The organism is Pseudomonas sp. YH-1 (assembly GCF_051990045.1).
Lineage (GTDB): Bacteria > Pseudomonadota > Gammaproteobacteria > Pseudomonadales > Pseudomonadaceae > Pseudomonas > Pseudomonas nicosulfuronedens.
Window position 1 is genome coordinate 225,523 of record NZ_CP178184.1, and the last position, 112,873, is coordinate 338,395.

The window sequence follows — 112,873 nt, forward strand, 5'->3', positions numbered from 1 at the left end:
GGCGAGCAGTTGCAGGAGTTGGGCGGGGCATTGCACACCGCCGTTAGAGCGTTCCGGGTCTGAAACAAGGCACTCGCAGGATGGGTGGAGCGCAGCGATACCCATGCTGTGTCGCAGGATCGATGGGTATCGCTGCGCTCCACACCATCCTACATCCGGGTTTCCCCGTGATTGCGGACGCGGGCTGTTAACGCTCGCCGAGCTTGTGCCGCGCCGCGTACAGGCAAACCATCTCCATCGCCAGGGTCGCGCCGGCCAGGGCGGTGATCTCGGCGCTGTCGTAGGGCGGCGCGACTTCCACCACGTCCATCCCCACCAGGTTGATACCGCGCAGCGCGCGGAGGATTTCCAGCGCCTGGTGCGAACTCAGCCCGCCGCAGACCGGTGTGCCGGTACCCGGTGCGAAGGCCGGGTCGAGGCAGTCGATGTCGAAGGTCAGGTACACCGGGTTGTCGCCGACCCGCGCGCGGATGCGTTCGGCGATGGCCTGCGGTGTGTTGCGGTGCACCTCGCGGGCATCGAGTACCTGGAAACCCATGACGTCGTCGTTGGTGGTGCGCAGTCCGACCTGCACCGAGCGCGCCGGGTCGACCAGCCCCTCGCGGGCGGCGTGGTAGAACATGGTGCCATGGTCGATGCGCTGGCAGTCCTCGTCCGGCCACGTATCGCTGTGGGCGTCGAAGTGGATCAGCGACAGCGGCCCGTGTTGCTTCGCGTGGGCCTTGAGCAGCGGGTAGCTGATGAAGTGATCACCGCCCAGGGTCAGCAGCGCGCAGCCGGCATCGAGGATGCGCGCGGCGTGGGCCTCGATGACCTCCGGGGTTTCCTGCGGTACGCCGTGGTCGAAGGAGCAGTCGCCGTAGTCGATCACGGCCAGGTGGTCGAAGGGATCGAACTCCCAGGGGAAGTGCCGGGCCCAGGCCATCTGCACCGAGGCGGCGCGGATCGCACGCGGTCCGAAGCGGCTGCCGGGGCGATTGGTGGTGGCCGTGTCGAAGGGCACGCCGCTGACCACCAGGTCGACGCCGCGCAGGTCGCGGCTGTAGCGGCGACGCATGAAGCTGGTGACGCCGGCGTAGGTGGATTCGGCAGCGGTGCCGTAAAGGCTGTCGCGGGTTATGGCCTGGTCGTTGTCGTTTGCGAGATCCATGGCGTCCTCTTTTTAGTTATCAGGTGATCACGGTGTTCGGAGCGCTCTACAACGTAGGGCGCATAACCTGGAACAGGTTATCCGCCAGCCCCGTTTCAGCTCGGCGGATAACGCTGGCGCGTTATGCGCCCTACGAGAGGTTCCAGGTCAGCTACGGGTACGGAACGCCGACCAGAGCCGGGTACGGTCGCGCTGTTGCTTGAGGGTCAGCAGCTGCTCGCCGAACAGCTTCTGGCGCATGGCCGCCGGCGGGTAGATATCCGGATCGCTGGCGACATCGGCGTTGAGCAGCGGCGTCGCCTTGAGGTTGGCGTTGGCGAAGTACAGGGTGTTGGTCAGCTCGGCGATGGAATCCGGGCGCAGCATGAAGTCGATGAAAGCACGAGCTTCCTGCGGGTGCGGAGCGTCCACCGGGATGGCCATGGTGTCGAACCAGATCAGCGTGCCTTCTCTGGGAATCCGGTAGATCACCTCGAACGGCTTGTTCGCCTGCTTGGCCTGCGCTGCGCCCATCAGCGCGTCGCCGGTGTAGGTCAGGGCAACGCACAGCGAACCATTGGCCAGGTCATTGATGTGCTTGCCGCTGGCGATGTAGCGCACGTCGGGTTGCAGCTTGCCCAGCAGTTCACGGACCTGGGCGAGGTCGGACGGCTCGGTGCTGTAGGGCGACTTGCCGAGGTAGTTGAGCGCGACGCTGATGACTTCCTGGGGCGAGTCGATCAGCGAGATGCCACAGTCGGCCAGGCGACTGGCGTATTCGGGTTTGAACAGCAGGTCGAGGCTGTCCAGCGGCGCATCGGGGATGCGCTTGAGCACTTCGTCCTTGTTGATCGCCAGACCCACGGTGCCCCACGTATAAGGCACACCGAAGCGATTGCCCGGATCGATGGCGGCGAGTTTGGCCAGCAGTTCCGGATCGAGGTTGGGGAAGTTCTTCAGTTGCGCATCGTCCACCGGCTGCACGGCCTTGGCCTGAATCGCGCGGGCCAGCCCGCTGCTGGCGGGGAAGACGACGTCATAGCCGCTGCGGCCGGTCATCAGCTTGCTGTCGAGCACCTCGGCACTGTCGAAGGTGTCGTACTTGACCCGGATGCCGGTTTCCTTCTGGAACCGCTGCAGCGCGTCCGCGCCGACGTAGTCCGCCCAGTTGTAGAGGTTGAGCACCCGCTCCTGCGCCTGCAGGGGCACGGCCAGCGCCACGGCCAGTGCCGCGAGGGTCGCCCGGAAGAACACACGCATGATCATCGCCTCAGGGTTGTTGTGGTTATGCGACGAGCATGGGGCGGGCTTTACTTTGTAAAAATACAAAGTTAATTACTTTGGCATTTCACCCTGACAATGTTTGGAGCCCACCATGCTCAGCCAGTTGCGCGACCTCGACCTGCAGTTGCTGCGCCTCTTCGTCACGGTGGTGGAGTGCGGAGGCTTCAGCGCGGCACAGGGCGAGCTGGGCTTGAGCCAGCCAAGCATCAGCATCCAGATGGCCAAGCTGGAGACGCGCCTGGGCTACCGCCTGTGCGAGCGCGGCAAGGGCGGCTTCCGCCTGACGCCCAAGGGCGAGCACCTGCTGCAGGCAACGCGGCGACTGTTCCTCTCCATCGAGGACTTCCGCGATGAGGCCCGTGGCGTAGCCGACAAGCTGCTCGGCGAAGTACGAATCGGCCTTTCGGAAAGCCTGGAAGAGAGTGTTCTGGAGCAGCTGTCCGATGCCATCCGGCGCTTTCGCCAGCGCAACGAGGCAGTCACCCTGGACCTGCTCACCGCCACACCCGCCGAACTGGAGCGCCTGCTGTTGCAGGATCGCCTGCACCTGGCGGTGGGTTATTTCGCCGGCACCCAGGCGGCGCTGCAGCACACCACCCTCTTCATCGAGCCGCAGGGGCTGTACTGCGGGGCTGGCCATCCGGCATTCAAGGAAAAGAAACCAACCCGCGATTCCCTGGCCGACGCCGACCAGGTGTTGCATCCCTACCGCTTCATCGCCGCCGACGAGCCGTTGCAGACCAGCCGTAGCAGCGCACGCTGCGAACAGGTGGACGGTAGCCTGGCGTTCATCCTCTCCGGCGCGCACATCGGCTACTTGCCCCGACATGTCGCCCAGCCCTGGATCGAACGTGGCCAGCTACGCGAATTGCTGGCGGGCGAGTTGGGCTTCGACGTCGCCTTCAGCCTGACCCGCCACCGCGGCCGCCACCCCGGCGACGCCGAACAGGCCTTCGTCGGCGACCTGCTGGCAGCCTTCGGCCAGCACGCGGCCGATTGACGCAGCGGCGCCATGGGAACCGAGACTCGTAGGCGCAGTCCCACAGCCTCTATCACTTCTTGTGACAGCTGATCCGGCAACGCCTCGGGCCGCGCCGGAAGCTTTCCGCTATCATGCCCGCCACCCTGTAGTCCGCGAGATGTCCATGCGCCGCCTGCTCACCCTGCTCCTCCTTCTGGTCGCCCTGCCCGCTGCCGCCGGCCTGTTCGACAAAACCGCCGACAAGGGCGGCTTCGCTGTCGGGCAACCGGCCAAGGGCGACTTCCTGCCGGTGGCCGAGGCCTTCCGCGTCAGCGTCGAGGACAGTGACAGCCAGCAGGTGAAGCTGCGTTTCATCAACGCCGACGGCTACTACCTCTACCAGCATCGCTTCAGCTTCAAGGTCGAGCCCGCCGACAGCGGCGTGAGCGTCGGCGAAGTGAAGCTGCCGCCAGGCAAACAGCACCACGACGACTACTTCGGCGACACGGTGGTCTACTACGCCATCACCGACATCGACGTGCCGCTGATCAATCCGCAGCACAAGCCCTTCACCCTTGTCGTCAGCTACCAGGGCTGCGCCGACAAGGGGCTGTGCTATGCACCGGAAACCACCCGCCTGCAGATCGCCGACGGCCAGGCTGCCAGTGTGGTGACAGGCCCCGCCCCCTCCTCTGCCGCCAACTCCGCCGCTGCTTCGAGCAACCCGCTGGCCAGCCTGCTGGGCGACCACGAGCCGGGCAAGATCAAGAAGCTCGGCCGCGCCCTGGTGATCTTCTTCCTGCTGGGTCTGGCGCTGACCTTCACCCCCTGTGTGCTGCCGATGCTGCCGATCCTCTCCGGCGTGGTCCTGCGCGGCCGTCCGGGCGGCATGCGCGGCCTGGCACTGTCGTTGGCCTACGTACTGCCGATGGCCGCCTGCTACGCGGTGCTCGGCACGCTGATGGGCCTGTTCGGTGCCAAGCTCAACCTTCAGGCGATGCTGCAGTCGCCCTGGGTGCTGATCCCCTTCGCGGCCTTCTTCGTGGTCTTCGCCATCGCCATGTTCGGCGTGTTCGAGATGCGCTTGCCGGGCTTCCTGCGCGAGCGCCTGGACAACATGGCGAACAACACCCGTGGCGGCTCCATCGCCGGCGCGGCGACCCTGGGCGTGCTCTCCAGCCTGCTGGTATCGCCCTGCGTCACCGCCCCGTTGGCCGGCCTGCTGCTGTATATCAGCAGCACCGGCGACGCAGTGGGCGGCGGCCTGCTGCTGTTCTCCCTGGGCCTGGGCATGGGCACGCCGCTGGTGATCTTCGCCGTCGGCGGCGGAGCGCTGTTGCCCAAGAGCGGCGCCTGGATGAACGGCGTGCGCAACGTCTTCGGCGTGATGCTGCTGGCGGTAGCGATCTGGATGCTTGAGCGGCTGGTCTCCGGTCCGGTGGCGCTGACCCTCTGGGGCACCCTGGCCGGCGGCATCGCCCTGGCCATCGGCACCCTCGAGCTGGGGCCGAAGAAACCGCTGCAACGCGGCGGCCAACTGATCGGCCTGATGCTGCTGGTCTACGCCGTGGCCGCCTGGACCGGCGCCCTGCAAGGCGAATCCGACCCGCTGCACCCGCTGGGCCGCAGCGGTCAACGCATCCATGCCGGCCCGCCCAGCTCCACGCCTGGCGACTGGCAGAACATCACCACCCCGGCGCAGCTCAACGCCGCGCTGGCCAGCGCCCAGGCCGCCGGTCGCCCGGTGCTGCTGGACTGGTACGCCGACTGGTGTATCAGCTGCAAGATCATCGAGCGCCAGGTGTTGCCGGCGCCGGAAGTCCAGTCGCAACTGCCCGGCTTCGTCCTGCTGCGCTTCGACATGACCGCCAGCACCGAGGAACAGCGCGCCCTGCTCGACCGCTACAACCTGTTCGGCCCGCCGGCGCTGCTGTTCTTCTCGCCCAAAGGCGACGAATGGTCGGACCTGCGCATCATCGGCGAGACCGACGCCGCCACCCTCGCCGACCGCCTGAAACAGGCTGGAACGCGCTCCTGATCACCGTTTGATTGCAATGGTTTTGCCGTAATCGGCTGGCAACATGCTGACATCTACGGCAAAACCCGCATGACTGGACAGTCACGCCGGCTTTCCGGCATAGTCCCGCCCATTCTTTTCCCGCCAATAAGAAGGACTACAGCATCCAGATGGCGACCTTACTGGTACTGCACGGGCCCAATCTCAACCTGCTGGGCACTCGCGAGCCCGACAAGTACGGCTCCGTCACCCTCGAGCAGATCAACCAGGACCTGGAGCGCCGCGCCCGTGAGGCCGGCCACCACCTGATGCACCTGCAGAGCAACGCCGAGTACGAACTGATCGACCGGATCCACGCCGCGCGCAACGAAGGCGTGGACTTCATCGTCATCAATCCGGCCGCTTTCACGCATACAAGTGTCGCTCTACGTGACGCATTGCTCGCAGTGAGCATCCCATTCATCGAAGTGCACCTCTCCAACGTGCACAAACGTGAACCTTTCCGGCATCACTCCTACTTTTCCGACGTGGCGGTAGGGGTGATCTACGGTCTGGGAGCCACAGGCTACCGCCTGGCCCTGGAATCCGCCCTCGAACAACTTGAACGCCCGTGACCTCACCTGGGAGAGCGAACACTGATGGACATCCGTAAAGTCAAGAAACTGATCGAACTGCTCGAAGAATCCGGTATCGACGAACTGGAGATCAAAGAGGGCGAAGAGTCCGTACGCATCAGCCGTCACAGCAAGACCGCCGCCCAGCCGATCTACGCTGCCGCCCCGGCCTACGCCCCGGCCCCGGCCGCCGCTCCGGTCGCTGCCGCTGCCGCTGCTGCCCCGGCAGCCGAAGCAGCCCCGGCTGCCCAGAACCTCGCTGGCGCCGTGCGCTCGCCGATGGTCGGCACCTTCTACCGCGCGGCCTCGCCGACCTCCGCCAACTTCGTCGAAGTCGGCCAGAGCGTGAAGAAAGGCGACATCCTCTGCATCGTCGAAGCCATGAAGATGATGAACCACATCGAGGCCGAGACCAGCGGTGTGATCGGCCAGATCCTCGTGGAGAACGGCCAGCCGGTCGAGTTCGACCAGCCCCTGTTCACCATCGTTTAAACCGCGGGGAACCTGCGATGTTGGAAAAAGTACTGATCGCCAACCGCGGCGAAATCGCGCTGCGCATCCTGCGCGCGTGCAAGGAGCTGGGCATCAAGACGGTGGCCGTGCACTCGACCGCCGACCGCGAGCTGATGCACCTGTCGCTGGCCGACGAAGCGGTCTGCATCGGTCCGGCCCCGGCTGCGCAGTCCTACCTGCACATCCCGGCAATCATCGCTGCGGCCGAGGTCACCGGCGCCGTGGGCATCCACCCCGGCTACGGCTTCCTCGCCGAGAACGCCGACTTCGCCGAGCAGGTCGAGCGCTCGGGCTTCACCTTCATCGGCCCCAGCGCCGACGTCATCCGCCTGATGGGTGACAAGGTGTCCGCCAAGGACGCCATGAAGAAAGCCGGCGTACCGACCGTACCGGGCTCCGACGGCCCGTTGCCCGAGGACGAAGAAACCGCGCTGGCCATCGCCCGCGAGGTAGGCTACCCGGTGATCATCAAGGCCGCCGGCGGCGGTGGTGGTCGCGGCATGCGCGTGGTGCACCACGAGGAAGACCTGATCAAGTCCGCCAAGCTGACCCGCACCGAAGCGGGCGCGGCCTTCGGCAACTCGATGGTCTACCTGGAGAAGTTCCTGACCAACCCGCGTCACGTGGAAGTCCAGGTGCTCTCCGACGGACAGGGCAACGCCATCCACCTGGGCGACCGCGACTGCTCCCTGCAGCGTCGTCACCAGAAGGTACTGGAAGAAGCCCCAGCCCCGGGCATCGACGAGAAGGCCCGCGCCGAAGTGCTGGCCCGCTGCGTCCAGGCCTGCGTGGAAATCGGCTACCGTGGCGCCGGCACTTTCGAGTTCCTCTACGAGAACGGCCGCTTCTACTTCATCGAGATGAACACCCGCGTCCAGGTGGAGCATCCGGTGTCGGAGATGGTCACCGGTATCGACATCGTCAAGGAGATGCTCAGCATCGCCTCGGGCAACAAGCTGTCGTTCAAGCAGGAGGACGTGGTCATCCGTGGCCATGCGCTGGAATGCCGGATCAACGCCGAAGACCCGAAGACCTTCATGCCCAGCCCCGGCAAGGTGAAGCACTTCCACGCACCGGGCGGCAACGGCGTGCGCGTGGACTCGCACCTGTACAGCGGCTACGCCGTACCGCCGAACTACGACTCGCTGGTGGGCAAGATCATCACCTACGGCAAGGACCGCGATGAAGCCATGGCGCGCATGCGTAACGCGCTGGACGAACTGATCGTCGATGGCATCAAGACCAACACCGAGCTGCACAAGGAGCTGGTCCGCGACAAGGAGTTCTGCAAGGGTGGCGTGAACATCCACTACCTGGAGAAGAAGCTGGGCATGGACAAGCACTGAGTCCGACGCCACTTCGCTCCATCACAAGGGCTGCCTCCGGGCGGCCCTTGTGCTTTGCGAAGCCCGCACGCTGGCATGGCAGGGTGCCGTGCAGTAAGCTTGCCGCCTTTATCTGCGGGCCGCCCAGGCGGTCCGTTGTCTTTTCCAGTGCCATCCCAGCACGATCGAGGTACCGCCCATGCCCTGGCTTCAAGTCCGACTCGCCATCACCCCGGATCAGGCGGAAACCTATGAAGATGCGTTGCTGGAAGTCGGCGCTGTCTCCGTGACCTTCATGGACGCCGAAGACCAGCCGATCTTCGAGCCGGACCTGGGCACCACCCCGCTGTGGAGCCACACCCACCTGCTCGCGCTGTTCGAGGCCGACACCGACGAGACGGCGCTCATCGCCCACCTGTCCCTGCTCACCGGCGGCGCACTGCCGGAGCACCAGATCGAGCGCATCGAGGACCAGGACTGGGAACGCAGCTGGATGGACAACTTCAAGCCGATGCGCTTCGGCCGCCGCCTGTGGATCGTCCCCAGCTGGCACAACGCCCCGGAGCCGGACGCGGTAAACCTGCTGCTCGACCCGGGCCTGGCCTTCGGCACCGGCACCCACCCGACCACCGCGCTGTGCCTGGAATGGCTCGACGGCCAGGAGCTGGCCGGCCAGCAGGTACTGGATTTCGGCTGCGGCTCGGGCATCCTTGCCATCGCCGCGCTGCTGCTGGGCGCCGAACAGGCGGTCGGTACCGACATCGACCCGCAGGCGCTGGAAGCCTCCCGCGACAACGCCTCGCGCAACGGCATCGACCCGGCGAAATTCCCCGTCTACCTGCCCGCTGATCTGCCGAAGCAACCCGCGGACGTCCTGGTGGCGAACATTCTGGCCGGCCCGCTGGTCACATTGGCAGAACAGCTCACCGGACTGGTGAAATCCGGTGGCCTGCTGGCCCTCTCGGGCATCCTCGCCGAGCAGGCCGAGGAAGTGCGCGCCGCCTATGCAGACGCCTTCGACCTCGACCCGACCGCCGAGCGCGATGGCTGGATCCGCATCAGCGGCCGCCGCCGCTGAGTGCCCGCCGTACGGGGCTTGAGTTAGACTAACCGCCAGATTTTTCCGCCGGACCGCCGCATGAGCGACAGCTTCATCACACAGTGCCCCCATTGCCAGACCCGTTTCCGCGTCAACTCGGCGCAACTGGGCGCGGCCAGCGGTGCTGTGCGCTGCGGAACCTGCCTGAAAGTCTTCAGCGCGCCACAGAACATGGTCGGCGAGCCGACACAGGTTCCGGCGCAGACTGTTACGGCGACACCGTCCGTCGACACCCTTGAATCGATCCCTGCTCCGAAGCCGGCCGCACCATCGGTGCCGCCGAAAGCCCCGGAGCCCATCGCGGCAGCGCCGGCTCCCGCGCCGGCCTTCAGCTCCTTCGCTCCTGAGAAGCCCGCCGCACCCAGCGCCCCCGGCACCGCCACCCTCGGCTGGCCGCTGGCTCCCCATGCCGCGCGGCATTCCAGCGATGTAGCGGAAAAGCCCGCCGTCGCCGAGCCGAAGGCGGAAGCGAAACCGGCACCGGTGGTCGAAACCACTCCTGCGATCGCCGCGGCCACGGTGATCGCCCCGGCGGCAACCGTGACCAGCGAGCCGGCCAGGCCCGCGCCTGCCCCGGCAAACGGGAAAAAAGACGAGACGCTGTGGATCCACGATGATCTCGACCTGGACAGCCTCAACCTCGACGAGGAGCTGGCCAAGCTCGACGAGTTCGAACTGTCCCAGGAATTCCTCAGCATCGAACGCGCGCCGCGCCCCAGCGAAGCCCTGCAGACCCGCCAGGAAGAGAAGCGCGACCCGCACGACGAGCGCTGGGCCGAAGCCTTGATCGAAGAGGAACAGAAAGGCACCAGCCGCGTGTCCCGCCAGGAACCCAGCCTCGGCCAGTTGCCCGCCGACGAGCCGGAAGAGCCGCCCGCCAGCGCACGTCTGGTGGCCGACAAGGAATCCGAGCCGGAGCAACCCGAGGAAGAGCCGGAGCACGAGCCCCGCATCGATCCGCCCCCCCTTCGGGCAGAGAGCGACGACGAGAGACTTCCCGCCTTCAGCGCTCGCCGCGATGACGACGAGCCTGACGCCGAGGACGAAGAGCCGCCGCTGGCCGACCAGCGCGGCGACAACCGCCGTGCCGAACCCGGCCTGCACGATGCTGGCCTGCATGACCTGAGCGACGAACCCCTGCAACTCGACTGGCAGAAGCCCAAGAGCCGCTGGGGCCGTCGCCTGTTCTGGCTGCTGCTGGTACTGCTGGCCCTGGCCGGTCTCGCCGGGCAGTACATCGCCTATCACTTCGACGAACTGGCCCGCCAGGACCAGTATCGCCCCTGGTTCGCCCAGGCCTGCCCGGAGCTGGGCTGCACCCTGCCCTCCAAGGTCGACGTGGAGCAGATCCGCAGCAGCAACCTGGTGGTGCGCAGCCACCCGGACTTCAGCGGTGCGCTGGTGGTGGACGCGATCATCTACAACCGCGCCAACTTCTCCCAGCCCTTCCCGCTGCTGGAAATGCGCTTCGCCGACCTGAACGGCCAGCTGATCGCCAGCCGCCGCTTCAAACCCAGCGAATACCTCTCGGGCGAGCTGGCCGGACAAAGCGAGATGCCGCCGCAGACGCCGATCCATATCTCCCTGGACATCCTCGATCCGGGCCCGAAAGCGGTGAACTACAGCCTGAGCTTCCACTCGCCGGAATGAGCCGGCGGGTAGCTCAAAGCGCCTGAGCGCGCCAGTTCCGCTCGTCTTCCTACCTTGGGTGCTAAACCCGAAGCTGTTCAGAATTTATCCAAAATCGCCTTTATCCGGTCATCGAGAGCGGGTATCATGCCCTCCCTTTTTTGCTAGCACCGGTGGCAGGCCCCGAAACGCATCCGCGAGTTGTACAGCGCGCGGCGCCTCGGTGTTCCCGCCCCATTGACCATGGAAAACCAGTCGGTGGTACGCATCGGCTCCTACACACTGCCCAACAGACTGATCCTGGCCCCGATGGCCGGCGTCACCGATCGTCCGTTCCGCCAGCTGTGCCGCCGTCTCGGCGCCGGCATGGTGGTCTCCGAGATGGTCACCAGTGACGTCCGCCTGTGGAACAGCCGCAAGTCGCGCCTGCGTCTGCAGCACGACCATGAGGATCAACCGCGCTCGGTGCAGATCGCCGGCGGCGACCCGCAGATGCTCGCGGAAGCCGCACGGTGCAACGTGGAGCTCGGCGCCCAGATCATCGACATCAACATGGGCTGTCCGGCGAAAAAGGTTTGCAACAAGGCCGCGGGTTCCGCGCTGATGAAGGATGAACGGCTGGTGGCCGACATCCTCGAGGCGGTGGTTGCGGCTGTAGAGGTTCCCGTCACCCTGAAGATTCGTACCGGTTGGGACCGGTCGAACAAGAACGGTGTGACGGTGGCGCGGATCGCCGAGCAGTCGGGCATCCAGGCGCTGGCGGTACACGGCAGGACCCGTGCCGACCTCTACACCGGTGAAGCGGAGTACGAAACCATCGCGGCGATCAAGCAGGCGGTTTCGATTCCGGTCTTCGCCAATGGTGATATCGATTCACCGCGCAAGGCACGGCAGGTGTTCGAGCAGACGGGCGTGGATGCCCTGCTGATCGGCCGCGCCGCACAGGGGAACCCCTGGATCTTCCGCGAGATCGATCATTACCTGAGCACCGGCGAGCTGTTGCCGGCGCCGAGTCTGCACGAGGTACAGAGCATCCTGCTCGAGCACCTCGCTGCATTGCATGCGTTTTATGGGGAGGAAATGGGTGTGCGAATTGCCCGCAAGCATGTGGGCTGGTACCTCGCAACCCTACCGGGAGCGGCGGAGTTCCGTTCCCAGTTCAATCGTTTGCAGGACACGGATGCACAGAGCGCCAGCGTCAGGCAGTTCTTCGCCGAGCGCCACAATAACGGAGAAGGGGTGGCCGCATGACAACGATGACCGAGACATTAGTGAGTGGAATGACACCCGTGAGCGACAACGCCAACCTTAAACAGCACCTGACCACTCCGACGCAGGAGGGCCAGACCCTCCGCGACAGCGTGGAAAAGGCGCTGCACAACTATTTCGCCCATCTCGAAGGGCAGCCGGTCACGGACGTGTACAACATGGTGCTTTGCGAAGTCGAAGCGCCGCTGCTGGAAACCGTCATGAACCACGTGAAGGGTAACCAGACCAAAGCCTCCGAACTGCTGGGGCTGAACCGCGGGACCCTGCGCAAGAAACTCAAGCAGTACGATCTTCTCTGACAGGTGGCAGGCGCGGGCCCGCGACCACAAGGTCAGCCGGGCCCACGCCTGACACGCGAAAAGCCCGAAGCCTTTGTGGAAGCCGTTATGACCGACCAAACCACCCGCCTGCCCGTCCGCCGTGCGCTGATCAGCGTTTCCGACAAGACCGGCGTCGTCGATTTCGCCCGTGAGCTGGCTGCCCTCGGCGTGGAGATCCTCTCCACCGGCGGCACCTACAAGCTGCTCAAGGACAACGCCATCGCCGCCGTGGAAGTGGCCGACTACACCGGCTTCCCGGAAATGATGGACGGCCGCGTGAAGACCCTGCACCCGAAGATCCACGGTGGCATCCTCGGCCGTCGCGACCTCGACGGCGCGGTGATGGAGCAGCACGGCATCAAGCCGATCGACCTGGTGGCGGTCAACCTGTACCCGTTCGAAGCGACCGTGGCCAAGGCCGACTGCGACCTGCCGACCGCCATCGAGAACATCGACATCGGCGGCCCGACCATGGTTCGTTCCGCCGCGAAGAACCACAAGGACGTCGCCATCGTGGTCAACGCCGCTGACTACGCCGGTATCGTGGCTGGCCTGAAAGCCGGCGGCCTGACCTACGCCCAGCGCTTCGACCTGGCCCTGAAGGCCTTCGAGCACACCTCGGCCTACGACGGCATGATCGCCAACTACCTGGGCACCATCGACCAGGCGCGCGACACCCTGTCCACCGAAGATCGCGGCGCCTTCCCGCGCACCTTCAACAGCCAGTTCATCAAGGCGCAGGAAATGCGCTACGGCGAGAACCCGCACCAGAGCGCGGCCTTCTACGTCGAGGCGAAGAAGGGCGAAGCCAGCGTCTCCACCGCCATCCAGCTGCAGGGCAAGGAACTGTCGTTCAACAACGTGGCCGACACCGACGCTGCGCTGGAGTGCGTGAAGAGCTTCGTCAAGCCGGCCTGCGTCATCGTCAAGCACGCCAACCCGTGCGGCGTGGCCGTGGTTCCGGAAAATGAAGGCGGCATCCGCAAGGCCTACGACCTGGCCTACGCCACCGACACCGAGTCAGCCTTCGGCGGCATCATCGCCTTCAACCGCGAGCTGGATGGCGACACCGCCCAGGCCATCGTCGAGCGCCAGTTCGTCGAAGTCATCATCGCGCCGAAAATCTCCGAAGCCGCCCGTGCCGTGGTCGCTGCCAAGGCCAACGTGCGCCTGCTGGAGTGCGGCGAGTGGCCGGCCGAGCGTGCGCCGGGCTGGGACTTCAAGCGCGTCAACGGCGGCCTGCTGGTACAGAGCCGCGACATCGGCATGATCACCGCCGATGACCTGAAGATCGTCACCCAGCGCGCCCCGAGCGAGCAGGAAATCCACGACCTGATCTTCGCCTGGAAAGTCGCCAAGTTCGTCAAGTCCAACGCCATCGTCTACGCCAAGGCGCGCCAGACCGTCGGCGTCGGCGCCGGCCAGATGAGCCGCGTGAACTCCGCCCGCATCGCCGCCATCAAGGCCGAGCATGCTGGTCTGGAAGTGAAGGGTGCGGTCATGGCTTCCGACGCCTTCTTCCCGTTCCGCGATGGCATCGACAATGCGGCCAAGGCCGGTATCACCGCCGTGATCCAGCCGGGTGGATCGATGCGCGATAACGAAGTGATCGCCGCTGCCGACGAAGCCGGCATTGCCATGGTGTTCACCGGTATGCGCCACTTCCGCCACTAAGGTGGATCGGACGCGCTGAAGCAGGCACCTGCTGCGTTGCCCGAACGTTCCCCAATGCTCATTGCCAGAAGGCAACTCCGCTTGGTGAACGCTCGGGCGCCTTGCATCTACCCGCTTCATCGCGCCCCTTGAGATCGATTGATTAAAAGCGCGATTCGGTCGTGAAGCTTTCGTAGGTTGGGTGGAGCGAAGCGATACCCAACGATCCGGCACTGCCGGAACTGTTCAGGAGAACTCCAATGAACGTACTCATCATCGGCAGCGGCGGTCGCGAGCACGCGCTGGCCTGGAAGGTCGCGCAGGATTCGCGCGTACAGAAGGTCTTCGTCGCGCCGGGCAACGCCGGTACCGCCACCGAAGCCAAGTGCGAGAACGTCGCCATCGACGTACTGGCCCTGGAAGAGCTGGCCGATTTCGCCGCGAAGAACGTGCAGCTGACCATCGTCGGCCCCGAGGCTCCGCTGGTCAAAGGCGTGGTCGACCTGTTCCGCAGCCGTGGCCTGGACATCTTCGGCCCCACCGCCGGCGCAGCCCAGCTGGAAGGCTCCAAGGCCTTCACCAAGGACTTCCTCGCGCGCCACCAGATCCCCACCGCCGACTACCAGAACTTCACCGAAGTCGAGCCGGCGCTGGCCTACCTGAAGGAGAAAGGCGCGCCCATCGTGATCAAGGCCGACGGCCTGGCCGCGGGCAAGGGTGTGATCGTCGCCATGACCCTGGCCGAAGCCGAGGAAGCCGTGCGCGACATGCTCGCCGGCAACGCCTTCGGTGACGCGGGTTCGCGCGTGGTGATCGAAGAATTCCTCGACGGCGAGGAAGCCAGCTTCATCGTCATGGTCGACGGCCAGAACGTGCTGCCCATGGCCACCAGCCAGGACCACAAGCGCGTCGGCGACGGCGACAGCGGCCCGAACACCGGCGGCATGGGCGCGTACTCCCCCGCTCCGGTCGTCACCCCGGACGTGCACCAGCGCGTGATGGACGAGGTGATCTACCCGACCGTGCGCGGCATGGCCGAGGAAGGCAACGTCTATACCGGTTTCCTCTACGCCGGCCTGATGATCGACAAGAGCGGCAAGCCCAAGGTCATCGAGTTCAACTGCCGCTTCGGCGATCCGGAAACCCAGCCGATCATGGTCCGCCTGGAATCGTCGCTGGTCCTGCTGGTCGAGGCCGCCCTGGCCAAGGCGCTGGACAAGGTCGAAGCCACCTGGGACCCGCGCCCCACCGTGGGCGTGGTGATCGCCGCAGGCGGCTACCCGGGCGACTACGCCAAGGGTGACGTCATCGAAGGCCTGGACGATGCCGCTCAACTCGACGGCAAGGTCTTCCACGCCGGCACCGCGCTCAAGGACGGCCAGATCGTCACCGCCGGCGGCCGCGTACTGTGCGCCACCGCCATCGGCCCGACCGTCTCCTCGGCCCAGGAACAGGCTTACCGGCTGGCCGAGAAGGTTCGCTGGAACGGCAGTTTCTACCGCAAGGACATCGGCTATCGCGCCATCGCCCGCGAGCGCGGCGAGGGCTGATCCGACGGGCGGAGGCGTTCCTCGTCGGACGCCTTCCTCCCGGCGGTCCCGGCGTGCACGGGTGGATTACGGCCTTCAGCACACTTGGCTATAATCCGCCCACTCACTACCGAAGGGACTTCGCCGTGCGTCGGCTCTGGACTGCCACAGGACTCCTCGTCAGCTTGCTGCTGGCCGCTCTGGTCTGTATTCCGACCTACGCGGCAAGCCAGGATCCCGGCTGGTCCCAGCTCCACGACAGTGACGCCCGCCTGCAACTGCAGGACGTGATCTCCCCGCGCTACCGCACCCTCTTCAGCCCCCTCGACATCAACGATCTGCACGCCCCCGCCGGCCCCGGCGCGACCTGGCTGCACTTCCGCCTTCCCGCCAACGACGAGCCCCAGCAACTGCGCCTGTTCGCGCCGAGCCTGGACAGCTTCGAGATGTTCATCCTCGACGGGCAGAAAGTCCTCGAGCAGAAGAGCGCCGGCAACCTCTCCCCGGTGCAGCGCCCGCTGCTCAACAGCGACCTGGTGATTCCCCTGCGCACTGCAGCCGAGCCGCTGGACCTCTACCTGCGCCTCGCCTCGACGATGCCGCTGCGGCCGAACATCAGCATCGAGGCCGCCGGCCAGCCGAGCAACGACCAGCGCCCGCTGCATTTCGGCGTGCTGATCGGCTGCCTGGCCATGCTGCTGATCTACAACCTCGTGCGCTTCGCCTACACCCGCGTCGCCAGTGGCCTGTGGCTGGCCGGCGTACACGCCAGCCTGCTGCTGGCCTGCCTCAACCTGTTCGGCCTGCTCAGCCCCTGGTATGGCAACAGCCAGTCGCTGCAACCGATGGCCGCCCTGGCCTGCCTGGTGGTGACGCTGTTCTGCGCACTGGGCTACACCGCCAGCTTCTTTCGTGACCTCAACCCGCGCCTGCCCCTCAAGCGCCTGCTGCTGGGCGGTACTGCCGCGCTGGTCGTGCTGGGCGTCGCGCTCAACCTGATGCTCGGCCTGTCCATCAGCAGCCTGGTCTACGGGCTGATCACCCTGGTGACCCTGGGCATGCTGGGCGTGGCGGTCTACTACTGGATACACGCCTACCGACCGGCCCGCCTGTTCGCCATCGGCATGGGCCTCTTCGCGGTGGTCTGGTGCCTGTGCCTGCCATCGCTGCTGGGCTATGTGGCGACTCGTACGGAATGGCTGGGCAGCGGCCTGCTCGGTCTCTCGGCGGTGGTCGGCTTCCTGCTCAGCCTGGCGCTCGCCGAACGCCAGCGGAAGATCCAGAACGACCACTTCGCCGCCAGCCGCCAACGCGCGGCCAATGTCGCCGAGCTGAAGGCCAAGGGTGACTTCCTGGCCAAGATCAGCCACGAGATCCGCACCCCCATGAACGGTGTGCTGGGCATGACCGAGTTGCTGCTCGGCACCCCGCTATCGGCCAAGCAGCGCGACTATGTGCAGACCATCCATAGCGCAGGCAATGAGCTGCTGTCGCTGATCAACGAGATTCTCGACATCTCCAAGCTGGAGTCCGGGCAGATCGAGTTGGACGAGGTGCAGTTCGACCTCGGCGCGCTGATCGAGGACTGCCTGGCGATCTTCCGCGCCAAGGCCGAGCAGCAGAAGGTCGAGCTGATCAGCTTCACCCAACCGCAGGTGCCGCGCATCGTCAGCGGCGACCCGACGCGCCTGCGCCAGGCCGTGCTGAGCCTGCTGGACAACGCTTTCAAGCAGACCGACGAAGGCGAGATCCTCCTCGTCGTCGCCCTCGACGGCCCGGCCGAACGTCCGCGCTTGCGCATCGCCGTGCAGGACAGCGGCCGACCGCTGGATAGCGCTGACCGCCAGGCCCTGCTCACCGCCGAAGTGCACAGCCGCGACTTCCTCTCCGCCACCCGCATGAGCAGTCGCCTGGGCCTGATCATCGCGCGCCAGCTGATCCGCCTGATGAACGGCGATTTTGGAATAGAGGGCGGCAATGAGAGCGGCCACGGCGCCGAAGGTGCCGGCAACCTGCTGTGGCTCAGCCTGCCGCTCGACCCGCAGCAGATCGACCAGGCCGGCGCCGACCTCGACGGCCCGTTGCAGGGCGCACGCCTGCTGGTGGTGGACGACAACCAGACCTGCCGCAAGGTGGTGGTGCAACAGTGCAGCGCCTGGGGCATGAACGTCAGCGCGGTGTCTTCGGGCAAGGAAGCACTGGCCCAGCTGCGCACCAAGGCGCATCTGCGCGAGTACTTCGATGTGGTCCTGCTGGATCAGGATATGCCCGGCATGACCGGCATGCAGCTGGCGACCAAGATCCAGGAAGACCCGAACCTCAACCACGACATCCTGCTGATCATGCTCACCGGCATCAGCAATGCGCCAAGCAAGATCATCGCGCGCAACGCCGGTATCAAGCGCATCCTCGCCAAGCCGGTGGCGGGCTATACGCTCAAGGCGACCCTGGCCGAGGAGTTGTCGCAGCGCGGACCGAGCGGCGTGAGCAACTACCTCGCACCGGCGAGCGAGCCGGCGTCGAACGTACCGCCCAGCGACTTCCGCATCCTGGTCGCCGAGGACAACAGCATCTCCACCAAGGTCATCCGCGGCATGCTGAGCAAGCTCAACCTGCAGCCCGATACCGCCAGCAACGGCGAGGAAGCCCTGGCCGCGATGAAGGCTACCCAGTACGACCTGGTGCTGATGGACTGCGAGATGCCGGTGCTCGACGGCTTCTCCGCCACCGAACGCCTGCGCGCCTGGGAAGCCAGCGAACACCGCCCGCACACCCCGGTGGTGGCGCTCACCGCGCACATCCTCAGCGAGCACAAGGAGCGCGCACGGCTGGTCGGCATGGACGGCCACATGGCCAAGCCGGTGGAGTTGTCGCAACTGCGCGAGCTGGTGGCGTACTGGGTAGGCGAGCGTGATCGCCGCCTGCGCCAGCAGCAGAGCGACGCACTGCCTTCCTGATACCGCCCTTCCGCACGTCATATCCCTCGGCGCAGGAGCGGACTTTGTCCGCGACTGGCCTCCGACGCGATGCGAAATCGATCGCGGACAAGGTCCACTCCTACCCACGAATCAAGCACCGCGTGCTTGAGTTGCCCCGCCGCAATGCCGCTCCTCGTCCCACCCGCTATGCTTTGCCCAGCCGCGCCCACTCAATCCGGACGAGTCGTTCCCATGCAAGTGATGTTCAGCGTGTACCTGAAGATGCTGGTGCTCTACAGCCCATTCTTCGTGCTGTCCTGCTTCATCAGCCTCAACCGCGGCTTCGCTCCCCGCGACCGCAAGCACATGGCCTGGCGCGTGGCCCTGGCGGCGCTGATCGCCAGCGTGCTGCTGTACCTGTTCGGGCGCTACATCTTCACCCTGTTCGGCATCACCGCTGACGCCTTCCGTATCGGCGCGGGCAGCGTACTGTTCATCTCCGCGCTGGGCATGGCCCAGGGCCGCTCGGCGGTGCAGGCGGACAACGTGCAACAGGACGTCACCATCGTCCCGCTGACCATCCCCATCACCGTTGGCCCCGGCACCATCGGTGCGCTGCTGGTGATGGGCGTGAACCAGGACTGGGAACACAAGCTCCTCGCACTGGCCGCGATCTTCCTGGCCTGCCTGACGGTGGGCATCACGCTTTACCTCTCCGACAAGATCGAGAAGATTCTCGGCGAACAGGGCCTGATGATCGTCAGCCGGCTGATGGGCCTGTTCGTCTGCGCCCTCGCAGCGCAGATCATCATGACCGGCGTACGCGGCTACTTCCTCCCGCAGTGACGCTCCCCTTTGGGGAGCACCACGCACCAAGGGGTGTTCGGCGCACCAAAGCTGCGCACTGAAAAACCTCACCATTTCGACAGAAAATCTCGTCCGCCCCATCTGCGCCGAGGCTTTTGCCTGTTTGGCACGGATGCTGCGATGGCAGCTTCGATCCCGCTCAAGGATCGCCCCATTTCCGGGGAAGCTGCCGCGCCGGCAGCTCCCCGCCCCTGGATAGCCAAGGAGGCTGCCGCGATGAAACGTCGTCCGCTGTTGAAAAGTACGCTGGCCGTGAGTGCCCTGCTGCTCACCGGCCTCTTCCCGTTCAGCACCCAGGCTGCCGAGACCATCAAGGTCGGCATCCTGCATTCGCTGTCCGGCACCATGGCGATCTCCGAGACCTCGCTCAAGGACATGGCGCTGATGACCATCGACGAGATCAACGCCAAGGGCGGCGTGAACGGCAAGAAGCTCGAGGCGGTGGTGGTCGATCCGGCCTCCAACTGGCCGCTGTTTGCCGAGAAGGCACGCCAGCTGCTGACCCAGGACAAGGTGGCGGTGGTCTTCGGCTGCTGGACCAGCGTGTCGCGCAAGTCCGTGCTGCCAGTGTTCGAGGAACTCAACGGCCTGCTGTTCTACCCGGTGCAATACGAGGGTGAGGAAATGTCGCCCAATGTCTTCTACACCGGTGCCGCACCGAACCAGCAGGCGATCCCGGCAGTGGAGTACCTGATGAGCGAGGACGGCGGCGCCGCCAAGCGCTTCTTCCTGCTGGGCACCGACTACGTCTACCCGCGCACCACGAACAAGATCCTGCGCGCCTTCCTGCACAGCAAGGGCGTGGCCGACAAGGATATCCAGGAGGTCTACACGCCGTTCGGCCACAGCGACTATCAAACCATCGTCGCCGACATCAAGAAGTTCTCCGCTGGCGGCAAGACCGCGGTGATCTCCACCGTCAACGGCGACTCCAACGTGCCCTTCTACAAGGAACTGGCCAACCAGGGCCTGGAAGCCACCGACGTGCCAGTGGTGGCCTTCTCTGTGGGCGAGGAAGAGCTGCGCGGTATCGACACCAAGCCGCTGGTGGGCAACCTCGCCGCATGGAACTACTTCGAGTCGGTAAAGAACCCTGAAAACACCCAGTTCGTCGCCGACTGGAAGGCCTACGCCAAAGCCAAGAATCTGCCCAACTACAGCACCGCGGTGACCAACGACCCGATGGAAGCCACGTACGTCGGCATCCACATGTGGGCACAGGCCGCGCAGAAGGCCGGCAGCACCGACGTCGACAAGGTTCGCGAGGCCATGGGCGGCCAGACCTTCAAGGCGCCGTCAGGCTTCACCCTGACCATGGACAAGACCAACCACCACCTGCACAAGCCGGTGATGATCGGCGAGATCGAGGACAACGGTCAGTTCAACGTGGTCTGGAAGACCCCCGAACCGATCCGCGCCCAGCCGTGGAGCCCGTTCATTCCGGGCAACGACAAGAAGCCGGATTACGCGGTGCGTAGCAACTGATCCGGAGCGGGCCTAGAGTCCCTCTCCCCCGCCCTCTCCCTGAAGGGAGAGGGCGCTGTCCCTGCCGGCTGAGACCTCGGTTTCACCCTGCACCGTACGGTCCCCTTTCCCTTCGGAGTGGGGCGCGCAGCCAGGGTCAAGAAGAGGGTGCAGCAGCCCACACCCGCCTCTCAGGGAACACACGCATGCCCACTGCCTTTCTCCACCGCCTGCTCCACGTCTGCGCGCTCATGCTGGCCACACTCAATGCGCTGCCCGCCTTCGCCGGCCCCGCGCAGGACTTCGCCAGCGTCGACAACGACGCCCGCGCCAAACTGCTCGAACAATGGGCCGCCGCGCCCGACGCCGACCGCCTTCCTCTCCTGGATGCCATCCAGTCCGGCCGCCTCGCCATCGATGCGCAGGGCCGCGCCTTCCTCCTCGGTGACGCTGGCCAGTACCACCCCGCCGACGGAGGCGCCGCACCGGTCGGCGAGCCCGACAAGCTGCGTCTGAACAATCGCCTGCGCGGCCTGGTGAACACCGCGATGGCCAGTCACCAGCTAGTCGCCGACAGCGCCGAAGTACGCCTGGAAGCCGCGCGCCAGTTGCAGAAGAGTGCCCGTCCTGCGCAGCGCACGTTGCTCGAATACCGTCTCAACGAAGAATCCGACGACGGCGTCAAAGCCGCCCTGCAACTGGCCCTGGCCAACCTGCAGTTGGCCGACCCGGCTCCGGCGGTGCGCCTCTCCGCCGTGCGCCTGCTGGGCGAATCCGGTGACCCGCAGGCACGCACCCGCCTGGAAAATCTCCTCGACCCCGCTGCCGAACCCGATGATTCGGTGCGTACCGCTGCCGCCACCAGCCTCGGCCAGGTGAAGCGCCGGCTGCTGATGGGGGACCTGTTCGGCCAGGCCTTCAGCGGCCTGTCGCTGGGCTCGATCCTGCTGCTCGCCGCCCTGGGCCTGGCGATCACTTACGGACTGCTCGGGGTGATCAACATGGCCCACGGCGAGATGCTGATGCTCGGCGCCTACTCCACCTACGTGGTGCAGTTGCTCTGCCAGCGCTACGCGCCGGGCGTGCTGGAGCTGTATCCGCTGCTGGCCCTGCCAGTGGCCTTCCTGGTCACCGCGTGCATCGGCATGGCGCTGGAGCGCACGGTGATCCGCCACCTCTATGGCCGCCCGCTGGAAACCCTGCTCGCCACCTGGGGTATCAGCCTGGTGCTGATCCAGCTGGTGCGCGTACTGTTCGGCGCGCAGAACGTCGAGGTCGCCAACCCGGCCTGGCTGTCCGGGGGTGTCCAGGTACTGCCCAACCTCGTACTGCCGTGGAACCGCATCATCATCATCGGCTTTGCGCTGTTCGTGCTGGCGCTCACCTGGCTGCTGCTCAACCGCACGCGGCTGGGCCTGAACGTCCGCGCGGTGACCCAGAACCGCAACATGGCCGCCTGCTGCGGGGTGCCCACCGGCCGCGTGGACATGCTCGCCTTCGGCCTGGGCTCGGGCATTGCCGGCCTGGGCGGCGTGGCGCTGTCGCAGGTCGGCAACGTCGGCCCCGACCTGGGCCAGAGCTACATCATCGACTCGTTCCTGGTGGTGGTGCTCGGCGGTGTCGGCCAGCTCGCCGGCAGCGTGTTCGCCGCCTTCGGCCTGGGCGTGGCGAACAAGATCCTCGAACCGCAGATCGGCGCGGTGCTGGGCAAGATCCTGATACTCGCGCTGATCATCCTGTTCATCCAGAAACGTCCGCAGGGGCTCTTCGCTCTGAAAGGGAGGGTCATCGATTGAACCAGCCACTCACCGTGACGGCCGTGCAGAAGGCCGGCCCGAAACTCACCGCCGGCCTGGTTGGGGTCACACTCGTCGCGCTGCTGGTCCTGCCGCTGCTGCACCTGTTGCCCGAGAGCAGCGCACTGTACCTGTCCGCCTACGGGCTGACGCTGACTGGCAAGATCCTCTGCTACGCCATCGTCGCGCTGGCGCTGGACCTCGTCTGGGGCTATGCCGGCCTGCTGTCGCTGGGCCACGGGCTGTTCTTCGCCCTGGGCGGCTACGCCATGGGCATGTACCTGATGCGCGAAGCGGCGGGCGACCAGTTGCCAGCGTTCATGACGTTCCTCTCCTGGACCGAGCTGCCGTGGTATTGGGCCGGAACCCAGCACTTCCTCTGGGCGCTGTGCCTCGTCGTGCTGGCGCCCGGCCTGCTGGCCCTGGTGTTCGGTTTCTTCGCCTTCCGCTCGCGGATCAAGGGCGTGTACTTCTCGATCATGACCCAGGCGCTGACCTTCGCCGGCATGCTGCTGTTCTTCCGCAACGAGACCGGCTTTGGCGGCAACAACGGCTTCACCAACTTCCGCAGCATCCTCGGATTCTCGATCACCGCACCGGGCACACGGGTGGCGCTGTTCCTCGCCATCGTCGTGCTGCTGGCGGCGAGCCTGGCCATCGGCTTCGCCCTGGCGCGCAGCAAGTTCGGCCGGGTACTCACTGCCCTGCGCGACGCCGAGAACCGCCTGATGTTCTGCGGCTATGACCCGCGCGGCTACAAGCTCTTCGTCTGGACCCTGAGCGCGGTGCTCTGCGGTCTTGCCGGCGCGCTGTTCGTGCCGCTGGTGGGGATCATCAACCCCAGCGAGATGTCGCCGACCAACTCCATCGAGGCCGCCGTCTGGGTCGCCCTCGGCGGGCGCGGCACGCTGATCGGTCCGCTGCTGGGCGCAGGCGTGGTGAATGGTGCGAAGAGCTGGTTCACCGTGGCCTTCCCCGAGTACTGGCTGTTCTTCCTCGGCGCGCTGTTCATCGTCGTCACCCTGTACCTGCCGCGCGGCATCCTCGGCCTGATCAAGCGGGAGAAAGAGCAATGAGAGCGGTCCCCCACCTGATGCTGGAACCGGCCTATGACCCGTCGGGCGCCAGTCGTGACGCCATCGGCATCGGTTCCAGCGCCAGCGGCCAGCTGGACGTGCGCCACGGCACCATCCTCACCCTGGAAGACATCAACGTCAGCTTCGATGGCTTCAAAGCGCTGCGTAACCTTACGCTCTACATAGGCGTGGGCGAGCTGCGTTGCATCATCGGCCCCAACGGCGCGGGCAAGACCACGCTGATGGACGTGATCACCGGCAAGACCCGTCCGGACAACGGCAAGGCCTTCTTCGGCGAAACCCTCGACCTCACCCGCATGAGCGAGGTGGAGATCGCCCAGGCCGGCATCGGCCGCAAGTTCCAGAAGCCCACGGTGTTCGAGGCGCTCTCGGTGTTCGAGAACCTGGAGCTGGCACAGAGGACCGACAAGTCGGTGTGGGCAAGCCTCAAGGCCAGGCTCTCCGGCGAGCAGAAGGACCGCATCGAGGACGTGCTCACCACCATCCGCCTGCGCGAGTCGCGCCATCGCCCCGCCGGATTGCTGTCCCACGGGCAGAAGCAGTTCCTGGAGATCGGCATGCTGCTGGTACAGGAGCCGCAACTCCTGCTGCTGGACGAGCCGGTGGCGGGCATGACCGACGCCGAGACCGAGTTCACCGCCGAGCTGTTCAAGTCCCTCGCCGGCCAGCATTCGCTAATGGTGGTGGAGCACGACATGGGCTTTGTCGGCAGCATCGCCGACCACGTCAGCGTGTTGCACCAGGGGCATGTACTGGCCGAGGGCTCACTGGAGGAAGTGCAGGCGAACGAGCAGGTGATCGAAGTTTACCTGGGGCGCTGACTCTCACCACAGCATGGGTATCGCTGCGCTCCACCCATCCTACGAACGCAGTCCGCCGGGAGGCACGTCGGAGGTTGGCGTGGAGCGCAGCGATACCCAACAGCTCTCGATGCACACCAGATGTTCGGGAATCATCAAGGACAAAAGACATGCTGCAAGTCGACAAACTGCACCAGTACTACGGCGGCAGCCACATCCTGCGTGGCCTGTCGTTCGACGCGAAGATCGGCGAGGTCACCTGCCTGCTCGGACGCAACGGCGTGGGCAAGACCACCCTGCTGCGCTGCCTGATGGGCCTGGTGCCGGCCAAGGAAGGCAAGGTCAGCTGGGAGGGCAAACCGATTACCGGTTTCAAGCCGCATCAGCGCGTGCACGCCGGCATCGCCTACGTACCCCAGGGGCGGGAAATCTTCGCCCGCCTGACGGTGGAGGAAAACCTGCTGATGGGGCTGTCGCGGTTCAGCTCTGGCGAAGCCAAGGCCGTCCCCGAGTTCATCTACGAGCTGTTCCCGGTGCTCAGGGAGATGAAGCAGCGCCGCGGCGGCGACCTCTCCGGCGGCCAGCAGCAACAACTCGCCATCGGCCGCGCGCTGGCCAGCAAGCCGCGCCTGCTGATCCTCGACGAGCCCACCGAAGGCATCCAGCCCTCGGTGATCAAGGAGATCGGCGCGGTGATCCGCAAGCTGGCCGAACGCGGCGACATGGCCATCCTGCTGGTGGAGCAGTTCTACGATTTCGCCGCCGAACTGGCCGACCAGTACCTGGTGATGTCCCGCGGCGAGATCGTCCAGCAGGGCCGTGGTGCAGACATGGAAAGCGACGGTGTGCGCGGGCTGGTGGCCATCTGAGACGACCTGTCACTGGCGCACGACGGCATCGGGTGGCAAGCTGCCAGGCCCCGTATTCGTTTTTCCTGGAGCCTGACATGCCGATCACCCTGCGCCCCGCCGTCAACGACGACGCCGGATTCGCCGCGGTCTGCGTGGCGGCGGCCTACGCCCAGTGGATTCCCAAGCTGGGCCGCAAGCCGGGGCCGATGCTCGACGACTACCACGCCGTGATCGCCGAGGACCGCGTGCTGATCGCCGAGCAGGACGGCGCGCCGGTCGGCCTGCTGGTGATGCGCGAGACCGACGAGGGCTTCCTGCTCGACAACATCGCCGTGCTGCCCGAGTGCGCCGGGCAAGGCATCGGCCGCGAGCTGCTGATCCACGCCGAGGCAACGGCCACGCAGCTGGGCTACCCGTCGCTGTACCTCTACACCAACGAGCGCATGACCGAGAACATCGAGCTATACGCGAAGAACGGCTACCAGGAATACGCGCGCAAGCTCGAGAACGGCTTCCGCCGGGTGTACATGCGCAAGCAGCTGGGCTGAGCGCCCGCTCTTACGAAATCAGGAGCCCCTCACCCTGACCCTCTCCCGCACGCGGGAGAGGGGACCGTTCGGAGCAGGAGCAAGCCACAGCGTTAGCCGGCACGATCTACCCCCTCTCCCCTCAGGAGCGGGGCGCGCAGCCAGGGCTGGGGTGAGGGCTGCACCGGCACAATGCTCCAGGAACTCCCTCACCGCCAACGCACCATTCAAGTGCATTGGTGCGACCAACGCACCGCAAGCGCGCCCATACCTGACCGATCGGACAATCCCTCAGCCGGCCGCCCAGCCAGCGCCAAACCTGACCTCGGAGACGAGGGACAGTCACCACGCACTATCCTGGCGCAGCCGGCACGGCAATTGCTCTGTCGTGTGCATTCTTCGTTTCGAAGCTGCCCATGAACGCACCGGCCACCCTTTTCCACCCTGCCTGGCATGCCGAGCTCGAGTTGGCTTATGCCCGCGTCGACGAGTGCACACGCCCGGTCACGCGCAGGCACCTTGGCCCGCTACGGGTGCAGAAGCACCTGTACGCGGAGGGGCCGCAGGTCTGCCAGCACATCATCGTGCACCCGCCCGGCGGCATCGCCGGTGGCGATACCCTGAACCTCGACATCCGCGCCGGCAGCGGCAGCTGGGCGCAACTCACCAGCCCTGGCGCGGCCAAGTGGTACCGCGCCGGTTGCCCGGCGAAACAGCAACTGGACATCTGCGTCGGCCCCGGCGCCACGCTGGAATGGCTGCCGCAGGAGACCATCGTCTACTCCGGCGCGCAGGCCGAACTGACGACCCGTATCGAGCTCGAAACCGACGCCCGGCTGTTCTACTGGGACGTGGTCGCCCTCGGTCGTCCGGCCAGCGGCGAGCGCTTCGACGAAGGCCACTTCGCCACCGCCCTGGACATCCGCCGCGACGGCCAGCGCCTGTGGCATGAACGTCAGCGCGTAACGGGGAGCGATCGCCTGCTCGACTCGCCCATCGGTCTCGCTGGCCACCCGGTAATGGCCACGCTGATCGCCAGCGGACAGATCGACGCGGAGCTGATCGAAGCCTGCCGCGCCATCCCCTGTCAGGGGCGTGGCAACCTCACCCAACTGCCCGGCCTGGTGGTCACCCGCTGCCTCGCCCACGAGGCGCTGCATGCCCGCGCCTGGCTCATCGAACTCTGGCGCCGGCTGCGGCCCGCGCTGCTCGGCCGTGAGGCCGTTCCTCCGCGAATCTGGAGCACCTGAGATGGACCTGACGCCCCGCGAAAAAGACAAGCTGCTGATCTTCACCGCCGGCCTGGTCGCCGAGCGTCGCCTCGCCCGGGGGGTGAAGCTCAACTACCCGGAGGCCGTGGCGCTGATTTCCGCCGCGCTGCTCGAAGGTGCCCGGGATGGCCAGACGGTCGCCGACCTGATGCACTACGGCACCACGCTGCTGACCCGTGAACAGGTGATGGAAGGCGTACCGGAAATGATCCCGGAGATCCAGGTGGAAGCCACCTTCCCGGACGGCACCAAGCTGGTCACCGTGCACCAGCCCATCGCCTGATCGCGCCCCCGAACCAAGGTGCGGCGACAATGGCGAATGAAGCGTTCCGCTTCATTCGCCCTACGTACAGAGGAACCAACATGCTCATCCGCGACGCCAGCCAAGCCGACCTCGGCAGTCTGCGCGACATCTACAACGACGCCGTGCTCAACACCACCGCCATCTGGAACGAGGTCGCCATCGACCTGGAGAACCGCCGCGCCTGGCTGGAACTGCGCGCACAGCAGGGGTTCCCGGTGCTGGTGGCCGAGGACGGCGGCGAGGTGGTGGGCTACGCCAGCTACGGCCCGTGGCGGGCCTTCGATGGCTTCCGCGAAACCGTGGAGCACTCGGTCTACGTGCGCGCCGACCAGCGCGGCAAAGGCCTTGGCCCGATCCTGATGCAGGCACTGATCGAGCGCGCCCGTGCCCAGGGTTTGCACGTGATGGTCGCGGCCATCGAGAGCGGCAACGCCGCGTCGATCCGCCTGCACGAACGCCTGGGCTTCATCACCAGCGGGCAGATGCCGCAGGTCGGCCAGAAATTTGGCCGCTGGCTGGACCTGACCTTCATGCAACTCAACCTCGACTCACGGAGCTCCCCATGATCCCAGGCGAATACGACATCCAGTCCGGCGAGATCGAACTCAACGCCGGCCGCCGCACGCTCGGCCTGACCGTGGCCAACAGCGGCGACCGGCCGATCCAGGTCGGCTCGCACTACCACTTCTTCGAGACCAACGACGCGCTGCTGTTCGACCGCGACGCGGCACGCGGCATGCGCTTGAACATTCCCGCCGGTACCGCGGTGCGCTTCGAGCCGGGGCAGAGCCGCGAGGTGGAGCTGGTGGAGCTGGCGGGTGACAGGAAGGTTTATGGATTTGCGGGACGGGTGATGGGTGCGCTCTGAGAGCCCCTCTCCCCCGCCCTCTCCCTGAAGGGAGAGGGAGAAAGCAGGCCGCCACGGCGGGACCACACTGTGCTCCGATCAGCCCCCTCTCCCTTCAGGGAGAGGGTTGGGGAGAGGGCAAACCAGCGCAGGTAATGACCAAGGAGCCCCGATGAAAATCAGCAGACAAGCCTACGCCGACATGTTCGGCCCCACCGTCGGCGACCGCGTGCGTCTGGCCGACACCGACCTGTGGATCGAGGTGGAGCAGGACTTCACCGTCTACGGCGAGGAAGTGAAGTTCGGCGGCGGCAAGGTTATCCGCGACGGCATGGGCCAGGGCCAGCTGTGCGCCGCGCAGGTGGTCGACACGGTGATCACCAACGCGCTGATCCTCGACCACTGGGGCATCGTGAAAGCCGACGTGGGCCTCAAGCACGGCCGCATCTCCGCCATCGGCAAGGCCGGCAACCCGGACATCCAGCCCGGCGTCACCATCGCCCTGGGCGCCAGCACCGAAGTGATCGCTGGCGAAGGCATGATCCTCACCGCCGGCGGCATCGACACGCACATCCACTTCATCTGTCCGCAGCAGATCGAAGAGGCGCTGATGAGCGGAGTGACGACCATGATCGGTGGCGGCACCGGGCCGGCCACCGGCACCAATGCCACCACCTGCACTTCCGGCCCGTGGCACATGGCGCGCATGCTCCAGGCCGCCGACGCCTTCCCGATGAACATCGGCTTCACCGGCAAGGGCAACGCCAGCCTGCCGCTACCGCTGGAGGAGCAGGTTCGAGCTGGCGCCATCGGCCTGAAGCTGCACGAGGACTGGGGCACCACCCCGGCGGCGATCGACAATTGCCTCTCCGTGGCCGACCGCCTCGACGTGCAGGTGGCGATCCACACCGACACCCTCAACGAATCCGGCTTCGTCGAAACCACCCTGGCCGCGTTCAAGGGCCGCACCATCCACACCTACCATACCGAGGGCGCCGGAGGCGGCCACGCGCCGGACATCATCAAGGCCTGCGGCTTCGCCAACGTGCTGCCCAGCTCGACCAATCCGACCCGGCCGTTCACCCGCAACACCATCGACGAGCACCTGGACATGCTCATGGTCTGCCACCACCTGGACCCGAGCATCGCCGAGGACGTGGCCTTCGCCGAATCGCGCATTCGCCGCGAGACCATCGCCGCCGAGGACATCCTCCACGACCTCGGAGCCTTCAGCATGATCAGCTCCGACAGCCAGGCCATGGGCCGCGTCGGCGAAGTGATCACGCGCACCTGGCAGACTGCCGACAAGATGAAGAAGCAGCGCGGTGCACTGGACGGCGACGGCGCACGCAACGACAACTTCCGCGCCAAGCGCTACATCGCCAAGTACACCATCAACCCGGCGATCACCCATGGCGTAGCCCATGAAGTGGGCAGCATCGAAGTAGGCAAGCTGGCCGACCTGGTGCTCTGGCGCCCAGCTTTCTTCGGCGTGAAGCCGAGCCTGATCCTCAAGGGTGGCGCCATCGCCGCGAGCCTGATGGGCGACGCCAACGCGTCGATCCCGACGCCGCAGCCGGTGCACTACCGACCGATGTTCGCCAGCTACGCCGGCAGTCGCCACGCCACCTGCCTGACCTTCATCAGCCAGGCCGCGTTCGACCTCGGCGTGCACCACGAACTGGGCCTGCGCAAGGCCATCGGCGTGGTGAAGGGCTGCCGCAGCGTGCAGAAGACCGACCTGATCCACAACGCGTACCTGCCGCACATCGAAGTCGATGCGCAGAACTATCAGGTCCGCGCCGACGGGCAACTGTTGTGGTGCGAGCCTGCGGACGTCCTGCCGATGGCGCAGCGGTATTTTCTGTTCTGAAGTCGGTCAAGTCAGACAACGGCAGCTGGCTGGCTTCCACAAAGGCAGGATGATGGCTACCCTGCGCTCCCCCTGGGAAAGAGTCCCGGGGGTTGCATCTCAGGAGAGTCATGTGAAGTTTTCCCGTATCGCCGCCACCCTGCTGGCCACCGCAATCCTCGCCGGCTGCACCGGCACCCCGATGAAGACCCAGACCTACAGCCCCGAGCAGTACACCGTGATCGGCCATGGCGAAGGCAAGGCCACCGGGATCATGCTGCTGGGTTTCATCCCGATCCAGCAGAACGATCGCTTCGTCCGTGCGCAGAATGCCGCAGTGAAATCCAAGGGCGGCGACGCGCTGATCAACACCCAGGTGCAGGAAAAGTGGTTCTGGGCCTGGGTCCTGAACGGCTACACCACCACCGTGTCCGGTGACGTGGTCAAGCTGAACAAGTAAGGCTCTGCCTGCTGCTCCGGACCGGTGCGCAATGCCCGGTCCGGCTTCCGCCCTTGTCATATATCAAGCTTTTCCCGGTCCCCCGCCCTGCTGCCTGCCGATTGAGATTCGTCTTATTCGGCCAACTGAACCGCGCCTGAACAATGAGCCCACTGATCCAGCGCGCCCCTCTGCCGCTGGTTGGGTGAGGCTCCGCCGTCCGGAGTTCTGCCCTCCCCTTGCCTGATGCGATCAGGCGCCATCTCCCGGTGCAGGAAGGACCCGCTCTTGGAAGCCAGGCTTCCACGCTTCAGCCAGTGAACGGCTCCTTGCGCCGGAATACGCATTCGCTCACCTAAGTGAGCGGGCGCAAGGAGGATTGCAATGCGCTTCAAGAAAACCCTGCTGGCCATGCACGTCGCCCTGGCCGCCGGCATGCTTGCCCACAGCGGCGGTGCCGCCGCCGGCTCCTGCTCGGTAGACGGCTCGACGCTGAACTGCACGACCACCATCTACTGGGCCCCCGGCGATACTTCGGCCTACGAGAAGATCGTGATCGACACCACTGGCGAGAGTCAGTCCTTCACGCCAACCGGTTTCGGCATCTACGGCAACAGCTCGAAGTACACCCTCAAGGACGTGTCGATCACCACGGAGTCCAGCAAGTCTGACGCCATTCAGGCCAACAACGGTGGGAGCAAGATATCCATCGACAAGCTGCACATCGTCACCAAGGGCAGCTCCGCGGATGGCATCAACGTGACCGAGAATGCGCTCAACTCCGAGGTTCGCGTAGGCGATGGCGCCATCATCACCGCCGAAGGCTCGGGCATGGGCGTACGCGCCAACACCTCGAAGAACGGTGGCAAGAACCTCATCGAACTGGGCACCGGCGCGCAGATCACCACCAACGGAAGCGGCGCGAATTCCCTGGATGGCACGGGGTACGCCGTCTACGCTGGCAACCGCTCGCTGTCCGCCACCACTTACTGGGGTGATGCCGAAGTCATCCTCGGCGACGGCAGCACCATCGTCAGCAAGGGCAGCGCCGCCCACGCGGTCTTCGCCAACCGCGGTGGCGTGATCCGGCTGGGCGACACCAGCATCACCACCGAGAAATCCAACGCATACGGCATCTACGCGCAAACGGCGGCGGACAAGAATGGCGACCGCGGCGGCCAGGTCTACCTGGGAGGCGACACCAGCGTCACCGTCACCGATGGCAACCGCGCGCTCTACGCATCCGGCGCCGATTCGCTGATCCGCTCCGAGGCAGCTTCGGTGTACCGCCTGGACAGCAGCGCCGCCAGCGATGTGCAGAACCGCAAGGGCGTTGCCCTGTATGCCGACAAGACCGGCGTCATAGATTTGAAAATGGCCGCCGGATCCTACTTCAACGGTACCACCAGCACCGCCACCGACGGCGTGATCGACCTCGCCATGGACGGTGCCGCCAGCCAGTGGTTCATGACCGGCAATTCCAACCTCACCAACCTCTCGCTCACCGACGGAGCGCAGCTGATCTACGATCGTCATGACGAGCACGGTGCCTACACCTACAAGACACTGACGGTGGATGGCGACTTCACCGGCGGCGGCCACCTGGTGATGAACACCTACCTGGGCAATGACACCTCCGAGACCGACAAGCTCGCCATCACCGGCAGTACCTCGGGCGACACCCGCGTCACCGTCAACAATACCGACGGCCCGGGCGCCGAAACCCTGGAAGGCATCCAGATGATCACCGTCGGCGGCACCTCGGCCGGCGAGTTCAAGTCCGACCGGGTGACCGAGGGCGGCTACGAGTACGTGCTGCGCCGCGGCGGCAGCTTCGTCGGTTCCACCGGCTCGAACAGCGACTGGTACCTGACCTCCTACAAGCCGACCGAACCGGAGCCGGAAGATCCCGATCCGGTGGACCCAGGTCCTGAAGATCCCGGCCCCGTCGATCCGGGTCCGGAAGATCCCGGTCCTGTCGACCCAGGTCCCGAAGAGCCCGGTCCCGTCGACCCAGGCCCCGAAGATCCCGGCCCCGTCGATCCAGGTCCCGAAGAGCCCGGTCCGGTAGATCCAGGCCCCGAGGAGCCGGGCCCGGTCGATCCGGGCCCGACCGACCCGGCACCGGAGAAGCCCACGCCCAGCGACAAGGACCGCGTGCGCCAGCCCGAAGGTGGCAGCTACACCGCCAACATCGCAGCGGCCAACACCATGTTCCTGCATCGCCTGCATGACCGCACCGGCAACCTGACCTACGTCGACCCGGATACCGGCAAGGAAGTCACCTCCATGCTCTGGATGCGCAACGTCGATGGCTCGACCCGCTGGGAAGACAGCACCGGCCAGCTCAAGACCGAGTCCAACCGCTACGTGCTGCAACTGGGCAGCGACCTGTACCGCAAGGAAACCGATAACGGTGACTGGGTCTTCGGCGTGATGGCCGGCTACGCCAACGGCAACTCCACCACCAAGTCGCGCATCACCGGCTATCGCTCGCGCGGCGAGATCGATGGCTACAGCCTGGGCGTCTACGGCACCTGGTATGAGAACCGGGAAGACGAGAACGGCGCGTACGTCGACAGCTGGATTCTCTACAACGAATTCGACGCCGACGTGAAAGGTGACCAACTGGCCAAGGAGAGCTACGACCTCAAGGGCATCACCGCTTCCGTCGAAGCCGGCAAGACCTTCGAAGTCGCCAAGACCGAAAGTGCCACCTACTACGTGCAGCCCCAGGCACAGATCGTCTACATGGGCGTGAAGGCCGACAACCACCGCGAAGCCAATGGCACCAAGGTCACCGGCAAAGGTGACGGCAACGTCATGACCCGCCTGGGTGCCCGCGCCGCCGTGCGCAGCAACGAGGCCGGTGGTTTCGCCAACACCTACGGCGTGGAGCCCTACGTGGAGACCAACTGGATCCACAACTCCAAGGACTTCGGCGCGAAGATGGGCAGCACGAAGTTCGAGATGGACGGAGCCAGCGACATCTTCGAAGTGAAGCTCGGCGCCACCAGCAAGGTAAACAGCCGGGTCAACGTCTGGGGTGAAGTGGGCCACCAGTTCGGCGACAACGGTTACCGCGACCAGGCGGTGACCGTAGGCTTCAAGGTCAACTTCTGATCCTGCCGTGAAACTGGGCCGCCGCACACCTTGTGCGGCGGCCTTTTTGCACCCGCGCTCCCATCTCGCGCCTGCTGTTGGAAGCCCCGCAAGCTGACAGGTCGATCAACTTTCTCGCCGTCGGCCCGGTCGTCCAGCTCGAACTGCTATGCTCTGCTGCTCGAAGAAAAAGGTGGACCCGCGATGACGGCGATGACTTCGCAACCGAACGAACGCCCGGGCATCTCGCCCGCGCTGGCCGCGCTGCGTGCCGCCACCCATGAGCTGCATGCCGACCTCGACAGCCGCTCGCCGCTCACTGCCGCACTGACCCACGCCGACTACCTCGACCACGCCGCCCGCGTACTGGGCTGGATGCGCCCGCTGGAGCAAGCCCTCTGGCCGCTCTGGCCTGACGCCGAGGATGCATGTCTGCGACGCGGCAAAAGCCAATGGCTGCAAGCCGACCTGCTGGCGGGCTCGCAGGCCGCCGCCGATTGGCCGGACTGCCCCGTCGCGCCGGTTGCCAACAGCCTCGCCGAAGCCTTCGGTATTGCCTACGTTGCCGAAGGCGCGACCCTGGGCGGACGGGTGCTCTACAAGCGACTCAAGGCCTCTCTCGAGCCACTGCCACTGCTCTGGCTGCAAGGCTACGGCGAACACACCGGCGAGCGCTGGGTAGCCTTCCAGCGCCTGCTGGCCGAGCATGTTTCCACCCCCGAAGACATCGCCCACGCCCAGAAGGCCGCCGTGCGCGCCTTCACTTCGTTCCGCGACTGGGTGCTCGACGCCGCGCCGCAGCGGGCGGTCCCGGCATGAGCGAGCAGACGGTCACCCTTGCCAACTGCGAGGACGAACCCATCCATGTACCCGGTGCGATCCAGCCCCACGGCGCACTGATTGCCGTCGACGACCAGGGCCGCGTGCTCGGTGTCAGCGACAACCTTGGCCCCCTGTTGGGCATCGCTCCAGTGCTGGGCGAGCTGCTGGCGGAAACCGACGTCGGCCCCGGCGTACTGGCGATGCTCGAAGAGGGGCTGAGCGAGGAAGGGCCCTGGGTCAACAGCGTGGAAGCGCGGATCAACCGGCGCTTCTTCGACGTGATCGGCCACAGCCATGACGGCGTGCGCTACCTGGAATTCGAGCGGCGCGCCGCCGGCACTGCGTCCTTCACCACCTTCGCCCTCAACGCCCAACGCCTGGTCAGCCAGTTGCAACTGCGCAACGACGTGGAGAGCCTGTTGGTCAGCGTCACCGAGGAGGTGCGGCGGATGACCGGCTACGACCGCGTCATGGCCTACCGCTTCAACGAGGACGACTCGGGTGAGGTGGTCGCCGAATCCCGCCGCGAGGACCTGGAAAGCTATCTCGGCCAGCGCTACCCGGCCTCGGACATTCCCGCCCAGGCGCGGCGCCTGTACCTGCAGAACCCGGTGCGGCTGATCGGCGACGCAGCCTATCAGCCGGTGGCCGTGCGCCCGACACTGAACCCGACCAGCCGCAAACCCTTCGACCTGAGCTTCAGCACCTTGCGCAGCGTCTCGCCGATCCATTGCGAGTACCTCGCCAACATGGGCGTACGCGCGTCGATGAGTATCTCCATCGTCGTCGGCGGGCGGCTGTGGGGACTGTTCTCCTGCCACCACATGAGCCCGAAGGTGGTGCCCTATCCGATCCGCATGTCCTTCCAGGTGTTCTCCCAGGTGTGCAGCGCCATGGTCGAGCGCCTGGAGCAGAGCCGCATCAGCGAGCTGCTGCGCCAGGCCTCCGAACGCCAGCAGGCGCTGCTGCGCCGCACCCGCGACTCCGACGACCTGCTCAGTGCGCTGTCGCGCCCCGGCGCCAGCATCGCCGATCTGCTGCCGTGCGACGGCGCAGTGGTGATGCTCGGCGGGCGCACCAGCAGTATCGGAGGCGACTTCGAGGACCTGGCGGTGGCCATGGTCGCCCAGTTGCAACAGGACGAAGAGCTCGACCTGTTCCACAGCGACCATCGCCTGGAACTACCCGACGGCGCGTACGATCCGCGCTACTGCGGTGTCATGGCGATTCGTTTCCATCGCCAGGAGTCGGGCTGGATCGTCTGGTTGCGCCTGGAGCAGGTGCACCGTATCCGCTGGGGCGGCAAGCCGGAGAAGATCATCAGCACCGGCCCCTCCGGCCCGCGCCTGACCCCGCGTGGTTCGTTCGAAGCCTGGGAAGAAGTGGTACGCGGACGCTCCATGCCCTGGACCGGCATTGACCTGAGCATCGCCGAGAAGCTGCGCACCGAACTGGTGGAGTTGTGCCTGAACCGCGCGGGTGAAATCGATCGTATGCGCCAGCGCCTGATCGCCGTGCTCGGCCACGACCTGCGCAACCCGCTGCAGTCGATCTCCATGGCCGCTGCCATGCTTTCCTCCAGCGATGTGCGAAACGCCGAACTGCGCCAGCACATCACCTACTCCAGCAGCCGCATGGAGCGGCTGATCAGCCAGATCCTGGAGATGAGCCGCCTGCAGAGCGGCGCGGGCATGACGGTGAAACCGGTGGCCGCCGATCTATCGCGTCTGGTGCGCGATATCGTCCAGGAAACCGACGTGGCCTATCCGGGCCTGTCCATCGAGACCGCCATCGAGGAAGGTGTGCAGGCGCAGGTCGACCCCGACCGCTACCTGCAGGTAATCGCCAACCTGCTGAGCAACGCCCGCCACCATGGTCGTCCTGGCCGCCCGGTGCTGGTGGAGCTGCGCCGCCAGGGCGAGCTGGCGAGACTGAGCATCCTCAACGAAGCCGAAGCGCTGGATGAGGCACGCCTCGCCAACCTCTTCGAACCCTTCAAGCAGGAGGCCGGTGGCCATGGCCGCAACAAGAGCGGGCTGGGCATCGGCCTGTACATTTCCCAGGCCATCGTCAGCGCCCACGATGGCCGTATCGAGGTAGAGCAGGCCGACGGCATCATCACCTTCAGCGTGCTGGTGCCGCTCAAGCCATCGTCCTGACGCCGAAGCTACGCGCTCGGACGAAAACGGCGCCTCAGGGGCGCCGTTTTCATACCGGATGGGAGGCACGTCAGCGCAGCTGGCTGTCCTTGCTGCCACGACGGTTGTAGCCGGCGTAGCTGGCCTGCTCCTTGTCGTGCTCGGCCTGGCAGTTCACGCACAGTCGCACGCCGGGGATGGCTTTGCGCCGCGCCTCGGGGATCGGTGCATCGCACTCCTCGCAATGGGTCAGGCTCTCGCCCTTGGGCATCTGGTTGCGCGCCCGTGCGATAGCGTCCTCGATGGTGCTGTCGATCTGTTCCTGAACCGCTCCGTCGTTTGCCCAGCCGCTGGCCATGGCGACCTCCCGTGGAATCTTCGCTGTTCGGAAGATATGCAGGGCACTGCAAGGGATTGCAAGGGTAATGGCGCAGGAAGCGACGAGCGCGTCGCCGGGAAACCAGATACGTCTGATGTTCCGCAAGGGCGCGCCTGCCGAGAATCGGGAGACCTCTGTCAGCCGGAACCCTGCCATGCGCTACGCCTCTGCCCTGATCGCCAGCCTCCTGCTCGCAGGTCTCCTGCCGCGCGCTGCCAATGCCGACACCGTGGATGCCAGCCTGCGCGACATGGAGCGCTACCTGCTGCTGTACAGCGCCACCGGTGACGAACGTTTCCTCGCACGATTGGACGGCCTTGGGCCGAGCTTCGAACAGCAGCTGTCGCAGCAGAAGAATGCGAACAATCTGCAGGACCTCTGGAAGCTCTATCGGCAGACGCTGGAGCAGGTGCGCGCGGCCTACTCGCAGAAGGGCGTGGACCTGCAAAACGCCGTGGAGCAGACGCAGGAAGTCGCTGGACTGTTCGACACCTTCATCCTGGCACGTGAGCCGGCACCACAGGGGCTGGAAGACGAGTTGCGCGAGCTGGCGCTGCTGGAGGCGCGGCGGGCCAACGGTCGTTTGCTGGGGAAGGAAAGCGAGGGGGATGCGACACGCATCAGGGACTTGCAGGAACTGATCGGCGAACGCCTGGCGGCACTACCTGCCGGTGCCAGCCGGGACTCCCTGCTCTCGCGCTGGAGCTACCTGCGCAAGGCGGAGAAACCCGAAGGCACTCTGCTCTATCCCTTCAACGCCCAGGTCGAGTACCTGCTGGCGCATCTGCCGCGCAGCTGAGCGGCGCAGGAAAGAACAAAACAGGACAGAACAGGCGGTCCTACTCTTTGACTTCCATGTATTCGCGCGCCCAGATCTGGTACTCCTCGGGCAGCGTGTACTTCTTCGCCAGTTCCGAAGCGGTCAGGTCTGAGGCATGCACGCCGCGCTGCTCACGCAGGCAGTCGTAGGTGGCCTTGATCGCAGCGAAGTAGGCGGCGTGACCGTCGACCACGATGCGCACGCCCAGCTCGGCCAGGCGCGCGTCGTCGCGCAGCTCGGGGTTGCCGTAGGACACCAGCATCAGCGGCACGGACAGGTGCCGGGAGATGGACTCCAGGTGGTCGAAGTCGCGGATGCCGACCATGCAAATGCCGTCGGCGCCGGCGGCCTGGTAGGCCAGGGTGCGGCGGATCACATCGTCCACTTCCAGCACTTCGGCGTTGGTGCGGGCGATGATCGCCATTTCCGAGTCGATGCGCGCTTCCAGCGCCGCGCGGATCTTGCCGACGCCTTCCTCGACCGGAATCAGGTCGGTGGACTTGCGGCCGAACTGCGCCGGCAGCAGGGTGTCCTCGATGGTCAGCGCAGCGACGCCGGCGCGCTCCAGCTCGACGATGGTGCGCATGGTGTTCAGCGCGTTGCCGTAGCCGTGGTCGGCGTCAGCGATCACCGGCAGACGCGCGACGCGACCGATGCGGGTGGCCTGCTCGGTGAATTCGCTCAGGGTGATCAGCGCAAAGTCAGGTGCCGCCAGAACTTGTAGTGAAGCTACAGAACCGCCCAGGATGCCCACCTCGAACCCCAGATCCGCGGCGATGCGCGCCGACATGGGATCGAACACCGAAGCGGTGTGATAGCAGGCTGAAGAATTCAGTAAGGCGCGGAAATCCTTGCGCAATTCGTGGAAGGAGGCTCTGTGCATGGTGGGATCCAACTGCTAATACGGGGTGGGAGAACGGAAATCAGATAGTGGAAAACTCTTGTAGGAAAACTACAGGAACACAATGTAGCAAAACTACAAGCTACTCCCCAAGCCCCCTTTGCCACCATCGTCTTCCGACGGATACCCTGAATTTCGGCGAACACTCGCGTACACTGCGCGGCCGTTTTTTCTCCGGACACCTCCGCATCATGTTCCCGACCACTGCGGCCCGCGCCCTGGGCATCGACTTCGGCACCTCCAACTCCACCGTCGGCTGGTGGCGCCCGGGCACCGAACCGCTGATCGCCCTGGAAGACGACAAGATCACCCTGCCCTCGGTGATCTTCTTCAACGTCGAGGAACGCCGTCCGGTGTACGGCCGCCTGGCCCTGCACGAATACCTGGAAGGCTACGAAGGCCGCCTGATGCGTTCGCTGAAAAGCCTGCTGGGCTCCTCGCTGTTGAAAAGCGAGACCACCGTGCTGGGCAGCGCCATGCCGTTCAAGGACCTGCTGGGGCTGTTCATCGGCGAACTGAAGAAGCGCGCCGAAGCGGTCGCCGGACGCGAGTTCGAGTCCGTGGTGCTGGGCCGCCCGGTGTTCTTCGTCGACGACGATCCCAAGGCCGACCAGGAAGCCCAGGACACCCTGGTGGCCGTGGCGCAGAAGCTCGGCTTCAAGGACGTCTCCTTCCAGTACGAACCGCTCGCCGCGGCCTTCGACTACGAGCGCAGCATCCAGCGTGAAGAACTGGTGCTGATCGTCGACATCGGCGGCGGTACCTCGGACTTCTCGCTGGTGCGCCTGTCGCCCGAGCGCCGCGAAGTGGCCGACCGCCAAGGCGACATCCTCGCCACCGGCGGCGTGCACATCGGCGGTACGGACTTCGACAAGCAACTGAGTATCCAGGGCGTGATGCCGCTGTTCGGCTACGGCAGCAAGATGAAGAGCGATGCCTTCATGCCGACCAGCTACCACCTCAACCTCGCCACCTGGCACACCATCAACGCGGTGTACGCGCAGAAGTCTCAGCTGGCGCTGCAGAACATGCGCTACGACATCGTCGACGCCACCGGCATCGACCGCCTGTTCAAGCTCATCGAGCAGCGCGCCGGCCACTGGCTGGCGATGCAGGTGGAAGCCAGCAAGATCGAGCTGTCCGACACCGAGCGCCGCGACATCGACCTGGCGCGCATCGAAGCCGGTCTGCTCGCCGAGCTGAGCCGCGAGCTGTTCGAAGGCGCCATCGGCCCCCTGCTGGAGCGCGTGCGCGGCAGCATCACCGAGCTGCTGAGTTCGGCCGACGTGGACCCGGCGCGGGTCGACACGGTGTTCTTCACCGGCGGTTCCTCCGGCGTGCCTGCGTTGCGCCAGAGCGTGGCGGCGATGCTACCCAACGCCCGCCACATCGACGGCGACCGCTTCGGCGGGATCGGTAACGGCCTGGCCATCGAGGCGATGAAGCGCTACGGCTGAGCAGCCGCTCACTGACGCAACGGCCGCCATGCGCTAGTGTGGCGGTAATACCCCTCGCGTCCGGAGTCCGCCATGCGCACCGTCCAACTGACCAGCCTGCTGCTCCTGTCCGCCGCACTCTCCGCCTGCGGCCTGGGCGAGACTGCCGCCACCGCGGCCACCACCGCCAACCTGCAGGCCCAGCAGGCACAACAGGCCCAACAGCAGATGCAGCAGCTCAAGCAGCAGGTCGATGCGGCCAATGTGCAGAACCAGCAGCGGCTGGACGACGCAATCAAAGCCAGCGAGTAAAAGCGGCAGCGATCACAGCACGCAGATTTCTTGAACGTCCGCGCGCTCAGGTGGCTCAAACTTGAGCGAGTGAGTTGCTCAACCAAGGAGAACACCATGTACAAGCGATCACTGCTGGCGCTGTTCGTACTGGCCTCGGTGGCGGGCTGCGCTTCCACCAAGGTGCAGAACCCGGTCAACTACATCACCTTCCGCGACCAGCCGCTGGTGCGCAACGTCGAGAAGGGGATGAGCCAGGAAGAAGTCCTGAAGGTCGGCGGCACGCCGTCCTCCACGCAGAAACGCCTGATGAAGCCGGGCAGCTGCAACAGCTACATTCTCAGCAAGGACGGGCAGCAACAGCCTTTCTACGTGAGTTTCGACGGCAGTGGCCGGGTGGATGGGTCGGGCTTCATGACCTGTTCCGAACTCGACCGCCACGAGCGTGATGCCCAGCCGTGACGGTGCTCCCGGTGTGACCACAAGGCCCTCGCCCATCGGCGGGGGCCTTTTCATTCGGCAACCTTTCCTGGCAGAGCGCCACGGTCACGGACACCGGGGATGTTCCCACCACTCGGTGGCCGTCTATCATCCGAGCAGCGACCTCAGGAGCCGACCATGAAATACCGCATCATCGAATTGCCCGCCTTCGAAGTGGTGGGCATGGACTACCGTGGCAGCACGCAGGACGACAGTATCGGCCAGCTGTGGCAACGCTTCCTGCCACGCGAGCAGGAAGTCGCGGCCAGCGCGACGGACAAGACCGCCTATGGCGTCTGCACTCAACTGCCGGGCGGCGAGTTCCACTACATCGCCGGCCTGCCGGTGGCGCCCGGCGCCGCCATTCCCGAGGGCATGGTGAGCTTCCAGGTACCAGCGCAGAAGTACGCGGTGTTCACCCACATCGGCCCGGTCACCGCCATCGCCGACAGCTTCCAGGCCATCTATTCCAGCCTGCTGTCGCGCCACGGCCTGGAGCCGAAGAAAGGCGTGGACCTTGAGCGTTACACCGAGCGTTTCCTTGGCCCGGAAGACCCGGCTTCGGAAACCGACCTCTACGTACCGATCTATTAGCGAACACCGACCCGGCCTTTCGTAGGAGCGAGCTTGCTCGCTCCTACAGGGCCACCCACCTTTTACTTGCGCTTGGCGGGCGCCGGCGCCTTCGACGGCTGCTTCATCTGCTGCAACAGCGCAGCACACTGGTTGTCGTCCTGCTTGCTCGGCGCGATCAACGCCAGCAGCGCCGCCGCCGGAGCCACCGCCACGCCAAGGGCGACCATCCCCGCACCGCGAGCAGCCAGCGGCAGCACATGCACACCCGCCTTCGGGTTCTTGAAGGTGCCTTGCACGTAGAGCGGCGAGCGCAGGGAGAAGATACGCACACCCTTGCTCTGCGGAGTGATGTCCAGGTCCAGCTGCTCGGTGGCGAAGTTGGCCGTGCCGTCCACCGTGATGATCGCGTTCTCGGTATCGAAGGCGAACACCCTTGGCTTGGCCAGACCGTTGGTGATGCCCACGTCGGCAGCCGCGCAGTTGATCTTCACCTCGTCGTCACCGAACAGTTTATTCACCACGTAGTTGCCCACGTTGAGTCCAGCGATTTCCATCAGGCTGCGGCTGATGCGCCCGTCGTTGATCAGAAGCTTCATCTCGCCGTTGGCGCCCGCCAGGATGGCCGCCACCGAATTGCCGGTGCCGCTGATGGCCGCGTCGCCATTCAGCTCACCAAAGCTGGACTGCATCGGCGCAAAGCTGGGGAACAGTTCCTTGAGCTTGAAGCTGCGCGCCTGCAACTGGACCTTGCTCTGCAGCGGCGTCTTGCCGCCATCCAGACGGATGTGCGAGTCCAGCGTGCCGCCGGCCACGCCGAAGCGCAGCGGCTCCAGGGTCAGCAGGCCGTCGTTGAGCACCAGGTGGGTATAGAGGTCGCTGATCGGCAGCTTGTCGCTGTGCACGATGCGCTTGCCGGTGAATTCCACGTCGGCGTCCATGGCGCGCCAGCGGTCGGTGCGGAACTCCTCCACCGGCAACACCTTGTCCGCCGGCTGGCGGGTGCTCTGGCCGCGCGCCTGCTTCTCCTTGTTGGAGTCGGCGCCGATCAGCGGACCGAGGTCGGCCATGCGCAGCTGGTCCGAGCGCAGCTTGCCCGACAGCTTGGGCCGCGGCTGGCGATTGACGAACACCAGGTCGCCATGCAGATCGCTGTCACCGACCTTGCCGTTGAAATTCTCGTAGTGGAATTGCGCGCCGGCGGAATCGTGCAACTCGGCTTTCAGGCGGCCGTCGGTCTCGTAGGCCGGCGTATCGGGCAGGGTCACGCCGGTCAGCGGAAACAGGTTGGCCATGCTGGTGCCGGCCAGTTTCAGGCGCAGGTCCAGCGCACCGAGGTTCAGCGGGTCGACCAGGGTGCCGACGATGTTCGCACGAGTGCTGCCGGCGGAAACCTCGGCCTGCACCGGGAAGGGCTTGGCGGCATCCTGCAGGGCGAGCATGCCGCCAACCTTGCCCGAGCCATTGAGCGGCAGCCCTTTGTACTGGCCCTTGAGCTTCCAGCCGAACACGTAGTCCTGGGTCTCGGCCTTGTCGCCGCCGGCCAGTGCCTTGCCCGCCAGCTCGCCGAACGGCACCGGTTTGCCGAGTGGGTCCACCAGCAGCTCCAGGCGGGTCTTCAGGCGCTGGTCGTCGAGGGTGACGCTGCCCTTGTCGAAGCCGATCTCGCCGATATCCAGCTTCCAGGGCGACGGCTCGGCCGGGGCGCCGGGGTCCTCTTCCTGCTTCGGCAGCTCGAAGGTCCAGCTCGCACGACCATCGGCCAGGCGCAGCAGGTCGGCGCTGGGGCGGGTGAGGACGATCTGCGGGATGTTCACGGTTTGCCACAGCAGCGGCAACGGTGCGAGGCGGAACTCGACTTTTTCCAGGCTCGCAAAGTTGGGCGAGCGCGTCTTGCCGGCCGCCCAGTCGGGGTTGCCCAGGGTGATGTCGGCGGCGCTGAAGTGCGGCCACGGTACATAGGCGCGCCAGCCGCCCTCGGCCGGTTCCGTGCGCCAGAACACCTGCAGGTCGCCATTGATGGCGAAGGGGCGCCCCAGCTCGGCCGACACCTTCTCGTTGATGGTCGGCTTCACCCGGTTCCAGTCGAAGGTGGCAATGAACACCACCAGTGCGGCGATCACCGCGATGAACCCCGTGAAGCTCCAGAGGCAGATTCGTTTCCCGCGCGTCATACCTGAACTCCCTGCTGGCCGCGTCGGTGGAAGCAGCGACGTCCCCACGCCGCTGCCGGTCATCATCGGCCGCCTGAGCATGCCGGGCCGGCATTCTCCCTTGGCCTGTCGTCTTGGACCAGCATAGCGAGCCAATGGCTCCCACAATCTGCTCGGCGATTCGGCTCAGCGGCCCTGTCGGGCAAAAAAAACAAACTTTCCCGGCAGCCCGCGACTCACACCCTTGTGACCCGAACCGTGCCGCGCACCACCGCAGCGCCGGCCCGCCACAAGGCCCACCGTCAAGGAGACAACCGATGAACCAGGCACACCTGACCGACGTCCAGACCCTGCGCCAGAGGGCGCGCCAGAACATCGAAGACGGCGCAGTGACCGAGGGCTACCATGCCGACCGCAAGACCGTACTGCGCCTGCTTAACGAGTCGCTGGCGACCGAACTGGTCTGCTACCTGCGCTACAAGCGCCACTACTTCATGGCTACCGGGCTGAAGGCCAGCGTGGCCGCCGCCGAGTTCCTCGAGCACGCCACCCAGGAGTTGCAGCATGCCGACCTGCTGGCCGAGCGCATCATGCAACTGGGCGGCGAGCCGGACTTCAATCCCAACGGGCTGACCGAGCGCTCACACGCGGAGTACGTAGCTGGCGCCAACCTGCGCGAGATGATCACCGAGAACCTGGTGGCCGAACGCATCGCGGTCGACAGCTACCGCGAGATCGTCGTCTACCTGGGCGACGACGACCCGACCACGCGCCGCCTGTTCGAGGAGATCCTCGCCCAGGAGGAAGAGCACGCCGACGACATGGCAGATCTGCTCCAGGACCTCAGGTAACCCCTCCGCATCGTCCTCATCGATGCCCGGCTTCGGCCGGGCATCATGCCAGCGCTTCCTCCCTCCTGCCGAAAACCCGCATTCCAGAGCCTTCCAGCTCAATCTGCTCGATAATTACATCTATTATTTAGATACTACCAATCACGCCAATATCGCCCATCGAAGACGTTGATAGAAGTCAATTTTTAAAATTAACTTACTGATTTTAAACATACTATCTAACAATCATCGGCATCGATAGCGACTATCTACCGGCTTCGTTTTTCAATCGATAATCCAGAACAGATACTGAGTCCGTGTCCAACGAACTCCCCACTCTTTCTGGAGCCGCATCATGAAACGCACCCTCGTACTTGGCTTTGCCCTCTCCGTACTTGCTGCCAATGCCGCTTTCGCCGGCTCCCAGCAGGAATCCCCTGTGATCAATGCCAGCCAGACCCAGGTTCTGGTTCAGGAAGGCGCCGAACGCAGCCTGGGTCAGCAGCAGAAACTGCTGGACGCGGCCAAGGCCCGTATCGCCGAAAACGGCTCCAGCCAGTCGGTCGATCGCCTGATCCAGAAAATGAACGTGGCCGAGAATGGTTCCAGCCAGACCGTCGACCGCCTGCACAAGCAACTGGGCGTCGCTGAAAACGGCTCGAGCAAAACCGTCGACCGTCTGCACGACGAGATGAGCGTCGCTGAAAACGGTTCAAGCCAGTCGGTTGACCGCCTGCACCGGGAAATGAACGTCGCCGAAAACGGCTCCAGCCAGACCGTCGACCGCCTGCACAAGGAACTGGGCGTCGCTGAAAACGGCTCGAGCAAAACCATCGACCGTCTGCACGACGAGATGAGCGTTGCCGAAAACGGTTCGAGCAAGTCGGTTGACCGTCTGCACCAGGCAATGAACGTCGCCGAAAATGGCTCCAGCCAGACCGTCGATCGCCTGCACAAGCAACTGGGTGTCGCTGAAAACGGTTCGAGCAAAACCATCGACCGTCTGCATGAAGAGATGAGCGTTGCCGAAAACGGCTCCGAGCACACCATCGACCAACTGCACAGCAACATGGTGGCCGAATCGGGTGGCGACACCGTCTTCGATGCTCACTTGAAGGCATGAAGCTCCAGGCAGTACACCGCAAGGTGAGAGAAAAGCCCGGCCCCGCCGGGCTTTCTTATCGCTGGAAACCCGTGAAGTCCCGCCATCGATAACAGGCCAGCCGTGTTTTGTAACAGCTTCTTGCCTGAAACCTCCTGAAACACGCCTCTGAACACCGCTCTAGAGCGGTTTTCGTCGTTCCATCATTGACGGCGATAGTTGAAATTAGCCGGCTAAATAATCGACAACACTGATGCTCTGTATCACGCAGCATCGTTTTTAAATCGATTTATCCGAAGGGAAAATAACCCTGTAGCCAAAACATATCGCCCCCCCTTCGGAGCCGCACAACATGAAAACCAAGATCGCCCTCAGCCTTGCACTGACTTCCCTGATGACCGCCAGCGCCGTCTTCGCCGCCCCGGCCATCCTCAACAACGGCCCGCGCAGCACCCATCAACTGCAGCAGCAGAGCGCCGAACCTCGCGTATCCGCCAATGGCTCCGAACGCACCATCGATCGCCTGCACAAGCAAATGGGTGAAGCTCGCGTAGCCGATAGCGGCTCCGAACGCACCATCGACCGCCTGCACAAGCAAATGGATGACGCCCGCGTCGCCGACAACGGTTCCGAGCGCACCATCGACCGCCTGCACAAGCAAATGGACGATGCCCGCGTTGCCGACAACGGTTCCGAGCGCACCATCGACCGCCTGCACAAGCAGATGGATGACGTCCGCGTTGCCGAGAACGGCTCCGAGCACACCATCGACAAGCTGCACAGCAACATGGTTGCCGAGTCTGGTGGTGACACCGTGTTCGATGCCCACCTGAAGCGTGTTTCCTGATCGGCGTGAAATACGCCGAACAGGCGAAAGAAAAGCCCGGCATCTGCCGGGCTTTCTCATTTCTGCGCTAGCGCAAGGGGATCAGCTCTTCGTCTCGCCAGCGTCCGGCTCGCCATCGGAGCGGCCAATGCTCGCCGGCGCTTCCACCACCAGCTCTTCCGGCACTTCCTCGACACGCGGGTCCAGCGCCGCCGCCATCGGGCTGACGGTGTCGGGCATGGCCACGTGGTGCAACGGCGCCTCGTCGACGCGGTGCACACCGGTGACGCGCTTGGGCTGCACCCATAAGATCAGGATCAGCGCATAGGCCGACACCAGCATGTAGAACATGCCCGGGCCGAAGTGACGCATCATCGCGCCGGCAAGCAGCGGGCCGATACAGGCGCCAACGCCGTAGGTCGTCAGCAGCATCGCCGACAGCGCCACCCGGCGCGATTGCTCGACATGGTCGTTGCCCAGGGCCACGGCCAGCGGATAGAGGGTGAACAGCAGCATGCCGGTGACGAAACCGTTCGCCAGCAGCAGCGTGTAGGGCAGCTCGACCAGCCCCCACATCGGCACCGCCGCCAGGCACAGCAGCAACGCGTTGGCGCGAATCAACCAACTGCGGTTGACCCGGTCGGACAACCAACCCAGCGGCCATTGCGCGCAGAAGCCGGCGACGATGCACATGCCGACGAAGAGGCTCGACTGCGCGGTGTCCAGGCCGTTGCGCGCCGCGTACACCGGCGCCAGGCCGTAAAAGGCACCGACCATCAGGCCGGCGACGAAGATGGTGCCCAGCGACTGCGGCACACGCTTCCAGAAGAATCCGATCTCCAACGGCGCCGCCACCAGCTTGGCCGGGTGGACGCGGCGAGTCAGCGCCAGCGGGATCAGGCAGGACGAGAAGCAGATGGCGACCAGCAGCAGCGGCTTGTAATCCAGCACCGGGCTCAGCGCCAGCAGGCCCTGGCCGACCACCAGGCCGGCGTCCACCGCCACCATGTAGCCGGCGAATACCTTGCCGCGCTGGTGCCCTTCCGCCTGCTCGTTGAGCCAGCTCTCGATCACCATGTACTGGTTCATCATCACTGCGCCCATCACGAAGCGCAGGAAGATCCACACCTCCAGCTGCGAGACCAGCGCGTGGATCAGCACGATCACCGTGGCCATGCCGGCGCAGGCCACGTAGGAACGGATGTGGCCGAAGCCGGCGATCAGCTTGTGGCCGAACTTGCCGCCACAGACCAGGCCGAAGTAATAAGCCGCCATCAGGCCGCCGACCCACAGGTCACTGACGCCTTCCTGGGTCAGGCGCAGGCCCATGTAGGTGGTGAACAGGCCGGAGCCGGCGAGCATCAGCAGTGTGGCGGTATAGAGCGCAGGAAAGGTGACGAGCGGGCTGAACATGGCGAGTCCGGCAGGCAGATGAGAAAGGTGGGGTGTAACGGCAAGGTTAGCCGTCCGCACATCGGACAGCGGTCGCGCGGCAAAGATCACATGGTTTGCGGCAGGTGCGCATTATGGCCGTCGGCCAGCGCGCCGGCTATCGGACCGACGCCGGTTCGGTTGCCGGAAACCATCCCCGCTGGCACGCGTCCAACCCAGTACGTATCCGGAGAATCACCATGCTGCTCCAGGATCTGAAACCCTTCCTGCTCTACTGCACCCTGATCAACTACGCCATCCTGCTGGTCTGGTTCGCCGCCTTCGTCCTCGCCCACGACTTTGTCTATCGCTTGCATTCGCGCTGGTTCGCGCTGCCGGTGGAGAGGTTCGATGCGCTGCATTACGGCGGCATGGCCGTCTACAAGATCGGTGTGCTGCTGCTCAATCTGGCGCCACTACTGGCGCTGTGCATGCTTTCCTGAATCGATGTGCCGCGGGTAGCGACATCATGACCGCCGATCGGAAAGCAACTTGTTGAAATTTATTGGAAATACTCAGGTCGTAGGGTGCACGCAGTTTTCAGGAGATCACCCACGTGCACCACGCAACCCGCAGCCTGCGAAAGACTCTCGACGCCGTCGCCACCAACAACGAGGCCACGGCCTTGGAAGTCATGCGGGCAGTCGAACAGGTCCAGGATGACCTGCTCCGACAGAAGCTGCTCAAGTCCATTCACCACCTCAACCAGGACGCCGCCGACCTGCGCGCCCTGCGTGAGGACATCGCCTCGCCGATGACCCGCCGCGCCTGATCCGCCTCAGGCGCTGGCCGGCACCGTTGGTCGACGGTGCACCCAGATGCGCTTGAGCACCGTGGCGAATTGCGCCGACAGACGGCCGCTGTTGTAGGTCTGGCCGTAGCGCGCAGCAATCGCCTGCACGTCCCTCGACAGCTGCGCATAACGGCGCGCCGGCAGGTCCGGATAGAGGTGGTGCTCGATCTGGTGACTGAGGTTGCCGGTGAGGATATGGAACAGCGGGCCACCTTCCAGGTTGCTCGACCCACGCAGCTGGCGCAGGTACCAGTGGCCGCGTGTCTCGCCCTGCAGCACCTCGGGCGGGAATACCGCCGCCTTCTCGGTGAAGTGGCCGCAGAAGATCACGGTGAAGGTCCACAGGTTGCGCATCAGGTTGGCGATGACGTTGCCCAGCAGCACCGCGCCGAACGCGCCGGTGAACAGGCCAAGCAGCGGGAATACCAGGTAATCCTTCACCCACTGGCGACCCACCTTGGCGTTGAACTGGCGCAGCAGCGGGCGCAACTCCTCCTTGCTCATCCGCCCCTTCACGTACTTGTCCAGGCGCAGGTGCTGCACCGCCACGGCGTACTGGAACAGCAGCGCCTGAAGGGTCACCCAGATCGGTTGCCAGCGGTAGAACGGCTTCCACTTCTGCTCGGGGAACAGCCGCACCACGCCGTAGCCCACGTCATCGTCCATGCCCAGCACGTTGGTGTAGGTGTGGTGCACGTGGTTGTGCGTGTGCCGCCAGAAGTCAGAGGGACCGACGATGTCCCACTCGTAGCTGCGTCCGGAGAATTCCGGGTCGTTCATCCAGTCGTACTGGCCATGCATGACGTTATGGCCCAGTTCCATGTTCTCCAGGATCTTGCCCAGCCCGAGCAGGAAGGTGCCCAGCAGCCAGGTCGGGGGGAACCAGCCAGCCATCAGCAGCACGCGGCCGCTCCAGCAGCAGAAGCGCACCGCCGCGCGGATGCGGCGGATGTAGCGGGCGTCGTTCTCGCCCAGGTCATGCAGGGTGCGCTGGCGCAGGGCGTCCAGTTCTGCACCGAAGGCTGCCAGCTCGGCAGCGCTGAGGTCGCGGTCTTCACGCATGGCGATGGCTTCCCGATTATTCAGAGATCGACAGTCAGGTCGCCCTGGGGCGCGCTGACACAAATGCGGATGGGCTGGCCGGGCTCGTTGAATAGCTCTCCGCTGCGCAGGTCGCGCACGCAGCCGCTGACCAGCGTGCAGGTGCAACTGGTGCAGACGCCCTGGCGGCAGCCATGCACCGGCCGCAAGCCATGGGACTCGGCTTGCTCCAGCAGGCTGCGGCGGCTGTCACCAGCCACCTGCCGAGCGCTGCGGGCGAAGCGCAGATTCACCGTTCTTGCCGGTTCGTGGTCGTCCCAGGCCGGCGGGCTGAAGCTTTCCACCTGCAGACTTCGGCTACTCGCACCCAGCACCTGACGCACGGTTTCGACGAAACCGCCGGGGCCGCAAGCGAGCACGTGACGGCCCTCCAGGTCGGCCACGTGAGCGCGCTGGAAACGTCCGGACAACTCGCCGTCCTGCGCGGTATCGCCGCTCAGCGCCCAGCGCAGTTCGAGATTGGGGTATTGCCGCGCCAGCGCTTCCAGCCCGACGACGAAGGCCTTCTGGCCACGCTCGCGGACGTAATGCAGCAGCGTCACCGGGCCGCTGTAACCGCGCGCCAGCGCCTCGCGCAGCAGGCCGAGCAAGGGCGTCAGGCCACTGCCGGCGGCCAGCAGCAGCACGCCCTGGCCATCCGCCGGCCAGCTCAGGTCGCCGTCCGGCTGGCCCAGTTCCAGCACTTCACCGACACACAGTTGCTGCAGCAGGAAGGAAGAAATCCGCCCGCCCGGCTGCAGCTTCACCGCGAACTCCAGGCAGCCGTCCTCGGCGATACGGGTCAGGCTGTAGCTGCGGCTGTGGCGCACACCATCGCGCTCGACGAACAGTTGCAGGTGCTGGCCAGGCCGCGCACCGCGCCAGTGCGCATTGGGCCGCAGGCGCAGTTCGAGCATGTCGTCGGCCACCCACTGCCGCGCCTCGACCCTCGCGAACACCCGGCGCAGCGACCAACCGGGGTTGCAGGCGCGCAGCACAGCATCGACATCCGACTCGCGCAGCCACTGGCCGCGCACCAGAGCGCGAAGCGGAGACAGTAGCGGCGAGATGAAGCGCAGGCCGGCGAAGGGAAGCAGGGACATGATGGAACACCAAAACAGTAAACACGTGTTCACTTAAAATCTCACGAGGAGACGTTTTCAGTCAACACTCGTTCACTATTTGCCGCAGGAACTTCCCCTGCACCGACCGGCATTTGTTAGAGTGCCTGCGCCCTCGCCCTGGATAGCACTGCCGTATGGCCACTCCCCGCGCCGAACAGAAACAACAGACCCGCCTGGCCCTGATGGACGCCGCGCGCAGCCTGATGGACAGCGGCCGCGGCTTCGGCAGCCTGAGCCTGCGGGAAGTGGCGAAGACTGCTGGGATCGTGCCGGCAGGCTTCTACCGGCACTTCACCGACATGGACCAGCTCGGCCTCGCCCTGGTGGCCGATGTCGACGAAACCTTCCGCGAGACCCTGCGCGTGGTGCGCCGCAACGAGTTCGAGCTGGGCGGCGTGATCGAGGCCTCCGTACGCATCTTCCTCGACGCCGTCACCGCCAACCGCACCCAGTTTCTCTTCCTCGCCCGCGAGCAGTACGGCGGCTCACACCCGATCCGCCAGGCCGTGGGCGCCCTGCGCCAGCGCATCACCGACGATCTCGCTGCGGACCTGGCGCTGCTCAACAAGCTGCCGCACCTCACCGCCCAGGACATCGACGTGATCGCCGACCTGGTGGTGAAGACGGTGTTCGCCACCCTGCCCGAGCTGATCGACCCGCTGGCGGACAGCCTGCCGACGCACCTCTCGCCCCAGGCCAAGATCACCCAGCAGCTGCGCTTCATCATGATCGGCGCCAAGCACTGGACCGGGATCGGTTCGCGGCCCTGACTCCCATAGATGGGTATCGCTTCGCTCCACACCATCCTACGAAAGCGCCACCGGCCATCTCGCCCCTCGATGGTGCGCACCGTTTTCGTGCGCACCAATGTTGCGCGCACGCACCATTCCTGATCGTTCGGACAACGCCGCCAGGCCGCGCCAGCGCTAGCTGAGGCCGACGCTGGCAAGCCCCTTGCTGTAGCACCGCCATTGCTACTGCCGGACACTGCCATGCTGGTCATCCATCAACGCATCGAACCCCGCGAACACTGGGACGCCGAGCTGCGCCTGAACTACGAGGCACGCAGCAAGAGCCGTCTGCGCTGCTTCAGCGCCAGCGGTGAAGACGTCGGCCTGTTCCTCGAACGTGGCCAGTCGCCGCTGGCCGATGGCGAGTACCTGCTGGCCAACGATGGCCGCGTGGTGCGTGTCTGTGCGGCGCCGGAAAAACTGCTTCACGTCACCTGCGCCAACGCCCGTGAGCTGAACCGCGCGGCCTACCACCTGGGCAATCGCCACGTCGCCCTGCAAGTCGGCGAAGGCTGGCTGCGCCTGCTCGACGACTACGTGCTCAAGGCCATGCTCGACCAACTCGGCGCCAGGGTGGAGGCCATCGAAGCGCCCTTCCAGCCTGAGCACGGCGCCTACGGCGGCGGCCATCACCACTCGCATCACGGCGAGGAAGAATTCAACTACGCACCGAAACTGCATCAATTCGGGGTTCGTTTGTGATGTTTCGGCGCGGGGCTTTTCCCCTCACCCCAGCCCTGGCTGCGCGCCCCGCTCCAAGGGAGAGGGGGCAGATTGGCGTGCATTGGCAGGCCGTCGCTCATGGCTGAGCCGTCCAGCCTCTGGGCGCTGCTGCGCCTGGCCAGCCCGCAGTTGCCTATCGGCGGCTACAGCTACTCGCAAGGGCTGGAAAGCGCCATCGACCAGGGCCAGGTGAAGGATGCCGACGGCGCCCGCACCTGGCTCGTCGACCAGCTGCATCTCAACCTCGCGCGCTTCGAAGCCCCCCTGCTGGCCGAATTGCTGCGCGCCGCACAGAGCGCCGACTGGGACGCCCTGCGCGATGCCGCCGAGCGCCATCGCGCCAGCCGCGAAACCCGCGAGCTGGGCCTGGAGAACCGGCAGATGGGCTTCTCCCTCGGCCAGTTGCTCGAAGCCCTGCCCGAGCTGGACGAGCCCGCACGCCAGTGGCTCGCCGAGCAGGTCGAACCCTCCTTCGCCGCCGCCTGGGCACTGGCCGCGCGCGCCTGGGGGCTTTCCCCGGAGCAGGCCCTCGGCGCCTGGCTGTGGAGCTGGCTGGAGAATCAGTTGGCAGTGCTGATGAAGACCCTGCCGCTGGGCCAGCTGGCCGCGCAGAAGCTCACCTCGCAACTGCTCCCCGACCTCGACGCTGCTTGCCGGGCCGCGCTCGAGAACGATCCCCACGGCGGCGCGCCCTTCGGTCTCGCGCTGGCCTGCATGACCCACGAAACCCAATACAGCCGTCTGTTCCGCTCCTAGGAGAACTGCCATGAACTCTCAACCTCTTCGCGTCGGCATCGGCGGCCCGGTGGGCTCCGGCAAGACCGCCCTGACCCTGGCGCTGTGCCGCGCCCTGCGCCAGCGCTACAACATCGCCGTGGTCACCAACGACATCTACACCCAGGAGGACGCGCAGTTCCTGGTGCGCAATGAGGCGCTGGAGCCGGAGCGGATCATCGGCGTGGAAACCGGCGGCTGCCCGCACACGGCGATCCGCGAGGATGCCTCGATCAACCTGGAAGCCGTGGACCAGCTCAACCGCCGCTTCCCCGGCCTGGACCTGATCCTGGTGGAATCCGGCGGCGACAACCTCTCGGCCACCTTCAGCCCCGAGCTGTCGGACCTGACGCTCTACGTGATCGACGTTTCCGCCGGCGACAAGATCCCGCGCAAGGGTGGACCGGGCATCTGCAAGTCCGACCTGCTGGTAATCAACAAGATCGACCTCGCCCCGCTGGTGGGCGCCTCGCTGGAAGTGATGGACCAGGATGCCTCGCGCATGCGCGGCGACAAGCCCTTCGTGTTCAGCAACCAGAAGACCGGCCAGGGCCTGGCCGAAATCATCACCTTCATCGAACGCCAGGGTCTGCTGAGCGCAGCCTGAACAGCCCCACAGACCAAGGAATGACCATGACCCTGCGTAAAGCCCTCTACAGCCTGGCGCTGTTCCTCACCCCGGCGGTGGCCTTCGCTCATCCGGGCCACGGCGACCACGGCCTGATCGCCGGCATCGCCCATCCCATCACCGGCCTCGACCATCTCCTGGCGATGCTTGCCGTCGGCCTCTGGGCTGCCCAACAGCAAGGCGCAGCACGCCTGGCGCTGCCCTGCACCTTCGTCGGCGTCATGCTGGTCGGTGGGTTACTTGGCTTCGAAGGGATGCAGATTCCGCTCATGGAGACCGGCATCGCCGCTTCGGTACTGGCGCTGGGTCTGTGCGTGGCGCTGGCGGTGCGTCCGCCGCTGGCAGTGGCGATGGGTATCACGGCGCTGTTCGCCCTCGCCCACGGCGTGGCCCACGGGCTGGAGCTGCCGGACCTGAGCAGCCCGTGGCTGTATGCCACCGGCTTCGTCGGCGCGACTGCCGCGCTGCATACGGCGGGTTACGGTCTGGTTCGCGTGCTGCCGCAGGCCGCGGCGCCGCTGGTGCGTTTCGCCGGCCTGGCCTCGGCAGGCGCCGGTGCCTGGCTGCTCGCCGGCTGATGCTTTACCTGTAGGAGCGAGCTTGCTCGCGAACAGCCTCGCAGCGGGGCTGGTTCGCGAGCAAGCTCGCTCCTACAAGATCAAGAGCCCCTCACCCTAGCCCTCTCCCGGAGGGAGAGGGGACGGTCTGGAGCAGATTGAAACCACGCCATCAGCCGGCACGATCGGCCCTCTCTCCCGGAGGGAGCGGGAACGCTCTGAGCAGGTTGAAACCACGCCATCAGCTGGCACGAACGGCCCCCTCCCCCTCTGGGAGAGGGCTGGGGTGAGGGGGAAACCTCCGCACGGAATCAGCCCTTGCGATGCACCGAGAACCCCGCCCACGCCTGGCTCACCGGCATGATTTCCAGGGTATTGATGTTGATGTGCGGCGGCTGGTTCATGATCCAGTGGATGGTCTCGGCGATGTCGGTGGACTGGATCGGCTCGGCGCCGGCGTAGGTCTTGTCGTACTTCGCCTGATCACCGCCGAAGCGCACCAGGGAGAACTCGCTCTCGCACATGCCCGGCTCCAGGTTGGTGACGCGCACGCCGGTGCCCTGCAGGTCGCAGCGCAGGTTCAGCGAGAACTGCTCGACGAAGGCCTTGGTGGCGCCGTACACATGGCCGCCCGGATAGGGCCAGTGGCCCGCGACCGAGCCCAGGTTGAGGATGCTCGCGCCGGGGCCGTGAGCAATCAGGCGCGGCAGCAACAGGCGGGTGGCGTACATCAGGCCCTTGATGTTGGTGTCCACCATGGTGTCCCAGTCATCCAGCTCGCACTCCTGCGCCGGGTCGGTGCCCAGGGCGAGGCCGGCGTTGTTGATCAGGCCACGCAGCTTGGCGAACTTCTCCGGCAGACCGTCCACGGCGGCGGTCATCGCCGCACGATCGCGCACGTCGAGTACCAGAGGCAGCACGTCGGTCTCGGTGGAAAGCTCCTGGGCCAGCGCGTTGAGGCGCTCCTCGCGACGGCCAGTGATCACCAGCGACCAGCCATCACGGGCGAAACGCCGGGCACAGGCCTCGCCGAAGCCGGAGGTGGCGCCGGTAATGAACAGAGTGGGAGTGGTCATCGCAGAAGTCCTCTTGCTGGGCGCCGCCGTCACCGGTACCTGCCGGGCAATCGTGCCGCGCGCGTTCTTGTCGGTCGACCGAGCATAACAGCCTGAACCCGCCGCGTTGCGTTACAGCCAAGCTGGATAAAACCCGAACAGACGCCTGAAAGCCCCATGGCTACGGGCCTGCCGCGAGTTGCACCCACCTTGTCCACAGGCTGCTCCACGGATTCTGTGGGCAAGCGGGATCAGGGTTCCCGCTGGACGATTTTCAAGCGCCTCGCTGCAGGCCGCGCCACCGCTGCGCTGGAGAAGTTCTTCCCAAGCTTATCCACAAGTCTTTCAACGGCTGGCGGGGACAACTATCGGAACTGCGGAACTTTTCCGCGAAGCCGTAACTGTCCATCCATACAGGGGTTGCAGGGCAATCGAACAGAAATCGAGCGGCGCTGGCGGGGCCTGTCGCCACGCGGTCTCGCAAGGTTCGCCCAGATGTTATCCACAGCGCCGCCCACAGAATCTCGGGACAACTTCACTGCACGAGCAAGCGCGCCGCGATCAGGTCTTCCAGCGCATAACCCACGGACTTGAACAGGGTGATCTCGCTATCGTCCCTGCGGGCGCCACGACCTTGCAGCAGGTCGCTCAGCTGGTGGTGGATGGCGCTCTCGTCGATCACACCCTCGCCCAGGGGAATCAGCAGATCGCCCGCCTCTTCCAGCGCTCCTTCGCGGGTGTCGACGACGATGCGCGCACGGTGCACGGCTTCGCTGTCCGTCTCGCGCATGCTGGGAAGAAAGGCACCGACCAGATCGAGGTGGCAGCCCGAGCGCAGCCAGGCGCCGTGAACGATAGGCTCGCGGGAAGTGGTGACACAGCTGATGCAGTCCGCTGCCGCCACAGCACCACGCAGATCAACGCAGGCGTGAGCGGGATAGCCTTCGTCCTGCAGTTGCTTCACCAGCGCATTCACCTTGTCCTCGTGGCGCCCCCAGATAGCGATGTCCTCGTACTCGCGCACCGAGCAGTGGGCGCGGACCATGTGCGGTGCCAGGGTGCCGCTGCCGACGATCAGCAGCCGCCGTGCGTCGCGACGCACCAGGTAATCGGCGGCCAGCGCAGAGGTGCAGGCAGTGCGCCGCGCAGTCATTTCCGAAGCTTCAAGCATCGCCAGCGGGTGGCCGGTTTCGCCATCGAACAGGCAGAACAGCGCGGCCACCGCCGGCAGGTTCTTCGCGCTGTTATCGGGGAACACGGTCACCAGCTTCACACCGATGTCCTGCCCCGGCCGCCACACCGGCATGGTCAGCAGCGAAGCGTTGTCAGGCAGTTCGTGGCAGCCGCGCACCGGGGCTCCGCATTCGCTGGCAAGGCCGATGCGCAGGGCTTCGATCAACTGGGGATAACCCAGGCGCTGGGCAACGTCGGCGTTGGTGAGGAATTTAAGGTCATGCATGGGGACCTCGTACGCAGATTGAGAGCCCCTCTCCCCCGCCCTCTCCCTGAAGGGAGAGGGTTAGGGAGAGGGTGGGAGGCGACCGGCGGCTCCCGTGTCGATCAGAAGCGAACCCGGCCCCATTCTCAGCGGAGCATCAGTGCCCGCCCAGATACGCGTTGCGAACCTCCTGGTTACCCAGCAGTTCCGCTCCGGTTCCGCTCAGGCGTATCTCGCCGTTGACCATCACGTAGCCACGGTCGGACAGCTTCAGCGCATGGTTGGCGTTCTGCTCCACGAGGAACAGCGTCATCCCGCTCTGCGCCAGCTCACGCAGGGTCTGGAAGATCTGCTTGACCACGATGGGCGCCAGACCCAGCGAGGGCTCGTCGAGCAGCAGCAGCTTGGGCCGGCTCATCAGCGCGCGGGCGATGGCGAGCATCTGCTGCTCACCGCCGGACATGGTCATGGCGCGCTGGTTGCGCCGCTCCTTCAGGCGCGGGAAGAGGTCGAACATGCGCTGCATGTCTTCCTGGGCGTGGTCCATGCCGATGGGGATGGTGCCCATCAGCAGGTTCTCCTCCACCGTCATGTCGGGGAATACCCGACGCCCTTCCGGCGACTGCGCGATACCGTTGGAGGCCACGTAGTGCGCCGACTTGTGGCGGATGTCCTGGCCCTTGTAGAGAATCGCGCCGCCAGCCGCGCGCGGCTGGCCGAAGATCGACATCAGCAGCGTCGACTTGCCCGCGCCGTTGGCGCCGATCAGCGCCACGGTCTCCCCTTCGTTGACGGTCAGCGAGACTTTCTTCAGCGCCTGGATCGGCCCGTAGAACACATCGACTTCACGGAATTCCAACATCGGCGCCGTCATGCCAACTCCTCTTCGTCTGCGCCGAGATAGGCGGCGATCACTTTCTCGTTGTGGCGGATCTCGTCCGGTGCGCCACGGGCGATGACCACGCCGTGGTCGAGCACGATGATGTGGTCGGAGATGTTCATCACCATGCCCATGTCGTGCTCGATCAGCAGCACGGTGATGCCGTGGTGGTCGCGCAGGTAGCGGACGATGCGCGCCAGCGCCTGGGTTTCCGCGGGGTTGAGGCCGGCAGCCGGTTCGTCGAGGCAAATCAACTCCGGTCGGGTGCACATGGCGCGGGCGATCTCCAGGCGGCGCTGCTGCCCGTAGGACATCTCGCCGGCCAGGCGGTTGGCGCAATCCACCAGGTCCACCACTTCCAGCCAGTAGAAGGCGTGGTCCAGCGCTTCGCTTTCCGCTCGACGGTAGCCGGGAGTGTTGAGCACGCCGGCGATGAGGTTGCGGTTGACGAACATGTGCTGGGCCACCAGCAGGTTCTCCACCACCGACATCTCGCGGAACAGCCGGATGTTCTGGAAGGTACGCGCCAGGCCGGCGCGGTTCACCAGGTGGGTACCGCCGAACATCTTGTAGTAGAGGCGGTTGCCGAATTGCGCCGGGTTGACGAAGTCGCCGCCCTGGAACGGCTGGCCGAGCACCTTGATGACGTCGGTGGTGCCACCCTGGGTGTTGAGCAGGATGTTGCCGCCGGTGGCCTTGTAGAAACCGGTGAGGCAGTTGAACACGGTGGTCTTGCCGGCGCCGTTGGGGCCGATCAGCGCGGTGATGGAGCCGCGCTCCACGTCGAGGTTGACGTCGTTGAGCGCCTTGATGCCGCCGAAATGCATCATCAGGTGCTCGACGCTGAGGATCTTGTCACCGCTCATGGTGCCACCCCCTTGCGTACGGCGAAGCCCGAGCGGCTGATGCGGATCAGCCCGCGCGGGCGCCAGATCATCATCAGCACCATGAGGATGCCGAACAGCAGCACGCGGTAGTCGGCGAAGCTGCGCAGCAGTTCCGGCGCGACGGTGAGGACGAAGGCGGCGATCACCACACCCACCGTCGAGCCCATGCCGCCCAGCACCACGATGGCGAGGATCAGCGCCGACTCGAAGAAGGTGAAGGACGACGGGTTGACGAAACCCTGGTAGCTGGCGAAGAACACCCCGGCCAGCCCTGCCGTAGAAGCGCCGAGCATGAACGCCGAGAGCTTCACCAGCACGTGGTTCAGGCCCATGGCGCGGCAGGCGATCTCGTCTTCGCGCAGCGCTTCCCAGGCGCGGCCGACCGGCATGCGGGTCAGCCGGTGCTTGATGTAGAGCACCAGCAGCACGACGAGGAAGAGCACCACGTAGATGAACAGGAACTTGAAGTTCTGGTTGTAATCGATGCCGAGGAACTCGTGGATCGGCGTGCCGCCGTCCTTCGCCCGGCGACCGAACTCCAGGCCGAAGAAGGTCGGCGCCGGTACCGGCATGCCGTTCGGGCCGCCGGTGAAGGACAGCCAGTTGTTGAGGATCAGGCGGATGATCTCGCCGAAGCCCAGGGTCACGATGGCCAGGTAGTCACCGTGCATCCGTAGCACCGGGAAGCCCAGCAGCGCCCCTGCCAGCGCGGCGACGATGGCCGCCAGCGGCAGCACCGTCCAGAAGCCCAGCCCCAGGTACTGGTAGCCCAGCGCGAGACCGTAGGCGCCGATGGCGTAGAAGGCCACGTAGCCGAGGTCGAGCAGGCCGGCAAGACCGACCACGATGTTCAGGCCCAGGCCCAGCAGCACGTAGATCAGCCCGAGGATGATCACGGTGAGCAGGTACTTGCTGGCGAAGAACGGGAAGATCACTGCGGCAAGGATCACCAGCGGGACAATCCAGCGCAGGCGCGTCTTGTAGCCCGGCGGCAGGACGCTGATGCCCGAGTCGGAGGTCTCGAAGCGGTCCATCACGCGGGAGCCGGCGGGGGTCTGCAGGAACAGGCTGAGCAGCAGCCGGCCGAGCATCACCGCGCCGATCATCCAGGCGAGGCGGACCGGTTCGAGCTTGAAGCTGTAGCCATCGAGCACGATGCCGACGATGGGACCGAACACGATCAGGGCGATCAGCCCGGCGAGCACGGTGTCGACGAGGCTCTTCTTGATATCGATGCGCGCGGCGTTCGGCGCGGCTGAAGTCTGGGTCGCGGACGTCATGCTTACACCTTCGATACCTGGGGACGACCCAGGAGCCCTTGCGGTCGGAAGATCAGGATGGTCACCAGCAGGCCGAAGGCGAACACGTCCTTGAAGTCGGTGTTCACCATGCCCGAGAACTGCGCCTCGGCCACGCCCAGGATCAGCCCGCCGAGCATGGCGCCGGGCAGCGAGCCGATGCCGCCGAGCACGGCGGCGGTGAACGCCTTGATGCCGATGATGAAGCCCGCGTAGAAGTCGAAGGTGCCGTAGTTCATGGTGATCAGCACGCCGGCCAGCGCGGCCATGGCGGCGCCGATGATGAACACGTAGGAGATCACCCGGTCGGTGTTGATCCCCAGGATCGAGGCCATCTTGCGGTCCTGCTGGGTGGCGCGGCACATGCGCCCGAGCTTGGTGTACTGGATCACGTAGGTCAGCACCGCCATGCCGACGAAGGCGGCGATGAGGATGAACACCTTGGTGTAGGTCAGCTGCACGAAGCCTTCGCCGATGTGGAACTTGAAGGCACCGTCGAGCAGGGTCGGCACGCCTTGCTGGCGCGGCCCCTGGGCCAGCTGCACGTAGTTCTGCAGGATCAGCGACATGCCGATGGCGGAGATCAGCGGAGCCAGGCGCGTGGAGTTGCGCAGCGGCTTGTAGGCGATGCGCTCGATCACCCAGCCATAAACGCCGGTGACGAAGATGGTGAAGACCAGCGTGCCAAGGATCAGCAGCGGGAACGACTGCAGGCCGAAGAAGGCGAGCAGCGCCAGGCCGACGGCGGAGAGGTAGGCGGAGATCATGTACACCTCGCCGTGGGCGAAGTTGATCATGCCGATGATGCCGTAGACCATCGTGTAGCCGATGGCGATCAGGCCGTAGACCGACCCCAGGGTCAGCCCGTTGATCATTTGCTGGAGGAAGATACCGTCCACGATTGAGTACTCGCGCAAGCTGGGCAGGAAAGGCGGACGGCTCGCGCAATCACCGGCTCGTGACCAGCTGCGCGCGTTTCGTCAACCTGCGGGGAAGCCGGCGCCGCGGGTAGCGGCGCCGGCCGGTCAGGCGGTGATTACTTCTTCATTGCGTCGAGCTGGTGGTACTTGCCCTTGTCGTCCCACTCGTAGACCACGTAGTCGGAGACTTTCAGGTCGCCCTTCTTGTCCCATTCCTTCTTGCCCATCACGGTCTGCACCGGGTTGGCCTTCAGCCAGGCGCTGGCCTTGGCCGGGTCGGTCTTGCCCGCGCCATTGAAGGCAGCGGCCAGGGCCTGCACCGAAGAGTAGGCGTAGAGGGTGTAACCCTCGGGCTCGAAGCCGTTGGCGCGGAATTTTTCCACCACGGCCTTGCCGTCCGGGATCAGGCGCGGGTCGGCGCCGAAGGTCATCAGCACGCCCTTGACGTATTGCGGGCCGCCAGCAGTGGTGACCAGTTCGTCGGTAACGATGCCGTCATCGGACATGAACTTGGCGGTCAGGCCCTGTTCGCGCATCTGACGGACCAGCGGGCCGGCTTCCGGGTGCAGGCCGCCGAAGTAGACGACCTCTGCGCCCGAGGCGCGGATCTTGGTGACCAGGGCGTTGAAGTCCTTCTCGCCACGGGTCAGACCTTCGTACAGCACTTCCTTCACGCCGCGCTTGTTCAACTGCGCACGGGTGGCATCCGCCAGGCCCTGGCCGTAGGTGTCCTTGTCGTGGATCACCGCGACTTTCTTGGCCTTCAGCACGTCGACGATGTAATCGCCGGCGACCACGCCCTGCTGGTCGTCACGGCCGCACATGCGGAACATGCCGGAGAGGCCGCGCTCGGTGACCTGCGGGTTGGTGGAGCCGGGGGTGATGGCGATGACGCCGGCCTCGTCGTAGACCTCCGAGGCGGGGATGGTGGAGGAGGAGCAGAAGTGGCCGACCACGGCGACCGCCTTGTCCTGGTCGACCAGGCGGTTGGCCACGGCCACGGCCTGTTTCGGTTCGCAGGCGTCGTCCGCCTTCACCAGTTTGATCTTCTCGCCATTGATACCACCGGCGGCGTTGATGTCTTCCGCGGCCTGGCTAGCCCCACGCCAGTACTGTTCCCCGAACGAGGCGTTGGCCCCGGTATGCGGTCCTGCGACCCCGATAACGACATCGGCCTGTACTACGGAAGACATGCCCAGTGCGGTGGTGACCGCCAGAGCCAGAAAGCCTTTTCTGAAAATCTTCTGCGACATGGAGTTTTGCTCCTGAGGGTTTTTGTAATGGCGCGTTGTAGGTCTTGTTGGCGATTTCTCGTTTAAGCGATTCAGCGAGTTATCGACAGCAAGCGGCGTGCCATTCGTTTTTGTTATTAACCAAGTCCTACAGCGAAAACAGCCCGAGCTGGCAGACATCAAGTGCTAGACACGTGCAACCCACTGAAAGCAAAAGGTGCAACCAAGCAGGCAAAAGGGTGCAACCAGTCTTCCCGTGAGCTGGCTTTTTCCAGCCACCACAGGCGCAACCCCAACCGTAACCATCGCTGTCACCGAACTGCACATCCGCGGTGCAGACCCGTCGGGGTAACGCACCATAAGAGGCTAGACGAAAGTGCAGCGAGCGTGGGTGGGTCAAACCGGGGCGGTGCCCGCCCCGCTCTGCACGATCTCAGATCACCACCCGCAGGCATTGCCCGGCGTGGTAGAGGGAGAAGCCGGCTTCGTACAGACAGCTGCGCAGGCCCACGGCGGAGATTTCCTCCATGGGCCTGAGCGGCATCGGCAAGGCGCTGGCGTCACCGTCCAGCAGGAAGTCGGCAAAGGCCTTGCCCACCACCGTGCCGGTGGTGACGCCACGACCGTTGTAGCCGCTCATGGCGACCAGCCCCGGCGCCGGCTCGAACAGGCGCATGAGGTGGTCGGGGGTGAAGTCGATGCAACCGGTCCAGGTGAACTCCCAGTCCACCTTGCCCAGCTTCGGGAAGTAGTGCTGCTGGATGCGGTCCGCCCAGCTCTTGAGGAACCACGCCGGCTTGCCGGTGCCCTTGCCCAGGCTGCCGAGCAGCAGGCGGCCATCGGCATCGCGGCGGATGCTGCTGAGCACCTGGCGGGTATCCCAGGAGCCCTGCCCGCCCGGCAGGATGCGCGCGGCCTCGGCGCCCTCCAGCGGGCGGGAGGCGACCTGGTAGTAGTAGCCAGGGAAGAAGGTGCGGCGCAATTGCGTCCACTCGCCCTCGGTGTAGGCGCTGGAGGCGATCACCACCTTGTCGGCGGTCACTACGCCACCGGCGGTTATCACGTTCCATGCGCTGCCCATGCGCACCAGGCCGACCACCGGGGAATGGTGGTACAGCTCGCCGCCCAGGCCGACCACTGCGCGGGCGAGGCCGCTGACGTAAGCCATGGGGTTGAGCGTGCCAGCACGACGGTCCAGCAGCGCGCCCGCAATCTTGTCGGTGCCACAGGCCTGCTCGCAGTCGGTGCCGGTGAGCAACTCCACCGGGGCACCACGGCGGCTCCACTGCTCGCAGCGGCTGCGCAGGTCGGCCAGACCACGGGCGTTGTGCGCCATGTGCAGCGTGCCTTCGCGGCGCGCCTGGCAGTCGATGCCGTAGTGGTCGATCAAGGAGAACACCAGCGAGGGAGCGTTGCCGAGCATGCGGTTGACCCGCTGGCCGACCTCCGCGCCCATGCCCGCTTCGATCTCGTCCGGGGGAATCCACAGGCCGGCATTGACCAGCCCGACATTACGCCCTGAGCCGCCGTGCCCGGTGGTGTGGGCCTCCAGCACGCAGACTGTCTGGTCCCGTTCCAGCAGGTGCAGCGCGGCGGACAGGCCCGTGAAGCCCGCGCCGATGACGCACACATCGACCTTGCGATCCCCACGTAGCTCCGGAGCTTCCGGGCGGTCGGGCGTCAGGTATTCCCACAGACACTCTTGGCGAAGCGACATCCAGCGATCCTTCTACGCGAACCTTTGTGAATGACTCTGTCTTGCAGGCCCACTTCGTGGGCCGGGCGTTTTTGTGTAGGACCGAGGGGGACGCCTAGTCCTTGCTCGCGAACCGCATGACGCCACAGTTCACCTGGGCCCTGTTCGCGAGCAAGCTCGCTCCTACGAAGAGCAGATCGGTGCCATCAATCGAAGACTATGCCCTGGGCCAGCGGCAGTTCCCGCGAGTAGTTCACGGTGTTGGTCTGCCGGCGCATGTAGCCCTTCCAGGCGTCGGAGCCGGACTCGCGGCCGCCGCCGGTTTCCTTCTCGCCACCGAAGGCGCCACCAATCTCCGCACCGCTGGGGCCGATGTTGACGTTGGCGATGCCGCAGTCGCTGCCCACCGCCGAGATGAAAGCCTCGGCCTCGCGCAGGTCGGTGGTGAAGATGCACGACGACAGGCCCTGCGGCACGCCATTGTTCAGCGCCACCGCGTCGTTGAAGTCCTTGTAGGGCACCACGTAGAGGATCGGTGCGAAGGTCTCGCTGCGCACCACATCGCTCTGCTCGGGCATCTCGACAATGGCCGGCGACACGTAATAGGCCTCGGGGAACTGCTCGGCCAGTTGGCGCTCGCCGCCGAACACCACGCCGCCCTCGCCACGCGCCTGCTCCAGCGCTCCCTGCATGGCCAGGAAGCTGCGCTCGTCAATCAGCGGACCGACCAGGTTGCCTTCCAGCGGATGACCGATGCGCACCTTGGAATAAGCCGTCTTCAGGCGACTGACGAACTCGTCCTTCACCGACTCGTGGGCGATCAACCGGCGCAAAGTAGTGCAGCGCTGGCCAGCGGTGCCGACGGCGCTGAACAGCACGGCGCGCACGGCCATGTCGAGGTCGGCACTGGGCGCCAGGACCATCGCATTGTTGCCACCCAGTTCGAGGATGCTGCGACCGAAACGGGCCGCCACGCGAGGGCCGACTTCGCGGCCCATGCGGGTGCTGCCGGTAGCGCTGACCAGGGCGACGCGCACGTCGTCCACCAGCGCTTCGCCAGCACTGCGATCGCCGATCACCACCTGGCTCAGGTACTCCGGCGCATCGCCGAATTTCTTCAGTGCACGCTCGAACAGTGCCTGGCAGGCCAGTGCGGTGAGCGGGGTCTTCTCCGACGGCTTCCACACCACCGAGTTGCCGCAGACCAGCGCCAGCGCGGTGTTCCACGACCAGACGGCAACCGGGAAGTTGAAGGCGCTGATGACGCCGACCACACCCAGCGGGTGCCAGGTCTCGCGCATGTGGTGGCCGGGGCGCTCGGAAGCGATGGTCAGGCCATAGAGCTGGCGCGACAGGCCGACCGCGAAGTCGCAGATGTCGATCATCTCCTGCACTTCGCCCTGGCCTTCCTGGGTGATCTTGCCGGCCTCCCAGGACACCAGCTCGCCCAGCGCCGCCTTGCTCGCCCGCAGCTCTTCGCCGAATAGCCGCACCAGTTCGCCACGGCGCGGCGCCGGCACCTTGCGCCAGGCGTCGAAGGCGTGGGTGGCGCGGCCGATCTTCTGCTCCACCTCGGCGGCGCTTTCCAGGCGGACGGCGCCCAGGCGGCTGCCGTCGATGGGAGAGTGGATGACCTGATCGCCACCGGTGACCAGGCGTGCGTCGACGCCAAGGGATTCGAGCAGTGCGGAAATCATGCGGACTCCAGTTCGTTTCAGATGACCTTATGGAATGCCGGAAGTAATAACTGGCTTGCCTGGGCACAACAAACGACGTTTCCTATGCACATCATTCCGTAAATTCATGAACTGCCCGCCATGCTGAGCAAACGCCACCTGCCGTCCATGACCGCCCTGCAATGCTTCGAAGCGGTGGCGCGGCACCTGAGTTTCACCCGTGCTTCCGAAGAGCTGAACCTGACCCAGAGTGCGGTCAGCAAGCAGGTGGCGCAGCTGGAGGAGATGCTCCAGCACCTGCTGTTCCGCCGCGTACGCCGGCGCCTGCAACTGACTCCGGCGGGCGACCTGTACCTGGTGGAGGTGCGCAAGATCCTCACGCAGGTGGAGATGTCCACCCACTATCTGCTGTCCTATGGTGGCGAGACCGAAGTGCTGCGCGTGGCGACGCCGCCGACCTTCGGCGCGCGCTGGCTGATCCCGCGGCTGAACGGCTGGCGCCATCGCCACCCGAACATCCACCTGGACCTGCGCCAGGAACTGGAACCGGGCGACCTGCTGCAGTCGCGCTGCGATATCGCCTTCTTCTTCGGCGCCGCCACCTTGCCCGGCGCGGAGTGTGTGGCGCTATTCGGCGAAGAAATGGTGCCGGTCTGTTCACCGGCGATCCTGCCGGCGCAACCGCTGACCAAGCCGACGCAACTGGCCGACCTGGTCCTGCTGCAGAACGCCACGCGCCAGGAAGCCTGGCACGAATGGTTCCTGAGCCTCGGCCAGCACAGCGAGCACAGCTACCACGGGCCGCGCTTCGATACCTTCTACATGTGCATTCGCGCCGCCCAGGCCGGCTGCGGCGTGGCGCTGCTGCCACGCTTTCTGGTGGAAGAGGAACTGAGCGAGGGCAAGCTGGTGATCGCCTGGGAGCACGGGCTGGAAAGCCGCAGCGGCTATTACCTGGCGTACCCCGAGCATGCGGCGGCGGTGCCCAAGGTCAGGGCGTTCGTGGAATGGATTGGGGAGCGGATGGAGGGGTAGTTTCTGTGCGACGGCGAGCCCCCTCTCCCTAACCCTCTCCCTGAAGGGAGAGGGGACTGTCCGTGCATTCGGACCGTTCAAAGCTCGCCGGCTGACTTTCCGCTATCCACGCAAGCCGAACGGCTCCCTCTCCCTTCAGGGAGAGGGCTGGGGAGAGGGGAATCCCAACTCCGCACTACCCCGAAAACACCTAAACCAGCAAACTCCTATCAAACACAAACGCCCCATCCCCCTGTGGCGTAAAGCGCAGGACATGCTGCGGCCGCCCCATCGGCGGCTGGTGCCGTTCACCCGTGTCTTCCACCCAGCCCGCCGTCTTCATCCGCTCCAGCCTTCCCCGCAGGCTGGAGTGCTGGATTTCCTCGCCGATGGACCACTCGAAGGCCTTCAGCGCCTCCGCCACGGTGAAGCGTTCCGGCAGCAGATGCAGCGGCAACGCGCTGTACACCGACTTGCCCGCCAACCGCTCGCAGGCCTGCTGCACCAGCTGGGTGTGGTCGAAGGGCAAGGCAAAGCGCTCGCCGCGCACGGCATCCAGCGGCACGAAATCCAGATCGTCGGCGGCCAGCTCGGTGTCAGGCGCCACCAGCACGAGGTAGAACACGCTCAGTGACCAACCACGCGGGTCGCGCACGGCGTTGCCCACCGTGGCCACCTGCTCCATGTAGGCCGGCTGCACCCGCGCCTTCTCGCGCAATGCGCGCAGGGCGGCATCGTCCAGGCCATGGTCGGCGCAGCGGCCATTGATCAGCACACCAGGCAGCGCCCACTGGCCTTCGAATGGCGCCTGGGCGCGACGGATCAGCAGCAGCTCCAACCCGCGCTCGGGGTTCAGGCGCAGCGCCACGATGTCCACGGTGGCCAGCACTTCAGCGCTATTCATCGACGCTCCTCGAATGCTCCTTCATTGGAAGAAGTCCCGTGACTTATTTCACCATGTACAGAAAGCATCTTCCACCTCCAATCATTTTTAGCCTTTCTGCTTGACGACTTATTTCATGTCGTGAATTATGTAGCCACGACAGACCACCAACGGTCAAGCGGAGGCTTCCATGAACCTGATCGCCAGCTTCGATGTAGACGCCCAGAAAGGCTTCACCCCGCTCTGCCCCGATGAACTGCCGGTGCCCGGCGGTGACGCCATCGGCGGCGCCCTCAACCTCATGGCCGAACGCGCCAGCCTGCGCCTGGGCAGCAAGGACGCCCACAGCCCGCAAGCGCCCTGGGTGGTGAGCGAACCGGCACAGATGCTGCAGCCGCTCAGCCTGCCCAATGCCGACCTCACCTGGGTCAGTCACTGCGTGCCCGGTACGCCGGGCTTCGAGCTGCTGGACGAATTGCCTGAACCGATGGACTACGACTTCTTCATCTGGAAGGGCGTCGAACCGAACCTGCACCCCTACGGTGCGTGCTACCACGACCTGGCGGAACGGCGCAGCACCGGGGTGATCGAATATCTGCGGCAGAACGCGGTCAGCCACGTACTGGTGGGCGGCCTGGCGCTGGACTACTGCGTGAAGACCACCGCGCTGCAACTGCGCCGCGCCGGCTTCCAGGTGCTGCTGTACCTGCCGGCCTGCCGCGCCATCGCAGAGGAAACCGCGAAGGTGGCCTGCAACGAAATGCGCAGCGCCGGGGTCATCCTCTGCACGGACGAGAACGAGCTGGACGAGGCCCTCATGGGCATCAGGGAGAATTGATCATGGCCGAGAGCGTGTTTGCCGAGCGCATCGTGCAGAACCTGCTGGACACCGACTTCTACAAGCTGACGATGATGCAGGCGGTGCTGCACAACTACCCCAATGCGGAAGTGGAGTGGGAATTCCGCTGCCGCAATGCCGAGGACCTGCGCCCGTACCTGGCGGAAATCCGCTACCAGATCGAGCGTCTGGCCGAGCTGGAGGCCACGCCGGATCAATTGGCCTTCCTCGAGCGCATCCCGTTCATCAAGCCGGACTTCATCCGTTTCCTCAGTCTGTTCCGCTTCAACCTGCGCTACGTGCACACCAGCATCGAGGACGACCAGCTGGCCATTCGACTGCGCGGACCGTGGCTGCACGTGATCCTCTTCGAGGTGCCGCTGCTGGCCATCGTCAGCGAGGTGCGCAACCGCTATCGCTACCGCGAAGTGGTGCTGGAGCAGGTCGGCGAGCAGCTCTACCGCAAGCTCGACTGGCTTGCCGGCAACGCCAGCGAAGAGGAGCTGAAGGAGTTCCAGGTGGCCGACTTCGGCACCCGTCGGCGCTTCTCCTACCGCACCCAGGAAGAGGTCGTGCACATCCTCAAGCGCGATTTCCCCGGCCGCTTCGTCGGCACCAGCAACGTCCACCTGGCCCGCGAATTCGACGTGAAGCCCATCGGCACCATGGCCCATGAATGGCTGATGGCGCACCAGCAACTCGGCCCGCGGCTGATCGACAGCCAGATCGCCGCGCTGGACTGCTGGGTGCGCGAGTACCGCGGCCAACTGGGCATCGCCTTGACCGACTGCATTACCATGGACGCCTTCCTCAGCGACTTCGACCTGTACTTCGCCAAACTCTTCGATGGCCTGCGCCACGACTCGGGCGACCCGCTGGCCTGGGCCGAGAAGGCCATTGCCCACTACCGCCGCCTGGGAATCGACCCGATGACCAAGACCCTGGTGTTCTCCGATGGCCTCGACATGCCCAAGGCGTTGCAGCTCTTCCGCGCATTGCGTGGCAAGATCAACGTCAGCTTCGGTATCGGCACCAACCTGACCTGCGACATCCCCGGGGTGGAACCGATGAACATCGTGCTCAAGATGACGGCCTGCAACGGCCACCCCGTGGCGAAGATTTCCGACACCCCGGGCAAGACCCAATGCCGCGACGAGAACTTCGTCGCTTACCTGCGCCACGTGTTCAAGGTGCCGGTGTAACCCATTTTCCGCTTTCCACAGGAGCCCTCCAGATGAAAGACAGACAGGCCGCCATCGCCAGAGAACTCAACGTGCAGCCGCCCTTCCAGTCCGACGCCGAGCTGCAGGCCGAGATCCAGCGTCGCGTGCGCTTCATCCAGGACTGCCTGAAGGGTTCGGGAATGAAGACCCTGGTGCTGGGCATCAGCGGCGGCGTCGACTCGCTCACCGCCGGCATGCTCTGCCAGCGCGCCGTGGAAGGCCTGCGCGCCGAGACCGGCAGCCCGGACTACCGCTTCCTCGCTGTACGCCTGCCGTACAACGTGCAGGGCGACGAGCAGGACGCCCAGGACTCGGTGGACTGCATTGCCCCCGACGAGCGACACACCGTGAACATCGGCCCGGCCGTGCAGGCGCTGGCCGCCGAGACCCAGGCACTGGAAGGGCTGGCCCCGGCCACCCGCGACTTTGCCCTGGGCAACACCAAGGCGCGTATCCGCATGGTCGCCCAGTACACCATCGCCAACGCCCGTGCCGGTCTGGTAGTGGGCACCGACCACGCCGCCGAAGCGGTGATGGGCTTCTTCACCAAATTCGGCGACGGCGCCTGCGACCTCGCCCCGCTCACCGGCCTGGTGAAGAACCAGGTACGCAGCATCGCCCGCAGCCTCGGCGCGCCGGAGCACCTGGTGGAGAAGGTGCCGACCGCCGACCTCGAGGACCTCGCCCCCGGCAAGCCGGACGAGCACTCCCATGGCGTGACGTACAAGGAAATCGACGCCTTCCTGCACGGCCAGGACGTCGGCCAGGAAGCCTTCGACATCATCGTCCGCACCTTCGAGAAGACCCGCCACAAGCGCGCCCTGCCCACCGCGCCGTAAGCGAACGGTAGCCGCCTGGCGCGGGGAAGTCCCGCGCCAGGCGGCTCAAGGGTTCAGTGCTGGGGAATGACGTAGCGCCAGATGGCGATGAAGTGCAGCAGGCTGCCGGCGATCACGAACAGGTGCCAGATGCCGTGCCAGTGGCGGAAGCGGCTGTCGTAGGCAAAGAAGATGATGCCAATGGTGTAGAAGGCCCCGCCGCCCACCAGCCAGGCAAAGCCGGCGCCGCCCAGCGCGCGGTACAGCGGCCCGACCGCGATCAGCACGATCCAGCCCATCACCGCGTAGATGATGATCGACAGCACCCGCGCCTCGGAGCGCGGCTTGATCTCCTGCAGCATGCCGATCACCGCCATCGACCAGACGATGCCGAACAGCGTCCAGCCCCAGGGCCCCTTGAGCGTCACCAGGCAGAAGGGCGTGTAGCTCCCCGCGATCAGCAGGTAGATCGACAGGTGGTCGAGCTTGCGCAGGATGATCTTCGCCCGCCCCCGCACGCTGTGGTAGAGCGTCGAGATGCTGTAGAGCAGGGTCAATGTCGTGCCGTACACCGCCACGCTGACGATGCGCAGCGGCTCGCCCACCAGGCTGGTGGCGACCAGCAGCCAGATGCCGCCCACCAGCGCCAGCACGGCGCCAATCAGGTGAGTCCAGGCGTTGAAGCGTTCACCGTGGTACATGAGTCCCCCGTTGCAATGTCAACCACGCCCACACCCTACCCTCCTTGCGTGAAATAAAAAGCCCGACCATGGGTCGGGCTTTTCGGATCACAGACTTTCGAGCGAAAGCCGGATCACTTCACCGCCAGGGTGCCCTTCATCATGGCCGAGTGGCCCGGGAAGGAGCAGAAGAAGGCATATTCATCACCGGCCTTCAGCTTGGAGACGTCGAAGGTCACCGAATCCTTCTCGCCGGAACCGATGATCTTGGTGTGGGCGATCACGCGGGTGTCGCCGTCTTTCACGTAGTTCTTGTCCAGACCGGCGGCCATGCCGTCGGTCACCACGCCCTGCATGTCAGCGGCGGTGGTCAGAACCCAGTTATGGCCCATGACGTTCTTCGGCAGGCTGCCCGGGTGCGACAGGTTTACGGTGAAGGTCTTGCAGCTCTTGTCGACGGTGATGGCGTTGGTGCTGAACTGCATCTGGTCGTTGCCCTGGATGTCCACGGAGCATTCGGCGGCCAGCAGCGGGGCACTGAACAGGCCAAGCAGGGATACAGCGGCGAGTTTACGGAACATGACATGCCTCCTAGGCAGGTTGGGCGGAGAATCCTGAAGGGAAGACTGCCCGAACGTGATCGGGGTTCCCCTGATCTGCATCAATGGCCATCGGCCACGAGCCAAGCTTCGAACTGTCTATCAGGTCGATCAGCAGGATCAACGAGGCAGATCAGCGCACCCGGCCTAGCATAGACCCCATCCCACGGCCCAACAGGAGTTCGCGCCATGCACCGCTATCCATTGTTACAAAGTCTGCTCGCCTGCTACGCCCTCGGCGTCTGTGGCGGCAGCCTGCAACGAACAGAATTGGACTAGGGCATTTCGTACTTGGTCGCTCCCCGGACTGCCGCTACCCTGACGGCCTGCTAAACGAGGCCAGAGAAACCAGGAGTGCCCTCCATGACCTTGCGTTCCATCTGCGTATTCTGCGGCGCCAGCCCCGGCGCCACCCCGATCTACCAGGAAGCCGCCGAAGCCCTGGGCCGCCACCTCGCCGAGAACGGCATCCAGCTGGTCTATGGCGGCGGCGCCGTGGGCCTGATGGGCATGGTCGCCAACGCCGCATTGGCCGCCGGCGGCGAAGTCATCGGCATCATCCCGCAGAGCCTGAAGGACGCCGAAGTCGGCCACAGCGGCCTGACGCGCCTGGAAGTGGTGGACGGCATGCATGCGCGCAAAGCCCGCATGGCTGAGCTGAGCGACGCCTTCATCGCCCTGCCCGGTGGCCTGGGCACCCTGGAAGAACTGTTCGAGGTCTGGACCTGGGGTCAGCTCGGCTACCACGCCAAGCCACTGGGCCTGCTGGAAGTGAATGGTTTCTTCGATCCGCTGCTGACCTTCCTCGACCACCTGGTGCAGGAGCGCTTCGTGCGCCAGCCGCACCGCGACATGCTGCAGCGCGCCGCCTCGCCCGCCGAGCTGGTCAGCGCCCTGGCCGCCTGGAAGCCCCTGGCAGCACCCAAGTGGGTCGATCGCACGCCGACCTGACGCATTATTACCAGCAACGCTCCGTGGCCGCGCCCCGAAGCCCGCTGCTGGCCAGTGTCAGCACTCCGCAGACATCCCCCGCCATCGCCCCCACCGGCTCGGCCTGCAGGACGTAGCCCAACTCATCCGGGCCACTGGCAAATCCCAAGCGGTAGAAGGCCTTCCCCGCCTCACGTGGCGACTGCTCGAACGGCAACGTTGCACCGACGTAGGTGCCACGGCTGGTGTAGAAGCGCTCCAGCGATTGCGCCAGCTCCACCAGGGATTTCTGCGCCTCCACCCGACGCACCCGCTGGATGTGCTCCTGATACACCGGCAATGCGATCCCCAGCAGGATGCCGATCAGGCTCAGGCAAACCAGCAGTTCCACCAGTGTGAAACCGCCCGCGCGCTCATGCATCGATTTCATTTCAACGAGACTCCCACCAGGCCTTGCGCCCGAAGTCGCGGGGTAGACCGAGCGCCTGCCCCTGCGGACGACCATCACGGTCCACCCCGAGGATGCGCAGAGCACCACCTGGATCGGATTGCAGCAGCGCGCCGCTAGGCTGAGACGCTGCGTCACTGTTCGCCAGAACATCGTTGGGCAAGCCGCCTGCCAACCGCTCCCCGCTGGCGACCTCCAGTACAAGCGACGCGTAAACGAGCGGATCGCTGCAAGGGTCGTCTCCCGGTGCGATCAGGTTGAACAGCACCCGCTTCCCGTCGCGGATCTGCGGCTGATCCACCACTCGCGAGCCATTCGCCGGCAAGTCGAGATACCAGCCATGGAAGCTGTCGAGGGCGCCGCTGGAGGACACGGGCTGAAGACTGGAGCGCCCGGCGAAGGCCTGCCCGCCATCAATCACGCCGTACAGGCTTTCAGTCTTTGCCGAGGGCTCGTCGTCACCCACGCGGTAGTAGCGCCCGGTTCCGAACAAGACCCGCACCAGTCCGCTGCGGTCCAGGGCAGCGGCCACCGGCGCACTGATCCCCTGCGGACTCCCATCCGGTGCCAGCGCCCGGAACAACGGCTTGCCGGCCAGCAACGGTGGAATCGCCGAATCGCCGCCCTCCTCGCCTGCCAGATCCACACGCCATAGATTCCCGAAGCTGTCGCCCACATAAAGACGGTTGGCGGTCACGTCTCCCGAGCTGCTGATCGCGGTCACCGGCCCCAGGTCGCCAGCCCCGGGCAGGTGGACGCGCTTGAGCACATGCCCATCCGCCGCATCGAGCAGCCAGATATCCCCGCCCTGGCTTTCCGGGTCCCTGGCGCCGGAGGAAACCGCCACGACGAACCGTCCCGACCCGAGGGCCATGAGGGCTGGCCGCCCCAGGGTGTAGCCGAGATCGGGATGGCTGAACTCCCAGAGCACGCTGCGTGGCCCCATTTGCTCGGGATCGGTCACGTCCAACGCGAACAGGCTGTTGCCGCCCGCTCCGGTGCTGCCCACCAGCAGGGTCCGCCACTCCCCGTCGATCCAGGCATTCCCCACCGCGGGCGATCCATCGACGTAAAAGCGATGGGCATAGCCGGGATCGGCCAGCTCACGGAGGCGCCCCAGTACTGCCGCCGGCACGAAGGCGAACAGCTCGTGCCCATCGCGCGCATCGAAGCCGTGCAGCATGCCGTCGTTGGCGCCCACCGCTACCAGCGGCACACGCTGCTGGTAGCGCTCACTGGCAAGGAACTCCCGGTAGTCTGTGCCCAACAGCTTGGGCAGTTCGCCATAGGGTTGAGGATCGTGCCAGGAGTAGACCGGGCGCGAGCCAACGATGTCGCCCAGCCGGCTGGCACGCAGGCGGAACGGCAGCGAACTGCCGGGCTCGCGTCGCTCCGGCAAACGCGAGCCGCGCAGGTAGTCGATCAGTAACTCGCCCTGCTCGCTCCCCAGCCTGCGACGCTGTTCGTCATCCAGGGCACCCCAGGCGAAGGGCATGCCTGTACGCATGATCAGCGATCCGTCCACCGCAGTCGTGGCAGCCCCCACAGTGAGGATGTTCCGTTCGGCCAGTTGCGCTTCGCTCAGCTCGTCCAGCTTTCGTGCAGCCGACCACTGCGGCTTCTCCTCGTCTTCGCGCCATAGCTGCAGGTCACCGCTCCAGTACCGCCCCGCCAGCAGGGTGCTGAACCACTCGCCGTGCCTCGGGCCGGCGCTGAAATTGCCGATACTCATCGGCACGTCGTCAGCCGTTCGGGCAAACGCCTGATTCAGCTCATCACGCAACCTGTCGGGGTCGGCGAGCTTCAGCAGGTTGGCCGGCCAGCCATCCACACCCCGCCATTCGCTTTCCGGAAACGGTGATGTGCGCGCAGAGGAGTAGCCGCGCGGAATCGCAAAGCCGCCGTATTGGGTTGCCAGCCACAGGGCGCTGCCCGGTCCGGCCACTTCACCGGACGACGCCAGCCAGTAGGTGGAGGCGCTTTGCCGACCAGGCAGGTCCGGCCGCAGGTCGCTCACATGGGCCTCATAGGCCAGGCCTGCCAGCGCGAGTGAAGCGGCAGTCCCTCCTCCGCCCTGCATGACCATCACCTGCTGCGCCGCCTGAGCGACCGCTGGATCACCGAGGCGCAGCAGACTCGCGCCAGCCTCACCCTCACCCGCACCACCAAGCCCGAGCATAAGATTGCGCTGACAGGCGTAGGTCAGCGGGTCCGCATGATTTCCCTGATGTCGCAGATAGCGTGTGGCGGCATGGAGCAGTTCGCCCACGTCATCAAACGGCAGTGGCGGGGACTCGTCAAAGCGGTTGAGCGTGGCGATCACTCCAGCCGGCCGGTCGATGAGCACGCCGGTCTGTGCCGACCACTCCTTCTGCGGATTGTCACTCCCATCGTCCCGCCACGGACCGACGTACTTCTGCGGCGCGCGCAGCACCACTCCCGCTTCGCGGTCAGAGCGGCCGAAGAGGCTGAAGCGCAGGCGCCCGGCGTACTGCTGCAGCAGCCCCTCGGGCTTGTAGCGCTCACCATAGCGCTGGCAGTTGCGCTCCTGCTGGCCGGCAATGCAAACCTGCACATGCACCGCGAGCCGGTAGCTCGTCGCCGGTAACAGCGGCTCTCCGGGCAGGAACTCCTGTGGCTCGCCGGGAAAGTCCGGGCTGCGGCTCAGCAACAGACTGCGCTCCTCACCCGCAACTCGAAGGTACAGCGTTGCGCCGGAGAATGGCGTGGCACCGGCAACGGTATCCAATGGCAGACCGCGATCCGGGAAGGCACCGTCCCGCTCCAGATTTCGCCCCTTCTGCAACACCGTCGTTTCGGTGCTGTCGATCAGGCGATCGCCCCCGGTCAGCACGCTGCGGTAGACATCCATGGCCTGCGCCGTCGCCCAGTTGAGGAAGTTGCCGCTCCAGGCCTGCCGGCAGACATGGGCCAGGGCCGGGCCGATGGGCTGGAAGTAGCGCTGCGTCTCCGCTTCGCCAAAACGGTAGGCATAGCACTTGTCTGGATCGAAATAGCCGAAGTACCGCTCGCCGGTGGCGTAGACAGGACTCGGATTGGCAGCAGCAGCCGTCGCCCCATGGGCCGATGATGGCAACAACAGGATGTTGCCTGGAGCACCGCTGGCGATCTGCAGCGGCACCTGGCTGACCGGCGCAGCCGACAGCGCGCTCGCCAGCGCAGCACCCACCATCAGGGAACAGAGCATTCCGAGCCTCACTGCCATCTCCTTCCTGTCAGCTAACGGATGAAATAGACGCTGCTCAGCCGGACGCTGGAAACCGGCTCCCCCGAGGGTTGGCGACGTGCGCCGAAGCCTTCGGCGCGCACCTCGATAGCGACACCACGGGTCGAGCCGCCCTTGCCGACTTCCAGCCCCTCGCTGGCCAGCCAGCGCAAGAAGCGCAGCCGGAAGGCCGGCTTCGCCGCGCTCTCGGAAAAGCCATCAACCACTCCTTTGGCATCGTCGATGGAGGCCATGGGGCCGTCGTGCCGATAGCGCTCCAGTGCAGCCGCTTCCCCTGCGCGCAGTGCCGCTTCCGCTGCCTGAAAGGCCATCTGTCGGTCACGCAGGTTGCCGGCCATGCGCTCTTCCAGTTGCACCATGCGCATGCCCGCCAGACCGATGAGGGTGAGCAGCAACAGCATGACCAGCGAGACCAGCAGCACCGCGCCGCGCTCGGATTTATGGCGCATCGTCGACCTCTCGTTCACCGCGGTGGATTACGCAGCGCGATGGTGCTGCTCATCACCAGCCGCAGCCTTCGCTCTGCATTCGGTGCGAGGGTGCGGCCGTCGAACACCAGCGACTTCGGCGCTTCGTCGACCTCGCGGGCCTGACTCTGCAGCAGCAGGCTGACACGCACCGTACGTACCCTCTGCCAGTCGCCAGCGGTCATTTCCCGCGCCGCCTTGTAGGCCGACACCGCCTCGCTGCCGGCCCCAGCCACGCCATAGCGCAGGCTCATGCCGGCGACACCGTTCACCAGTTCTTCGGTGTTCGGTTTGAGTGAGGTCTGGCTGTTATCCGTCACGAACAGCCCCGGCGTCCCATCGACGCCACGGCCGATCCAGTAGATCGCGTAACGGTACGGGTAGACCCGCGTCGCGGACGCCAGGAAGTGCTCAAGCGAACGATCCGCCAACAGGCTCGCCGCGTTCCCGGCATTGCGCAGCAGCAGGCAGGATTGCTGATCGCTGAGCAGATAGAAGGCCCCGGCGACCGCACTCGATGAGGTGAGGAGCACTCGGTTTGCGCTGATCGAACGTGCCTCGAGAACAGGCTCGGACGCATGGCGCAGGAGCACCGCATCAGTGTTCGCCAGGCGTCCGGAAGGCACCCAGGCGGACGCCGACATTCCCGTGCCGTACCCTTCGATTGGCGACTGCTCCACGGCGTACTGCGCGTCATTGATGCCACTGGCATTGACCAGCCCAGAGGCACAGGCGCCAGTGAACCCAGCATTGCGCAGGTCCTGCGCAATGGCCTCCAGCGCGAAGCGGCCGCTCTCCTGCAACTCGGCCAGGGCAACGCCACTCTGGTAGCTGCGTTTGCTGCTCAGGACGACCTGGATAACGCCCGCCAGAAGCAGCAGGCCGAGCGCCATGGCCACCAGCAGCTCGACCAGCGAAAGCCCACGCTGGCGCATGTCAGAGGCCCGCCCGGTAAGTGAAGGTTTCCCAGGCATTTCCAGCCTCACCCAGGCGCTCGCGAGTCCGCCGGTCGTTCCAGCGCACGGCGATCACCGCGCTGTACTGATCACCGCTGTGGAGCACCTGCACCGAGCCGCTACCCGATCCGCCGAGCGTCTCGCAGACATCAGCCTGCCACTGGCCGAGATCGAGCTGCGCACGCGTCGAACCACCGCCTTTCGGGCACCCAGCATCGGCGTCGACGAAGTTCGTATCGTAGGCACCGGCATGGGCGGCGTCCGGATTGGCACGCAGCAGGTCGGCCATCTCGCTGGCCAGCCAGGATGCCTGGGAGCGTTGCAGCGCGCTGTAGCCGGCGCTGATGCCGACATTCTGCAGCCCCGCCAGCCCCAGCAGGCCAATGCCGAGGATGAGCAGTGAGACCAGCACCTCCACCAGGGTGAACCCTTCGCTCTGCTTGCCGCCCGCCATGTTGATCGCCTCACCGCTGAGGAGTGAGCCTCAAGGGTGCAAGGCACAGCGCTGGGTGGTCAGCCAGACATTTGCTGGGAGATCGACGGGAAAAATCCGCCAGCCAAACGAGATCAGGCGTGCGACTAGGACTGCGTCCGATACACCAGACCACTTATCGGGGCCGACACACCATCGGTCCCAGCCGATCAATTCTCACCGGGAAAAGAAAAGGCCACCTTGCGGTGGCCTTTGCAGGAGCGGGAGCCGTCAGCTGTTCGCCGACTGCTGCACGATCACCGTCTGCGCCGGCATCGGTGCCGGGAAGTCGGTGCCCAGGGCTTCCTTGATGGTGCGGTTGGTGTCGAAGTAGACCTGCCAGTAGTTGTCGTTGTGACAGTAGGGGCGCACCGCCAGCACGGGGCCGACGAGGTTGAACTCGAGGATCTCCACATCCACCGCCGGGTCGCTCAGCACATTGGGGATCGCCGCGATGCGCTGCTTGAGCACCGCAGCGGCAGCCTGCCAATCAGCAGCGCCGGAGAGCTGCGCCTTGAGTTCCACGCGGCGGTAGGGATTGTGGGTGTAGTTCTGGATGGTGTCGCTGAAAATCTTGTTGTTGCCCACCAGGGTCATCACGTTGTCCGGCGTATTGATTGCCGTAGCGAACAGACCGATCTCCTTGACCGTGCCAGTGACGCCGCCAGCAGTGATGAAATCACCGACCTTGAATGGCCGCAGCACGATGATGAACCCACCGGCCGCAAGGTTCGCCAGCAGTCCGGACCAGGCCATGCCAATGGCCAGGCCGATGGCAGCGATCAGCGCGGCGAGGCTGGTGGTCTGCACGCCGAAGTAACCGAGGATACCGACGACCAGGAGGATGTTCAGGGTGACGGTGATGAAGGAGCCGACATAGCGCAGGACCGTCGGATCGACGCTCTGCTTGGCCAGTGCCTTTTCCACCAGATTGACGGCGAAGGTGATCAGCCAGCGGCCGAGAACCCAGAAGAGAATGGCTACGAGGATCTTCACACCGAAAGCGAGCGCGTACTGCGAAACCGTCGCCCACAGTGCGTTGATCTTCTCCGTACCCACATTGATGATGTTCGTATCGTCCATGGAAGCGCACCTGCGAGAGAAAGGGACCAGATGAACGCTAGCACGGCCCCAGCCGTTTGCTCGCCGCAGTGCGCAGCCCAGAGCCCTGGCGGGCTCCGGGCGCTATTCCACTAGCAGTCGCCGGGTAGCGAGGCGATCCAGCGGTTGAGCAGTTCCAGCCCCTCGCGGTGCACCAGGGCACGGCCCAGCTCGGGCATCATGTCGCCCGGTCTGTCGCTGCCGACGCGGTAGCTGAGCACGGATTTCTCCGGGCTGCCGGGGTGGATGTCTTCGAGTCGCCCGCCGGTGCCGCCGCCCGCCGCCACTGGCGGTTTGCACAGGCCGTAGGCAATGGAGACCGGTGTATGCGGGTCGAGGTGCAGGCCCGAAGTGCGCGCTGCCCCCTTGGGGTTGTGGCAGTGCGAGCAGTTGGCGTCGAGGTAGCTGCGCGCCTGTTTCTCCAGGTCCTCACCGGGACGCGGATGCCCCCACAGCGCGTTCTGCGGCACCTGAGCCAGCGCCGGCAGGCCCTTGAGGAAACCGCGCGCCTGCCAGTGCTGCAACTGGTTGTCGTTGCCTTCGGCGTAGGCGAAGTCCTTGTTCAGGTGCCGTGCCTTGGGTCCCAGCGGGGCGATACCGCCGCCCTTCTGCTCGGCGTGGCATTCGGAGCACTGGTTAGCGTCCGGCACCATGTAGGTGAAGGCGGTCTTCTTGCCGTCCTCGGCGGTCAACTCCAGTGCCGGGCTGTCGCCCGCAAGCTCCAGGGTCGCTTCGCTCTGGTCGGCACTCCACACGTAGGGCAGCGCTGCCCAGCCGTCCTTCTGCCGAACCAGTACGCGGGTTTCCACCAGATGGACCTTGGCCATGTCGAGCCCGGCCTTCGGGTCACGGTCGTCCTGGCTGTTCTGCAGCAGGTTGCCCTGTGCGTCCTTGGGGTAATAGAAGGTCTTGGTCAGCACGGTGCCGACGGGGTAGTCGAAGCGGTCCTCGGCATACTGCGCCGACTGCCCTTCGGGCATCCACACGGTGCGCAGCTTGTGCGCGTAGTCGGTGAACAGCGAGGTATTCAGGTCGTAGGGCAGCACCTCGGCGGTCGGCGTCAGATGGCCGTCCGCCAGGTGCAACATGCCCCAGCCGCTGAGCTTTTCCGGGTAGTCGCCGCCTTCGGGCTGATAACGCGGCTTGCTCTCCTGCCCGCACCCGGCCAGTGCACCAGCAAGGGCAGCGGCCAGGGCGAGCGACAACAGGAACGAAGCGGGTTTCATCATGCCTTGTTGCCCTTCTCACCCAGGCCGGCCTGTTCGATTTTCGGCAGCGGCTTGAGCTTGCACTGGTGCGAGCTGATGTCGGTGCTGATGTTCTTGTAGCCGTTGGGGCCATCGACGTTGACGATGCCGGCATTGCCGTTGTCGATGCAGATGGCCAGGGCTTCGGGGAGCTTGCCGTCGACCAGTTTCTTCTCGTTGAAGTAACCGTCCCAGAGGATGTCCGGCAGACGCCCATTGAGGCCGAACTTGGCGATCTTCAGCGCCTTGAGCTCCAGGTGGTCGGGGCTGTCGCCACCGGGGCCGAAGGTGTTGCCATGAATGAAGATGCCTTCGGGGTACGGATCGAAGTTCGGCTGCGTGGCCTTGTCCGAATAGCCGGTGCTGAAGTAGCTGCTGACGATGACGTTGGCGGTCTTGTGGTTGCCGATCTTGTTGTTGAAGATTTCCACATCGTCGTTGGAGTTCACCACCACACCAGAGCCCGCCGGCACGCTGGCCACCGGGGTGCCCTTGTGGCCGAAGTTCTCGTGGTTGTTGCCCTGTACATCGTTGTCGAAGACGCGGGTGCCGCGCCCCGGCTGCGGCAGGTTGGGCATGTTGAAGACGAGGATGCCTCCGGTGTTGTCGGTGGCGACGTTGTTGTAGACGTCGGCGCCGATGGTGTTCTCGATCTCGATGCCGGCGACGTTGCGCTCCGCGCGGTTGTTGCGCACCACCACGTTGCGCGACTGGCCGACGTAGATACCCGAGTCGGAGGCGCCGATGGCGACGTTGCCTTCGAGCAGGGTGTTCTCGGTCTGCACCGGGTAGATGCCGTAGCCGCCGTTTTCCGTGGAGGCCCCGTTGGTCCACTCGGTGCGGATGTTGCGGATGACGATGTTCTTGCCGCCGATGACCTTCAGGCCATCGCCCTTGGTGTCCTCGATGGCGAGGTTCTCGATGGTGAAGTCGGAGGCGTCGACGAACAGCCCTTCGGCGCCAGCCTTCTGGTTCTTGAAGCTCAAGATGGTCTTGTCCATGCCAGCGCCGCGAATGGTCACGCCATCCACCTTCAGGCTGAGGCTGCGGTCCAGATGGTAGGTGCCTGCAGGAATGTCGATGACATCACCGGCCTTGGCCTTGATCAGGCGGGCCTGCAGGTCTTTCTGGAAATCGCTGCTGACGGCGGCGGTGGGCTTGTCACCTTCGCCGCAGGCGGCCAGGGCGACAGAGAGTGCGAGAAGGGAGAGGGTAGCGAGACGCATGGCGGGCTCCGGTCTTGTTTTTATCATATGGAACTATCGTACCAATTGAGGCCGAGAATACTCCTACATCCCACGCCACGCCAGCCTTTCAGACACATCGCACTTTGATTGATTGACGTCACTGTTTCGCGGTGGCGGATCGGGATGATCTGCGCTTCCACCCCCAAGGAGTGCACGGATGAGCTTCATGCCCTGGAACGATGAGTTCGTGATCGGAATCGAACGGATCGATGAACAGCACCGCTGGCTGGTCGACCTCACCAACGCGCTGTACGACAGCCTGAACGGCCCGGATGGCGAGGGTCAGCCCATCGGCGAGCTGCTGGAGCAACTGGTGGAGTACACGATGAATCACTTCATCGTCGAGGAAGTGCTGTTCCAGCGCCTGGGCTACCCCGAAGAGGAGGCGCACAAGGCCGAGCATGACCGCTTCAACCGGCAGATCATCGACCTGCTGTACCGCCATGAGGATGGCGAAGTCGTCTCGGTCGAGGCGCTGGAGCTGCTCAAGGCCTGGTTGATCCACCATATCCTGAAGGTCGACAAGGCCTACGTGGGCTTCTTTCGCGAAAAAGGCGTGACCGCTTAGCGGGCACGCCTTTTCTCGACTGCAGCAAACAATGACCTAGCGCGGAATGTTTGGCTGCCGCTTGGTGCTGCGCTTCTTGCCCTTGGCATAGCCGGTGGCCTTGCCTTCCTCGGCCTTGTTCCACGGCTTGGAACCGTTGCTGGCGCGCGGCGGCAGGCCGGTATGCTGGGTCAGCAGCGGCTGGCCGGCCTTCTTGCTGCCGGCCGGGGTGGAGTTCTTGCGGCGCGCGCTCTGGTACTCGTCGGTCTGCGGCTGGTAGGTCGGGATCAGGTGGTGCTTGCCGTTGCCGATCAGGTCGGCACGGCCCATGCGCTCCAGCGCCTCGCGCAGCATCGGCCAGCCCTTCGGGTCGTGGTAGCGCAGGAAGGCCTTGTGCAGGCGGCGCTGCTGGTCGCTCTTGACGATGGTCACGCCGTCGCTCTTGTAGGTGACCTTGCGCAGCGGGTTCTTGCCCGAGTGGTACATGGCGGTGGCGCTGGCCATGGGCGAGGGATAGAACGCCTGCACCTGGTCCGCGCGGAAGCCGTTACGCTTGAGCCACAGGGCGAGGTTCATCATGTCTTCGTCGGTGGTGCCCGGGTGCGCCGCGATGAAGTACGGGATCAGGTACTGCTCCTTGCCCGCCTCCTTGGAGAACTTCTCGAACATGCGCTTGAAGGCGTCGTAGGTGCCGATGCCCGGCTTCATCATCTTCGACAGCGGGCCTTCCTCGGTGTGCTCCGGGGCGATCTTCAGGTAGCCGCCGACGTGGTGCGTCACCAGCTCCTTGACGTACTCGGGCGACTCCACGGCGAGGTCGTAGCGCAGGCCGGAGGCAATCAGGATCTTCTTCACGCCCGGCAGGGCGCGGGCCTTGCGATACAGTTCGATGAGCGAGGAGTGGTCGGTATTGAGGTTCTCGCAGATGCCCGGCCAGACACAGGACGGCTTGCGGCAGTGACGCTCGATCTCCGGGTCCTTGCAGGCGATGCGGTACATGTTGGCGGTCGGGCCGCCGAGGTCGGAGACAACGCCGGTGAAGCCCGGTACCTTCTTCATTTCCTCGATCTCGGCGAGGATCGACTCGTGGGAACGGTTCTGGATGATCCGCCCCTCGTGCTCGGTGATCGAGCAGAAGGTGCAGCCACCGAAGCAGCCGCGCATGATGTTCACCGAGAAACGGATCATCTCGTAGGCCGGGATCTTCTCCTTGCCGTACTCCGGGTGCGGCACGCGCGCATAGGGCATGCCGAACACATAGTCCATTTCCTCGGTGCTCATCGGGATGGGCGGCGGGTTGAACCACACGTCCACTTCGCCGTGCTTCTGCACCAGGGCGCGAGCGTTGCCCGGGTTGGTCTCCAGGTGCAGCACGCGGTTGGCGTGGGCATAGAGCACCGCATCGCTGCGCACCTTCTCGAACGACGGCAGGCGGATCACTGTGCGCTCGCGCTCCAGGCGCGGGTGGGCCAGCAACTGCACGACCTTGGCTTCGTTCGGGTCTTCCTGCTCGCCCTTCTCCTGCTCGATGGCGCAGGCGGCGGTGTCCTGGGTGTTCACGTACGGGTTGATGATCTTGTCGACCTTGCCCGGACGGTCGATACGGGTGGAGTCCACCTCGAACCAGCCTTCCGGGGTGTCGCGGCGCACGAAGGCGGTGCCGCGCACGTCGGTGATCTGCTCGACCTGCTCGCCAGCGGCCAGGCGCTGGGCGATCTCCACCACGGCACGCTCGGCGTTGCCGTACAGCAGGATATCGGCGGTGGCGTCCATCAGGATGGAGCGGCGCACCTTGTCTTGCCAGTAGTCATAGTGAGCGATGCGGCGCAGCGAAGCCTCGATGCCGCCGAGAACCACCGGCGTGTCGCTGTAGGCTTCCTTGCAGCGCTGGCTGTAGACCAGGCTGGCGCGATCCGGGCGACGACCGGCGAGACCACCGGGGGTATAGGCGTCGTCGCTGCGGATCTTCTTGTCCGCGGTGTAGCGGTTGATCATCGAGTCCATGTTGCCCGCCGCCACGCCGAAGAACAGGTTCGGCTGGCCGAGCTTCATGAAGTCGTCCTTCGAGCGCCAGTCCGGCTGGGCAATGATGCCCACGCGGAAACCCTGGGCTTCCAGCAGACGACCGATGATGGCCATGCCGAACGACGGATGGTCGACGTAGGCATCCCCGGTGACGATGATGATGTCGCAGGAATCCCAACCCAGCTGATCCATCTCTTCCTTGCTCATGGGCAGGAACGGCGCCGGGCCGAAACACTCGGCCCAGAACTTGGGATAATCGAACAGTGGCTTGGCGGCTTGCATCACGGGCACCGGGGTATCTCTAGTAGGGTTCGCGGAAAAACGCGGGCGCGGAATATAGCACAAAAAGTGTACAAATCCGACTATCGAGCTCAGATTTAACCGGCGTACGGTAGATTGCCAATGCCATCATATGGCTATACTTCAGCCACTATCCGCAGTACGCCTGGCCATCGCGCCCAGGCCAGGGAGTGCCTGTCGTGCGTCGTGCCATCGTGCTGTTGCTTACCCTGCTGTTCTGCCACACGGCGCTAGCCTTCGAACTGGACGACAAGGCCAGCGGCGCCTGGCTCAACGATCACCTCGAACTGCTGCAGGAACGTGACGGCCCACTGTCGCTGGAAGCCGTGCAGGCCAGCCGCGACTTCGTGCCGGCCAACGGCCGCACCAGTGTCGGCCAGAGCCCCGACGGCTGGTGGCTGCGCCTGGATCTGGATCGCCGCACTTCGCCGCTGGGCGGCTGGTGGCTGGAGGTCGACGCGGTCAACCTGATGGACCTGCGCCTCTACCTGCCCGACGCCCAGGGCAACTACCGCGAAGTACTCTCCGGCGAGGCCGTGCCCTTCGCCGGGGGTCGCGACCGTGACTACCGCCGGCCGCTCTTCCACCTGCCCGAAGGCACCGGCCCGGTGCGCATCTATGCCCGCGTCCAGGACCCGGCCGGCAACTCCTTCCCGCTGCGCATCTGGTCGCTGGACGACCTGCAGGACCACCGCGCCGACACCAGCCTGTTCCTCGGCTTCATCTACGGCCTGATCGCCGCGCTGCTGCTGTACAACCTGTTCATCCTGCTGACCCTGCGCGACCCGGCGTACTTCTGGTACGTGCTGACCACCGCCAGCGCGCTGCTGTTCAGCCTGGGCATGACCGGCCACGGCTTCGAGTACTTCTGGCCGGATCACCCGGTACCCTGGTGGCTCGACCGCATCACCCTGCCCTCGCTCTGGGGGCTGTGCGTGCACCGCTTCACCATCACCCTGCTGCAGACCCGCCGCCACGTTCGCTGGTCGCACTGGCTGCTGAACCTGAACTGCGCGCTTTATGGGCTGACCATTATCGTCGGCGCCCTGGGTCTGCGCGGCGTGGCCGGCTGGATGCTGGTGGCCATCACCCTGATCGGCGTGCCTGCCGCCCTGGGCGGCGCCCTGGTGCGCTGGCGCCAGGGTTCGTTCCCGGCCTTCCTCTACCTGCTCGGTTTCGGCCTGGTGCTGACCAGCGTGAGCATCTCGGTGATGCGCGCGACAGGCCTGGTGCAGCCGTCACCGCTGACCTCGTACATCTTCCCCATCGCCGTGGCGCTGGAGTCGGTGCTGTTCTCCTTCGCCCTCACCTCCCGCATCCAGGGTCTCAAGCGCGAACGCGCCCAGGCGCTGGAACAGGCTGACCGCGAGAAGAGCGCACGCCTGACCCTGATGCAGAGCGCCCAGCAGGACCTGGCGAGCGCCGTGGCCGAGCGCACCGCCGAACTCACCCAGAGCAACCAGTTGCTGCGCGAACGGGAAGTGCAGCTGCAGCACGCCGCGCACTATGACCCGCTGACCGGCCTGCCAAACCGACGCTACCTGGTGGAACACGCCGAGCACGCCCTGGCCAGCGCCCAGCAGAACGGCGAGACCCTGGCCCTGATGCTGATCGACCTTGACCACTTCAAGCCGATCAACGATAGCCACGGCCACGACGCCGGCGACTTCATGCTGCAGAACGTCGGCAATCGCCTGCGCCAGTGCGTGCGCGGGAGCGATTGCGTGGCGCGCCTGGGCGGCGATGAGTTCGCGGCACTGATCTCGGGGCCCGACGCCGAAGGCCACGCCAAGGAGATCGCCTGCCGCATCCTCAACGAACTGTCGCGGCCGGTGAAGTTCGAAACGCTGGAACTGCGCGTCACGCCGAGCATCGGCGTGGCCATCTACCCCAGCCACGCGATGCAGTTCAGCAAGCTCTACAAGGCCGCCGACCAGGCGCTCTACGAAGTGAAGGGCAACGGTCGAGCGGCCTACGCCATGGCCAGCGAGGCCGCCGGCGAGACCAGCGAGCTCTGGCAGGAAAACGAATGGCTGGAAAGCGAAGACCGCGCCTGATCAGCTGCGGTAGCGACGCGGCACACGGGCGGTGACCTTGGTCAACAGCTCGTAGCCAATAGTCCCGGCGTGGGCCGCCACCTCGTCCACCGGCAGGTTGACGCCCCACAGCTCAACGCGGTCGCCAACGGCGGCCTCGGGCAAATCGGTCAGGTCCACGGCCAGCATGTCCATGGACACGCGGCCGGCCAGCGCGGCGCGCTGGCCCCCCACGAGCACCGGCGTGCCACTCGGTGCGTGGCGCGGATAACCATCGGCATAACCGCAACTCACGGTGCCGACACGCGAAGGTCGCTCGGCCACCCAGGTCGCGCCGTAACCAACGCTTTCCCCCACCGCCACCTCGCGCACGGCGATCAGTTGCGCTTCCAGACTCATGGCCGGGCGCAGGCCCAGCTCGGCGGCGCCGATGTCAGAGAAGGGCGTGGCGCCGTAGAGCATGATGCCGGGGCGAACCCAGTCCATGTGCGCGGCGGGAATGGTCAGCACGGCGGCGGAGTTGGCCAGCGAACGCTGGTCGAAATCCAGGTCCAGCACGCTGAGGAAGCAGGCCACCTGATCTTCGGTCAGTTCGTCGCCGCGCAGATCAGCGTTGGCGAAGTGGCTCATCAGGTTCAGCTCGGCCACCTGTGGCGCCTGGCGCAGGCGCGGATGCCAGTCACGCAGCGCTTCGGGCGAGAAGCCCAGGCGGTGCATGCCGGTGTCCAGTTTCATCCACACATTGAGCGCGCTGGGCAACTGTGCGGCGAGCAGTGCCTGGGCCTGCTCGGGGCCTTGCACCGCCACGTCCAGGCGCAACTGAGCGGCAATCAGGTATTCCGCCGGCTCGAAGCAGCCCTCCAGCAGCAGGATGCGGGCGCCGGCGTGCAGCGCGCGCACTTCGGCGGCTTCTTCCAGGCAAGCCACCGCGAAGCCGTCGGCCTCGTCGTGCAGGCAGCTCACCACCTCCCGCGCGCCATGCCCATAGGCGTTCGCCTTGACCACCGCGAAGGCTTCACGCCCGGGCGCGCAGCGCTTGGCGACGGCGTAGTTGTGGCGAATGGCGGCTAGATCGACGTGGGCGACGAGCGGGCGCATGGTGGACTCTGCAATGAAAACGGGCGCCTATATTAAGGCGCCCGTCGTTCACGCGGAATGCGGCATCGTTACTCGTCTTCGAAGTTGTACATGCCGGGCGCGAGATTTTCGAAGCGGCTGTAGCGGCCGAGGAAGGCCACGCGCACCGTGCCGATGGGGCCGTTACGCTGTTTGCCGAGGATGATTTCGGCGACGCCCTTGAACTCGGTCTCCGGGTGATACACCTCGTCGCGGTAAACGAACATGATCACGTCGGCGTCCTGCTCGATCGCTCCGGATTCGCGCAAGTCGGAGTTCACCGGGCGTTTGTTGGGACGCTGTTCCAGCGAGCGGTTGAGCTGGGAAAGCGCCACCACCGGGCAATTGAATTCCTTCGCCAGCGCCTTCAGCGAGCGGGAGATCTCGGAAATCTCGTTGGTCCGGTTGTCGCCGGCGGAACCAGGGATCTGCATCAGCTGCAGGTAGTCGACCATGATCATGCCGATCTCGCCGTGCTCACGGGCCAGGCGGCGGGTCCGCGCGCGCATTTCCGAGGGCGAGATGCCGGCGGTGTCGTCGATGAACAGCTTGCGGTCGCTGAGCAGGTTCACCGCCGAGGTCAGGCGCGGCCAATCCTCGTCATCCAGCTTGCCGGTACGCACCTTGGTCTGGTCGATGCGGCCGAGCGAGGCAAGCATACGCATCACGATGGAATCGGAGGGCATCTCCAGCGAGTACACCAGGATCGCCTTGTCGCTGCGCATCAGGGCGTTCTCCACCAGGTTCATGGCGAAGGTGGTCTTGCCCATCGATGGACGGCCGGCAACGATGATCAGGTCGGACGGCTGCAGGCCGCTGGTCTTCTCGTCGAGGTCGGTGAAGCCGGTGGTGATACCGGTCAGCGCGTCCGAGGTGTTGAACAGGTGGTCGATGCGGTCGATGGTCTTGACCAGGATGTCGCCGATGCCCACCGGGCCACCAGTCTTGGGCCGCGCTTCGGCGATCTCGAAGATCTTGCGCTCGGCTTCGTCGAGCACTTCGTTGGCGCTGCGCCCTTCGGGGTTGAAGGCGCTGTCGGCGATATCACTGCTGATACCGATCAGCTGCCGCAAGGTGGCACGCTCACGGATGATGCCTGCGTACGCCTTGATGTTCGCCACCGAGGGCGTGTTCTTCGCCAGCTCGGCAAGGTACGCCAGACCGCCCACCTGGGACAGTTGCCCTTCGCGCTCGAGCTGCTCGGAAAGCGTCACCACGTCGATCGGCTGGTTGGCTTCGGCGAGCTTGTAGACGGCGCGGAAGATCAGACGGTGGTCATGGCGGTAGAAGTCGCCATCGGACACCGCGTCGGAGACCCGCTCCCAGGCGTTGTTGTCGAGCATCAGGCCGCCCAGCACCGCCTGTTCGGCTTCGATCGAGTGCGGCGGCACCTTGAGGGAAGCGGTCTGCAGGTCGTATTGCTCGGGGACGGTAATGTCGTTCATGGGCTCTTCGAGTTGGCTCTTCGCAGGAGAGGATCAAACGGCGGAAAAACAAAGGGCACGGACCGAGGATCGGCACCGTGCCCATTGTTATTGGACTGATTCACCCAGGCAAGCTGTGTGAAACGTCCTAGCGACGGATCGCTTACTCGGCGACTACAACCACGTGCAGGGTTGCATCAACATCCATGTGCAGTTGCACTTCGATGTTGTATTCGCCTACAGCGCGCAGGGCGCCGTCGGGCAGGCGAACTTCGCTCTTTTCCAGCGGGTAGCCAGCAGCCGAAACGGCGTCGGCGATGTCGCGGGTGCCGATCGAACCGAACAGTTTGCCTTCGTCGCCAGCGTGGGCGCCGATGGTCACGATCAGTTCGGCCAGTTGGGCAGCACGAGCTTCAGCAGCGGCTTTTTTCTCAGCAGCGGCTTTTTCCAGCTCTGCACGGCGCTCTTCGAAAGCAGCGACGTTGGCAGCGGTGGCAGCGGTGGCTTTGCCCTGCGGCAGCAGGTAGTTACGAGCGTAACCGCCCTTTACGTTCAGCTTATCGCCCAGGTTGCCCAGTTTGGCGATCTTTTCCAGCAGGATGACTTCCATTTGAGTCTTACCTCTTAACTTTTAACCTTCACCGTTCGCAGCTTTCTGGCGCTTGGCCAGACGACCGCGAAAATCAAACAGACTGTCGACGACGGCGACAAGACAGATCACATTGCCCAGTACGAATACCAGCAGGTACAGCGGTGCCAGCCAGAAGCCCGGAAGCTTCTTCAGCGCGGCCAGGCCGTGCCCCAGTGCAATCCCGGCAAACAGCAGCGGAATCATGCAAAGCGGCGCCAGCATGGTGGCCGCGGGTCCTGCGAAGGGCAGTGCCACAACGCCGACCAGCAGCGCTACAGCCGTGCCCGGCGACAGGCGCAGTGCGCGGAACTCGCGGCCAAACCCTTCCGGGTTGAACAGTACTGCTTGCCAATAACGCGCCAGCATCAGGCACAACAGGCTGATCGTCTGCAGCGAGGCTGCCATCAGGCCGGTGATGGTCGGAACCATCTCCGCCTGCAGAGCGGCCATCTGCTCCGGCGAAAGCTTGGCTTCGGCCAGAACCTGCGGCAGCGCCTTGCCGAATGCATCGGCAAGACCTGCGACCAACCCGGCCGACACCGTGCTGAGCAGCAGCACGAACACCGCACCGAGCACAACGCTCGCCAGCATCACCTGGTTCCAGGACACCTTGCTGCGCAGAACCTGCGCCAGCACGGCACTACCCACCAGAACCAGACTCACGCTGGGGTCACCCAGGTACCACCAGGCCAGTGCCGGAAGCAGCGCCCAGGCCAGGATGCCAAAGGCATCGCTGGGACCACGGCGCAACAGCACCAGACTGCCTGCTGCGGCACCGAGCCAGAACAAAGGCTGCAGTACCGCGGCTGCGACGACCACCAGGGTCGCCTGCATGCGGCCTCGCATGACAAATTCAGCCAATGCGCGCATGCGATCTATCCATCAATTCCAGTCGACTGCCCGATCAACGGCCGTGGCTGTCGGTGTAGGGAAGCAGGGCCAGGTAACGGGCGCGCTTGATAGCGGTCGCCAGCTGACGCTGGTACTTGGCTTTGGTGCCGGTGATACGGCTCGGAACGATCTTGCCGGTTTCGGAAACGTAGGCCTTCAGGGTGTTCAGATCTTTGTAATCGATCTCTTTCACGCCTTCAGCGGTGAAACGGCAGAACTTACGACGACGGAAGAAACGTGCCATGTGTGTGGCTCCTCAATACTGGTCCGGGATTACTCGTCAGCGCTGTCGCGGCTATCTTCGCCGTCAGCGGACTCGCCCTCGTTCGATTCGGGACGCTCACGGCGCTCGCGGCGCTCGTTGCGGCTCTCTTCGGCCTTCAGCATTTCGGACTGGCCGGTAACGGCTTCGTCGCGACGGATGACCATGTTACGGATCACGGCGTCGTTGTAACGGAAGTTGTCTTCCATTTCTGCCAGGGCCTTGGCGGTGCACTCGACGTTCATCAGAACGTAGTGAGCCTTGTGCACGTTGTTGATGGCGTAAGCCAGCTGACGACGGCCCCAGTCTTCCAGACGGTGGACTTTGCCGCCGTCTTCTTCGATGGCCTTGGTGTAACGCTCGACCATGCCACCGACTTGTTCGCTCTGGTCCGGGTGAACCAGGAACACGATTTCGTAATGACGCATAAATGCTCCTTACGGATTGCAGCCTGCCGACAAAGCGGTCAGACAAGGAGTGAATGATTTTTTCCTTGCCGCTCGGAAGCACGCGCGAACGCCTGCCCGGACGACAAGGGCCGACATTCTAGAGAAGCGCGCCGGGGGGCGCAAGGAAAACTGGTGAAACTTTGAACAGCGCGAGGCGGAGCAACCCGCCTCGCGTGGGGACGTCAGGCGCCGGTCTTGAGCTGGCGCTGGCGGACGATCTCGAACAGACACACACCGGTGGCCACCGAGACGTTCAGGCTGCTGACGCTGCCCTGCATCGGCAACTTGGCCAGGTAGTCGCAGTGATCGCGGGTCAGTCGGCGCATGCCCTTGCCCTCGGCGCCCATCACCAGCACGGTCGGCCCGGTGAGGTCCAGCTCATAGAGCATCTGGGTGGCCTCGCCGGCGGTGCCGACGATCCACAGGCCGCGCTGCTGGAGTTTCTCCAGGGTGCGCGCGAGGTTGGTCACCGCCACCAGCGGGATCACCTCGGCCGCGCCGCAGGCAACTTTTCGCACGGTGGCGTTGAGGGTGGCGGACTTGTCCTTCGGCACGATGACCGCCAGCGCGCCCGCCGCATCGGCGGTGCGCAGGCAGGCGCCAAGGTTGTGCGGGTCGGTCACGCCGTCCAGCACCAGCAGCAGCGCCGGGCCGGCGGAGCGCTCCAGCAACTCCTCCAGCATGTTCTCGCCCCAGACCTGGCTCGGGCTGACCTCGGCGACCACGCCCTGGTGCACCCCCTCGGCCCACTCATCCAGCTCCTTGCGGTCGCGCGTACCCACCGGCACGCGCGCCTGACCGGCCAGCTCGACCAGCGCCTGGACGCGTGGATCCTGACGGCCTTCGGCCAGCCACAATTGCTTGACCCGCTTGGGGTGATGGCGCAGCAATGCTTCTACGGCATGGACCCCGTAGACCTTTTCCCACTGACTCATTTCTTCGCCTTACGCTTGCTGGCCGGTGCACCACCAGTGGCACCGGCTTTGGGCGCAGCAGAGCCCTTGCGATGCTTGGACGGTTTGGCGGACCGGGCTTTCTGTTTCGAAGGATTGCGCGGTTTGCCCGCAGCGGGCGCACCTTTGCCTTTCCCGGCCGCCGGCTTGTTGCCACCGACCTTGGCTTCCTCGATCAGCGCCTTCTTCACTTCACGGCTCTTGCGCACATCGGTATTGCCGAGCATTTCCTCGGCCTTGGCGAGCATTTCCGGTGCTACCGACGGCAGTGCCTGGACCACGCCGACCTTGCGTTTGCGCGGCTGCACGGCCACGTCCGGAGCGAGGTAGGGATCATCCGCAACGGCACGAGGAGTCCTGGCCGGCTTGTCTTTCGCCGCCACACCCTTGGCTGCCTTGCCCTTGGCCACTTTGCCCTTGGCGGCCGGCTCGGCCTTCTCGCCACGCTTCTTGCGGCCAATGGGCGCGCTGAGCACATTGCCGGAGAGTTCAAAGTCGATCTTGCGTTCATCCAGATCGACCCGCGCCACGACCACTTCGACGGTATCGCCGAGACGGAAGCTGCGGCCGGTGCGCTCACCGGCGAGGCGGTGATGCACGGCATCGAAGTGGTAGTAGTCACCCGGCAGCGCGGTGACATGCACCAGGCCTTCTACATAGATCTCGCTCAGCTCGACGAAGATGCCGAAGCCAGTCACTGCGGTGATCACGCCGGGGAAGGTCTCGCCCACGCGCTCGCGCATGAACTCGCACTTCAGCCAGTTGGTGACGTCACGGGTCGCCTCGTCGGCACGACGCTCAGTCATTGAGCACTGCTCGCCCAGCTGGGCCAGGCGTGCTTCGTCGTACGGATAAATACGTGCCTTCGGCATGCTGGTGGCGCCAACGCGCTGCACGTGCTCGGATGCCGCCTTGGAGCGGATCAGACCACGGATGGCACGATGGGTCAGCAAGTCCGGGTAGCGACGGATCGGCGAGGTGAAGTGGGTGTAGGCCTCGTAGTTCAGACCGAAGTGCCCGGCGTTCTCCGGGCTGTACACCGCCTGGCTCAGGGAGCGCAGCATCACGGTCTGGATCAGTTGCAGGTCCGGGCGACCCTGGATGGACTCCAGCAGCTTCTGGTAGTCGGCCGGGGTCGGGTCACCCTTGCCGCGGTACAGGGTCAGACCCAGCTCACCGAGGAACTGACGGAGGTTGTTGAGTTTTTCCTGCGGCGGGCCGTCGTGGACGCGGTACAGCGCGGGAATGGCGTGCTTCTCCATGAACTTTGCGGTGGCCACGTTGGCCGCCAGCATGCATTCCTCGATCAGCTTGTGCGCATCGTTGCGCTGGGTCGGGCGAATTTCCGAGATCTTGCGGTCCGCGCCGAAGACGATGCGGGTTTCCTGGGTTTCGAAGTCGATGGCGCCACGCGCATGGCGTGCGCCCACCAGGACCTTATACAGGTCGTACAGCGTATTGAGGTGCGGCACCACCGCCGGCAGCTGCTCCTTCAGGCGCTGGCCTTCGGGGCTGTCCGGGGTTTCCAGGTACTGGCTGACCTTGGTGTAGGTCAGGCGCGCGTGGGAGTGGATGACCGCCTCGTAGAACTGGTAGTCGGTCATCTTGCCGGCCTTGGAGAGGTTCATCTCGCAGACCATGGCCAGGCGATCGACCAGCGGGTTCAGGGAGCACAACCCGTTGGAGAGAATCTCCGGCAGCATCGGGATCACGCGCTCGGGGAAGTACACCGAGTTGCCGCGTTTGGCTGCCTCTTCATCCAGGGCCGAACCGACTTTCACATAATGAGAGACGTCGGCGATGGCGACGAACAGCTTCCAGCCGCCACCTTTGCGCTTCTCGGCGTAGACCGCGTCGTCAAAGTCGCGGGCATCCTCGCCGTCGATGGTGACGAAAGGCAGGGCGCGCAGGTCGACGCGCTTCTCCTTGTCCTTCTCCAGCACTTCTGGCTTGAGCTTGGCCGCTTCTTTCTCAACGGCCTCGGGCCAGGTGTGGGGAATGTCGTAGCTGCGCAGGGCAACTTCGATTTCCATGCCCGGCGCCATGTAGTCGCCGAGCACTTCCACCACTTCGCCCTGGGCCTGGCGGTGCACGTTCGGCCAGACGTCGATGCGCACCTGCACGAACTGGTTGTGCTTGGCCTTGCCGGCCTTGCCTGGCGGGATCAGCACTTCCTGCTGGATCTTCGGGTTGTCGGCCACGACCGTGCCGATGCCGCTCTCGTCGAAGTAACGGCCAACGATGGTTTCATGGGCACGCTCGACCACTTCCACTAGGGCGCCTTCACGGCGACCACGGCGATCGAAGCCGGACACACGTGCCAGAGCGCGGTCGCCGTCGAACACCAGGCGCATCTGCGTCGGGCTGAGGAACAGGTCGTCGCTGCCGTCATCGGGGATCAGGAAGCCGAAGCCGTCGCGGTGGCCGGCAATGCGGCCGAGGATCAGGTCGAGCTTGTCCACCGGCGCATAGGCGCCACGGCGGGTATAGATAAGCTGGCCGTCGCGCTCCATGGCGCGCAGGCGGCGCCGCAGCGCTTCTTCCTGCTCTTCGCCGGAGAGACCAAGCTCGTCCATCAACTGGGAGCGAGTCGCGGGTGCGCCGCGCTCGGCGAGGTGCGCCAGGATGAGTTCACGGCTGGGGATGGGGTTGTCGTATTTTTCCGCCTCGCGGGCGGCCTCGGGATCGAGGTTTTGCCAATCGGCCATTAAAGTGCGGTCACCTTATATATAGGGGTATGGATCGCCATGTGCTTATTGAAGCGCGAAATCCGCTCATCGGTCAGCTTCGAGCAAGAATAAATTTTTTATCACATCAGGGGTTTACAAGCGAAAAGGCTGCCCGTATAGTTCGCGCCCACAGCGTCAGACAGACGTTGTAACACGGAAACGATGAGTAATCATCGACTCCAGTGCCCAGGTGGCGGAATTGGTAGACGCACTAGGTTCAGGTCCTAGCGGTGGCAACACCGTGGAAGTTCGAGTCTTCTCCTGGGCACCACTTATTCAAGGATAAAGTCAGTCACTGACAGGCTTTATCAGGCGGGTTCGGAACCCTGATAACCGAACAATAGACCGTCAGATGCAACCAGAGGTTGCATCACCGCAAGACGATGAGCGATCATCGCACCCCATGCTGAAAAGCATGCCCAGGTGGCGGAATTGGTAGACGCACTAGGTTCAGGTCCTAGCGGTGGCAACACCGTGGAAGTTCGAGTCTTCTCCTGGGCACCATCTTCAAACGAAAAAGCCGAGCACTGCTCGGCTTTTTCGTTTTCGGCATTCCGAAAATCCTGGAGCCGAACGCCGCAGCGCCCCACTCCTCCCTCACGCCTTGAATTGCCCCAGGCTGGCGCGCAACTGACCGGCCAGGCCATCGAGCACTCGACCACTGCTCGCAGTCGCACTCACCGCTTCCGCTGCGCGGCTCGCTTCGGCATGGATCACTTCGACCCGACCACGCACCGCCGCGGCGCCGGCTGCCTGCTGTTGCGCTGAATGGGTAGCCGCCTCGATGGCGCCATGCACCTCCTCCACCGCACTCTGCACTTCGCGCTGCAGCCGCTCGCTGTCCTGCAGCGCAGCCAAACCCTGCACCGCCTGCTCACGGGCCTGCCCAATGGCGGACACCGCCTCGCGCGCACCTTCCTGCAGCGCACCGATGTGCGACTGGATATCACCCGTGGATTGCTGCGTCTTGCTGGCCAGCGCACGCACCTCGTCCGCCACCACGGCGAACCCCCGCCCACTCTCACCCGCGCGCGCCGCCTCGATGGCCGCATTCAGCGCCAGCAGGTTGGTCTGCTCGGCGATGCCATGGATCACCGACAGCACCACCTCGATCTGCTCGCTCTGCCGCGCCAGGCGCTCGATCACGCCGGCACCGTTCTGCACGCGGGACTCCAGAGTCTCGATCAGGCCACCGACCTTGCGGGCAATGGCTGCATTGTCCTGCGCCGCCTTGCGGATCTCGCCGACCCGCGCCAGCGCCGCCTGCATCGAACGACTTTCCATCTCGGCTTCCGCCACCATGCCGGAGAGCGCCTCCAGACTACCGGCCACCTCATTGCGCTGCCGGTCCGCCGCCGCTTCGGCACTGGCACTTCGACTGGCCAGCGCAGCGATCTCACTACCAGTCTGCTGCGCCACCTGCCCCGCTTCGCGCACGATGGGCTGGAGCTTGTCGACGAAGCGATTCACCGCCGTCGCCATCTCCCCCAACTCATCACGACTATCCAGCCGAACGCGACGAGTCAGGTCACCCTCCCCGGCCGCCAGGTCGTTCAGCGCGTCGATCAACAGGCGCAGGCGGTTCACCACGCGGTGCCCCAGCACGATCGCCAGACACAGCAACACGCCCAGACCGACCAGCAGCAGCCCCATGCCGATCCGCCAGCGCAACGTTCCCGCCGCCTCCTCGATGGATGCCTTCGCCCCCTGACTCATGCCTTCTGCCGCCTGCTTCGCGGATTGCAGGCGCGCCGTCAGCGCCTTGGTGCTGTCGGCCGCCGCGCCGGCGAGGCTGTCGCCCACCAACTGATCACCACTGGCGACCAGGGCGGAGAAGCGCTGGTCGAGCGCAGCAATCTGCTTTTCGATGGCGTCAGTGGAAACGCCCAGGCGCACCGTGCCGATGACCACACCATTAGGGCTGATCGGCGCCTCGACAAGGAACACCGAGTCGTCGTGCCCCGCCGCCTCCAGCACCTTGTCCAGCGCGCGCTCGCCCTTACCTTTCTCCAGCAGCGCCTGAACTCGTGCATCTTCGCGATTGAGGTAACGGGTCAGGTGCTGCCCCTGGGGATCGTCATAGACCACAAAAAGCACATTGGGATTGGCCTGGGCACGCCGGGCATAATCAGAAAGCACCGGTACGTCGTTGTCCCACATGGCCTTGGGCGCCACGGCGGCCAACAGTTGCGCCAATTCAGTGGCGGACTGGCGCAAGCTCTGCTCCAGTCCCTGGCGCAATACCGCCTGCTCCTCCTCCAGGCGAGCCGAAAGTGCCGACCCCAGGCGCTCACGGGTGCGCGCGGACAACTCATTCAGGCCGGAAGTGACTTCCTTGCCGGCCTGCTCCAGCTCACCGGCCAGGCGCTCCGATTCGTTACCCAGATGAGCGCCAAGGTCATTGACCAGACCATCGACAGTACTGCGAGTAAGCCACAGGGCAATCGCCAGCTGCACCAGCAGCGCAATGCCCAGGGCGATGAAAGCGGGGCGCAGCAAGCGGCTGCGCAACAAAGACAGGACGGCGGACACGGCGGGTTTCCTCCGGACGTAACGGATGTCTGGCGCGAAAGGCGCCAATCCGTTTCACCAGCAAAGCGCATGCCGCCGCGCAAATTGGATCCCCAGAAACGACAACGGGCCGCATGAGCGGCCCGTTGCAGTTCACAGCTGTAGATCAGCCGAACGGATGGCGCAGGACGATGGTCTCGGCGCGGTCCGGGCCGGTGGAGATGATGTCGATGGGCGCACCGACCAACTCCTCGATGCGCTTGATGTAGGCGCGCGCATTGGCCGGCAGGCCATCCAGGGACTGAACACCCACGGTGGATTCGCTCCAGCCCGGCAGGTCTTCGTAGATCGGCTGCAGGCCGATATAACTGTCGGCGTCAGTCGGCGCGTCGGTCAGCAGCTCGCCCTCGGCGTTCTTGTAGCCGGTGCAGATGCGCACGGTCTCCAGGCCGTCGAGGACATCCAGCTTGGTCAGGCACAGGCCGGACAGGCTGTTGATCTCGATGGCGCGACGCAGGATGACGGCATCGAACCAGCCGCAACGACGGGCACGACCGGTGGTAGCACCGAACTCGTGACCCACCTTGGCCAGGCGCGCACCGACGTCATCGAACAGCTCGGTCGGGAACGGGCCGGAACCCACGCGAGTGGTGTAGGCCTTGGTGATACCCAGGATGTAGTCCAGGTACAGCGGACCGAAGCCCGAACCGGTGGCGGTGCCGCCAGCGGTGGTGTTGGAGCTGGTGACGAACGGGTAGGTGCCGTGGTCGATGTCCAGCAGCGAACCCTGGGCGCCTTCGAACATGATGTTCTCGTTGGCGCGGCGCAGGTCATGCAGGGTCGAGGTGACGTCAGCCATCAGCGGACGCAGCTCTTCGGCGTAGGCCATGCACTCATCCAGAGTCTTCTGGAAGTCGACGGCCGGCTCCTTGTAATAGTTCTGCAGGACGAAGTTGTGGTAGTCCAGCAGCTCGCCCAGCTTGGCGGCGAAGCGCTCGCGGTGGAACAGGTCACCCACGCGCAGGCCACGACGGGCCACTTTGTCTTCGTACGCCGGGCCGATGCCGCGACCGGTGGTGCCGATCTTCGCGTCGCCACGGGCCTTCTCGCGAGCCTGGTCCAGGGCCACGTGGAAGGACAGGATCAGCGGGCAGGACGGGCTGATGCGCAGGCGCTCGCGCACCGGTACGCCCTTTTCTTCCAGCTTGGCGATTTCGCGCATCAGCGCGTCGGGCGCCAGCACCACGCCGTTGCCGATCAGGCACTGCACGCCTTCGCGCAGGATGCCCGACGGAATCAGGTGCAGCACGGTCTTCTCGCCAGCGACTACCAGGGTATGACCGGCGTTGTGGCCGCCCTGGTAACGCACCACGGCAGCAGCCTGGTCGGTCAGCAGGTCGACGATCTTGCCTTTGCCCTCATCACCCCACTGGGTGCCCAGGACTACGACATTCTTACCCATAACTCTTGTCCCCATCGTGGATGTTCGGTGCCGGCCGCGGCCGGCAGAAACTCGAAGTAGCGCGCCTCAGAGCGCTGCCACCTGCCAATTGCCATCGCGAACCAGCAATTGCTGGTCGCAGCCCGCTTCGGAAGCCGAAGCCGCATCCTGCCCGGGCAGCGCCTGTACCACGCGCACACCCTGACGGCGCAACTGCTGCACCGCCTGCCACAAGCCAGCGCCATCGGCCGGCGCCCAGACTCCGGTGCGCGGCTCGTCGAGCTGGGCGCGACCAAGAGTGACCAGGGTCTTGAGGTCAGTAGAGAAACCGGTAGCCGGACGCGCACGGCCGAAATCGGCGCCGATATCGTCGTAACGACCGCCCTGGGCGATGGACTCGCCAACCCCGGGCACGAACGCGGCAAACACCACGCCCGTGTGATAGTGATAACCGCGCAGCTCGCCCAGGTCGAAGTACAGCGGCAACTGCGGGAAACGCGCCGCCAGCGAGTCGGCGATGGCGGTCAGGTCAGCAAGCGCCGCCTGAACGTTGGCCGGAGCGCCAGCGAGCACCTCGCGCGCTTGCTCCAGCACTTCACGGCTGCCACACAGTTCAGCGAGGGCGCGAAGCATGCCGGCGAGCTCGCTCGGCAGGCCTTCGGTCAGTGCCGCGACTTCGTCCACGGCCTTGCGCTGCAGGGCGTCGAACAGCAGTTGCTCGACCTCGCCGGACAGGCCGGCTGCCTGGGCCAGGCCACGGTAGATACCGACATGCCCGAGGTCCATGTGCACATCCGGCACCTGAGCCATCTCGAGCATGTCGAGCAGCAGGCTGATGACTTCGACGTCACCGGCCGAACCGGTGTTGCCGTAGAGTTCGGCACCCAGCTGGATCGGGCTGCGCGAAGTGGCCAGCGCACGCGGACGGGCATGCAGCACACTGCCGGCGTAGCACAGGCGATTCGGGCCTTCGCGACGCAGGCTATGGGCATCCATGCGCGCCACTTGCGGGGTGATGTCCGCACGGAAACCCATCAGACGGCCGGAAGCCGGATCGGTGACCTTGAAGGTACGCAGGTCCAGATCCTGGCCGGCACCGGTCAGCAGGGATTCCAGGTATTCGATATGTGGGGTGACGACGAACTCGTAACCCCAGCGCTGGAACAGATCCAGCACCTGACGGCGGGCTGCTTCAACGCGAGCCGCCTCCGGTGGCAGCACTTCTTCGATTCCATCTGGCAGCAGCCAGCGGTCTACCGTTGCCATGTCGCCTCTCTCCTTTTTTAGGCCGGGCGGCACTTCAATGAATGCAGTAAAGAAGGACGGTGCCGAGCAGCATGCTGCCCAGCCCGATGAGTCTCAGACTGCGGTCGCCAAGGCGTCCGAGCCCGCTCACGGCGTCGCGCCAGCCACGCGGGTACAGGAATGGAAGGATGCCTTCCAGCACCAGCAACAGACAGAACGCCTTGCCCAATTCCTGCCACATGGCTCTCGTACATCATTCTCGCGGACGCAAAAAAGCCGGGATTTCCCGGCTGACCCATGATAACACGATTTCTCCGGCGGGCGCTGCCGCCCGCCGGAGACTTTGACTTACGGTTTAGCTTTTTCCAGATAGCGGAAGAACTCGTTGCTCGGATCGAGCACCAGCACGTCCTTCTTGTCTGCAAAGCTTTCGCGGTAAGCCTTGAGGCTGCGAGTGAAAGCGTAGAACTCCGGATCGGCGGTGTAGGCCTTGGCATAGATCGCCGCCGCCTTCGCATCGCCATCACCACGGGTCTCTTCCGACTCGCGATAAGCCTCGGCCAGCAATACACGACGCTGACGGTCGGCATCCGCGCGGATACCTTCGGCCAGTTCGCGACCCTTGGCGCGGTGCTCGCGGGCTTCCCGCTCACGCTCGGTGCTCATCCGCTCGAACACGCTACGGTTCACTTCCTTGGGCAGGTCGATGGCCTTGACGCGAACGTCGACCACCTCGATGCCCAGCTCCTTCTGCGCCATGCGGTTCAGCGAAGCGGTGATATCGCCCATCAGCGCATCACGCTCACCCGACACCACTTCGTGCAGGGTGCGCTTGCCGAACTGATCACGCAGACCGGCTTCCAGACGACGGGACAGACGCTCGTCGGCGATCTGCTTCATGCCGGAAGTCGCAGTGTAGAAGCGCTCGGCATCGGAGACGCGCCACTTGGCGTAGGCGTCGACCATCACCGCTTTCTTCTCCAGCGTCAGGAAGCGCTGGGTCGGCGAATCCAGGGTCAGCAGGCGGCCGTCGAACTTGCGCACCGTGTTGACGTACGGGATCTTGAAGTGCAGGCCGGGCTTCACGTCCGGCTCAACAACGCGACCGAAGCGCAGCATTACGGCACGCTCGGTCTGTTGCACCACATAGACGCTGCTCCAGACGGCAACAGCAACCACCACACCCGCGATGAGGGCGATCAGGGACTTGTTACTCATCAGCGGCTCTCCCGGGTACGCGTGTCACGCTGCTGCAGGTCGCTGGCGACCCGCGAACCGATATCCGGCGTGCTGCTGCTCGCGCTGGGCGCGGTGCTCGGAGCTGCCGAACCACGGCCATCCATCATCTTGTCCAGCGGCAGGTAGATCAGGTTGTTCTGACCTTGCTGGCCGGTGACCAGCACCTTGCTGGTCTGGCTCAGGACATCCTGCATGGTGTCCAGATACAGACGCTGACGGGTGACATCCGGCGACTTGTGGTACTCGCTGGCCAGCTTGGTGAAGCGATCCGCCTCACCCTGGGCGCGGGAGACCACTTCATCGCGGTAGCCATTGGCTTCCTCGATGATGCGCTGGGCCTGACCACGGGCTTCAGGCACCACGCCGTTGGCGTAGGCTTCGGCCTGGTTCTTCTCACGCTGCTCGTCCTCGCGGGCACGGATCACGTCGTCGAACGCTTCCTGTACTTCACGCGGCGCGGCGGCGCTCTGGATATTCACCTGAGTCACCGTGATACCGGTCTTGTAGGTATCGAGGAAACGCTGCAGACGATCACGCACCTCGGTGGCCATCTGTTCACGGCCCTCGGTGAGGATCTTGTCCATGGTGGTGGAGCCGGCCACGTGGCGCAGGGCGCTTTCGGTGGCGTGCTGCAGGCTCACTTCCGGCTGGTCGACGTTGAGCACGAAGTCCTTCAGGTTGCTGACCTTGTACTGCACGGTCAGCGGAACCTCGACGATGTTCTCGTCCTCGGTGAGCATCTGACCCTGCTTGCTATAGGCACGCTCGCGGGTGACGTTCTCCTGGAACTTCTTGTCGATCGGCGGGAAGTAGATGTTCAGGCCGGGGCCCACGGTGTCGTGGTACTGGCCGAAGCGCAGGATCACCGCCTGCTCCTGCTCATCCACGACGTAGATGGCGCTGTACAGCCACAGCACGGCGAGGATCGCCAGGCCGATACCGAAGAGACCGAGGCTACCGCCCCGGCCACTGCCGCCACCGCCCGAACCACTGCCGCGCTTGGGTTTGCCGAAAATTCCGTTCAGGCTGTCTTGCAGCTTGCGGAAGGCCTCATCCAGATCAGGCGGGCCCTGGCGACCACCACCACGGCGTCCACCCCAGGGGTCCTGGTCGTTCTTGTTCGAGTTGTCACCCGGCTCATTCCAAGCCATAGCGCTCTCCATCTGATAACGCGAAAACGCGCCTACGGCGCGCCCACCTATGCTACCGAATGCCCCTTACCCTGCCAAAAACAGTGTGCCGGGCTTTATTGCAAAGTGTGTTGCGCAATGAACTCCGCCGGCTGCCAGCCTTCGCGGCTCACCATGCGGTTCAACTCGACACGCGGCAGGCGAACCTGCAAAACGGCGCGTCCTTGTTCGTCGTGAATCTCCGACTGTACCGCACCCAGCTCGAAGAACTGAGCCCGGAGTCGTCCCAGGCGCTGTGGCAGGCAGAGCGTTCCCACGAACATGTCCTCCCCCAGCAACTCGGCGACCGCCTGCTCCAGCAGCTCCAGCCCGCGCGATTCCCGCGCCGACAGCCAGACTCGCACCGGCTTGCCCAGTTCGTCGCGCTGGATCATCGGCTGCAAGTCCGGCAGCAGGTCGATCTTGTTGTACACCTCGAGCATCGGCAACTCGTTCGCGCCGATTTCCTTGAGCACCGCCAGCACCTGCTCGATCTGCGCATCACGATCCGGCTCGTGGGAGTCGATCACGTGCAACAGCAGGTCGGAGTTGCTGGACTCTTCCAAGGTAGCCCGAAACGCCTCCACCAGCTTGTGCGGCAGGTGGCGAATGAAGCCTACGGTATCGGCCAGCACGATCGGACCGACGTCATCCAGCTCCAGACGGCGCAGGGTCGGGTCGAGGGTGGCGAACAACTGGTCGGCCGCGTAGACCTCGGAAGTAGTCAGCGCATTGAACAGCGTGGACTTGCCGGCGTTGGTGTAACCCACCAGGGACACCGCTGGGATCTCCGCTCGGCGACGGCCACGACGAGCCTGCTCGCGCTGGCTGCGGACCTTTTCCAGGCGCGACTTGATCTGGCGGATGCGCCCACGCAGCAGGCGGCGGTCGGTTTCCAGCTGGGTTTCACCCGGGCCGCGCAGGCCGATACCGCCTTTCTGGCGCTCAAGGTGAGTCCAGCCGCGCACCAGACGCGTGCTCATGTGTTCCAGCTGGGCAAGCTCCACCTGCAGCTTGCCCTCATGGGTGCGGGCGCGCTGGGCGAAGATGTCGAGGATCAGACCCGTACGATCGAGCACGCGACACTCGAGCGCTCGCTCGAGGTTACGCTCCTGGCTCGGCGTGAGGGTGTGATTGAAGATGATCAGCTCGACCTTCTCGGCGTGGACGAGGTCGTGCAACTCTTCGACCTTGCCGCTGCCGATCAGGTACTTGGCTGAGGGCTGATGGCGCGAAATGCTGACGAAAGCAACCGATTCCGCGCCTGCCGAACGGGCCAGCTCCTGGAATTCCTGCGGGTCTTCGCGCGCCTCGGGGTCCTGACCTTCCAGATGGACCAGAATGGCCCGTTCCCCACCACCCGGGCGCTCAAAGAACAAGGCGGACTCCCGTCAAACGTTGCCCGGCTCGGCCGGTTGATCACCGGTGGGCAGGCGCACGGGGCGGCTGGGAACCACGGTGGAAATGGCGTGTTTGTAGACCATCTGGCTGACAGTGTTCTTCAGCAGGATGACGAACTGGTCGAAGGATTCGATCTGACCCTGCAGCTTGATGCCGTTGACCAGGTAGATGGAAACCGGAACGCGTTCTTTGCGCAGGGTATTGAGGTAAGGGTCTTGTAGCGAATGCCCTTTTGACATATGCCGCACTCCTTGTAAGGGTAAAAAACTGATTTAGTAGTAGTCGAATTTGGCTTAACGCCGTCCTGAACCCCAAGGATAGACGGCCGGAATTAAGGTCTCGAGCCTATATGGAGACCGCCTCAAAGTATTTCAAGGCACGCGGCAAATTGTCGCTTGCCTGACTGTCCAACCAGTGTAGATCGCTCCAGCTGCGGAGCCAGGTGAACTGGCGCTTGGCCAGCTGCCGCGTGGCGATGACGCCGCGCTCCACCATCTCAGCGTAGGACAGTTTGCCCTCGAGGTAATCCCATACCTGTCGGTAACCCACCGCTCTTATGGACGGTAGCCCCACGTGCAAGTCACTCCTTGCGCGAAGGCGTTCGACCTCGGCGATGAAGCCCTGTTCCAGCATCTGGTCAAAACGTTGCGCGATACGCTCGTGCAACACCTGGCGCTGCAGAGGCGCGATCGCCAGATGAGCCACAGTATACGGTAATTGTCCACCGCCTTGCGCGCCGAGACCCGCATTTTCACTCGCCTGGCGAAGGCGGTGTGCAGTCATGGACATACCGCTGACGCGGTACACCTCAAGGGCCCGGACAAGTCGCTGGGGGTCATTGGGATGGATACGCGCAGCCGACTCCGGATCAACGCGGGCCAGCTCTTCGTGCAGGGCACCCCAGCCTTCGGCGGCGGCCAGGCCTTCCAGCTCAGCACGCACGGCGGGGTCGGCGCTGGGCATGTCGGCCAGGCCTTCCAGCAACGCCTTGAAATACAACATGGTGCCGCCCACCAGCAGCGGGATCTTCCCGGCCGCGGTGATCTCGGCCATGGCCACCAGGGCGTCGGCGCGAAATTCCGCCGCCGAATAAGCCTCGCTGGGGTCACGGATGTCGATCAGGCGGTGCGGGAAAGCCTCCAACACCTCACGGGGCGGCTTGGCGGTGCCGATGTCCATGCCACGGTAGATCAGCGCCGAATCCACGCTGATCAGCTCCACCGGCAGCAGACGCGCCAGCTCCAGCGCCAGGTCGGTCTTGCCGGCGGCGGTGGGGCCCATGAGGAATATCGCGGGAGGCAGGGACATCAGGGACTCGTTGTTACGCACTGCTGGTTATTGCGTGCTGCTGAATCGATTGGCGTGCAGTTTACTGCACTTTCCTGAACGCAAGCTTACGAAAATCAACGTCCACGCAGGAACAGCTTGTCCAGTTCGTCGAGCCCCAGCTGCGTCCAGGTCGGCCGTCCGTGGTTGCACTGGCCGCTGCGCTCGGTCACTTCCATGTCGCGTAGCAGGCCGTTCATCTCCGGCAACGTCAGGCGGCGATTGGCGCGCACGGCGCCGTGGCAGGCCATGGTGCCGAGCAACTCGTTGAGATGCGCCTGGATGCGGTCGCTGGTGCCGTACTCCAGCAGGTCGGCAAGCACGTCTCGCACCAGCTGGGTGGCCTCCGCCTGCTTGAGCAGCGCGGGAATCTGACGGATCGCCAGGGTCTCCGGGCCGAGCCGTTGCAGTTCGAAGCCGAGCCTGGAGAACCAGGCGCCATGCTCTTCCGCGCAGTCCGCCTCTCGCTCGCTGACGGCGATGGATTCGGGCACCAGCAGCGGCTGGCCGCGCAGGCCTTCGCTGGCCATGGCGGTCTTCAGGCGTTCGTACATGATCCGTTCGTGGGCGGCATGCATGTCCACCAGCACCAGGCCGTGGGCATTTTCCGAGAGGATGTAGATGCCCTTGAGCTGCGCTAGCGCATAGCCCAGCGGCGGCACGTCCTGACTGCTTTCCGGCAGGGCCTGGGGCGCCTGATCGGGCAGCGGCGCGAAATAGGCCTTGTAGGCGCCCTGGGCCTCCTGGATTGGCGGCAGATCCGGGCGCGTCGGCTGGTAGCTGTAGCCACCACTGCCACCGGCCCCACTCGAAGACGGGCTAGGCTGCCAGGCTCGCGCAGCGGCCGGGGCTTCCAGCACGGTCTCGGACAGGCGCATCTCCCCCTGCGGACCGAACTCGCCAGCCTCAGCGCCGGTCGGGCGCGGCACGGTCAAGGTGGTCGCTCCAGGCGGCGCCAGCTGGTCGTCCGGACGCACTTCCGCCAGCGCCCGGTGCAAGGTGCCGTAGAGGAAGTCGTGGACCATGCGGCTGTCGCGGAAGCGCACTTCATGCTTGGTCGGATGGACGTTGACGTCCACCACCGACGGGTCGACCTCGAAGAACAGCACGAAGGTCGGATGACGGCCGTTGTACAGCACGTCGCGGTACGCCTGGCGCACGGCGTGGGCGACCAGCTTGTCGCGCACCATGCGGCCATTCACGTAGAAGTACTGCAGGTCCGGCTGGCTGCGGGAAAAGGTCGGAAGACCGACCCAACCCCACAAATGCAGGCCGTTGCGCTCCACTTCGATGGGCAACGCCTGCTCGAGGAAGCCGGTGCTGCAGACCGCGCCCACGCGGCGAGCGCGGGAGGCTTCGTCCTTCGCTTCGTGCAGCGAAAGGATGGTCTTGCCGTTGTGCCGCAGGTGGAAAGCCACGTCGAAGCGCGCCAGCGCCAGACGCTTGATGACTTCCTGCAGGTGATCGAACTCGGTCTTCTCGGCGCGCAGGAACTTGCGGCGCGCCGGAGTATTGAAGAACAGATCGCGCACTTCGATGCTGGTGCCTACCGGGTGGGCCGCCGGCTTCACCGTGGACTCCATGTCACGGCCCTCGACTTCCACCTGCCAGGCCTGCTCGGCGTCGGCGGTACGGGAGGTCAGGGTCAGGCGCGAGACGGAGCTGATCGATGCCAGCGCTTCGCCACGGAAGCCCAGGCTCATCACCCGTTCCAGGTCTTCCAGCTCGCGGATCTTGCTGGTGGCGTGGCGCGCCAGGGCCAGCGGCAGGTCTTCGGCGGGAATGCCGCCGCCATCGTCGCGCACGCGCAGCAGCTTGACGCCGCCCTGCTCGACCTCGATGTCGATGCGCTTGGCGCCGGCGTCCAGGCAGTTTTCCAGCAGTTCCTTGATGACCGACGCGGGCCGCTCGACCACTTCGCCGGCCGCGATCTGGTTCGCCAGCCGCGGGGTGAGCAGCTGGATTCGGCGAACGTCACTCATTGCTGCGACGCCAGGGAGGTGCCCGGGATCTTCAGCACCTGACCGATCTTCAGCTCATCGCTCTTGAGCGAGTTGGCGCTGCGAATCGAGGCCGTGCTGACGTCGAAGCGACTGGCAACCATCGCCAGGCTGTCACCACTGCGCACGACGTACTCACGCGGCCCGGATGCCAGCTGGCCGCCATCGCGCAGCGAAGCGATGTAGGTGCCCGGCGGCGGGGTCTGCACGAAGTACTGGCGCACGCCGGCGGCGATGGAGCGCGCCAGCGCCTGCTGGTGCGAGCCGCTGGCCAGCTTGGCAGACTCGTTCGGGTTGGAGATGAAGCCGGTTTCCACCAGGATCGACGGGATATCCGGGGACTTCAGCACCATGAAGCCTGCCTGTTCCACGCGGCGCTTGTGCAGCGGGGTGACGCGACCGACGCTGGTCAGCACTTTGTGGCCGACGTCCAGGCTGGAAGACATGGTGGCAGTCATCGACAGGTCGAGCAGCACGCCGGCGAGCATCTTGTCCTTGTCGTCGAGATTCACGCCGCCGTCGCCGCCGATGAGGTCGGAACGGTTTTCCGTGTCAGCCAGCCAGCGCGCAGTCTCGGACGTTGCGCCACGGTCGGACAGGGCGAATACCGAGGCCCCGAAGGCGCTGCGGCTGGGCGCCGCGTCGGCATGGATCGAGACGAACAGGTCCGCGCCCTTCTTGCGAGCGATCACGGTGCGGTTGCGCAGCGGGATGAAGTAGTCACCGGTGCGCGTCAGTTCGGCGCGGAAGCCCTTCATCTGGTTGATCTGCCGCTGCAGTTCGCGGGCGATCGACAGGGTGATGTTCTTCTCGTGCAGACCGTTCGGACCGAGGGCGCCGGGGTCTTCGCCGCCGTGGCCGGCGTCGATGGCAATCACCACGTCGCGCTTGCCGCCACTGCTGGGCGCGGGAATCTTCGCGACCGACTGCGCCGGGCTGACCGGCGTGGCGGGCACGCTGGGGGTCGGGGTCGCGGGGACGTCCGGGGCGATGTCGGCGCCCTGGTCATACAGGTCGACGACCAGGCGGTTGCCGTACTGCTGGTTCGGCGGCAGCACGAAGCTCTTGGGCGTGACCGCGTTCTTCAGGTCCAGCACCAGGCGCAGGTCGGTGGGCGAGCGCTGGGCGGAACGCATCGCGGTGATCGGCGTATTGCCGAGCTTGAGCTTGTCGAGGGCGGCGGACATCTGCGCGCCGTTGATGTCGACGACGATGCGGTTGGGCGCACTCAGGGTAAACAGACTGTGCTGCACGGGACCGGACAGATCGAACACCAGGCGTGTGTTGTCCGGCGCGCGCCAGATGCGCACGCTCTTGATTTGCGTGGCGGCAGAAACCTCACCGGCAACGAATGCCAGCAGAACGGACACCCCGATAAACAACGCCCGAAGGCGCAACCCCCAACCCATCTTTTTTCTATGCTCCCGTGGCCAGGGCGGCACACCAGGCTTCGCCCCGTGTTCCGTGCGGGTCGAGGCGCAGCATGCGTCCGCCCGCATGCGGAACAATGGTAATGTCCATGTCGGCCTTTGGCAAAATGCCTTTGCCGCGCTCTGCCCACTCGATCAGGCACAAGGCATCGCCTTCGAAGTAGTCGCGGATGCCCAGGAACTCCAGTTCCTCCGGGTCGGCGAGGCGGTAGAGATCGAAGTGGAAGGCGCGCAGATCGCCGATTTCGTAGGGCTCGACCAGGGTAAAGGTCGGGCTTTTTACCGAGCCGCCATGGCCCAATCCCCGCAGAATGCCGCGCGACAACGTGGTCTTGCCCGCTCCCAGGTCGCCATGCAGGTAGATCACCCCGTGTCCACCGGTCGCTTCGGCAATCCGGCGACCGAGATCGACCATGGCCTCTTCGCCGTCGGCGAACAGATTCAGTTCAGGCATGGCGACAGCTCCTCGAGCAACTGACGAACGGCAGGAATCAGATCGGCGGCAGCCAGGCCGCGCCCTTGCGCGCCAAGCGACTCGCCAGCGCGGGCATGCAGCCAGACTGCCAGGCACGCTGCTTCGAAAGCAGGCACCCGCTGCGCCAGCAGCGCACCGAGGATGCCGGACAGCACATCCCCCAGCCCGGCGCCCGCCATGGCGGGATGCCCGTGATTGCACAGCGCCAGCCGACCATCCGGAGAGGCGACCAGACTACCGACGCCCTTGAGCACGGCCACCGCCTGGTAGCGCTGCGCCAACGCGTGCGCGGCTTTCGGCCGGTCGGCCTGGACCTCGGCGGTGGAGAGGCCCAGCAGGCGCGCCGCCTCAGCCGGGTGGGGGGTGATCACCCAGTCGCCGGCCGGACGAGCGACCAGGCCTTCGGCCAGCAGGTTGAGCGCATCGGCATCCCACACCTGTCGGCGCTCCAGGCTCGCGGCGGCGCTGACCAGCACGCGCCCCCAGGCTTCGCGGCCGACACCGGGGCCGACCACCAGCACATCGGCACGCTCGGCGAGGCGCAGCAGCTCAGCGGAAGAAGAGACGCCACGCGCCATCAGCTCAGGCCGGCGAGCCAGTGCAGCGGGTACGTGAGCGGCACGGGTCGCCAGCGACACCAACCCGGCACCGCAGCGCAGCGCGCTCTCGGCGGCCAGCAGCACGGCGCCGCCCATACCGGTATCACCACCGATCACCAAGGCGTGGCCGAACAGCCCCTTGTGCGCGGCCTTCGGGCGCGCAGCCAGGCGAGCCAGCGAGGCAGGAGCGAGACGGCGCGCCACGCCGTCCTCGGAAATCAGCGCAGGATCGGCGTCGAGCCCGTCGAAAGCCAGCTCGCCGCATTGATCGGGACCATTGCCGGTGAACAGGCCGAGCTTGAGGCCGATGAAGGTCACGGTCAGGTCGGCATTCACCGCGCAACCCAGCACCTGCCCGGTGTCGGCACTCAGGCCGGAGGGAATGTCCACAGCCAGCACCGGTAGCCCGCTGGCATTGATCGCAGCAATCACAGAGGCATAAGGCTCGCGCACCTCGCCGCCCAGACCGGTGCCCAGCAACGCGTCTACCAGCACACCGCGCAGCTCGGCGCGATCACTCCAGGTCTCGATATCCACGCCGACCGAGCGCGCTTCGCCATGGGCCGAAGCCGCATCGCCGGACAGGCGGGAGACATCGCCCGCCGCCAGCACGCGTACACGCCAGCCGGCGCGCAAGGCCAGGGCAGCGATCAGATAGCCGTCGCCGGCGTTGTTGCCGTGGCCGGCCAGCACGGTGATTTCGCCGGCATCTGGCCATTGGCGACGCAGGGCGCGCCAGGCCGCATGGGCGGCGCGGCGCATCAGCTCGAAGCCGGGGGTGCCGGCGGCAATCAGGCGCGCGTCGAGGTCGCGCACCTGCTGGGCGCTGTACAGATTCAGGGGCAGATCGTCGTGGGCAGTCATCGCGGTTCCGGGCGGCAGAATGTGTCGCCTTGGCGTACGGACGGGCCGACGCCGGCAAGGTCTGGCAGAATTATACGCACCCGGACTTCGCTTTCTCGCCTTTCATGCACGATTCAACACTCGACTATGCCGACCTCGCCCTCTCCATCAAGGACTGGGGGCGCGAACTCGGCTTCCAGCAGGTCGGCATCAGCGGGCTGGACCTGGAAGCGCATGGCGAGCACTTGCAACGCTGGCTGGAGGCGGGCTACCACGGCGAGATGGACTACATGGGCGCCCACGGCAGCAAGCGCTGGCGGCCCGACGAACTGGTGCCCGGTACGCTACGGGTCGTATCGCTGCGCATGGACTACCTGCCCGGCGATACGCGCATGGCGCAGGTCCTGGGCGATCCGGAGAAGGCCTATGTGTCGCGCTACGCCCTGGGCCGCGACTACCACAAGCTGATCCGCAAGCGCCTGCAGCAACTGGCCGAGCGCATCCAGCAGCAGATTGGTCCGTTCGGCTTCCGCGCCTTCGTCGACAGTGCGCCGGTGCTGGAGAAGGCCATCGCCGAGCAATCGGGCCTGGGCTGGATCGGCAAGAACACCCTGGTGCTCAACCGCAAGGCCGGCAGCTACTTCTTCCTCGGGGAGCTGTTCACCGACCTGCCGCTGCCGGTGGACGAGCCCCACGGCACGGAGCACTGCGGACGCTGCACGGCCTGCATGGACATCTGCCCCACCGCCGCCTTCGTGGCGCCCTATGTGCTGGATGCGCGGCGCTGCATTTCCTACCTGACCATCGAATTGAAGGGCCCGATCCCCGAAGACCTGCGCCCGCTGATCGGCAACCGCGTGTTCGGCTGCGACGACTGCCAGATGGTCTGCCCGTGGAACCGCTTCGCCCGCGCCACCGACCTGGGCGACTTCCAGCCACGCCACAGCCTGGACAACGCCGCGCTGGCGGAGCTGTTCCTGTGGACGGAAGAAGAATTCCTCAGCCGCACCGAGGGCTCGCCGCTAAGACGCGCCGGTTACGAGCGCTGGCTGCGTAACCTGGCCGTGGGGCTGGGCAATGCGCCGTCGACCATTCCGGTGATCGAGGCGCTGCGCGCGCGGCGGGAGTTCCCGTCGGAACTGGTGCGCGAGCATGTGGAGTGGGCGCTGCACCGGCACGGCGCCTAAGGCTTTTTGTAGGAGCGAGCTTGCTCGCGAACAGCCTCGCAGCGGGTCTGGTTCGCGAGCAAGCTCGCTCCTACAGCTACGGCCTCGGACATGAGGCACCGTGGTTACAGCTTGATGAAGTGCTCGCGGTAGTAACGCAGCTCGGCAATGGACTCGCGGATGTCGTCCAGCGCCAGGTGGGTGTTGCCTTTCTTGAAACCGTCGCGCACCGCAGGCGCCCAGCGCGCGGCCAGCTCCTTGAGGGTGGAGACGTCCAGGTTGCGGTAGTGGAAGTAGCCTTCCAGCTTCGGCATGTGGCGGTAGAGGAAGCGGCGGTCCTGGCAGATGCTGTTGCCGCAGATCGGCGAGCTGCGCTTGGGCACCCACTTTTCCAGGAAGGCGATAGTCATGGCTTCGGCTTCGGCGGCGGAGATGGTGCTTTCGCGCACGCGCTGGGTCAGGCCGGACTGGCCGTGCTGCCGGGTGTTCCACTCATCCATGCCAGCGAGCAGTTCCTCGCTCTGGTGCACGGCGATCACCGGGCCTTCCTCGAGGATGTTCAGGTCACTGTCGGTGACGATGGTCGCCATCTCGATGATGACGTCCTTGTCCGGGTCCAGCCCGGTCATTTCCAGGTCGATCCAGATCAGGTTCTGCGGGTTCTGCATGATGGGGCTCCTCAGCTCAGCCCTCTAGTTTAGCGGGAAGCACGCCGCCGCATGCTAAACTCCGCCGCGATTTTCCCTGTGGATACCCTATGGCCAAGCGTCACCTCACCCGCCGGCAGAGCTGGCGGATCGAAAAAGTCCAGGAAGAACGCGCCGCACGCGCGGCGAAGCGAGAGTCTCGCGCCCTGGAAGAACTGGAAGGCGGCGACCTCGGCCCGGAACAGACCGGCCAGGTGATCGCTCACTTCGGTGTGCAGGTGGAAGTCGAAGCCCAGGACGGTGACGACGCCGGCCAGGTGTTCCGCTGCCACCTGCGCGCCAACCTGCCACCGCTGGTGACCGGCGACCAGGTGGTCTGGCGCCCGGGCAACCAGGGCATCGGCGTGATCGTCGCGCAGCTGCCCCGCACCTCCGAGCTGCGCCGCCCGGACATGCGCGGCGTGCTCAAGCCGGTGGCGGCCAACGTCGACCGCATCGTCATCGTCTTCGCGCCGCGCCCCGAGCCCCACGCCAACCTGATCGACCGCTACCTGGTGGCTGCCGAGCACGCGGGCATCAAGCCGCTGTTGCTGCTGAACAAGGCCGACCTGATCGACGAGGACAATGCCCCCTTCCT

At 65.2% G+C, this 112,873-nt stretch carries 103 protein-coding genes, 2 tRNA genes and 2 pseudogenes (2 of these 107 running past the window's edge); 55 read left to right on the forward strand and 52 right to left on the reverse strand.

All coding sequences use genetic code 11. The features are described 5' to 3' along the window. Positions 1 to 63 carry the end of a methyl-accepting chemotaxis protein gene (locus tag ACKI1H_RS01085; protein ID WP_425048997.1) on the forward strand. It extends 525 nt beyond the left edge of the window, so only the last 63 of its 588 coding nucleotides appear in the window; its start codon lies off the left edge, out of view; it ends in the stop codon at positions 61 to 63. 124 nt (positions 64 to 187) lie between these two features. Here ACKI1H_RS01085 and speB read toward each other — a convergent pair whose 3' ends face one another. Both speB and ACKI1H_RS01095 read right to left on the reverse strand, forming a co-directional pair. After that, on the reverse strand, positions 188 to 1,150 hold the full coding sequence (gene speB, locus ACKI1H_RS01090; protein WP_138525813.1) for an agmatinase: 963 nt from the start codon (positions 1,148 to 1,150) through the stop codon (positions 188 to 190). A 147-nt stretch (positions 1,151 to 1,297) separates the two neighbouring features. Further along, positions 1,298 to 2,389: a polyamine ABC transporter substrate-binding protein gene (locus tag ACKI1H_RS01095; RefSeq protein ID WP_440467426.1), complete on the reverse strand. Its 1,092-nt coding sequence runs from the start codon at positions 2,387 to 2,389 to the stop codon at positions 1,298 to 1,300. Between the two features lie 115 nt (positions 2,390 to 2,504). Here ACKI1H_RS01095 and ACKI1H_RS01100 point away from each other — a divergent pair, with 115 nt between their 5' ends. The 28 genes from ACKI1H_RS01100 (at position 2,505) to ACKI1H_RS01235 (ending at position 36,458) form a co-directional block, all read left to right on the forward strand. Beyond that, positions 2,505 to 3,413 carry a LysR family transcriptional regulator gene (locus ACKI1H_RS01100; protein WP_138525811.1) on the forward strand — a complete coding sequence of 303 codons (909 nt, stop codon included), beginning with the start codon at positions 2,505 to 2,507 and terminating at the stop codon, positions 3,411 to 3,413. 145 nt (positions 3,414 to 3,558) lie between these two features. Next, entirely contained in the window at positions 3,559 to 5,412 is a 1,854-nt protein-coding gene (locus ACKI1H_RS01105; protein ID WP_440467427.1) for a protein-disulfide reductase DsbD, read from the forward strand. A 149-nt stretch (positions 5,413 to 5,561) separates the two neighbouring features. Then, a complete protein-coding gene (aroQ, locus tag ACKI1H_RS01110; RefSeq protein WP_440467428.1) occupies positions 5,562 to 6,005 on the forward strand; it encodes a type II 3-dehydroquinate dehydratase in 444 nt (147 codons plus the stop codon). Positions 6,006 to 6,029: 24 nt separating this feature from the next. After that, positions 6,030 to 6,497, forward strand: a complete 468-nt coding sequence (gene accB, locus ACKI1H_RS01115) for an acetyl-CoA carboxylase biotin carboxyl carrier protein (RefSeq protein WP_017518189.1) — start codon at positions 6,030 to 6,032, stop codon at positions 6,495 to 6,497. Between the two features lie 17 nt (positions 6,498 to 6,514). Then, entirely contained in the window at positions 6,515 to 7,864 is a 1,350-nt protein-coding gene (accC, locus tag ACKI1H_RS01120) for an acetyl-CoA carboxylase biotin carboxylase subunit (RefSeq protein WP_054906434.1), read from the forward strand. A 178-nt stretch (positions 7,865 to 8,042) separates the two neighbouring features. Continuing rightward, positions 8,043 to 8,921 (forward strand): 50S ribosomal protein L11 methyltransferase, encoded by an 879-nt coding sequence (gene prmA / locus ACKI1H_RS01125; protein WP_440467429.1) that lies wholly within the window; start codon positions 8,043 to 8,045, stop codon positions 8,919 to 8,921. Between the two features lie 60 nt (positions 8,922 to 8,981). Further along, complete coding sequence (locus ACKI1H_RS01130) at positions 8,982 to 10,592, forward strand: DUF3426 domain-containing protein (RefSeq protein ID WP_440467430.1); 1,611 nt, start codon at positions 8,982 to 8,984, stop codon at positions 10,590 to 10,592. A 222-nt stretch (positions 10,593 to 10,814) separates the two neighbouring features. Beyond that, a complete protein-coding gene (dusB, locus tag ACKI1H_RS01135; RefSeq protein ID WP_081515606.1) occupies positions 10,815 to 11,822 on the forward strand; it encodes a tRNA dihydrouridine synthase DusB in 1,008 nt (335 codons plus the stop codon). Then, positions 11,819 to 12,139: a DNA-binding transcriptional regulator Fis gene (gene fis / locus ACKI1H_RS01140; protein ID WP_024766365.1), complete on the forward strand. Its 321-nt coding sequence runs from the start codon at positions 11,819 to 11,821 to the stop codon at positions 12,137 to 12,139. The genes dusB and fis overlap by 4 nt, the downstream gene beginning before the upstream one ends. Before the next feature lie 87 nt (positions 12,140 to 12,226). Beyond that, positions 12,227 to 13,834, forward strand: a complete 1,608-nt coding sequence (gene purH / locus ACKI1H_RS01145) for a bifunctional phosphoribosylaminoimidazolecarboxamide formyltransferase/IMP cyclohydrolase (RefSeq protein ID WP_138525805.1) — start codon at positions 12,227 to 12,229, stop codon at positions 13,832 to 13,834. Positions 13,835 to 14,073: 239 nt separating this feature from the next. Next, entirely contained in the window at positions 14,074 to 15,363 is a 1,290-nt protein-coding gene (gene purD / locus ACKI1H_RS01150; RefSeq protein ID WP_440467431.1) for a phosphoribosylamine--glycine ligase, read from the forward strand. A gap of 125 nt (positions 15,364 to 15,488) precedes the next feature. Next, positions 15,489 to 18,299, forward strand: a complete 2,811-nt coding sequence (locus tag ACKI1H_RS01155; protein WP_440467432.1) for a response regulator — start codon at positions 15,489 to 15,491, stop codon at positions 18,297 to 18,299. A gap of 213 nt (positions 18,300 to 18,512) precedes the next feature. Then, positions 18,513 to 19,106, forward strand: coding sequence for a MarC family protein (locus ACKI1H_RS01160; RefSeq protein WP_138525802.1), 594 nt, complete (start codon positions 18,513 to 18,515; stop codon positions 19,104 to 19,106). A 237-nt stretch (positions 19,107 to 19,343) separates the two neighbouring features. Beyond that, positions 19,344 to 20,612 (forward strand): urea ABC transporter substrate-binding protein, encoded by a 1,269-nt coding sequence (gene urtA / locus ACKI1H_RS01165; RefSeq protein WP_138525801.1) that lies wholly within the window; start codon positions 19,344 to 19,346, stop codon positions 20,610 to 20,612. A gap of 185 nt (positions 20,613 to 20,797) precedes the next feature. Further along, positions 20,798 to 22,387 carry an urea ABC transporter permease subunit UrtB gene (gene urtB / locus ACKI1H_RS01170; RefSeq protein ID WP_440467433.1) on the forward strand — a complete coding sequence of 530 codons (1,590 nt, stop codon included), beginning with the start codon at positions 20,798 to 20,800 and terminating at the stop codon, positions 22,385 to 22,387. Then, on the forward strand, positions 22,384 to 23,463 hold the full coding sequence (gene urtC, locus ACKI1H_RS01175; protein WP_440467434.1) for an urea ABC transporter permease subunit UrtC: 1,080 nt from the start codon (positions 22,384 to 22,386) through the stop codon (positions 23,461 to 23,463). Before urtB ends, urtC begins: the two co-directional genes overlap by 4 nt. Further along, positions 23,460 to 24,305: an urea ABC transporter ATP-binding protein UrtD gene (urtD, locus tag ACKI1H_RS01180; protein WP_440467435.1), complete on the forward strand. Its 846-nt coding sequence runs from the start codon at positions 23,460 to 23,462 to the stop codon at positions 24,303 to 24,305. Before urtC ends, urtD begins: the two co-directional genes overlap by 4 nt. Before the next feature lie 149 nt (positions 24,306 to 24,454). After that, the gene (urtE, locus tag ACKI1H_RS01185; RefSeq protein WP_440467436.1) at positions 24,455 to 25,153 is read left to right on the forward strand and encodes an urea ABC transporter ATP-binding subunit UrtE; all 699 of its coding nucleotides are present in this window, start codon (positions 24,455 to 24,457) and stop codon (positions 25,151 to 25,153) included. A 77-nt stretch (positions 25,154 to 25,230) separates the two neighbouring features. Next, positions 25,231 to 25,683, forward strand: a complete 453-nt coding sequence (locus ACKI1H_RS01190) for a GNAT family N-acetyltransferase (RefSeq protein ID WP_440467437.1) — start codon at positions 25,231 to 25,233, stop codon at positions 25,681 to 25,683. Between the two features lie 395 nt (positions 25,684 to 26,078). Then, a complete protein-coding gene (locus ACKI1H_RS01195; protein ID WP_440467438.1) occupies positions 26,079 to 26,912 on the forward strand; it encodes an urease accessory protein UreD in 834 nt (277 codons plus the stop codon). A 1-nt stretch (position 26,913) separates the two neighbouring features. Next, positions 26,914 to 27,216 carry an urease subunit gamma gene (locus ACKI1H_RS01200; RefSeq protein ID WP_192292874.1) on the forward strand — a complete coding sequence of 101 codons (303 nt, stop codon included), beginning with the start codon at positions 26,914 to 26,916 and terminating at the stop codon, positions 27,214 to 27,216. An 80-nt stretch (positions 27,217 to 27,296) separates the two neighbouring features. Continuing rightward, positions 27,297 to 27,803 (forward strand): N-acetyltransferase family protein, encoded by a 507-nt coding sequence (locus tag ACKI1H_RS01205; RefSeq protein ID WP_440467439.1) that lies wholly within the window; start codon positions 27,297 to 27,299, stop codon positions 27,801 to 27,803. Continuing rightward, positions 27,800 to 28,105 carry an urease subunit beta gene (locus ACKI1H_RS01210; RefSeq protein WP_440467440.1) on the forward strand — a complete coding sequence of 102 codons (306 nt, stop codon included), beginning with the start codon at positions 27,800 to 27,802 and terminating at the stop codon, positions 28,103 to 28,105. Before ACKI1H_RS01205 ends, ACKI1H_RS01210 begins: the two co-directional genes overlap by 4 nt. A 151-nt stretch (positions 28,106 to 28,256) precedes the next feature. After that, positions 28,257 to 29,957: an urease subunit alpha gene (gene ureC, locus ACKI1H_RS01215; RefSeq protein ID WP_440467441.1), complete on the forward strand. Its 1,701-nt coding sequence runs from the start codon at positions 28,257 to 28,259 to the stop codon at positions 29,955 to 29,957. 112 nt (positions 29,958 to 30,069) lie between these two features. Beyond that, entirely contained in the window at positions 30,070 to 30,396 is a 327-nt protein-coding gene (locus ACKI1H_RS01220) for a hypothetical protein (RefSeq protein ID WP_138525789.1), read from the forward strand. A gap of 363 nt (positions 30,397 to 30,759) precedes the next feature. Next, complete coding sequence (locus tag ACKI1H_RS01225) at positions 30,760 to 33,498, forward strand: autotransporter outer membrane beta-barrel domain-containing protein (protein ID WP_440467442.1); 2,739 nt, start codon at positions 30,760 to 30,762, stop codon at positions 33,496 to 33,498. A 192-nt stretch (positions 33,499 to 33,690) separates the two neighbouring features. After that, positions 33,691 to 34,296, forward strand: coding sequence for a biliverdin-producing heme oxygenase (locus ACKI1H_RS01230; RefSeq protein ID WP_440467443.1), 606 nt, complete (start codon positions 33,691 to 33,693; stop codon positions 34,294 to 34,296). Beyond that, positions 34,293 to 36,458 carry a GAF domain-containing protein gene (locus ACKI1H_RS01235; protein WP_440467444.1) on the forward strand — a complete coding sequence of 722 codons (2,166 nt, stop codon included), beginning with the start codon at positions 34,293 to 34,295 and terminating at the stop codon, positions 36,456 to 36,458. The genes ACKI1H_RS01230 and ACKI1H_RS01235 overlap by 4 nt, the downstream gene beginning before the upstream one ends. A gap of 70 nt (positions 36,459 to 36,528) precedes the next feature. On the opposite strand, the gene ACKI1H_RS01240 is transcribed toward ACKI1H_RS01235, so the two are convergent. Continuing rightward, positions 36,529 to 36,795: a DksA/TraR family C4-type zinc finger protein gene (locus ACKI1H_RS01240; protein WP_045216354.1), complete on the reverse strand. Its 267-nt coding sequence runs from the start codon at positions 36,793 to 36,795 to the stop codon at positions 36,529 to 36,531. A 175-nt stretch (positions 36,796 to 36,970) separates the two neighbouring features. Between ACKI1H_RS01240 and ACKI1H_RS01245 the strand changes: the two genes are divergently transcribed. Then, a complete protein-coding gene (locus ACKI1H_RS01245; protein ID WP_440467445.1) occupies positions 36,971 to 37,615 on the forward strand; it encodes a hypothetical protein in 645 nt (214 codons plus the stop codon). A 40-nt stretch (positions 37,616 to 37,655) separates the two neighbouring features. Here ACKI1H_RS01245 and ACKI1H_RS01250 read toward each other — a convergent pair whose 3' ends face one another. Further along, entirely contained in the window at positions 37,656 to 38,519 is an 864-nt protein-coding gene (locus tag ACKI1H_RS01250; RefSeq protein ID WP_138525783.1) for an isocitrate lyase/PEP mutase family protein, read from the reverse strand. Between the two features lie 209 nt (positions 38,520 to 38,728). On the opposite strand from ACKI1H_RS01250, the gene ACKI1H_RS01255 reads away from it, so the two are divergent. From ACKI1H_RS01255 to ACKI1H_RS01270, 4 genes are all read left to right on the forward strand, one after another. Continuing rightward, positions 38,729 to 39,994 carry an Hsp70 family protein gene (locus ACKI1H_RS01255; RefSeq protein WP_138525782.1) on the forward strand — a complete coding sequence of 422 codons (1,266 nt, stop codon included), beginning with the start codon at positions 38,729 to 38,731 and terminating at the stop codon, positions 39,992 to 39,994. A gap of 72 nt (positions 39,995 to 40,066) precedes the next feature. Next, the gene (locus ACKI1H_RS01260; protein ID WP_138525781.1) at positions 40,067 to 40,285 is read left to right on the forward strand and encodes a hypothetical protein; all 219 of its coding nucleotides are present in this window, start codon (positions 40,067 to 40,069) and stop codon (positions 40,283 to 40,285) included. Positions 40,286 to 40,381: 96 nt separating this feature from the next. Further along, positions 40,382 to 40,726: an osmotically-inducible lipoprotein OsmE gene (gene osmE, locus ACKI1H_RS01265; RefSeq protein ID WP_138525780.1), complete on the forward strand. Its 345-nt coding sequence runs from the start codon at positions 40,382 to 40,384 to the stop codon at positions 40,724 to 40,726. A gap of 156 nt (positions 40,727 to 40,882) precedes the next feature. Next, positions 40,883 to 41,338 carry a GyrI-like domain-containing protein gene (locus ACKI1H_RS01270; protein ID WP_440467446.1) on the forward strand — a complete coding sequence of 152 codons (456 nt, stop codon included), beginning with the start codon at positions 40,883 to 40,885 and terminating at the stop codon, positions 41,336 to 41,338. A 62-nt stretch (positions 41,339 to 41,400) separates the two neighbouring features. On the opposite strand, the gene ACKI1H_RS01275 is transcribed toward ACKI1H_RS01270, so the two are convergent. After that, positions 41,401 to 43,491, reverse strand: a complete 2,091-nt coding sequence (locus ACKI1H_RS01275; RefSeq protein ID WP_138525778.1) for an AsmA family protein — start codon at positions 43,489 to 43,491, stop codon at positions 41,401 to 41,403. Between the two features lie 296 nt (positions 43,492 to 43,787). Between ACKI1H_RS01275 and ACKI1H_RS01280 the strand changes: the two genes are divergently transcribed. The 3 genes and pseudogenes from ACKI1H_RS01280 to ACKI1H_RS01290 form a co-directional block, all read left to right on the forward strand. Then, positions 43,788 to 44,321: a ferritin-like domain-containing protein gene (locus ACKI1H_RS01280; protein ID WP_440467447.1), complete on the forward strand. Its 534-nt coding sequence runs from the start codon at positions 43,788 to 43,790 to the stop codon at positions 44,319 to 44,321. Positions 44,322 to 44,655: 334 nt separating this feature from the next. Beyond that, positions 44,656 to 45,423, forward strand: a complete 768-nt coding sequence (locus ACKI1H_RS01285) for a hypothetical protein (RefSeq protein ID WP_440467448.1) — start codon at positions 44,656 to 44,658, stop codon at positions 45,421 to 45,423. Positions 45,424 to 45,754: 331 nt separating this feature from the next. Then, positions 45,755 to 46,129, forward strand: a pseudogene (locus ACKI1H_RS01290) (phage infection protein); the annotation flags it as partial. A 201-nt stretch (positions 46,130 to 46,330) separates the two neighbouring features. Here the strand turns inward: ACKI1H_RS01290 and ACKI1H_RS01295 are convergent. Beyond that, on the reverse strand, positions 46,331 to 47,641 hold the full coding sequence (locus ACKI1H_RS01295; RefSeq protein WP_440467449.1) for an MFS transporter: 1,311 nt from the start codon (positions 47,639 to 47,641) through the stop codon (positions 46,331 to 46,333). Between the two features lie 218 nt (positions 47,642 to 47,859). On the opposite strand from ACKI1H_RS01295, the gene ACKI1H_RS01300 reads away from it, so the two are divergent. Together ACKI1H_RS01300 and ACKI1H_RS01305 are read left to right on the forward strand one after the other, a co-directional pair. Next, on the forward strand, positions 47,860 to 48,102 hold the full coding sequence (locus ACKI1H_RS01300; RefSeq protein ID WP_440467450.1) for a DUF6868 family protein: 243 nt from the start codon (positions 47,860 to 47,862) through the stop codon (positions 48,100 to 48,102). Positions 48,103 to 48,215: 113 nt separating this feature from the next. Next, positions 48,216 to 48,431, forward strand: a complete 216-nt coding sequence (locus ACKI1H_RS01305) for a hypothetical protein (protein ID WP_138524215.1) — start codon at positions 48,216 to 48,218, stop codon at positions 48,429 to 48,431. A gap of 6 nt (positions 48,432 to 48,437) precedes the next feature. Here the strand turns inward: ACKI1H_RS01305 and ACKI1H_RS01310 are convergent, their stop codons facing one another. Both ACKI1H_RS01310 and ACKI1H_RS01315 read right to left on the reverse strand, forming a co-directional pair. After that, the gene (locus ACKI1H_RS01310) at positions 48,438 to 49,514 is read right to left on the reverse strand and encodes a fatty acid desaturase family protein (protein WP_440467451.1); all 1,077 of its coding nucleotides are present in this window, start codon (positions 49,512 to 49,514) and stop codon (positions 48,438 to 48,440) included. Positions 49,515 to 49,534: 20 nt separating this feature from the next. Next, positions 49,535 to 50,635, reverse strand: coding sequence for a ferredoxin reductase (locus ACKI1H_RS01315; RefSeq protein WP_440467452.1), 1,101 nt, complete (start codon positions 50,633 to 50,635; stop codon positions 49,535 to 49,537). Positions 50,636 to 50,790: 155 nt separating this feature from the next. Here ACKI1H_RS01315 and ACKI1H_RS01320 point away from each other — a divergent pair, with 155 nt between their 5' ends. From ACKI1H_RS01320 to ACKI1H_RS01340, 5 genes are all read left to right on the forward strand, one after another. Continuing rightward, positions 50,791 to 51,426, forward strand: coding sequence for a TetR family transcriptional regulator (locus tag ACKI1H_RS01320; RefSeq protein WP_138524211.1), 636 nt, complete (start codon positions 50,791 to 50,793; stop codon positions 51,424 to 51,426). A 222-nt stretch (positions 51,427 to 51,648) separates the two neighbouring features. Then, positions 51,649 to 52,149 (forward strand): urease accessory protein UreE, encoded by a 501-nt coding sequence (ureE, locus tag ACKI1H_RS01325; RefSeq protein WP_440467453.1) that lies wholly within the window; start codon positions 51,649 to 51,651, stop codon positions 52,147 to 52,149. A 99-nt stretch (positions 52,150 to 52,248) separates the two neighbouring features. Next, on the forward strand, positions 52,249 to 52,926 hold the full coding sequence (locus ACKI1H_RS01330) for an urease accessory protein UreF (RefSeq protein WP_440467454.1): 678 nt from the start codon (positions 52,249 to 52,251) through the stop codon (positions 52,924 to 52,926). 10 nt (positions 52,927 to 52,936) lie between these two features. Beyond that, entirely contained in the window at positions 52,937 to 53,551 is a 615-nt protein-coding gene (ureG, locus tag ACKI1H_RS01335; protein ID WP_045216312.1) for an urease accessory protein UreG, read from the forward strand. Between the two features lie 26 nt (positions 53,552 to 53,577). Then, positions 53,578 to 54,150, forward strand: coding sequence for a HupE/UreJ family protein (locus tag ACKI1H_RS01340; RefSeq protein WP_440467455.1), 573 nt, complete (start codon positions 53,578 to 53,580; stop codon positions 54,148 to 54,150). A gap of 290 nt (positions 54,151 to 54,440) precedes the next feature. Here the strand turns inward: ACKI1H_RS01340 and ACKI1H_RS01345 are convergent, their stop codons facing one another. From ACKI1H_RS01345 to amaB, 9 genes are all read right to left on the reverse strand, one after another. Further along, on the reverse strand, positions 54,441 to 55,205 hold the full coding sequence (locus tag ACKI1H_RS01345; protein WP_440467456.1) for an SDR family oxidoreductase: 765 nt from the start codon (positions 55,203 to 55,205) through the stop codon (positions 54,441 to 54,443). 514 nt (positions 55,206 to 55,719) lie between these two features. Continuing rightward, entirely contained in the window at positions 55,720 to 56,643 is a 924-nt protein-coding gene (locus ACKI1H_RS01350) for an ornithine cyclodeaminase family protein (RefSeq protein ID WP_440467457.1), read from the reverse strand. A 136-nt stretch (positions 56,644 to 56,779) separates the two neighbouring features. Beyond that, positions 56,780 to 57,496, reverse strand: coding sequence for an ABC transporter ATP-binding protein (locus ACKI1H_RS01355; RefSeq protein ID WP_045216300.1), 717 nt, complete (start codon positions 57,494 to 57,496; stop codon positions 56,780 to 56,782). Next, positions 57,493 to 58,368 carry an ABC transporter ATP-binding protein gene (locus ACKI1H_RS01360; protein ID WP_138524199.1) on the reverse strand — a complete coding sequence of 292 codons (876 nt, stop codon included), beginning with the start codon at positions 58,366 to 58,368 and terminating at the stop codon, positions 57,493 to 57,495. Before ACKI1H_RS01360 ends, ACKI1H_RS01355 begins: the two co-directional genes overlap by 4 nt. Further along, the gene (livM, locus tag ACKI1H_RS01365) at positions 58,365 to 59,669 is read right to left on the reverse strand and encodes a high-affinity branched-chain amino acid ABC transporter permease LivM (protein WP_440467458.1); all 1,305 of its coding nucleotides are present in this window, start codon (positions 59,667 to 59,669) and stop codon (positions 58,365 to 58,367) included. The genes ACKI1H_RS01360 and livM overlap by 4 nt, the downstream gene beginning before the upstream one ends. Positions 59,670 to 59,671: 2 nt before the next feature. Next, positions 59,672 to 60,586 carry an ABC transporter permease subunit gene (locus ACKI1H_RS01370; RefSeq protein ID WP_081515564.1) on the reverse strand — a complete coding sequence of 305 codons (915 nt, stop codon included), beginning with the start codon at positions 60,584 to 60,586 and terminating at the stop codon, positions 59,672 to 59,674. 137 nt (positions 60,587 to 60,723) lie between these two features. Next, positions 60,724 to 61,860, reverse strand: a complete 1,137-nt coding sequence (locus ACKI1H_RS01375; RefSeq protein ID WP_440467459.1) for a branched-chain amino acid ABC transporter substrate-binding protein — start codon at positions 61,858 to 61,860, stop codon at positions 60,724 to 60,726. 412 nt (positions 61,861 to 62,272) lie between these two features. Then, on the reverse strand, positions 62,273 to 63,556 hold the full coding sequence (amaA, locus tag ACKI1H_RS01380) for an L-pipecolate oxidase (RefSeq protein WP_440467460.1): 1,284 nt from the start codon (positions 63,554 to 63,556) through the stop codon (positions 62,273 to 62,275). Between the two features lie 185 nt (positions 63,557 to 63,741). Next, positions 63,742 to 65,232, reverse strand: a complete 1,491-nt coding sequence (amaB, locus tag ACKI1H_RS01385; RefSeq protein ID WP_440467461.1) for an L-piperidine-6-carboxylate dehydrogenase — start codon at positions 65,230 to 65,232, stop codon at positions 63,742 to 63,744. A 120-nt stretch (positions 65,233 to 65,352) separates the two neighbouring features. Here amaB and ACKI1H_RS01390 point away from each other — a divergent pair, with 120 nt between their 5' ends. Beyond that, positions 65,353 to 66,246 carry a LysR family transcriptional regulator gene (locus tag ACKI1H_RS01390; RefSeq protein ID WP_138524189.1) on the forward strand — a complete coding sequence of 298 codons (894 nt, stop codon included), beginning with the start codon at positions 65,353 to 65,355 and terminating at the stop codon, positions 66,244 to 66,246. Between the two features lie 190 nt (positions 66,247 to 66,436). On the opposite strand, the gene ACKI1H_RS01395 is transcribed toward ACKI1H_RS01390, so the two are convergent. Continuing rightward, positions 66,437 to 67,129 (reverse strand): NrtR DNA-binding winged helix domain-containing protein, encoded by a 693-nt coding sequence (locus tag ACKI1H_RS01395; RefSeq protein ID WP_440467462.1) that lies wholly within the window; start codon positions 67,127 to 67,129, stop codon positions 66,437 to 66,439. A gap of 169 nt (positions 67,130 to 67,298) precedes the next feature. On the opposite strand from ACKI1H_RS01395, the gene ACKI1H_RS01400 reads away from it, so the two are divergent. From ACKI1H_RS01400 to nadE, 3 genes are read left to right on the forward strand one after another with little or no spacing between them, the layout of a single operon-like run. Beyond that, on the forward strand, positions 67,299 to 67,946 hold the full coding sequence (locus ACKI1H_RS01400) for a nicotinamidase (protein ID WP_440467463.1): 648 nt from the start codon (positions 67,299 to 67,301) through the stop codon (positions 67,944 to 67,946). A gap of 2 nt (positions 67,947 to 67,948) precedes the next feature. After that, a complete protein-coding gene (gene pncB / locus ACKI1H_RS01405) occupies positions 67,949 to 69,148 on the forward strand; it encodes a nicotinate phosphoribosyltransferase (protein ID WP_138524183.1) in 1,200 nt (399 codons plus the stop codon). Positions 69,149 to 69,180: 32 nt separating this feature from the next. Further along, a complete protein-coding gene (gene nadE, locus ACKI1H_RS01410; protein ID WP_440467464.1) occupies positions 69,181 to 70,008 on the forward strand; it encodes an ammonia-dependent NAD(+) synthetase in 828 nt (275 codons plus the stop codon). A 53-nt stretch (positions 70,009 to 70,061) separates the two neighbouring features. Here the strand turns inward: nadE and trhA are convergent, their stop codons facing one another. Together trhA and azu are read right to left on the reverse strand one after the other, a co-directional pair. Next, the gene (gene trhA / locus ACKI1H_RS01415; RefSeq protein ID WP_138524179.1) at positions 70,062 to 70,688 is read right to left on the reverse strand and encodes a PAQR family membrane homeostasis protein TrhA; all 627 of its coding nucleotides are present in this window, start codon (positions 70,686 to 70,688) and stop codon (positions 70,062 to 70,064) included. Between the two features lie 113 nt (positions 70,689 to 70,801). Further along, positions 70,802 to 71,248: an azurin gene (azu, locus tag ACKI1H_RS01420; protein ID WP_138524177.1), complete on the reverse strand. Its 447-nt coding sequence runs from the start codon at positions 71,246 to 71,248 to the stop codon at positions 70,802 to 70,804. Positions 71,249 to 71,629: 381 nt separating this feature from the next. Here azu and ACKI1H_RS01425 point away from each other — a divergent pair, with 381 nt between their 5' ends. Further along, positions 71,630 to 72,217 carry a TIGR00730 family Rossman fold protein gene (locus tag ACKI1H_RS01425; protein WP_192225241.1) on the forward strand — a complete coding sequence of 196 codons (588 nt, stop codon included), beginning with the start codon at positions 71,630 to 71,632 and terminating at the stop codon, positions 72,215 to 72,217. A 7-nt stretch (positions 72,218 to 72,224) separates the two neighbouring features. Here the strand turns inward: ACKI1H_RS01425 and ACKI1H_RS01430 are convergent, their stop codons facing one another. The 8 genes from ACKI1H_RS01430 to ACKI1H_RS01465 all read right to left on the reverse strand — a co-directional run bounded on the left by ACKI1H_RS01430 (position 72,225) and on the right by ACKI1H_RS01465 (position 81,360). Further along, positions 72,225 to 72,626 (reverse strand): type IV pilin protein, encoded by a 402-nt coding sequence (locus ACKI1H_RS01430; RefSeq protein WP_440467465.1) that lies wholly within the window; start codon positions 72,624 to 72,626, stop codon positions 72,225 to 72,227. Position 72,627: 1 nt separating this feature from the next. Then, positions 72,628 to 75,852, reverse strand: coding sequence for a pilus assembly protein (locus tag ACKI1H_RS01435; protein WP_440467466.1), 3,225 nt, complete (start codon positions 75,850 to 75,852; stop codon positions 72,628 to 72,630). 32 nt (positions 75,853 to 75,884) lie between these two features. Next, on the reverse strand, positions 75,885 to 76,340 hold the full coding sequence (locus ACKI1H_RS01440; RefSeq protein ID WP_440467467.1) for a pilus assembly PilX family protein: 456 nt from the start codon (positions 76,338 to 76,340) through the stop codon (positions 75,885 to 75,887). A gap of 14 nt (positions 76,341 to 76,354) precedes the next feature. Further along, a complete protein-coding gene (locus ACKI1H_RS01445) occupies positions 76,355 to 77,293 on the reverse strand; it encodes a PilW family protein (RefSeq protein ID WP_440467468.1) in 939 nt (312 codons plus the stop codon). A gap of 1 nt (position 77,294) precedes the next feature. Then, entirely contained in the window at positions 77,295 to 77,768 is a 474-nt protein-coding gene (gene pilV / locus ACKI1H_RS01450) for a type IV pilus modification protein PilV (protein WP_440467469.1), read from the reverse strand. Between the two features lie 249 nt (positions 77,769 to 78,017). After that, complete coding sequence (locus ACKI1H_RS01455; RefSeq protein ID WP_138524165.1) at positions 78,018 to 78,869, reverse strand: mechanosensitive ion channel family protein; 852 nt, start codon at positions 78,867 to 78,869, stop codon at positions 78,018 to 78,020. Between the two features lie 110 nt (positions 78,870 to 78,979). After that, positions 78,980 to 80,116, reverse strand: coding sequence for an SO2930 family diheme c-type cytochrome (locus tag ACKI1H_RS01460; protein ID WP_440467470.1), 1,137 nt, complete (start codon positions 80,114 to 80,116; stop codon positions 78,980 to 78,982). Beyond that, positions 80,113 to 81,360 (reverse strand): parallel beta-helix domain-containing protein, encoded by a 1,248-nt coding sequence (locus ACKI1H_RS01465; RefSeq protein ID WP_138524161.1) that lies wholly within the window; start codon positions 81,358 to 81,360, stop codon positions 80,113 to 80,115. The genes ACKI1H_RS01460 and ACKI1H_RS01465 overlap by 4 nt, the downstream gene beginning before the upstream one ends. Positions 81,361 to 81,538: 178 nt before the next feature. Between ACKI1H_RS01465 and ACKI1H_RS01470 the strand changes: the two genes are divergently transcribed. Beyond that, entirely contained in the window at positions 81,539 to 81,949 is a 411-nt protein-coding gene (locus ACKI1H_RS01470; protein WP_138524159.1) for a bacteriohemerythrin, read from the forward strand. 36 nt (positions 81,950 to 81,985) lie between these two features. On the opposite strand, the gene ACKI1H_RS01475 is transcribed toward ACKI1H_RS01470, so the two are convergent. Further along, on the reverse strand, positions 81,986 to 84,235 hold the full coding sequence (locus ACKI1H_RS01475) for a YgiQ family radical SAM protein (protein ID WP_138524157.1): 2,250 nt from the start codon (positions 84,233 to 84,235) through the stop codon (positions 81,986 to 81,988). A gap of 197 nt (positions 84,236 to 84,432) precedes the next feature. On the opposite strand from ACKI1H_RS01475, the gene ACKI1H_RS01480 reads away from it, so the two are divergent. Further along, on the forward strand, positions 84,433 to 86,310 hold the full coding sequence (locus ACKI1H_RS01480) for a diguanylate cyclase domain-containing protein (protein ID WP_440467471.1): 1,878 nt from the start codon (positions 84,433 to 84,435) through the stop codon (positions 86,308 to 86,310). Here ACKI1H_RS01480 and alr read toward each other — a convergent pair whose 3' ends face one another. The 8 genes from alr to rnr form a co-directional block, all read right to left on the reverse strand. After that, a complete protein-coding gene (alr, locus tag ACKI1H_RS01485) occupies positions 86,311 to 87,387 on the reverse strand; it encodes an alanine racemase (RefSeq protein WP_138524153.1) in 1,077 nt (358 codons plus the stop codon). A 68-nt stretch (positions 87,388 to 87,455) separates the two neighbouring features. Beyond that, complete coding sequence (gene dnaB / locus ACKI1H_RS01490; RefSeq protein WP_138524151.1) at positions 87,456 to 88,850, reverse strand: replicative DNA helicase; 1,395 nt, start codon at positions 88,848 to 88,850, stop codon at positions 87,456 to 87,458. Positions 88,851 to 88,992: 142 nt separating this feature from the next. After that, positions 88,993 to 89,439, reverse strand: coding sequence for a 50S ribosomal protein L9 (gene rplI / locus ACKI1H_RS01495; RefSeq protein ID WP_015479134.1), 447 nt, complete (start codon positions 89,437 to 89,439; stop codon positions 88,993 to 88,995). 21 nt (positions 89,440 to 89,460) lie between these two features. After that, positions 89,461 to 90,330: a hypothetical protein gene (locus ACKI1H_RS01500; protein ID WP_045216250.1), complete on the reverse strand. Its 870-nt coding sequence runs from the start codon at positions 90,328 to 90,330 to the stop codon at positions 89,461 to 89,463. A 34-nt stretch (positions 90,331 to 90,364) separates the two neighbouring features. Beyond that, on the reverse strand, positions 90,365 to 90,595 hold the full coding sequence (rpsR, locus tag ACKI1H_RS01505) for a 30S ribosomal protein S18 (RefSeq protein WP_003095634.1): 231 nt from the start codon (positions 90,593 to 90,595) through the stop codon (positions 90,365 to 90,367). Positions 90,596 to 90,624: 29 nt separating this feature from the next. Next, positions 90,625 to 91,041, reverse strand: coding sequence for a 30S ribosomal protein S6 (gene rpsF / locus ACKI1H_RS01510; protein ID WP_015479136.1), 417 nt, complete (start codon positions 91,039 to 91,041; stop codon positions 90,625 to 90,627). Between the two features lie 203 nt (positions 91,042 to 91,244). Further along, entirely contained in the window at positions 91,245 to 91,997 is a 753-nt protein-coding gene (rlmB, locus tag ACKI1H_RS01515) for a 23S rRNA (guanosine(2251)-2'-O)-methyltransferase RlmB (RefSeq protein ID WP_440467472.1), read from the reverse strand. Then, complete coding sequence (rnr, locus tag ACKI1H_RS01520) at positions 91,994 to 94,723, reverse strand: ribonuclease R (protein ID WP_440467473.1); 2,730 nt, start codon at positions 94,721 to 94,723, stop codon at positions 91,994 to 91,996. Before rnr ends, rlmB begins: the two co-directional genes overlap by 4 nt. Positions 94,724 to 94,928: 205 nt before the next feature. On the opposite strand from rnr, the gene ACKI1H_RS01525 reads away from it, so the two are divergent. Together ACKI1H_RS01525 and ACKI1H_RS01530 are read left to right on the forward strand one after the other, a co-directional pair. Continuing rightward, positions 94,929 to 95,015 (forward strand) — tRNA-Leu (locus ACKI1H_RS01525). A 146-nt stretch (positions 95,016 to 95,161) separates the two neighbouring features. Continuing rightward, a tRNA-Leu gene (locus ACKI1H_RS01530) sits at positions 95,162 to 95,248 on the forward strand. A 93-nt stretch (positions 95,249 to 95,341) separates the two neighbouring features. Here ACKI1H_RS01530 and ACKI1H_RS01535 read toward each other — a convergent pair. The 14 genes and pseudogenes from ACKI1H_RS01535 to ACKI1H_RS01600 form a co-directional block, all read right to left on the reverse strand. Further along, positions 95,342 to 96,226, reverse strand: coding sequence for a methyl-accepting chemotaxis protein (locus ACKI1H_RS01535; protein WP_440468808.1), 885 nt, complete (start codon positions 96,224 to 96,226; stop codon positions 95,342 to 95,344). Beyond that, positions 96,200 to 97,276, reverse strand: a pseudogene (locus tag ACKI1H_RS01540) (HAMP domain-containing protein); the annotation flags it as partial. The gene ACKI1H_RS01535 and the pseudogene ACKI1H_RS01540, both read right to left, overlap by 27 nt. A gap of 145 nt (positions 97,277 to 97,421) precedes the next feature. After that, positions 97,422 to 98,717: an adenylosuccinate synthase gene (locus ACKI1H_RS01545; protein WP_440467474.1), complete on the reverse strand. Its 1,296-nt coding sequence runs from the start codon at positions 98,715 to 98,717 to the stop codon at positions 97,422 to 97,424. 66 nt (positions 98,718 to 98,783) lie between these two features. Continuing rightward, entirely contained in the window at positions 98,784 to 99,962 is a 1,179-nt protein-coding gene (locus tag ACKI1H_RS01550) for an ATP phosphoribosyltransferase regulatory subunit (RefSeq protein WP_138214041.1), read from the reverse strand. Between the two features lie 34 nt (positions 99,963 to 99,996). Continuing rightward, a complete protein-coding gene (locus tag ACKI1H_RS01555; protein WP_138524140.1) occupies positions 99,997 to 100,182 on the reverse strand; it encodes a DUF2065 domain-containing protein in 186 nt (61 codons plus the stop codon). 107 nt (positions 100,183 to 100,289) lie between these two features. Beyond that, positions 100,290 to 101,159: a protease modulator HflC gene (gene hflC / locus ACKI1H_RS01560; RefSeq protein WP_081515534.1), complete on the reverse strand. Its 870-nt coding sequence runs from the start codon at positions 101,157 to 101,159 to the stop codon at positions 100,290 to 100,292. Further along, positions 101,159 to 102,331: an FtsH protease activity modulator HflK gene (hflK, locus tag ACKI1H_RS01565; RefSeq protein WP_440467475.1), complete on the reverse strand. Its 1,173-nt coding sequence runs from the start codon at positions 102,329 to 102,331 to the stop codon at positions 101,159 to 101,161. The genes hflC and hflK overlap by 1 nt, the downstream gene beginning before the upstream one ends. A 95-nt stretch (positions 102,332 to 102,426) precedes the next feature. Next, entirely contained in the window at positions 102,427 to 103,728 is a 1,302-nt protein-coding gene (gene hflX, locus ACKI1H_RS01570; RefSeq protein WP_440467476.1) for a ribosome rescue GTPase HflX, read from the reverse strand. A 12-nt stretch (positions 103,729 to 103,740) separates the two neighbouring features. Next, positions 103,741 to 103,989, reverse strand: coding sequence for an RNA chaperone Hfq (gene hfq, locus ACKI1H_RS01575; protein ID WP_017520393.1), 249 nt, complete (start codon positions 103,987 to 103,989; stop codon positions 103,741 to 103,743). A 106-nt stretch (positions 103,990 to 104,095) separates the two neighbouring features. Next, a complete protein-coding gene (gene miaA, locus ACKI1H_RS01580) occupies positions 104,096 to 105,061 on the reverse strand; it encodes a tRNA (adenosine(37)-N6)-dimethylallyltransferase MiaA (RefSeq protein ID WP_138524243.1) in 966 nt (321 codons plus the stop codon). 92 nt (positions 105,062 to 105,153) lie between these two features. Then, positions 105,154 to 107,058, reverse strand: coding sequence for a DNA mismatch repair endonuclease MutL (gene mutL, locus ACKI1H_RS01585; RefSeq protein WP_440467477.1), 1,905 nt, complete (start codon positions 107,056 to 107,058; stop codon positions 105,154 to 105,156). Continuing rightward, on the reverse strand, positions 107,055 to 108,485 hold the full coding sequence (amiB, locus tag ACKI1H_RS01590; RefSeq protein ID WP_138524132.1) for an N-acetylmuramoyl-L-alanine amidase AmiB: 1,431 nt from the start codon (positions 108,483 to 108,485) through the stop codon (positions 107,055 to 107,057). Before amiB ends, mutL begins: the two co-directional genes overlap by 4 nt. Before the next feature lie 7 nt (positions 108,486 to 108,492). Beyond that, complete coding sequence (gene tsaE / locus ACKI1H_RS01595) at positions 108,493 to 108,960, reverse strand: tRNA (adenosine(37)-N6)-threonylcarbamoyltransferase complex ATPase subunit type 1 TsaE (RefSeq protein WP_081515528.1); 468 nt, start codon at positions 108,958 to 108,960, stop codon at positions 108,493 to 108,495. Further along, positions 108,948 to 110,444 carry an NAD(P)H-hydrate dehydratase gene (locus ACKI1H_RS01600; RefSeq protein WP_440467478.1) on the reverse strand — a complete coding sequence of 499 codons (1,497 nt, stop codon included), beginning with the start codon at positions 110,442 to 110,444 and terminating at the stop codon, positions 108,948 to 108,950. Before ACKI1H_RS01600 ends, tsaE begins: the two co-directional genes overlap by 13 nt. Positions 110,445 to 110,548: 104 nt before the next feature. Here ACKI1H_RS01600 and queG point away from each other — a divergent pair, with 104 nt between their 5' ends. Beyond that, entirely contained in the window at positions 110,549 to 111,610 is a 1,062-nt protein-coding gene (gene queG, locus ACKI1H_RS01605; RefSeq protein WP_440468809.1) for a tRNA epoxyqueuosine(34) reductase QueG, read from the forward strand. Positions 111,611 to 111,714: 104 nt separating this feature from the next. On the opposite strand, the gene orn is transcribed toward queG, so the two are convergent. Continuing rightward, on the reverse strand, positions 111,715 to 112,257 hold the full coding sequence (orn, locus tag ACKI1H_RS01610) for an oligoribonuclease (RefSeq protein WP_088416176.1): 543 nt from the start codon (positions 112,255 to 112,257) through the stop codon (positions 111,715 to 111,717). Between the two features lie 89 nt (positions 112,258 to 112,346). Here orn and rsgA point away from each other — a divergent pair, with 89 nt between their 5' ends. Next, a protein-coding gene (gene rsgA, locus ACKI1H_RS01615; RefSeq protein ID WP_440467479.1) for a small ribosomal subunit biogenesis GTPase RsgA crosses the window boundary here: on the forward strand, positions 112,347 to 112,873 show its 5' portion. Its footprint extends 505 nt past the window's final position; only the first 527 of its 1,032 coding nucleotides appear in the window; its start codon is at positions 112,347 to 112,349; its stop codon lies off the right edge, out of view.

Excerpts from the sequence above, each read along its gene's own strand:
- ACKI1H_RS01195 (WP_440467438.1), top strand. The coding sequence starts at position 26,079 with ATGAACGCACCGGCCACCCTTTTCCACCCTGCCTGGCATGCCGAGCTC.
- ACKI1H_RS01445 (WP_440467468.1), bottom strand. The coding sequence starts at position 77,293 with ATGCGCCAGCGTGGGCTTTCGCTGGTCGAGCTGCTGGTGGCCATGGCG.
- ACKI1H_RS01300 (WP_440467450.1), top strand. The coding sequence starts at position 47,860 with ATGCTGCTCCAGGATCTGAAACCCTTCCTGCTCTACTGCACCCTGATC.
- ACKI1H_RS01550 (WP_138214041.1), bottom strand. The coding sequence starts at position 99,962 with ATGGCAACGGTAGACCGCTGGCTGCTGCCAGATGGAATCGAAGAAGTG.
- amaB (WP_440467461.1), bottom strand. The coding sequence starts at position 65,232 with ATGATTTCCGCACTGCTCGAATCCCTTGGCGTCGACGCACGCCTGGTC.
- dusB (WP_081515606.1), top strand. The coding sequence starts at position 10,815 with ATGGAAAACCAGTCGGTGGTACGCATCGGCTCCTACACACTGCCCAAC.
- ACKI1H_RS01465 (WP_138524161.1), bottom strand. The coding sequence starts at position 81,360 with ATGCGTCTCGCTACCCTCTCCCTTCTCGCACTCTCTGTCGCCCTGGCC.
- hflK (WP_440467475.1), bottom strand. The coding sequence starts at position 102,331 with ATGGCTTGGAATGAGCCGGGTGACAACTCGAACAAGAACGACCAGGAC.
- ACKI1H_RS01100 (WP_138525811.1), top strand. The coding sequence starts at position 2,505 with ATGCTCAGCCAGTTGCGCGACCTCGACCTGCAGTTGCTGCGCCTCTTC.
- ACKI1H_RS01470 (WP_138524159.1), top strand. The coding sequence starts at position 81,539 with ATGAGCTTCATGCCCTGGAACGATGAGTTCGTGATCGGAATCGAACGG.
- rplI (WP_015479134.1), bottom strand. The coding sequence starts at position 89,439 with ATGGAAGTCATCCTGCTGGAAAAGATCGCCAAACTGGGCAACCTGGGC.
- rlmB (WP_440467472.1), bottom strand. The coding sequence starts at position 91,997 with ATGAGTCAGTGGGAAAAGGTCTACGGGGTCCATGCCGTAGAAGCATTG.
- ureG (WP_045216312.1), top strand. The coding sequence starts at position 52,937 with ATGAACTCTCAACCTCTTCGCGTCGGCATCGGCGGCCCGGTGGGCTCC.
- ACKI1H_RS01260 (WP_138525781.1), top strand. The coding sequence starts at position 40,067 with ATGCGCACCGTCCAACTGACCAGCCTGCTGCTCCTGTCCGCCGCACTC.
- ACKI1H_RS01280 (WP_440467447.1), top strand. The coding sequence starts at position 43,788 with ATGAACCAGGCACACCTGACCGACGTCCAGACCCTGCGCCAGAGGGCG.
- hfq (WP_017520393.1), bottom strand. The coding sequence starts at position 103,989 with ATGTCAAAAGGGCATTCGCTACAAGACCCTTACCTCAATACCCTGCGC.
- ACKI1H_RS01360 (WP_138524199.1), bottom strand. The coding sequence starts at position 58,368 with ATGAGCGGTGACAAGATCCTCAGCGTCGAGCACCTGATGATGCATTTC.
- urtD (WP_440467435.1), top strand. The coding sequence starts at position 23,460 with ATGAGAGCGGTCCCCCACCTGATGCTGGAACCGGCCTATGACCCGTCG.
- ACKI1H_RS01440 (WP_440467467.1), bottom strand. The coding sequence starts at position 76,340 with ATGCGCCATAAATCCGAGCGCGGCGCGGTGCTGCTGGTCTCGCTGGTC.
- ACKI1H_RS01400 (WP_440467463.1), top strand. The coding sequence starts at position 67,299 with ATGAACCTGATCGCCAGCTTCGATGTAGACGCCCAGAAAGGCTTCACC.
- ACKI1H_RS01330 (WP_440467454.1), top strand. The coding sequence starts at position 52,249 with ATGGCTGAGCCGTCCAGCCTCTGGGCGCTGCTGCGCCTGGCCAGCCCG.
- ACKI1H_RS01130 (WP_440467430.1), top strand. The coding sequence starts at position 8,982 with ATGAGCGACAGCTTCATCACACAGTGCCCCCATTGCCAGACCCGTTTC.
- ACKI1H_RS01355 (WP_045216300.1), bottom strand. The coding sequence starts at position 57,496 with ATGACGGCGCCGATGTTGGAATTCCGTGAAGTCGATGTGTTCTACGGG.
- ACKI1H_RS01435 (WP_440467466.1), bottom strand. The coding sequence starts at position 75,852 with ATGCTCTGTTCCCTGATGGTGGGTGCTGCGCTGGCGAGCGCGCTGTCG.
- ACKI1H_RS01270 (WP_440467446.1), top strand. The coding sequence starts at position 40,883 with ATGAAATACCGCATCATCGAATTGCCCGCCTTCGAAGTGGTGGGCATG.
- orn (WP_088416176.1), bottom strand. The coding sequence starts at position 112,257 with ATGCAGAACCCGCAGAACCTGATCTGGATCGACCTGGAAATGACCGGG.
- ACKI1H_RS01250 (WP_138525783.1), bottom strand. The coding sequence starts at position 38,519 with ATGCACAGAGCCTCCTTCCACGAATTGCGCAAGGATTTCCGCGCCTTA.
- ACKI1H_RS01105 (WP_440467427.1), top strand. The coding sequence starts at position 3,559 with ATGCGCCGCCTGCTCACCCTGCTCCTCCTTCTGGTCGCCCTGCCCGCT.
- ACKI1H_RS01310 (WP_440467451.1), bottom strand. The coding sequence starts at position 49,514 with ATGCGTGAAGACCGCGACCTCAGCGCTGCCGAGCTGGCAGCCTTCGGT.
- rpsF (WP_015479136.1), bottom strand. The coding sequence starts at position 91,041 with ATGCGTCATTACGAAATCGTGTTCCTGGTTCACCCGGACCAGAGCGAA.
- ACKI1H_RS01320 (WP_138524211.1), top strand. The coding sequence starts at position 50,791 with ATGGCCACTCCCCGCGCCGAACAGAAACAACAGACCCGCCTGGCCCTG.
- ACKI1H_RS01205 (WP_440467439.1), top strand. The coding sequence starts at position 27,297 with ATGCTCATCCGCGACGCCAGCCAAGCCGACCTCGGCAGTCTGCGCGAC.
- ACKI1H_RS01255 (WP_138525782.1), top strand. The coding sequence starts at position 38,729 with ATGTTCCCGACCACTGCGGCCCGCGCCCTGGGCATCGACTTCGGCACC.
- rpsR (WP_003095634.1), bottom strand. The coding sequence starts at position 90,595 with ATGGCACGTTTCTTCCGTCGTCGTAAGTTCTGCCGTTTCACCGCTGAA.
- ACKI1H_RS01200 (WP_192292874.1), top strand. The coding sequence starts at position 26,914 with ATGGACCTGACGCCCCGCGAAAAAGACAAGCTGCTGATCTTCACCGCC.
- urtB (WP_440467433.1), top strand. The coding sequence starts at position 20,798 with ATGCCCACTGCCTTTCTCCACCGCCTGCTCCACGTCTGCGCGCTCATG.
- ACKI1H_RS01350 (WP_440467457.1), bottom strand. The coding sequence starts at position 56,643 with ATGCATGACCTTAAATTCCTCACCAACGCCGACGTTGCCCAGCGCCTG.
- urtE (WP_440467436.1), top strand. The coding sequence starts at position 24,455 with ATGCTGCAAGTCGACAAACTGCACCAGTACTACGGCGGCAGCCACATC.
- tsaE (WP_081515528.1), bottom strand. The coding sequence starts at position 108,960 with ATGCCTGAACTGAATCTGTTCGCCGACGGCGAAGAGGCCATGGTCGAT.
- fis (WP_024766365.1), top strand. The coding sequence starts at position 11,819 with ATGACAACGATGACCGAGACATTAGTGAGTGGAATGACACCCGTGAGC.
- ACKI1H_RS01275 (WP_138525778.1), bottom strand. The coding sequence starts at position 43,491 with ATGACGCGCGGGAAACGAATCTGCCTCTGGAGCTTCACGGGGTTCATC.
- ACKI1H_RS01500 (WP_045216250.1), bottom strand. The coding sequence starts at position 90,330 with ATGCGCGCATTGGCTGAATTTGTCATGCGAGGCCGCATGCAGGCGACC.
- aroQ (WP_440467428.1), top strand. The coding sequence starts at position 5,562 with ATGGCGACCTTACTGGTACTGCACGGGCCCAATCTCAACCTGCTGGGC.
- mutL (WP_440467477.1), bottom strand. The coding sequence starts at position 107,058 with ATGAGTGACGTTCGCCGAATCCAGCTGCTCACCCCGCGGCTGGCGAAC.
- ureC (WP_440467441.1), top strand. The coding sequence starts at position 28,257 with ATGAAAATCAGCAGACAAGCCTACGCCGACATGTTCGGCCCCACCGTC.
- ACKI1H_RS01340 (WP_440467455.1), top strand. The coding sequence starts at position 53,578 with ATGACCCTGCGTAAAGCCCTCTACAGCCTGGCGCTGTTCCTCACCCCG.
- amiB (WP_138524132.1), bottom strand. The coding sequence starts at position 108,485 with ATGGGTTGGGGGTTGCGCCTTCGGGCGTTGTTTATCGGGGTGTCCGTT.
- purH (WP_138525805.1), top strand. The coding sequence starts at position 12,227 with ATGACCGACCAAACCACCCGCCTGCCCGTCCGCCGTGCGCTGATCAGC.
- accB (WP_017518189.1), top strand. The coding sequence starts at position 6,030 with ATGGACATCCGTAAAGTCAAGAAACTGATCGAACTGCTCGAAGAATCC.
- queG (WP_440468809.1), top strand. The coding sequence starts at position 110,549 with ATGCACGATTCAACACTCGACTATGCCGACCTCGCCCTCTCCATCAAG.
- ACKI1H_RS01285 (WP_440467448.1), top strand. The coding sequence starts at position 44,656 with ATGAAACGCACCCTCGTACTTGGCTTTGCCCTCTCCGTACTTGCTGCC.
- osmE (WP_138525780.1), top strand. The coding sequence starts at position 40,382 with ATGTACAAGCGATCACTGCTGGCGCTGTTCGTACTGGCCTCGGTGGCG.
- ACKI1H_RS01295 (WP_440467449.1), bottom strand. The coding sequence starts at position 47,641 with ATGTTCAGCCCGCTCGTCACCTTTCCTGCGCTCTATACCGCCACACTG.
- alr (WP_138524153.1), bottom strand. The coding sequence starts at position 87,387 with ATGCGCCCGCTCGTCGCCCACGTCGATCTAGCCGCCATTCGCCACAAC.
- hflC (WP_081515534.1), bottom strand. The coding sequence starts at position 101,159 with ATGAGTAACAAGTCCCTGATCGCCCTCATCGCGGGTGTGGTGGTTGCT.
- trhA (WP_138524179.1), bottom strand. The coding sequence starts at position 70,688 with ATGTACCACGGTGAACGCTTCAACGCCTGGACTCACCTGATTGGCGCC.
- ACKI1H_RS01455 (WP_138524165.1), bottom strand. The coding sequence starts at position 78,869 with ATGGACGATACGAACATCATCAATGTGGGTACGGAGAAGATCAACGCA.
- ACKI1H_RS01345 (WP_440467456.1), bottom strand. The coding sequence starts at position 55,205 with ATGACCACTCCCACTCTGTTCATTACCGGCGCCACCTCCGGCTTCGGC.
- nadE (WP_440467464.1), top strand. The coding sequence starts at position 69,181 with ATGAAAGACAGACAGGCCGCCATCGCCAGAGAACTCAACGTGCAGCCG.
- ACKI1H_RS01230 (WP_440467443.1), top strand. The coding sequence starts at position 33,691 with ATGACTTCGCAACCGAACGAACGCCCGGGCATCTCGCCCGCGCTGGCC.
- ACKI1H_RS01225 (WP_440467442.1), top strand. The coding sequence starts at position 30,760 with ATGCGCTTCAAGAAAACCCTGCTGGCCATGCACGTCGCCCTGGCCGCC.
- ACKI1H_RS01245 (WP_440467445.1), top strand. The coding sequence starts at position 36,971 with ATGCGCTACGCCTCTGCCCTGATCGCCAGCCTCCTGCTCGCAGGTCTC.
- ureE (WP_440467453.1), top strand. The coding sequence starts at position 51,649 with ATGCTGGTCATCCATCAACGCATCGAACCCCGCGAACACTGGGACGCC.
- speB (WP_138525813.1), bottom strand. The coding sequence starts at position 1,150 with ATGGATCTCGCAAACGACAACGACCAGGCCATAACCCGCGACAGCCTT.
- ACKI1H_RS01460 (WP_440467470.1), bottom strand. The coding sequence starts at position 80,116 with ATGATGAAACCCGCTTCGTTCCTGTTGTCGCTCGCCCTGGCCGCTGCC.
- ACKI1H_RS01390 (WP_138524189.1), top strand. The coding sequence starts at position 65,353 with ATGCTGAGCAAACGCCACCTGCCGTCCATGACCGCCCTGCAATGCTTC.
- amaA (WP_440467460.1), bottom strand. The coding sequence starts at position 63,556 with ATGTCGCTTCGCCAAGAGTGTCTGTGGGAATACCTGACGCCCGACCGC.
- purD (WP_440467431.1), top strand. The coding sequence starts at position 14,074 with ATGAACGTACTCATCATCGGCAGCGGCGGTCGCGAGCACGCGCTGGCC.
- ACKI1H_RS01160 (WP_138525802.1), top strand. The coding sequence starts at position 18,513 with ATGCAAGTGATGTTCAGCGTGTACCTGAAGATGCTGGTGCTCTACAGC.
- ACKI1H_RS01240 (WP_045216354.1), bottom strand. The coding sequence starts at position 36,795 with ATGGCCAGCGGCTGGGCAAACGACGGAGCGGTTCAGGAACAGATCGAC.
- urtA (WP_138525801.1), top strand. The coding sequence starts at position 19,344 with ATGAAACGTCGTCCGCTGTTGAAAAGTACGCTGGCCGTGAGTGCCCTG.
- pncB (WP_138524183.1), top strand. The coding sequence starts at position 67,949 with ATGGCCGAGAGCGTGTTTGCCGAGCGCATCGTGCAGAACCTGCTGGAC.
- ACKI1H_RS01095 (WP_440467426.1), bottom strand. The coding sequence starts at position 2,389 with ATGCGTGTGTTCTTCCGGGCGACCCTCGCGGCACTGGCCGTGGCGCTG.
- prmA (WP_440467429.1), top strand. The coding sequence starts at position 8,043 with ATGCCCTGGCTTCAAGTCCGACTCGCCATCACCCCGGATCAGGCGGAA.
- ACKI1H_RS01235 (WP_440467444.1), top strand. The coding sequence starts at position 34,293 with ATGAGCGAGCAGACGGTCACCCTTGCCAACTGCGAGGACGAACCCATC.
- livM (WP_440467458.1), bottom strand. The coding sequence starts at position 59,669 with ATGACGTCCGCGACCCAGACTTCAGCCGCGCCGAACGCCGCGCGCATC.
- ACKI1H_RS01475 (WP_138524157.1), bottom strand. The coding sequence starts at position 84,235 with ATGCAAGCCGCCAAGCCACTGTTCGATTATCCCAAGTTCTGGGCCGAG.
- rnr (WP_440467473.1), bottom strand. The coding sequence starts at position 94,723 with ATGGCCGATTGGCAAAACCTCGATCCCGAGGCCGCCCGCGAGGCGGAA.
- accC (WP_054906434.1), top strand. The coding sequence starts at position 6,515 with ATGTTGGAAAAAGTACTGATCGCCAACCGCGGCGAAATCGCGCTGCGC.
- ACKI1H_RS01190 (WP_440467437.1), top strand. The coding sequence starts at position 25,231 with ATGCCGATCACCCTGCGCCCCGCCGTCAACGACGACGCCGGATTCGCC.
- dnaB (WP_138524151.1), bottom strand. The coding sequence starts at position 88,850 with ATGAACGACATTACCGTCCCCGAGCAATACGACCTGCAGACCGCTTCC.
- ACKI1H_RS01210 (WP_440467440.1), top strand. The coding sequence starts at position 27,800 with ATGATCCCAGGCGAATACGACATCCAGTCCGGCGAGATCGAACTCAAC.
- ACKI1H_RS01555 (WP_138524140.1), bottom strand. The coding sequence starts at position 100,182 with ATGTGGCAGGAATTGGGCAAGGCGTTCTGTCTGTTGCTGGTGCTGGAA.
- ACKI1H_RS01425 (WP_192225241.1), top strand. The coding sequence starts at position 71,630 with ATGACCTTGCGTTCCATCTGCGTATTCTGCGGCGCCAGCCCCGGCGCC.
- ACKI1H_RS01375 (WP_440467459.1), bottom strand. The coding sequence starts at position 61,860 with ATGTCGCAGAAGATTTTCAGAAAAGGCTTTCTGGCTCTGGCGGTCACC.
- ACKI1H_RS01395 (WP_440467462.1), bottom strand. The coding sequence starts at position 67,129 with ATGAATAGCGCTGAAGTGCTGGCCACCGTGGACATCGTGGCGCTGCGC.
- ACKI1H_RS01315 (WP_440467452.1), bottom strand. The coding sequence starts at position 50,635 with ATGTCCCTGCTTCCCTTCGCCGGCCTGCGCTTCATCTCGCCGCTACTG.
- pilV (WP_440467469.1), bottom strand. The coding sequence starts at position 77,768 with ATGGCGGGCGGCAAGCAGAGCGAAGGGTTCACCCTGGTGGAGGTGCTG.
- azu (WP_138524177.1), bottom strand. The coding sequence starts at position 71,248 with ATGTTCCGTAAACTCGCCGCTGTATCCCTGCTTGGCCTGTTCAGTGCC.
- ACKI1H_RS01430 (WP_440467465.1), bottom strand. The coding sequence starts at position 72,626 with ATGAAATCGATGCATGAGCGCGCGGGCGGTTTCACACTGGTGGAACTG.
- ACKI1H_RS01600 (WP_440467478.1), bottom strand. The coding sequence starts at position 110,444 with ATGACTGCCCACGACGATCTGCCCCTGAATCTGTACAGCGCCCAGCAG.
- ACKI1H_RS01545 (WP_440467474.1), bottom strand. The coding sequence starts at position 98,717 with ATGGGTAAGAATGTCGTAGTCCTGGGCACCCAGTGGGGTGATGAGGGC.
- ACKI1H_RS01535 (WP_440468808.1), bottom strand. The coding sequence starts at position 96,226 with ATGGCGACGGCGGTGAATCGCTTCGTCGACAAGCTCCAGCCCATCGTG.